This window comes from Caballeronia arationis, from assembly GCF_001544975.2.
In the GTDB taxonomy this organism is placed as follows: Bacteria; Pseudomonadota; Gammaproteobacteria; order Burkholderiales; family Burkholderiaceae; genus Caballeronia; species Caballeronia arationis.
In genome coordinates, this window is record NZ_FCOG02000016.1 from 1 (window position 1) to 112,847 (window position 112,847).

The 112,847-nt window shown below is 64.6% G+C and carries 105 protein-coding genes, 1 tRNA gene and 2 pseudogenes (1 of these 108 running past the window's edge); 59 read left to right on the forward strand and 49 right to left on the reverse strand.

Annotation, left to right across the window (positions count from 1 at the left end; genetic code table 11):
- From malQ to AWB81_RS11985, 8 genes and pseudogenes are all read right to left on the reverse strand, one after another.
- A partial coding sequence (gene malQ / locus AWB81_RS11950; protein ID WP_062635681.1) for a 4-alpha-glucanotransferase occupies window positions 1–1,851 on the reverse strand: 1,851 nt, incomplete at its 3' end.
- A gap of 29 nt (window positions 1,852–1,880) precedes the next feature.
- The gene (gene treZ, locus AWB81_RS11955; protein ID WP_062635478.1) at window positions 1,881–3,782 is read right to left on the reverse strand and encodes a malto-oligosyltrehalose trehalohydrolase; all 1,902 of its coding nucleotides are present in this window, start codon (window positions 3,780–3,782) and stop codon (window positions 1,881–1,883) included.
- A gap of 48 nt (window positions 3,783–3,830) precedes the next feature.
- Window positions 3,831–6,092, reverse strand: a complete 2,262-nt coding sequence (glgX, locus tag AWB81_RS11960) for a glycogen debranching protein GlgX (RefSeq protein WP_062635480.1) — start codon at window positions 6,090–6,092, stop codon at window positions 3,831–3,833.
- Window positions 6,093–6,839: 747 nt separating this feature from the next.
- Window positions 6,840–9,056 (reverse strand): 1,4-alpha-glucan branching protein GlgB, encoded by a 2,217-nt coding sequence (glgB, locus tag AWB81_RS11965; protein ID WP_062635482.1) that lies wholly within the window; start codon window positions 9,054–9,056, stop codon window positions 6,840–6,842.
- The gene (gene treS, locus AWB81_RS11970; protein ID WP_235025776.1) at window positions 9,049–12,441 is read right to left on the reverse strand and encodes a maltose alpha-D-glucosyltransferase; all 3,393 of its coding nucleotides are present in this window, start codon (window positions 12,439–12,441) and stop codon (window positions 9,049–9,051) included. The genes glgB and treS overlap by 8 nt, the downstream gene beginning before the upstream one ends.
- 350 nt (window positions 12,442–12,791) lie before the next feature.
- Window positions 12,792–16,187: a maltotransferase domain-containing protein gene (locus AWB81_RS11975; RefSeq protein ID WP_062635486.1), complete on the reverse strand. Its 3,396-nt coding sequence runs from the start codon at window positions 16,185–16,187 to the stop codon at window positions 12,792–12,794.
- 333 nt (window positions 16,188–16,520) lie between these two features.
- Window positions 16,521–18,142: pseudogene (glgA, locus tag AWB81_RS11980) on the reverse strand (glycogen synthase GlgA).
- A gap of 357 nt (window positions 18,143–18,499) precedes the next feature.
- Window positions 18,500–19,159, reverse strand: a complete 660-nt coding sequence (locus tag AWB81_RS11985; RefSeq protein ID WP_062635488.1) for a DUF1345 domain-containing protein — start codon at window positions 19,157–19,159, stop codon at window positions 18,500–18,502.
- A 288-nt stretch (window positions 19,160–19,447) separates the two neighbouring features.
- On the opposite strand from AWB81_RS11985, the gene AWB81_RS11990 reads away from it, so the two are divergent.
- On the forward strand, window positions 19,448–20,185 hold the full coding sequence (locus tag AWB81_RS11990) for a metallophosphoesterase (protein ID WP_062635683.1): 738 nt from the start codon (window positions 19,448–19,450) through the stop codon (window positions 20,183–20,185).
- Between the two features lie 138 nt (window positions 20,186–20,323).
- The gene (locus AWB81_RS11995; RefSeq protein WP_062635490.1) at window positions 20,324–21,580 is read left to right on the forward strand and encodes a DNA topoisomerase IB; all 1,257 of its coding nucleotides are present in this window, start codon (window positions 20,324–20,326) and stop codon (window positions 21,578–21,580) included.
- A 9-nt stretch (window positions 21,581–21,589) separates the two neighbouring features.
- Here AWB81_RS11995 and AWB81_RS12000 read toward each other — a convergent pair whose 3' ends face one another.
- The 3 genes from AWB81_RS12000 to AWB81_RS12010 all read right to left on the reverse strand — a co-directional run bounded on the left by AWB81_RS12000 (window position 21,590) and on the right by AWB81_RS12010 (window position 23,103).
- On the reverse strand, window positions 21,590–22,327 hold the full coding sequence (locus AWB81_RS12000; RefSeq protein WP_087134914.1) for an RES family NAD+ phosphorylase: 738 nt from the start codon (window positions 22,325–22,327) through the stop codon (window positions 21,590–21,592).
- Window positions 22,318–22,755 (reverse strand): MbcA/ParS/Xre antitoxin family protein, encoded by a 438-nt coding sequence (locus AWB81_RS12005; protein WP_062635492.1) that lies wholly within the window; start codon window positions 22,753–22,755, stop codon window positions 22,318–22,320. Before AWB81_RS12005 ends, AWB81_RS12000 begins: the two co-directional genes overlap by 10 nt.
- Window positions 22,756–22,839: 84 nt before the next feature.
- Window positions 22,840–23,103 (reverse strand): DUF2866 domain-containing protein, encoded by a 264-nt coding sequence (locus AWB81_RS12010; protein ID WP_062635494.1) that lies wholly within the window; start codon window positions 23,101–23,103, stop codon window positions 22,840–22,842.
- Between the two features lie 257 nt (window positions 23,104–23,360).
- On the opposite strand from AWB81_RS12010, the gene AWB81_RS12015 reads away from it, so the two are divergent.
- Window positions 23,361–23,588, forward strand: a complete 228-nt coding sequence (locus tag AWB81_RS12015) for a hypothetical protein (protein ID WP_235025777.1) — start codon at window positions 23,361–23,363, stop codon at window positions 23,586–23,588.
- A gap of 19 nt (window positions 23,589–23,607) precedes the next feature.
- Window positions 23,608–23,946 (forward strand): hypothetical protein, encoded by a 339-nt coding sequence (locus tag AWB81_RS12020; RefSeq protein WP_062635496.1) that lies wholly within the window; start codon window positions 23,608–23,610, stop codon window positions 23,944–23,946.
- A 75-nt stretch (window positions 23,947–24,021) separates the two neighbouring features.
- On the opposite strand, the gene AWB81_RS12025 is transcribed toward AWB81_RS12020, so the two are convergent.
- From AWB81_RS12025 to AWB81_RS12035, 3 genes and pseudogenes are all read right to left on the reverse strand, one after another.
- Complete coding sequence (locus tag AWB81_RS12025) at window positions 24,022–24,810, reverse strand: SDR family NAD(P)-dependent oxidoreductase (RefSeq protein ID WP_062635498.1); 789 nt, start codon at window positions 24,808–24,810, stop codon at window positions 24,022–24,024.
- A 137-nt stretch (window positions 24,811–24,947) separates the two neighbouring features.
- Window positions 24,948–25,106 (reverse strand): DUF3309 family protein, encoded by a 159-nt coding sequence (locus AWB81_RS12030; RefSeq protein WP_087134915.1) that lies wholly within the window; start codon window positions 25,104–25,106, stop codon window positions 24,948–24,950.
- A 302-nt stretch (window positions 25,107–25,408) separates the two neighbouring features.
- Window positions 25,409–26,993: pseudogene (locus AWB81_RS12035) on the reverse strand (inorganic phosphate transporter).
- A gap of 170 nt (window positions 26,994–27,163) precedes the next feature.
- Between AWB81_RS12035 and AWB81_RS12040 the strand changes: the two are divergent.
- A complete protein-coding gene (locus AWB81_RS12040; RefSeq protein WP_062635500.1) occupies window positions 27,164–28,618 on the forward strand; it encodes a CHAD domain-containing protein in 1,455 nt (484 codons plus the stop codon).
- A 73-nt stretch (window positions 28,619–28,691) separates the two neighbouring features.
- On the forward strand, window positions 28,692–29,522 hold the full coding sequence (locus AWB81_RS12045) for a TOBE domain-containing protein (protein WP_062635502.1): 831 nt from the start codon (window positions 28,692–28,694) through the stop codon (window positions 29,520–29,522).
- Window positions 29,523–29,540: 18 nt separating this feature from the next.
- On the opposite strand, the gene AWB81_RS12050 is transcribed toward AWB81_RS12045, so the two are convergent.
- Complete coding sequence (locus tag AWB81_RS12050; RefSeq protein ID WP_062635504.1) at window positions 29,541–30,224, reverse strand: phosphatase PAP2 family protein; 684 nt, start codon at window positions 30,222–30,224, stop codon at window positions 29,541–29,543.
- A 354-nt stretch (window positions 30,225–30,578) separates the two neighbouring features.
- On the opposite strand from AWB81_RS12050, the gene AWB81_RS12055 reads away from it, so the two are divergent.
- Together AWB81_RS12055 and AWB81_RS12060 are read left to right on the forward strand one after the other, a co-directional pair.
- Window positions 30,579–31,736, forward strand: a complete 1,158-nt coding sequence (locus AWB81_RS12055) for an extracellular catalytic domain type 1 short-chain-length polyhydroxyalkanoate depolymerase (protein WP_062635506.1) — start codon at window positions 30,579–30,581, stop codon at window positions 31,734–31,736.
- 136 nt (window positions 31,737–31,872) lie between these two features.
- Window positions 31,873–32,046 carry a DUF3563 family protein gene (locus AWB81_RS12060; protein ID WP_087134916.1) on the forward strand — a complete coding sequence of 58 codons (174 nt, stop codon included), beginning with the start codon at window positions 31,873–31,875 and terminating at the stop codon, window positions 32,044–32,046.
- Window positions 32,047–32,168: 122 nt separating this feature from the next.
- Here the strand turns inward: AWB81_RS12060 and AWB81_RS12065 are convergent, their stop codons facing one another.
- The 5 genes from AWB81_RS12065 to AWB81_RS12085 all read right to left on the reverse strand — a co-directional run bounded on the left by AWB81_RS12065 (window position 32,169) and on the right by AWB81_RS12085 (window position 35,640).
- On the reverse strand, window positions 32,169–32,588 hold the full coding sequence (locus tag AWB81_RS12065) for an organic hydroperoxide resistance protein (RefSeq protein ID WP_062635508.1): 420 nt from the start codon (window positions 32,586–32,588) through the stop codon (window positions 32,169–32,171).
- A 118-nt stretch (window positions 32,589–32,706) separates the two neighbouring features.
- The gene (locus AWB81_RS12070) at window positions 32,707–33,159 is read right to left on the reverse strand and encodes a MarR family winged helix-turn-helix transcriptional regulator (protein WP_062635690.1); all 453 of its coding nucleotides are present in this window, start codon (window positions 33,157–33,159) and stop codon (window positions 32,707–32,709) included.
- Between the two features lie 125 nt (window positions 33,160–33,284).
- A complete protein-coding gene (locus AWB81_RS12075; protein WP_062635510.1) occupies window positions 33,285–34,106 on the reverse strand; it encodes a BPSS1780 family membrane protein in 822 nt (273 codons plus the stop codon).
- Between the two features lie 9 nt (window positions 34,107–34,115).
- Complete coding sequence (locus AWB81_RS12080) at window positions 34,116–35,087, reverse strand: homoserine kinase (RefSeq protein ID WP_062635512.1); 972 nt, start codon at window positions 35,085–35,087, stop codon at window positions 34,116–34,118.
- A 151-nt stretch (window positions 35,088–35,238) separates the two neighbouring features.
- The gene (locus AWB81_RS12085; protein ID WP_062635514.1) at window positions 35,239–35,640 is read right to left on the reverse strand and encodes a hypothetical protein; all 402 of its coding nucleotides are present in this window, start codon (window positions 35,638–35,640) and stop codon (window positions 35,239–35,241) included.
- A gap of 201 nt (window positions 35,641–35,841) precedes the next feature.
- On the opposite strand from AWB81_RS12085, the gene AWB81_RS12090 reads away from it, so the two are divergent.
- Complete coding sequence (locus AWB81_RS12090; protein ID WP_062635516.1) at window positions 35,842–37,371, forward strand: AMP nucleosidase; 1,530 nt, start codon at window positions 35,842–35,844, stop codon at window positions 37,369–37,371.
- Window positions 37,372–37,426: 55 nt separating this feature from the next.
- On the opposite strand, the gene AWB81_RS12095 is transcribed toward AWB81_RS12090, so the two are convergent.
- Window positions 37,427–38,176: an LOG family protein gene (locus AWB81_RS12095; protein ID WP_062635518.1), complete on the reverse strand. Its 750-nt coding sequence runs from the start codon at window positions 38,174–38,176 to the stop codon at window positions 37,427–37,429.
- Between the two features lies 1 nt (window position 38,177).
- Here AWB81_RS12095 and polA point away from each other — a divergent pair, with 1 nt between their 5' ends.
- The 3 genes from polA to AWB81_RS12110 all read left to right on the forward strand — a co-directional run bounded on the left by polA (window position 38,178) and on the right by AWB81_RS12110 (window position 43,540).
- Entirely contained in the window at window positions 38,178–40,916 is a 2,739-nt protein-coding gene (gene polA / locus AWB81_RS12100) for a DNA polymerase I (RefSeq protein ID WP_062635520.1), read from the forward strand.
- Between the two features lie 212 nt (window positions 40,917–41,128).
- Window positions 41,129–42,466: an NAD(P)/FAD-dependent oxidoreductase gene (locus AWB81_RS12105; RefSeq protein WP_062635522.1), complete on the forward strand. Its 1,338-nt coding sequence runs from the start codon at window positions 41,129–41,131 to the stop codon at window positions 42,464–42,466.
- A gap of 198 nt (window positions 42,467–42,664) precedes the next feature.
- Entirely contained in the window at window positions 42,665–43,540 is an 876-nt protein-coding gene (locus AWB81_RS12110) for a dienelactone hydrolase family protein (RefSeq protein WP_062635692.1), read from the forward strand.
- 24 nt (window positions 43,541–43,564) lie between these two features.
- Here AWB81_RS12110 and AWB81_RS12115 read toward each other — a convergent pair whose 3' ends face one another.
- Together AWB81_RS12115 and AWB81_RS12120 are read right to left on the reverse strand one after the other, a co-directional pair.
- Window positions 43,565–44,434 carry a sulfurtransferase gene (locus AWB81_RS12115; protein WP_062635524.1) on the reverse strand — a complete coding sequence of 290 codons (870 nt, stop codon included), beginning with the start codon at window positions 44,432–44,434 and terminating at the stop codon, window positions 43,565–43,567.
- A gap of 203 nt (window positions 44,435–44,637) precedes the next feature.
- Window positions 44,638–45,744 carry an aromatic ring-hydroxylating oxygenase subunit alpha gene (locus tag AWB81_RS12120; RefSeq protein WP_062635526.1) on the reverse strand — a complete coding sequence of 369 codons (1,107 nt, stop codon included), beginning with the start codon at window positions 45,742–45,744 and terminating at the stop codon, window positions 44,638–44,640.
- A 319-nt stretch (window positions 45,745–46,063) separates the two neighbouring features.
- Between AWB81_RS12120 and AWB81_RS12125 the strand changes: the two genes are divergently transcribed.
- From AWB81_RS12125 to folE2, 4 genes are all read left to right on the forward strand, one after another.
- A complete protein-coding gene (locus AWB81_RS12125) occupies window positions 46,064–46,381 on the forward strand; it encodes an exodeoxyribonuclease VII small subunit (protein ID WP_062635528.1) in 318 nt (105 codons plus the stop codon).
- On the forward strand, window positions 46,378–47,265 hold the full coding sequence (locus AWB81_RS12130) for a polyprenyl synthetase family protein (protein ID WP_062635531.1): 888 nt from the start codon (window positions 46,378–46,380) through the stop codon (window positions 47,263–47,265). Before AWB81_RS12125 ends, AWB81_RS12130 begins: the two co-directional genes overlap by 4 nt.
- Before the next feature lie 77 nt (window positions 47,266–47,342).
- On the forward strand, window positions 47,343–49,256 hold the full coding sequence (gene dxs, locus AWB81_RS12135) for a 1-deoxy-D-xylulose-5-phosphate synthase (RefSeq protein ID WP_062635533.1): 1,914 nt from the start codon (window positions 47,343–47,345) through the stop codon (window positions 49,254–49,256).
- Window positions 49,257–49,419: 163 nt separating this feature from the next.
- Window positions 49,420–50,223 carry a GTP cyclohydrolase FolE2 gene (folE2, locus tag AWB81_RS12140; RefSeq protein ID WP_062635535.1) on the forward strand — a complete coding sequence of 268 codons (804 nt, stop codon included), beginning with the start codon at window positions 49,420–49,422 and terminating at the stop codon, window positions 50,221–50,223.
- A 51-nt stretch (window positions 50,224–50,274) separates the two neighbouring features.
- Here folE2 and AWB81_RS12145 read toward each other — a convergent pair whose 3' ends face one another.
- Window positions 50,275–51,171 carry a LysR substrate-binding domain-containing protein gene (locus AWB81_RS12145; protein ID WP_062635537.1) on the reverse strand — a complete coding sequence of 299 codons (897 nt, stop codon included), beginning with the start codon at window positions 51,169–51,171 and terminating at the stop codon, window positions 50,275–50,277.
- Between the two features lie 103 nt (window positions 51,172–51,274).
- Between AWB81_RS12145 and AWB81_RS12150 the strand changes: the two genes are divergently transcribed.
- Together AWB81_RS12150 and AWB81_RS12155 are read left to right on the forward strand one after the other, a co-directional pair.
- Window positions 51,275–52,516, forward strand: coding sequence for an MFS transporter (locus tag AWB81_RS12150; protein WP_062635539.1), 1,242 nt, complete (start codon window positions 51,275–51,277; stop codon window positions 52,514–52,516).
- A gap of 53 nt (window positions 52,517–52,569) precedes the next feature.
- Window positions 52,570–53,196 (forward strand): glutathione S-transferase family protein, encoded by a 627-nt coding sequence (locus tag AWB81_RS12155; protein ID WP_062635541.1) that lies wholly within the window; start codon window positions 52,570–52,572, stop codon window positions 53,194–53,196.
- Window positions 53,197–53,204: 8 nt separating this feature from the next.
- Here the strand turns inward: AWB81_RS12155 and tsaD are convergent, their stop codons facing one another.
- On the reverse strand, window positions 53,205–54,233 hold the full coding sequence (gene tsaD / locus AWB81_RS12160) for a tRNA (adenosine(37)-N6)-threonylcarbamoyltransferase complex transferase subunit TsaD (protein ID WP_062635694.1): 1,029 nt from the start codon (window positions 54,231–54,233) through the stop codon (window positions 53,205–53,207).
- A gap of 110 nt (window positions 54,234–54,343) precedes the next feature.
- Here tsaD and AWB81_RS12165 point away from each other — a divergent pair, with 110 nt between their 5' ends.
- The 6 genes from AWB81_RS12165 to AWB81_RS12190 all read left to right on the forward strand — a co-directional run bounded on the left by AWB81_RS12165 (window position 54,344) and on the right by AWB81_RS12190 (window position 62,728).
- Window positions 54,344–55,576, forward strand: coding sequence for a BaiN/RdsA family NAD(P)/FAD-dependent oxidoreductase (locus tag AWB81_RS12165; protein ID WP_062635542.1), 1,233 nt, complete (start codon window positions 54,344–54,346; stop codon window positions 55,574–55,576).
- 350 nt (window positions 55,577–55,926) lie between these two features.
- On the forward strand, window positions 55,927–56,373 hold the full coding sequence (locus AWB81_RS12170; RefSeq protein ID WP_062635543.1) for a GatB/YqeY domain-containing protein: 447 nt from the start codon (window positions 55,927–55,929) through the stop codon (window positions 56,371–56,373).
- A gap of 12 nt (window positions 56,374–56,385) precedes the next feature.
- Window positions 56,386–58,266 carry a DNA primase gene (gene dnaG / locus AWB81_RS12175; protein WP_062635544.1) on the forward strand — a complete coding sequence of 627 codons (1,881 nt, stop codon included), beginning with the start codon at window positions 56,386–56,388 and terminating at the stop codon, window positions 58,264–58,266.
- Between the two features lie 129 nt (window positions 58,267–58,395).
- A complete protein-coding gene (rpoD, locus tag AWB81_RS12180) occupies window positions 58,396–60,876 on the forward strand; it encodes an RNA polymerase sigma factor RpoD (RefSeq protein WP_087134917.1) in 2,481 nt (826 codons plus the stop codon).
- A 121-nt stretch (window positions 60,877–60,997) separates the two neighbouring features.
- Window positions 60,998–61,074 (forward strand) — tRNA-Ile (locus tag AWB81_RS12185).
- A gap of 202 nt (window positions 61,075–61,276) precedes the next feature.
- Window positions 61,277–62,728, forward strand: coding sequence for an aldehyde dehydrogenase family protein (locus AWB81_RS12190; protein WP_062635546.1), 1,452 nt, complete (start codon window positions 61,277–61,279; stop codon window positions 62,726–62,728).
- A 48-nt stretch (window positions 62,729–62,776) separates the two neighbouring features.
- Here AWB81_RS12190 and AWB81_RS12195 read toward each other — a convergent pair whose 3' ends face one another.
- Both AWB81_RS12195 and AWB81_RS12200 read right to left on the reverse strand, forming a co-directional pair.
- Window positions 62,777–63,115, reverse strand: coding sequence for a hypothetical protein (locus AWB81_RS12195; protein WP_062635547.1), 339 nt, complete (start codon window positions 63,113–63,115; stop codon window positions 62,777–62,779).
- A gap of 99 nt (window positions 63,116–63,214) precedes the next feature.
- Window positions 63,215–64,159: a LysR family transcriptional regulator gene (locus AWB81_RS12200; protein ID WP_062635549.1), complete on the reverse strand. Its 945-nt coding sequence runs from the start codon at window positions 64,157–64,159 to the stop codon at window positions 63,215–63,217.
- Between the two features lie 452 nt (window positions 64,160–64,611).
- Between AWB81_RS12200 and oxlT the strand changes: the two genes are divergently transcribed.
- The 5 genes from oxlT to AWB81_RS12225 all read left to right on the forward strand — a co-directional run bounded on the left by oxlT (window position 64,612) and on the right by AWB81_RS12225 (window position 69,234).
- Window positions 64,612–65,958 carry an oxalate/formate MFS antiporter gene (oxlT, locus tag AWB81_RS12205; RefSeq protein ID WP_062635551.1) on the forward strand — a complete coding sequence of 449 codons (1,347 nt, stop codon included), beginning with the start codon at window positions 64,612–64,614 and terminating at the stop codon, window positions 65,956–65,958.
- Window positions 65,955–66,950: a LysR family transcriptional regulator gene (locus tag AWB81_RS12210; RefSeq protein ID WP_087134926.1), complete on the forward strand. Its 996-nt coding sequence runs from the start codon at window positions 65,955–65,957 to the stop codon at window positions 66,948–66,950. The genes oxlT and AWB81_RS12210 overlap by 4 nt, the downstream gene beginning before the upstream one ends.
- Window positions 66,951–67,164: 214 nt before the next feature.
- Window positions 67,165–68,178, forward strand: a complete 1,014-nt coding sequence (locus tag AWB81_RS12215) for a 2-dehydropantoate 2-reductase (RefSeq protein ID WP_062635553.1) — start codon at window positions 67,165–67,167, stop codon at window positions 68,176–68,178.
- A 113-nt stretch (window positions 68,179–68,291) separates the two neighbouring features.
- On the forward strand, window positions 68,292–68,513 hold the full coding sequence (locus tag AWB81_RS12220; RefSeq protein ID WP_062635555.1) for a hypothetical protein: 222 nt from the start codon (window positions 68,292–68,294) through the stop codon (window positions 68,511–68,513).
- On the forward strand, window positions 68,503–69,234 hold the full coding sequence (locus tag AWB81_RS12225) for a GntR family transcriptional regulator (RefSeq protein ID WP_062635557.1): 732 nt from the start codon (window positions 68,503–68,505) through the stop codon (window positions 69,232–69,234). The genes AWB81_RS12220 and AWB81_RS12225 overlap by 11 nt, the downstream gene beginning before the upstream one ends.
- A gap of 59 nt (window positions 69,235–69,293) precedes the next feature.
- Here AWB81_RS12225 and sucD read toward each other — a convergent pair whose 3' ends face one another.
- Window positions 69,294–70,166, reverse strand: coding sequence for a succinate--CoA ligase subunit alpha (gene sucD / locus AWB81_RS12230; RefSeq protein ID WP_062635559.1), 873 nt, complete (start codon window positions 70,164–70,166; stop codon window positions 69,294–69,296).
- 12 nt (window positions 70,167–70,178) lie between these two features.
- A complete protein-coding gene (gene sucC, locus AWB81_RS12235) occupies window positions 70,179–71,378 on the reverse strand; it encodes an ADP-forming succinate--CoA ligase subunit beta (RefSeq protein WP_062635561.1) in 1,200 nt (399 codons plus the stop codon).
- A 472-nt stretch (window positions 71,379–71,850) separates the two neighbouring features.
- On the opposite strand from sucC, the gene frc reads away from it, so the two are divergent.
- From frc to AWB81_RS12250, 3 genes are all read left to right on the forward strand, one after another.
- A complete protein-coding gene (gene frc / locus AWB81_RS12240) occupies window positions 71,851–73,098 on the forward strand; it encodes a formyl-CoA transferase (RefSeq protein ID WP_062635563.1) in 1,248 nt (415 codons plus the stop codon).
- A 68-nt stretch (window positions 73,099–73,166) separates the two neighbouring features.
- Window positions 73,167–73,946: a fumarylacetoacetate hydrolase family protein gene (locus tag AWB81_RS12245; RefSeq protein ID WP_062635565.1), complete on the forward strand. Its 780-nt coding sequence runs from the start codon at window positions 73,167–73,169 to the stop codon at window positions 73,944–73,946.
- A 16-nt stretch (window positions 73,947–73,962) separates the two neighbouring features.
- Complete coding sequence (locus AWB81_RS12250; RefSeq protein ID WP_062635567.1) at window positions 73,963–74,694, forward strand: hypothetical protein; 732 nt, start codon at window positions 73,963–73,965, stop codon at window positions 74,692–74,694.
- Between the two features lie 93 nt (window positions 74,695–74,787).
- Here the strand turns inward: AWB81_RS12250 and AWB81_RS12255 are convergent, their stop codons facing one another.
- From AWB81_RS12255 to AWB81_RS12265, 3 genes are all read right to left on the reverse strand, one after another.
- Entirely contained in the window at window positions 74,788–75,042 is a 255-nt protein-coding gene (locus AWB81_RS12255; protein WP_062635569.1) for a CsbD family protein, read from the reverse strand.
- Window positions 75,043–75,192: 150 nt separating this feature from the next.
- Complete coding sequence (locus AWB81_RS12260) at window positions 75,193–75,549, reverse strand: response regulator (protein ID WP_062635571.1); 357 nt, start codon at window positions 75,547–75,549, stop codon at window positions 75,193–75,195.
- Window positions 75,546–77,057 carry an ATPase domain-containing protein gene (locus tag AWB81_RS12265; RefSeq protein ID WP_062635573.1) on the reverse strand — a complete coding sequence of 504 codons (1,512 nt, stop codon included), beginning with the start codon at window positions 77,055–77,057 and terminating at the stop codon, window positions 75,546–75,548. Before AWB81_RS12265 ends, AWB81_RS12260 begins: the two co-directional genes overlap by 4 nt.
- Window positions 77,058–77,378: 321 nt before the next feature.
- Between AWB81_RS12265 and AWB81_RS44670 the strand changes: the two genes are divergently transcribed.
- The 3 genes from AWB81_RS44670 to AWB81_RS12280 all read left to right on the forward strand — a co-directional run bounded on the left by AWB81_RS44670 (window position 77,379) and on the right by AWB81_RS12280 (window position 79,624).
- Complete coding sequence (locus AWB81_RS44670) at window positions 77,379–77,810, forward strand: hypothetical protein (protein ID WP_143753565.1); 432 nt, start codon at window positions 77,379–77,381, stop codon at window positions 77,808–77,810.
- Between the two features lie 105 nt (window positions 77,811–77,915).
- The gene (locus AWB81_RS12275; protein WP_062635577.1) at window positions 77,916–78,590 is read left to right on the forward strand and encodes a DUF2968 domain-containing protein; all 675 of its coding nucleotides are present in this window, start codon (window positions 77,916–77,918) and stop codon (window positions 78,588–78,590) included.
- 332 nt (window positions 78,591–78,922) lie between these two features.
- Window positions 78,923–79,624 carry an OmpA family protein gene (locus tag AWB81_RS12280; RefSeq protein WP_062635579.1) on the forward strand — a complete coding sequence of 234 codons (702 nt, stop codon included), beginning with the start codon at window positions 78,923–78,925 and terminating at the stop codon, window positions 79,622–79,624.
- Window positions 79,625–79,701: 77 nt separating this feature from the next.
- On the opposite strand, the gene AWB81_RS12285 is transcribed toward AWB81_RS12280, so the two are convergent.
- The 3 genes from AWB81_RS12285 to AWB81_RS12295 are packed head-to-tail and all read right to left on the reverse strand — an operon-like array spanning window position 79,702 to window position 81,283.
- On the reverse strand, window positions 79,702–80,217 hold the full coding sequence (locus AWB81_RS12285; protein ID WP_062635580.1) for a methylated-DNA--[protein]-cysteine S-methyltransferase: 516 nt from the start codon (window positions 80,215–80,217) through the stop codon (window positions 79,702–79,704).
- A 33-nt stretch (window positions 80,218–80,250) separates the two neighbouring features.
- A complete protein-coding gene (locus tag AWB81_RS12290; RefSeq protein WP_062635583.1) occupies window positions 80,251–80,511 on the reverse strand; it encodes a hypothetical protein in 261 nt (86 codons plus the stop codon).
- The gene (locus AWB81_RS12295; RefSeq protein ID WP_062635698.1) at window positions 80,504–81,283 is read right to left on the reverse strand and encodes a DNA/RNA non-specific endonuclease; all 780 of its coding nucleotides are present in this window, start codon (window positions 81,281–81,283) and stop codon (window positions 80,504–80,506) included. The genes AWB81_RS12290 and AWB81_RS12295 overlap by 8 nt, the downstream gene beginning before the upstream one ends.
- Window positions 81,284–81,467: 184 nt before the next feature.
- Between AWB81_RS12295 and AWB81_RS12300 the strand changes: the two genes are divergently transcribed.
- Complete coding sequence (locus AWB81_RS12300) at window positions 81,468–82,550, forward strand: alpha/beta fold hydrolase (RefSeq protein ID WP_062635585.1); 1,083 nt, start codon at window positions 81,468–81,470, stop codon at window positions 82,548–82,550.
- A gap of 3 nt (window positions 82,551–82,553) precedes the next feature.
- Here AWB81_RS12300 and AWB81_RS12305 read toward each other — a convergent pair whose 3' ends face one another.
- Window positions 82,554–83,894, reverse strand: coding sequence for an MATE family efflux transporter (locus AWB81_RS12305; RefSeq protein ID WP_062635587.1), 1,341 nt, complete (start codon window positions 83,892–83,894; stop codon window positions 82,554–82,556).
- A 125-nt stretch (window positions 83,895–84,019) separates the two neighbouring features.
- Between AWB81_RS12305 and AWB81_RS12310 the strand changes: the two genes are divergently transcribed.
- Window positions 84,020–84,340: a YnfA family protein gene (locus AWB81_RS12310; protein WP_062635590.1), complete on the forward strand. Its 321-nt coding sequence runs from the start codon at window positions 84,020–84,022 to the stop codon at window positions 84,338–84,340.
- A gap of 17 nt (window positions 84,341–84,357) precedes the next feature.
- On the opposite strand, the gene AWB81_RS12315 is transcribed toward AWB81_RS12310, so the two are convergent.
- From AWB81_RS12315 to AWB81_RS12325, 3 genes are all read right to left on the reverse strand, one after another.
- Complete coding sequence (locus AWB81_RS12315) at window positions 84,358–84,777, reverse strand: GNAT family N-acetyltransferase (RefSeq protein WP_062635700.1); 420 nt, start codon at window positions 84,775–84,777, stop codon at window positions 84,358–84,360.
- A 47-nt stretch (window positions 84,778–84,824) separates the two neighbouring features.
- Window positions 84,825–85,424, reverse strand: a complete 600-nt coding sequence (locus tag AWB81_RS12320) for a short chain dehydrogenase (RefSeq protein ID WP_062635592.1) — start codon at window positions 85,422–85,424, stop codon at window positions 84,825–84,827.
- A 66-nt stretch (window positions 85,425–85,490) separates the two neighbouring features.
- Entirely contained in the window at window positions 85,491–85,976 is a 486-nt protein-coding gene (locus tag AWB81_RS12325; RefSeq protein ID WP_062635594.1) for a hypothetical protein, read from the reverse strand.
- Between the two features lie 154 nt (window positions 85,977–86,130).
- On the opposite strand from AWB81_RS12325, the gene AWB81_RS46420 reads away from it, so the two are divergent.
- Complete coding sequence (locus AWB81_RS46420; RefSeq protein ID WP_167306284.1) at window positions 86,131–86,283, forward strand: hypothetical protein; 153 nt, start codon at window positions 86,131–86,133, stop codon at window positions 86,281–86,283.
- A 79-nt stretch (window positions 86,284–86,362) separates the two neighbouring features.
- Here the strand turns inward: AWB81_RS46420 and AWB81_RS12330 are convergent, their stop codons facing one another.
- Window positions 86,363–86,986: a DUF3005 domain-containing protein gene (locus AWB81_RS12330; RefSeq protein ID WP_062635596.1), complete on the reverse strand. Its 624-nt coding sequence runs from the start codon at window positions 86,984–86,986 to the stop codon at window positions 86,363–86,365.
- Between the two features lie 294 nt (window positions 86,987–87,280).
- Between AWB81_RS12330 and AWB81_RS12335 the strand changes: the two genes are divergently transcribed.
- Both AWB81_RS12335 and epsC read left to right on the forward strand, forming a co-directional pair.
- Window positions 87,281–87,514, forward strand: a complete 234-nt coding sequence (locus AWB81_RS12335) for a hypothetical protein (protein WP_062635598.1) — start codon at window positions 87,281–87,283, stop codon at window positions 87,512–87,514.
- 150 nt (window positions 87,515–87,664) lie between these two features.
- Window positions 87,665–88,630, forward strand: a complete 966-nt coding sequence (epsC, locus tag AWB81_RS12340; protein ID WP_062635702.1) for a serine O-acetyltransferase EpsC — start codon at window positions 87,665–87,667, stop codon at window positions 88,628–88,630.
- Window positions 88,631–88,637: 7 nt separating this feature from the next.
- Here the strand turns inward: epsC and folE are convergent, their stop codons facing one another.
- From folE to AWB81_RS12360, 4 genes are all read right to left on the reverse strand, one after another.
- Window positions 88,638–89,288 (reverse strand): GTP cyclohydrolase I FolE, encoded by a 651-nt coding sequence (gene folE, locus AWB81_RS12345; RefSeq protein WP_062635600.1) that lies wholly within the window; start codon window positions 89,286–89,288, stop codon window positions 88,638–88,640.
- A gap of 74 nt (window positions 89,289–89,362) precedes the next feature.
- On the reverse strand, window positions 89,363–89,566 hold the full coding sequence (locus AWB81_RS12350; protein ID WP_062635602.1) for a hypothetical protein: 204 nt from the start codon (window positions 89,564–89,566) through the stop codon (window positions 89,363–89,365).
- Window positions 89,567–89,725: 159 nt separating this feature from the next.
- On the reverse strand, window positions 89,726–90,157 hold the full coding sequence (locus tag AWB81_RS12355; RefSeq protein WP_062635604.1) for a VOC family protein: 432 nt from the start codon (window positions 90,155–90,157) through the stop codon (window positions 89,726–89,728).
- A gap of 14 nt (window positions 90,158–90,171) precedes the next feature.
- Entirely contained in the window at window positions 90,172–90,594 is a 423-nt protein-coding gene (locus AWB81_RS12360; protein WP_062635606.1) for a YybH family protein, read from the reverse strand.
- A 140-nt stretch (window positions 90,595–90,734) separates the two neighbouring features.
- Between AWB81_RS12360 and AWB81_RS12365 the strand changes: the two genes are divergently transcribed.
- Window positions 90,735–91,367: a TetR/AcrR family transcriptional regulator gene (locus AWB81_RS12365; RefSeq protein ID WP_062635704.1), complete on the forward strand. Its 633-nt coding sequence runs from the start codon at window positions 90,735–90,737 to the stop codon at window positions 91,365–91,367.
- A gap of 13 nt (window positions 91,368–91,380) precedes the next feature.
- On the opposite strand, the gene AWB81_RS12370 is transcribed toward AWB81_RS12365, so the two are convergent.
- The 4 genes from AWB81_RS12370 to AWB81_RS12385 all read right to left on the reverse strand — a co-directional run bounded on the left by AWB81_RS12370 (window position 91,381) and on the right by AWB81_RS12385 (window position 95,313).
- Window positions 91,381–92,778, reverse strand: a complete 1,398-nt coding sequence (locus tag AWB81_RS12370) for an aspartate aminotransferase family protein (RefSeq protein WP_062635706.1) — start codon at window positions 92,776–92,778, stop codon at window positions 91,381–91,383.
- 23 nt (window positions 92,779–92,801) lie between these two features.
- Window positions 92,802–94,136 carry a glutamine synthetase family protein gene (locus tag AWB81_RS12375; RefSeq protein WP_062635608.1) on the reverse strand — a complete coding sequence of 445 codons (1,335 nt, stop codon included), beginning with the start codon at window positions 94,134–94,136 and terminating at the stop codon, window positions 92,802–92,804.
- The gene (locus AWB81_RS12380) at window positions 94,112–94,879 is read right to left on the reverse strand and encodes a gamma-glutamyl-gamma-aminobutyrate hydrolase family protein (RefSeq protein WP_087134919.1); all 768 of its coding nucleotides are present in this window, start codon (window positions 94,877–94,879) and stop codon (window positions 94,112–94,114) included. The genes AWB81_RS12375 and AWB81_RS12380 overlap by 25 nt, the downstream gene beginning before the upstream one ends.
- Before the next feature lie 212 nt (window positions 94,880–95,091).
- Window positions 95,092–95,313, reverse strand: coding sequence for a hypothetical protein (locus AWB81_RS12385; RefSeq protein ID WP_167306285.1), 222 nt, complete (start codon window positions 95,311–95,313; stop codon window positions 95,092–95,094).
- A gap of 266 nt (window positions 95,314–95,579) precedes the next feature.
- Between AWB81_RS12385 and AWB81_RS12390 the strand changes: the two genes are divergently transcribed.
- The 4 genes from AWB81_RS12390 (at window position 95,580) to AWB81_RS12405 (ending at window position 100,237) form a co-directional block, all read left to right on the forward strand.
- On the forward strand, window positions 95,580–97,457 hold the full coding sequence (locus AWB81_RS12390) for an ABC transporter permease (protein WP_062635613.1): 1,878 nt from the start codon (window positions 95,580–95,582) through the stop codon (window positions 97,455–97,457).
- Window positions 97,457–98,239 (forward strand): ABC transporter ATP-binding protein, encoded by a 783-nt coding sequence (locus AWB81_RS12395; protein WP_062635615.1) that lies wholly within the window; start codon window positions 97,457–97,459, stop codon window positions 98,237–98,239. Before AWB81_RS12390 ends, AWB81_RS12395 begins: the two co-directional genes overlap by 1 nt.
- Window positions 98,236–98,955, forward strand: a complete 720-nt coding sequence (locus AWB81_RS12400) for an ABC transporter ATP-binding protein (protein WP_062635617.1) — start codon at window positions 98,236–98,238, stop codon at window positions 98,953–98,955. The genes AWB81_RS12395 and AWB81_RS12400 overlap by 4 nt, the downstream gene beginning before the upstream one ends.
- Window positions 98,956–99,025: 70 nt before the next feature.
- Window positions 99,026–100,237 carry an ABC transporter substrate-binding protein gene (locus AWB81_RS12405; protein ID WP_062635620.1) on the forward strand — a complete coding sequence of 404 codons (1,212 nt, stop codon included), beginning with the start codon at window positions 99,026–99,028 and terminating at the stop codon, window positions 100,235–100,237.
- Window positions 100,238–100,287: 50 nt separating this feature from the next.
- Here AWB81_RS12405 and AWB81_RS12410 read toward each other — a convergent pair whose 3' ends face one another.
- Window positions 100,288–100,860 carry a DNA-3-methyladenine glycosylase gene (locus AWB81_RS12410; RefSeq protein WP_062635622.1) on the reverse strand — a complete coding sequence of 191 codons (573 nt, stop codon included), beginning with the start codon at window positions 100,858–100,860 and terminating at the stop codon, window positions 100,288–100,290.
- Between the two features lie 44 nt (window positions 100,861–100,904).
- Between AWB81_RS12410 and AWB81_RS12415 the strand changes: the two genes are divergently transcribed.
- The 14 genes from AWB81_RS12415 to AWB81_RS12480 form a co-directional block, all read left to right on the forward strand.
- On the forward strand, window positions 100,905–101,330 hold the full coding sequence (locus AWB81_RS12415) for a low affinity iron permease family protein (protein ID WP_062635624.1): 426 nt from the start codon (window positions 100,905–100,907) through the stop codon (window positions 101,328–101,330).
- A gap of 494 nt (window positions 101,331–101,824) precedes the next feature.
- Window positions 101,825–102,010, forward strand: a complete 186-nt coding sequence (locus tag AWB81_RS12420; RefSeq protein WP_062635626.1) for a Flp family type IVb pilin — start codon at window positions 101,825–101,827, stop codon at window positions 102,008–102,010.
- Window positions 102,011–102,084: 74 nt separating this feature from the next.
- A complete protein-coding gene (locus AWB81_RS12425) occupies window positions 102,085–102,594 on the forward strand; it encodes an A24 family peptidase (RefSeq protein WP_062635628.1) in 510 nt (169 codons plus the stop codon).
- Between the two features lie 12 nt (window positions 102,595–102,606).
- Window positions 102,607–103,569: a Flp pilus assembly protein CpaB gene (gene cpaB / locus AWB81_RS12430; RefSeq protein WP_062635630.1), complete on the forward strand. Its 963-nt coding sequence runs from the start codon at window positions 102,607–102,609 to the stop codon at window positions 103,567–103,569.
- A gap of 167 nt (window positions 103,570–103,736) precedes the next feature.
- The gene (locus AWB81_RS12435; RefSeq protein ID WP_374730485.1) at window positions 103,737–105,155 is read left to right on the forward strand and encodes a type II and III secretion system protein family protein; all 1,419 of its coding nucleotides are present in this window, start codon (window positions 103,737–103,739) and stop codon (window positions 105,153–105,155) included.
- A 10-nt stretch (window positions 105,156–105,165) separates the two neighbouring features.
- Window positions 105,166–105,540 (forward strand): CpaD family pilus assembly lipoprotein, encoded by a 375-nt coding sequence (locus AWB81_RS12440; protein WP_062635634.1) that lies wholly within the window; start codon window positions 105,166–105,168, stop codon window positions 105,538–105,540.
- A gap of 25 nt (window positions 105,541–105,565) precedes the next feature.
- Window positions 105,566–106,786 (forward strand): CpaE/TadZ family protein, encoded by a 1,221-nt coding sequence (locus AWB81_RS12445; RefSeq protein ID WP_062635636.1) that lies wholly within the window; start codon window positions 105,566–105,568, stop codon window positions 106,784–106,786.
- Window positions 106,786–108,189 (forward strand): TadA family conjugal transfer-associated ATPase, encoded by a 1,404-nt coding sequence (locus tag AWB81_RS12450; protein ID WP_062635638.1) that lies wholly within the window; start codon window positions 106,786–106,788, stop codon window positions 108,187–108,189. The genes AWB81_RS12445 and AWB81_RS12450 overlap by 1 nt, the downstream gene beginning before the upstream one ends.
- Window positions 108,186–109,160: a type II secretion system F family protein gene (locus tag AWB81_RS12455; protein ID WP_062635640.1), complete on the forward strand. Its 975-nt coding sequence runs from the start codon at window positions 108,186–108,188 to the stop codon at window positions 109,158–109,160. The genes AWB81_RS12450 and AWB81_RS12455 overlap by 4 nt, the downstream gene beginning before the upstream one ends.
- Window positions 109,157–110,125, forward strand: coding sequence for a type II secretion system F family protein (locus AWB81_RS12460; protein WP_062635642.1), 969 nt, complete (start codon window positions 109,157–109,159; stop codon window positions 110,123–110,125). The genes AWB81_RS12455 and AWB81_RS12460 overlap by 4 nt, the downstream gene beginning before the upstream one ends.
- Window positions 110,122–111,015, forward strand: coding sequence for a tetratricopeptide repeat protein (locus tag AWB81_RS12465; RefSeq protein WP_062635644.1), 894 nt, complete (start codon window positions 110,122–110,124; stop codon window positions 111,013–111,015). Before AWB81_RS12460 ends, AWB81_RS12465 begins: the two co-directional genes overlap by 4 nt.
- Window positions 111,012–111,527, forward strand: coding sequence for a TadE/TadG family type IV pilus assembly protein (locus AWB81_RS12470; RefSeq protein ID WP_087134921.1), 516 nt, complete (start codon window positions 111,012–111,014; stop codon window positions 111,525–111,527). The genes AWB81_RS12465 and AWB81_RS12470 overlap by 4 nt, the downstream gene beginning before the upstream one ends.
- A gap of 92 nt (window positions 111,528–111,619) precedes the next feature.
- Window positions 111,620–112,210, forward strand: coding sequence for a TadE/TadG family type IV pilus assembly protein (locus AWB81_RS12475; RefSeq protein WP_062635646.1), 591 nt, complete (start codon window positions 111,620–111,622; stop codon window positions 112,208–112,210).
- A protein-coding gene (locus AWB81_RS12480; RefSeq protein ID WP_235025778.1) for a VWA domain-containing protein crosses the window boundary here: on the forward strand, window positions 112,207–112,847 show its 5' portion. It continues 1,165 nt past the right edge of the window; 641 of the gene's 1,806 nt are visible here — the first part of the coding sequence; its start codon is at window positions 112,207–112,209; its stop codon lies off the right edge, out of view. The genes AWB81_RS12475 and AWB81_RS12480 overlap by 4 nt, the downstream gene beginning before the upstream one ends.

The window sequence follows — 112,847 nt, forward strand, 5'->3', positions numbered from 1 at the left end:
GTCCTGGAACGCGCGCCACAGATGGTCGCGGTCCACGGCGCGTTCGTCCATCGCGAGCGCGACCGGATCGCGGCCATCCGCGCGCGCGGCCGTCTGGCCGATCTTCGCGCGCCATTCGATGTCCGCGCCGCGCCACCAGCCGGTGACGGTCGGCAGGTCGTGTGTCGTCGTGGTGGCGGTCACGCCGCGGTCCCATTCGGAGGGCGGCTTGAAGCCGTCGCCTTCGACCGCGCGTTCGAACCACAGCACGCGGATGCCGAGCAGGCCGTGCTCTTCGAGCCGCTCGGAAAAGCCCGGCGGCACGGTGCCGAGATCCTCGCCGACCACGATCGCGCGATGCCGCCACGATTCGAGCGCGATCAGCCGGAGCAGGTCGTCGAACGGATAGCGCAGGTACGCGCCGTCCTTCGCGGGCTCGCCTTCGGGCACGAGCCAGAGGCGTCGTAGCCCGAGAATGTGATCGATGCGGATGCCGCCAGCGCGCGCGAACGACGCGCGCAGCATGTCGATGAACGCCGAGAAACCTTGAGTGCGCATCGCGCGTGGGGAGAAGGTCGTGAGTCCCCAGGACTGCCCGGCCTGGTTGAAGAGATCGGGCGGCGCGCCGACCGAGACGCCCGTCAGCATTTCGTCGCGATACGACCATGCGTGACTGCCCGCGCTGTCGCAGCCGACGGCCAGATCCGCGATCAAACCGACCGCCATCCCGGCATCGCGCGCGGCGTGTTGCGCGTGCGCGAGCCCCTTCGCCGCGAGCCACTGCGTGAACAAGTAGAAATCGACTTCGCGTCGATGCGCCTCGGCAAACGCCGCGACGGCGTCGCTGCGCGGGTCGCGCAGTTCGTCGGGCCAGTTGCGCCAGTGGCCTTCGCCCGTGCTGGCCAGTTGATCGGCCTGCAGCGCCTCGAAGCGCGCGTGGTCTTCGAGCGCGCGTCCGCCGCCTTCGACGAACGACGCAAAGTCCTTCGCGAAGGGCGTTTCCGCGTCCTGCGAGAACCAGCCGAAAAGCTCGCGGAATACGGCGAGCTTCGCCTTCGTCGCGCTCGGCCAGTCGATCAGCGGGAGGTCTTCCAACTCCGCCATGTCCTTCGCCACGCCCGCGCGCTCGATCGCCGCGCGTGCGGCCGGCGCGCCGAGCACGGCGGCCGGATCGACGTGCGCGATGTTCAGAAAGAGGCGCGACGACGGCGAGTACGGGCTGAATTTGTTCGGCTCCGCGCTGAACATCGCGTGCATCGGGCTGATCGCGAGCGCGTGGCTGCCGCGTTTCGCGCTCTCGACGGCAAGCGTCGCGAGCGCCGAGAAATCGCCGATGCCGCCGTCGCCCGGACGGCGCAGCCCGTAGACCTGCGCCGCTACCCCCCAGAGCGGCGGCGCATCGTCGGTCGCGTCGTCGTGCAGCGCGCGCCAGGCGTCGTCGATGGTGTAGCAGCGCGACGGCGCGACGGCGAGCGTCGTGTGATGGTCGTTGATGACGAGCGCGTGGTAGCCCGGCTCCGAGATCGGCGAGAGCAGTGCGATCTCGCCCTTCGGCGAAGTGAACCGCCCGTCGATCACGGCGCCACTTTCCAGTTCGATCCGGTAGCGCGCGCCCGACCGGGCCGCCGACACCGGCAGCGCGATCGCGCGGTCCACTTCGGCGGTGATGAGCGGCGGCAGCTTGCGGCCGGACAGTTCCGCGTCGAGCGTGGACATGCTGTGCCTCAGTTGCGTGGCGTTGCCGCACGGCAGGCCGAGGCGTTCGAGCAGTACACGCAACGTCGACTCGGGCACGCGCTGGGTGTGCTTGTGCGCGTCGAGCCATTCGACTTCGAAGCCCGCGCGCGCGGCGAGCGTTTCGATCGCGCTCATCGGCGCAGACGGTTTGACGGTGGTCGGGCTCACGAGGCGCGTCCCTCGGTGGTGGTGTGTTCGAAGCGACGCGCGTCGTGGGCGATCGCGTAGTCGTTGACGTCGCCCGTCAGCCAGGCGACGAACGTGCGTTCGCCCAGTTCGCCGCGCTTCACGCGATCCTGCGCGCGCGCGGGCGTCTCGAAAATGATCTTGCCCGACGGCATCTCGCCGAGCGCGACGGGCGTTTCGCCAAGATTGAGCGCGACGGAGAGCGTTTCGCCGTCGCCGAGCCGCCAGCGCGCGACCAGCGCCTTTTCGGCGAGCACGGTCGCGCCGAGCGCCTTCGCGTCCTTCAGGCGCGGCGTGATCAGCTTCGCGCGCACAGCGAGGCCCGAGCGGTAGAAATGCAGCCATTCGAGACGGTCGGCATCGTTTTCGGCCTGAGTCGGGCGCGGCGAGGACATCTGGAACGTGCCGGCGTCGTTCGGATCGGGAATCTGCGCGCGGCGCTTTTCGTCGGTGAACGCGGAGAATTTCGCGAATTCGCGGCGCCGCCCTTCGCGCACGGCATCCGCGAGTTCGTCGTGATAGTCGGTGAAGAACAGGAACGGCTGTTTCGAACCGTACTGTTCCTCCATGAACAGAAGCGGAATCTGCGGCGACAGCAGCAGGAGGCTGGTCGCGGCGAACAGCGTCTCGTCGGATACGAGCGAGCGCAGCCGGTCGCCCATCGCGCGGTTGCCGACCTGGTCGTGGTTCTGCAGGAACATCACGAAGCGCGTGGGCGGCAGATGCTTGCTCGGCTCGCCGCGCGGCTTGCCGTCGTGAATCGGCGACGGCTCGCCCTGATACACGAAGCCCTCCGACAGCACGCGCGCGAGTTTTTCGATCGGCTGGTCGATGTAGGCGCCGTAGTAGCTCTCGCTCTCGCCCGTAAGGAGGACGTGCAGCGTGTTGTGCGAATCGTCGCTCCATTGGGCGTCGAAATGCGTTTCCAGCAGGTTCGACGTGTTGTGCTCGTTTTCGAGCACGAGATGCACATGGCGCCCGGTTTCGACCGCGCTGCGCACGCGCTGCGCGAGTTCGCGCAGCCATTCGTCGTCGTTGATCGCGTGGACGGCATCGAGGCGCAGGCCGTCGAAGCGATATTCGCGCAGCCAGTAGAGCGCGTTGTCGAAGAAGAAATCGCGAACCTGCGGGCGCTCGAAATCGATCGCCGGGCCCCACGGGGTGTTCACGCCTTCGCGGAAGAACGTCTTCGCGTACGCGCTCAGGTAATTGCCGTCCGGTCCGAAATGGTTGTAGACGACATCGAGAAACACCATCAGACCTAAACCGTGCGCGGTATCGACGAGCTTCTTCAACTCGTCGGGGCGCCCGTACGACGAGTCCGGCGCGTAGGGCAGCACGCCGTCGTAGCCCCAGTTGCGCGAGCCGGAAAAATCGTTGAGCGGCATGAGTTCGATGGCGGTCACGCCGAGCTCGGCGAGTTCCGGCAGGCGCGCGGTGACGCCCGCATAGCCGCCCATCGCGCCGACATGCAGTTCGTAGAGCACCGTCTCTTCCCACGGCCGGCCGTGCCAGTTCGTGTGGGTCCAGCGATAGGCGCGCGGATCGATCACCTCACTCGGGCCGTGCACGTCTTCCGGCTGGAAGCGCGACGCCGGATCGGGCACCGCGAGATTCTCGTCGAGCCGGTACAGGTAGCGCGTGCCGGCGCCGCCATCGGCTTCGGCTTCGAACCAGCCGTCGCCAGCCGGTTCCATCTCGACGAGCGTCGGCGCGGTGTTCGCGTCAGCGTGGATTTCGAGCTGCACCGTCTCGCGCGACGGCGCCCAGAAACGATAGCGCGTCCGGGGTGTTTCCTGCGCCGCGCCCGTCACGTGCGCGCCGAACGGCAGGCAGTACGAGTAGTGGTGCTTGTGCGGATCGATAGGACATTCGGACATGGTTTCCTGCCGTTTTCGGTTGCCTTGCAAAGCTGCGCCTTGGTCGTCTCAGGTGGTTCGCTGCGGTGCGTCCGGCGTCTCGCCGCTCGCATGCTCCGACGGAATGTCGGGCGGACGGCGGCTCGGCATGGTGCCGGGGTCGGGCGGCAGCGCCGTCAGAAGCCGCGGCCCCTGATGGGCACCCGCCATCCACACGGCCTGCCAGTCTGCGTCGCCGGTCGGCTGGGCGAGCAGCACGACGATGCTGTGCGCGGCCACCTCCAGTTCGCTTCCGACGAGCGGCCGCTGCGGCGCATCGGGCGCCGCGCTATCCAGAAGCACGTTCCATTCCAAGTGAGGCGGGGGCGGGGCGAACATGAGCGCTTGCGACGACGCGTTGATCATCAGAAGGATCACGTCCGTTTCGCCCGAGAGCCCCGGGCCGGCGCGGCGCAGCGTGAGCGCGCGGCCTTCGGGGTCCTGCCATGCCTCGATCGTGAGCGCCATGCCGCGCTCGTCGAACCAGCTTACGTCGTAGAGGCCCGGCAGGACTTCACGATCGCCATACAGGAAGCGCGTTTCGCGCAGCACCGGGTAGTTTTTGCGCAGTGCAATGACGCGTGCGACATATTCCGTCTGCGCGCGGCCGGCGGGCGAATTTGCCGCCTCCCAGTCGACCCACGAGACCTCGTTGTCCTGGCAATACGCGTTGTTGTTGCCGCGCTGCGTGCGTCCGAATTCGTCGCCGCCGAGCAGCATTGGCGTGCCGAGCGACAGGAGCGTCGTTGCGATCAGCGAGCGCGCGACGCGGCCGCGCGTGACCAGGATATCGGGATCGTCGGTCGGGCCTTCCACCCCCCAGTTTGCGCTGCAATTTTCGTTGTGTCCGTCGTTGTTGCCTTCCTGGTTCATCTCGTTGTGCTTGTGCTCGTAGGCGGTGACGTCAGCGAGCGTGAAGCCGTCGTGCGACGCGACGAAATTGACGGACGCCCACGGCTTCCTGAAACGCCGGTTGAAGAGTTCCGCCGACCCGGTGAGCCGCGCGGCCAGGTCCGGGCGCATGCCCGCGTCGCCGCGCCAGAAGCGGCGCACGCCGTCGCGATACTTGTCGTTCCATTCCGCGAAACCGGGCGGATGATTGCCGACCTGATAGCCGTCCGGGCCGATATCCCACGGCTCGGAAATGAGCTTGCGGGTCGAGAGGACGGGGTCCTGGCGTATCGCATCGAAGAAGCCGGAGCCGGGGTCGAAGCCGTGGCCTTCGCGGCCTAGCGTGACGCCTAAATCGAAACGGAAGCCGTCGATGTTGAACGCCGTGCACCAGTAGCGCAGCGAATCCATGACCATTTGCAGCACGCGCGGATGCGACAGGTTCACCGTATTGCCGCAGCCGGTCTCGTTGATGTAGTGGCGCTCGTCGCCGGGGATCAGGCGGTAGTAGCTCGCGTTGTCGAGCCCGCGCCAGGAGACGGTCGGCCCGAGTTCGTTGCCTTCGCAGGTGTGGTTGTAGACGACGTCGAGTATCACTTCGATGCCGGCCGCGTGCAGCTGGCGCACCGCGATGCGCATTTCGTTCAGGCGATGGGTCGAGAGATACGACGGGTCGGGCGCGAAGAACGCGGCCGTGTTGTAGCCCCAGTAATTGCGCAGGCCTCGCTCGACGAGGAAGCGGTCGTTGAGGAACGCGTGCACGGGCAGGAATTCGACGGCGGTGATGCCGAGGTTTTGCAGATGCTCGATGAACCACGGCGACGAGAGCGCCGCGAACGAGCCGCGTTCGTGCTGGCGGATATCGTTGCGCAGCATGGAGGTGCCGCGCACGTGTGTTTCGTAGATGATGGTTTCGCCCCAGGGCGTGTCGGGGCGCACGTCGCGGAACCAGTCGAAGGCGTCGTCGGTGACGATGGCCTTGGGCATCGCGGGTGCGGAGTCGCGGCGATCCATCGACATGTCGAGCCGGTTCGAGTGCACGCGATAGCCGAAGAGCGCATCGGACCAGCGCCACGGGCCGACGAGTTTTTTCGCGTAGGGGTCGAGCAGGAGTTTGTGCGGGTTGAAGCGATGACCGTGTTGCGGCTGATAGGCGCCGTGCGCGCGCAGGCCGTAGACGGTGCCGGGATGCGCGCCGGGGAGATAGCCGTGCCAGATTTCGTCGGTGCATTCGGGCAGGTCGAAGCGCATCAGTTCCTTGCGGCCGGTGCTGTCGAAGAGACAGACCTCGATGCGGTGTGCATTCGACGAGAACACTGCGAAGTTGACACCGAGTCCGTCCCAGTTGGCTCCGAGCGGGTAGGGCGCGCCCGGGAGCAACCTTTCAGGTAATGCGTTCATTGGGTTTTTGCTCGCGCGTGGGGTTGGGGGCGGTTCGTTGCGATGCCTTGCGTTGCGATGCCTTGCGTTGCGTTGCGTTGAACACCTCGGTCTTGATGCGCTTCTATGGAACCTGTTTTCTTAGTGGTCTATTAGCTCTGCCCCTGTCCGGGGCGGGACTTACTTTCTTTGCTGCTGCAAAGAAAGTAAGCAAAGAAAGCAGCTTTTTAGGCAGCAGTCACCGCACGTCAACGCACTCGCATTACCGAGTGGTGCAGCGCCTAAGTGTCGCCCCCAAACATCCACCCGGCTTGGTGCGCGCACGCACTGACGCCTCCAGCAATCCAACAAAGTGGTATGCACTGCGTTCAGGTCCGTCCGCGCTTCACTCGGACGAGGGGTACGCCTGCAAACCAGCGGACTGTAACCACGATCGCGACCCTCAACCGCCCGACTGATGTACCTTTCGTCCAGCGAAGCGAAAACGGATGAATGACTGCTGTGCCAACTCGTTTGCTGTGCGATGTCACAGTGCGTGCCGCGCGCCAAGCCCCTTAAGTTCGTTGAGGACGACACTTAGGCGGTATGTCCACTCAGTACTTCAAAGGCGTTGCCGTCCTGAGACTGCTGCTTGAAAAGCTGCTTTCTTTGCTTACTTTCTTTGCAGCAGCAAAGAAAGTAAGTCCCGCCCCGGACAGGGGCAGAGCTAATAGACCACTAAGAAAGCAAGTTCCCCAAAAAGCGAAGCGCACAAAAACCGAACGTCGTTCAATCAGCGCGAAGCACAATCGTAGCCAACGGCGGCAACGTAAGCGCAGCAGAAAAAGCCCGCCCATGACTGGCAAAGTCATCGGCATGAATGACGCCTGCATTACCCATATTGGACCCGCCATAAATCGACGAATCCGAGTTGAGCACTTCGCTCCACCGCCCGCCGCGAGGCAAACCGATCCGGTAACCCTGCCGAGGCACCGGCGTCAGGTTGCACGCCACGATCAGCTCGCGCCCTTCGCCATCCGTGCGCCGGAACGCATAAACGCTGTTGGCGTTGTCATCCCCGACGAGCCAGTCGAAGCCGCGCGGATCGCTATCGAGCCTGTGCAGCGCGGGCTCCTCGCCATAAAGCCGGTTCAGGTCGCGCACGAGCTTCTGCAATCCGCCATGAAACGCATCGTCGAGCAGATGCCAGTGCGGCGATTCATCGTGATTGAACTCCGCGAACTGCCCGAACTCGCCGCCCATGAACAGCAGCTTCTTGCCCGGATGCGTCCACATGAAGCCCAGATACGCGCGCAGGTTCGCGAACTTCTGCCAGCGGTCGCCCGGCATCTTGCCGATCAGCGATCCCTTCCCATGCACCACTTCATCATGCGACAACGGCAGCACGAAGCGCTCGGAGTACGCATACACCATGCCGAACGTGTACATGTGGTGATGGTACTGACGGTAGACCGGATCCTCCTCCATGTAGTGCAGCGTGTCGTGCATCCACCCCATGTTCCACTTGAAGTCGAAGCCGAGCCCGCCGTTCTCCACCGAAGCCGTCACGCCCGGCCACGCCGTCGATTCCTCCGCGATCGTCATCGCGCCCGGAATCTGCCGCACTTCGTGATTGAGCCGCTTTAGAAACGCAATCGACTCCAGGTTCTCGCGCCCGCCGTAAATGTTCGGAACCCACTCGCCGGCCTTGCGCGAATAGTCGCGATAAAGCATCGAAGCGACCGCGTCGACCCGCAGTCCGTCGACGTGATAGCGCTTTAGCCACGCCAGGCCCGATGCGATCAGGAACGCGCTCACCTCGTTGCGGCCGAGGTTGTAGATCATCGTGTTCCAGTCCTGGTGATAGCCCTCGCGCGGATCGGCGTGCTCGTAAAGCGGCGTGCCGTCGAAGTGCACGAGGCCGTGCGCGTCGTTCGGAAAGTGCGCAGGCACCCAGTCGAGAATCACGCCAAGCCCCGCCTCGTGCGCGCGGTTCACGAACTCCGCGAACTGCTCCGGCGTGCCGAAACGCGCGGAAGGCGCGAACTGCCCAAGCGGTTGATAACCCCACGATCCACCAAAAGGATGCTCCGCGATCGGCATGAATTCGAGGTGCGTGAAGCCCATGCCTTTCGCGTACGGAATCAGGCGCTCGGCAAGCTCGTGCCAGTTCATGCCGCGGTTTCCCTCCTCCGGCACGCGCAGCCACGACTCGGCATGCACTTCGTAGATCGTGATCGGCGCGCTGGGTGTCTGCTTTGCCCCGCGCTCCTGCATCCACTGGTCGTCGGTCCAGGCGAAGCTGTCGATGGCGTCCGCATCGGCGACGACCGATGCCGTCGCCGGCGGCTTCTCGCTCTGCATTGCGCAGGGGTCGGCCTTGAGCGGCAGCGTGTGGCCGTCGCGCGCGACGATCTCGTACTTGTAGCGCGTGCCCGCGCCGAGCCCCGGGACGAACAGTTCCCACACGCCCGCGTTGTGACGCAGACGCATCGGATGCCGGCGTCCGTCCCACGAGTTGAAGTCGCCGACCACCGAGGCGCGCCGCGCATTCGGCGCCCACACGGCAAAGCGCACTCCGGCCACGCCTTCGTGCGTGCACGGGCGCGAGCCGAGCGTGTGCATCACGGCGTACGGATCGCCGTGGGCGAGCCGGTTCAGCCAATCGTCCGGTAGAACCGGCCCGAACGCATATGTGTCGTGCGTGTCCTGCGGCGTGCCGTGCCAGTCGATCGAGAGGCGGTAGGCGCCCGGCTTGTCGACAAATCCCGTGTAGAGGCCCGCGTCGTGGATCTTCGTCAGGCTCCCGAGCGGTGCGCCGGACTCGCGGTCGAGCACCGTGACACCCGAGGCTCCCGGCAAAAGCACCCGCACGACATGCCCCGAGTCGGTCTGGTGCATGCCGAGCTTCGAAAACGGATCGGGATGGCGGGCCTCGACGAGAGCGTCGATGTCGAGCGAATGCAGCCCCTCCGCAGGGTCTCTCGCATCACTGCGCTTATTCATGTTGGGTTCCATCGGACGTATCCTTGTTGGCTTCGATCACGTGTCGCGTGCCGGGCGCGGGCGGTGCGCCCGTATCGCCGAGCAGGCGGCTCGCAAGCGACGCGAGGCCGCGCAGCGGAAGGCCGATCCAGGTCGGGCGGTTCGCTGCTTCGTAGCGGATTTCGTAGGCGGCCTTCTCGATCAGGAAAAGGTCGAGCAATGCCGTGTAGACGGACTCGCCCGCAACCGGTTCCGGCGACTGTTCGAGCGCTTCGCGATACTGAAGCAAGAAGCTCTCCTCGGCGTGCACGCGCAGACGCTCGAAGAGCGCGCGCTTGCGGTCGGCGGTCTGCGGCGGCGCGTTTTCCGTCGTCGGCTGCGCGGCGGCGCTCGCATACGACAGCGAACGCAAGAGCCCGGCAACGTCGCGCAGCGGACTCGTCTTCTTGCGGCGCTCGTCGAGCGGGCGCGCCGGCTCGCCCTCGAAGTCGATCAGGTACGCATCGCCCTGCGCCATCAGCACCTGGCCCAGGTGGAAGTCGCCGTGGATGCGGATGCACAGCGCATCGGCGTCATCCGGCACGAGTTTCTTCACCGCGTCAATCAGCATGTCGCGCCGGTCGATCAGGCTCTGCGCGAGGAAACGGTCGTGCTCGTTGAAGTCGCCCATCTTGTGCTCGATGATGTCGAGCGCCGACTCGAGCAGCTTGAGCGTGCCTTGGATCCAGTCATGCACATCCTCCTTCGTCGCGCGTGTGGGCGAGAACGCTTCGTCGTCGGTCGGCGAGGCGAGCGCGACGTGCAGTTCCCCGAGCCGCCGGCCGATGATGCCCGCGATGGCTCGATAGCCCTCGAAGCCCTGCACTTCGTTCATGCGGTCCGACGCGTGCTCGTCGGAATCGACGGCCACCGCGAGTTCGTCGACGGTGCGGCGCAGGTAGTCGAGCGCGTAATTCCACGCGTCGCCCTGGTTGTCGATGTAACCCTGCAGGATCGCGAGCGTGTGCGGCACGTTCTCCGGGTCGACGCGTACCACTTCGCCGAAGAGCGGCCCGGTGTTCGCGTAGCCGAGCTTCGTCAGATAGCGGCTCATTTCCGCTTCCGGATGAATCCCGCCGACGAGCCGGCGGACGAGCTTCAGTACCACGCGGTCGCCGACCACGAGCGAACTGTTGCTCTGCTCGGCGGCGAGCCAGCGGATTTCGGGCGGCGATTGCGGATTGAAGTCGAGTTCGGCGAGACGCTCGGTCGGAATGAAGCGGATTTCGCTCTTCTGCACGGTCGGCACGACGGCGCGCTCACGCAGCTTCCTCAGCACGCCATAGGCGAAGAACGGCACGGCAAACGCATCGGTGATGTGGCCGATATTGCGGTTGCGACGCACGCGCGCGAGCGCAAGCTGCATGTAGAGCGGCGAGGTGGTCTCGCTGCCCCATGCGATCGCGAGCGGCAGCACGTAGCGCTCGGTGTGATCGCCGACATCCGCTTCGATTTCCGTGAACGCGAAGCCCGCGCCTTCGATCGTCGTGAGCGCGGCGAGGCGCACGCTCTTCATCTTCTGATCCTTCGATGCGAACCAGCGCCGCTTGCTCAGATACGAAGGCAGCACTTCCGATTCGAGCAGGCGCACGTTTTCGGGCGTCGGGCCGGTCTGTCCCGCGCGGATCACCATCGTGACGAATTCGGGCAACTGCTCCGACGGCGCCTGGCTCCATGCCGGACGCAGGTTGCCCGGGCAAAGCTGGAACCAGAGGAAGCCGTAGGGCGGAAAGGTCAGCAGATAGGTAAGCTGGCCGATCGCCGGGAAGGGCGAGTCGGCGGTCATTTCGAGCGGCACCGAGCCCGCGAATTCCGAGAGGTCGAGTTCCACCGCCTGCGGCGCGCGCGAGAGATTCGCCACGCACAGGATCGGCGGTTCGCCCTCCAGTTCGCGCAGATACGCGAGGATCTTGCGGTTGTTCGGGCGCAGGAAGCGGATCGTGCCGCGTCCGAACGCGTGCTTCGAGCGGCGCACCGCAAGCATCTTGCGCGTCCAGTTCAGCAGCGAATGCGGGTCGCGGCTTTGCGATTCGACGTTGACCGCGTCGTAGCCGTAAAGCGAGCCCATCACGGGCGGCAGCACGAGCTGTTCGGGATCGGCGCGCGAGAAGCCGCCGTTCCTGTCCGACGACCATTGCATCGGCGTGCGCACGCCGTCGCGGTCGCCGAGGTGGATGTTGTCGCCCATGCCGAGTTCGTCGCCGTAGTAGATGACCGGCGTGCCCGGCATCGAGAGCAGCAGCGAGTTGATCAGCTCGATGCGCCGGCGGTCGCGTTCCATCAGCGGCGCGAGACGCCGCCGGATGCCGAGGTTCAGGCGCGCGCGGCGATCGCTCGCATAGGTGTTCCAGAGGTAGTCGCGTTCCGAATCCGTGACCATTTCGAGCGTCAGTTCATCGTGATTGCGCAGGAAGATCGCCCATTGATTCGACTCGGCCAGGTCCGGCGTCTGGCGCATGATGTCGGTGATCGGGAAGCGGTCTTCGCTTGCAATCGACATGTAGATGCGCGGCATCAGCGGGAAGTGGAACGCCATGTGGCATTCGTCTTCTTCGCCGAAATATTCCTTCACGTCTTCCGGCCACTGGTTCGCTTCCGCGAGCAGCATGCGGTTCGGGTATTCCGCGTCGATGGTCGCGCGGATCTTCTTCAGGATTGCGTGCGTCTCCGGCAGGTTCTCGTTGTTGGTGCCTTCGCGTTCGATGAGGTAAGGCACGGCGTCGAGCCGCAGACCGTCGATGCCCATGTCGAGCCAGAAGCGCATCACCTGCAGCACTTCCTTCATGACGGCGGGGTTATCGAAGTTCAGGTCCGGCTGATGGCTGAAAAAGCGGTGCCAGTAGTACTGGCCGGCGACCGGATCGTGCGTCCAGTTCGACGGTTCGGAGTCGATGAAGATGATGCGTGTTTCTTCGTACTTCTTGTCCGTGTCGGACCAGACGTAGTAGTTGCGGTGATTCGAACCGGGTTTGGCGTGGCGTGCGCGCTGGAACCACGGGTGCTGGTCCGAGGTGTGATTGATGACGAGTTCGGTAATCACGCGGATGCCGCGCGCGTGCGCTTCCTGGATGAAGCGCTTGACGTCGGCGATGGTGCCGTAGTCGGGATGGACGTTCCGGTAATCGGCGATGTCGTAGCCGTCGTCGCGACGCGGCGAGGGGTAGAACGGCAGCAGCCAGATCGTGTCGACGCCGAGTTCCGCCACATAGTCGAGCTTGGCGAGAAGGCCGGGGAAGTCGCCGATGCCGTCGTTGTTCGCGTCGAAGAAGGACTTGATGTGGACCTGGTAAATGATCGCGTCCTTGTACCAGAGCGGATCGTTGCTGAGAGTCGAGGACTTGTTGCGTTTCACGATATTTCGCTCCATACGTTTTTTTTCGGCGGCGCTCGGGTGTTGGCTAACACTGTTCGAAGCGCGACTGCATTCGTGGAACTCGATTTCTTATCGGTCGATTGGCTCTGCCCCTGTCCGGGGCGGGACTTACTTTCTTTGCTGCTGCAAAGAAAGTAAGCAAAGAAAGCAGCTTTTCAGGCAGCAGTATTAGTGCGGCAACGCGCTATGTCACCGGGTGGCGCAGCGCCTGAGTGTCGCCCTCAAAGGACCGACCCGGCCTGGCGCGCGCACGCACTGACGCCCCTCACACTTCAACAGAGTGGTATGCACTTCGTTTCGTTCCGCCCGCGCTTCGCTCGGACGAAAGGCATGGCAGGTGGTCCTCATGTCTCACCGACCGGAGGCTTCGGCAAGCCCCACACCGGAGCGATGCGCCAGATCGCAAACGGCAGCGAATTCGGATCGAGCCGCACGTGTTGTCGCCGCCCGCGCCATTCGAACCGCTGCCCGGTGACCTGATCCTCGACCGCAAGCGCGTCCCATTCGTGCACGCCCCAGCGCTCCATCGTCTGCCACGGCAATTCGATATCGGCCCCTTGTTCATTGAAGGGATCGAGATTGATGGCCACGAGGACGACGTTATCGCCCGAAGCATTCGACTTTTCGAAGAACAGGATCTGGTCGTTATGCGCCGGCAGGAAATTGACGCCCAGGTGCGTCTGCAGAGCGGGATTCGCCCGCCGCACGCGATTGAGCGCCGTAATCTCCCCAACGATGTTCCCCGGCCGGTTCCAGTCCCACGCACGCAACTGATACTTCTCGGAGTCGAGATACTCCTCGCTGTTCGGTAGCGCCGCAGCCTCGCATAGCTCGAAGCCGCTATAGACGCCCCACAGCCCCGAAAGCGTCGCCGCGAGCGCCGCGCGGATCACGAACCCGGCACGCCCGGAACGCTGCAAAAAGCGCGGATTGATGTCCGGCGTATTCACGAAGAAATTCGGCCGGAAGAACTCCCTCGCGTCGGTTTGAGTGAGATCGTGCATGTATTCGATGAAATCGCGCTTCGACTCGCGCCACGTGAAGTACGTGTACGACTGCGAAAACCCGAGCTTCGCCAGCCGGTTCATTACGCGCGGCCGCGTGAATGCTTCCGACAGGAAGATCACGTCGGGATGGCGCGAGCGCACGTCGTTGATCGCCCATTCCCAGAACGGAAACGGCTTCGTGTGCGGGTTGTCGACGCGGAAAATCCGCACGCCCGCTGCGACCCAGAACAGGAACACGTCGCGCAGGGACGTCCACAACTCGGGCTTCGCATCCTTCGCGTAGAAGTCCGGGTTCACGATGTCCTGATACTTCTTCGGCGGGTTCTCCGCGTAGCGCAACGTGCCGTCGGGCCGCCAGGCGAACCACGTCGGGTGCTCCTTCAGCCACGGATGATCCGGCGAGCACTGCACCGCGAAATCGAGCGCGATTTCGAGGCCGTGCGCATGCGCGCTGTCCAGCATCTGCTTGAAATCGTCGAGCGTGCCGAGTTCCGGATGCACCGCCGTATGGCCGCCCTCCTTGCCGCCGATCGCATACGGGCTGCCGACGTCGCCCGGCTGGGCCGTCAGCGTGTTGTTCTTGCCCTTGCGGTTAGCGATACCGATCGGGTTGATCGGCGGGAAGTACAGCACGTCGAAACCCATTTCGCGGATGCGCGGCATCTTCCCGATCACGTCGACAAACGTGCCGTGGCGGCTTTCGTCGTCGCTCATCGAGCGCGGGAAGATCTCGTACCAGCTCGCGAAGCGCGCGGCCGCCCGTTCCGCGTCGACCCGATAGGTCACCGGATCGCGCGAGAGAAACGGCCGGTGGCGCGCGGCGGCGATCGCCTTCGCGGTCTCGGCGCCAAGCACGATTTCGAGCTTGCGCTCGGGCGCCGCTTTCGTGAACTCCTTGACGAGGCTTTCGAGCGGCTCGGTCGAGGCGCCCTCGGCGGTCTGCACCTCGGCCAGGATCAGCGCGAACAGATGCCGCGCCTCTTCGATCTCCAGCTCGACCGTCTGCCCGGCGTTCAGCTTCTTCTGCATGTGATCCACGAGCGACGCGAAGTCGTCGCGCCACGCCACCACCGTGAATTCGTGGCGCCCGACGCGATCGAGCGGAATCCGCGCCGTCCAGAGATCGCGGCCGAGCGGCTGCACGAGAGCCATCGGCGTTTCGTGCCAGTCGGTTTCGTCGGCGGCGCGCCATTGCACGGCTGCAGCGATCTTGTCGTGACCTTCGGCGAAGATCGCCGCCTGCACCTCGACCGCCTCGCCGACAATGCGCTTCGCCGGAAAGCGCCCGTGATCGACCGAGGGCGTGACGCTCTCGATGGCGACGCGCGACGCGGAAAGCGCTTCGGTGACGGACTTCTTGTCGGCGGCCTTCGAGCCGCGCTTAATCTGCGGCTGCCCGAGCAGCACGAACGGCTCGGCGGCGGCGCGAAAAAGCCGCGTCTCGCCCGCGGCGAGCGTGAACGGCCCGAGACGCGCCTGCGTCGCGCCCGCTTCTCCGAGGGGCGCGAAGCGCGTGAAGCTGCCCGGCACCGCTTCCAGAAGATGCAGCGGATCGACATGAACCGGCGACGACAGATCAGGATTGACGACGATCAGCGCGGCCGCGTCGGCGAGCCGCAGGTCCGGCCCGTTCGCGCGTACGAGGGCTGCGAACGGCGTGCCGGCGCCGGTCAGCGCGCGCATCTCGCCCAGGGTCGCGAGCGTCGGGTCGTCGCGCTGCAACGCGTTCGCGCGCGCGACGTCCCTCGACAGGTCGAAGCGCGCCTGTTCGCGCGCGCGCTCGAACTCGGCCGCGACGCCGTACTGATACGACATCGGCAGCCCGACGCCATATTCGAAACCCATCGGCACGAGAATGCCGGTGCCGATCGCGGCCGCCGTGAAAAGCGCGCGCCGGTACGCCCGCTCGACGAGCGCGGTGTCACCCGTGTCGGGCAGGTCAGACAGGAGGCGCGTACCGTAGGGCTCCTCGGGAAACGCGATCGGCGACGCGACGCGCACGAGCGCCGCGTGCTCGTCGACGAGCCATCCGCTCCTGAAATCCCACCAGCGCGACGACGAAAACACCGCGTCGAAGCCCGCGTCCGTCAGGCCGTGCAGGTCGTGCCGGCTGACGCCGACCGTCCAAGCGAGCCATTTCGTCTCCGGATGCCGCTCCCGCACCGCCGCGCCGAGCCGCCGCCAGACATGCGCGGGCACCTTGTGCGGCGCGTCGAAGCGAAAGCCGCCGATGCCCGCGCCAGCGAGCAGCAGAAGCTCGCGCTCCCACCATTCGGTGAGCTGATGCGCAGCTTCGCCATCACCGAAATTCGCGTGCGCGACGTTCTCCTCGCGCGGCGGATGACGCGGGTCGAGCCGCGCCTCGGCGCTCTCGAACGGATGGAACCAGTGCTTGTTTTCGTGGTAAAGGCCGCCGCCGCTGCTGACCCGGTCGATCACGATATCCACGAGGAGCGTCACGCCGTGCTGCTTCGCCGTTGCGGCGAGCTGAGCGAGGCCCTCGTTTGCGCTCGCATCGGATTCGAAGACGGCATTCAAGCGGTGATGATCCGAGACGGCCTGACTGTGCCCGTTCTCGCCGGGCACGAACGGCGAGCCGATCAGGACGTGGTCGAAGCCGAGGGCGGCCGCGTGCTCGAAGTGAGCGGGCCACCGCGCGAGCGGTCCGACGAGAAGCGGGTCGATGAAATAAATACGCGGCGCGTACGCATGATGGGCGGGATGGTTTTCCATCGTTCGTCTTTTCCAGAGTCGTCCTGCGGTGGCGGGGATGCGGGTAAGCAATCGCGATCACGCTCACGGGCGGCAAAGAGCCAATCCGCATCGGATGGCTGCCGCAGACGGGCCTCAGAGTGTTTGGAGCATCACCTTTCCGGGGTCACGCATGCGGCGAGCACCGCTTTCGAGCGATACGCCATTCGGTGCGGCGCCAGGGTCGCACGGGCCGATGCAGCATGTAGCGTGCCGCATCCGGCGGGCGAGCCGGCGGTTCTTCCCGAACCGCCTTTTTTCAGGCGGCTCTTTCACGCGGCTTCCCGGAAGCCGCGTTGTTCCTCAGACAAAAGATCATGCACGCCGCGCGACGCGCTCGGCGGCCACGCCGGTAGCCGGTTGCGCGAGATCCGGCAGGGCGGCTTCGGGCGCACGCCGCACACCGAGCGCGGACTTCGCCGGACGGGCATCGGCGAGACTTGCATACAGTCCGACGAATCGCGCGACCGGCTGCGCCCAGCCATAGTCGCGCGACATCGCGTTGCGTTGCAGTGTGCGCCATTGTTGGGGCCGCATGAAGGCATCGATTGCCCGGGTTGCGCCCGCGATCACATCGTGAGCCGTCTCGCCGTCGAACAGGAAGCCGGTCGGCGCGGCAGTTTCCGCGTACGCGGCGGGTGCGTCGCAGGTGGCTTCGCGCGGAATCGCGAGGCGCAGGTCGGCCGCATCGACGATGGTATCGGCGAGGCCGCCCACCCGCGACGCCACCGGCACCGTGCCGTAGCGCATTGCGTAGATCTGCGTGAGGCCGCAGGGCTCGAAGCGGCTGCCGTGCAGCAGGATGTCGGCGCCCGCGTGCAGCGCGTGCGCGCGCCGCTCGTCATAGCCGATATGCACGCCGACGCGGTCCGGCCAGTCCTGCGCGAGCCGCCGGAAGCCCTGTTCGATATACGCCTCGCCCTTGCCGATCACGGCGATCTGCAGGCGCGCGTGCTTGTCGAGCAATTGCGGGATGGCGTCGACGACCACGTCCGCGAGCTTTTGCCCCGTCATCCGGCTGCCGACGGCGACGAGTGGCACGAACGGATCGGCGGGCAGGCCGAACATCTGTTGCAACGCGCGCTTGCAGGCGTGCTTGCCGCGCATGTCGTCGAAGGAATAGTTGCGGGCGATCAGCGGATCGGTGGCGGGATTCCACGTCTTCCCGTCGATGCCGTTGGTGACGCCAGTGAGCTTGTCCGCGCAGCTCTGCAGCACGCCTTCCATCAGATGCCCGAAGTGCGGCGTGAGAATCTCGCGGGCGTAGGTTTCGCTCACGGTCGTCACCGAATCGGCGTGGACGATGCCCGCCTTCATCAGGCTCAGCGCGCCGTAAAATTCGATGCTCTTCGGTTCGGCAAGCGCCGGCCCGAGCCAGTGCGCCGGCACGCCGAGCGAGGCTCCCAGCGAGAGCGAGTAGTTGCCCTGGAACGCGAGATTGTGGATCGTGAAGACGCTCTTTGCCTGCACGCCCGCGCGTTTCATCAGGAGCGGCGTGAGGCCGGAATGCCAGTCGTGGGCGTGGACGACGTGCGGTTTCTTCACGCCACGCACGCCTTCTGCGATGCGCACCGCCGCCGTCGACAGCGCGGCGAAGCGCACGGCGTTGTCGGTGTAATCGCGTCCCTGTTCGTCCTGATAGAGGCCGGTGCGCGCATAGAGCGCGTCGCTGCGGACCAGCAGGAGCGCCACGCCGGTACCGCGGGCATTCTGCCTCGCAACAGCGCAGCGTCGCCACCGGGAAGGCCCGGCAACGCGCAAACCTTGTGCAGACCTTCAGCCGATGCGATCGCCCCGGGATAAGCGGGCATCAAGATCGTGGCATCGACTCCCGCCTCGCGCAGCGCGGCCGCATAGGCGCTCACCATGTCGCCAAGGCCACCGGTCTTCGCGAGCGGGACGGCCTCTGAGGCGACAAGCAGAACATTCAAGGACAAAATTCGGCTCCCGGAGCGAGAGAGGAAGCCCGTCGATGGCGTATCCGGACAGTTCCGGACCGCACGTTCGCGGCGCTTCATCAGGTTGTTTTTTGTGCCGCCCCCTCTTGGAGCAAGGCGCGTGCCATGCGGCGTGCGCCGGAATGAACTGGAGAAAGCGGACGGCGCCGCGCGCTGTTAAGCGGTTCGTGAAATGGCCGTTCGGCCCGCGTGTAAAACTGACTGCGGCGGCCGTCGCCTTTTTACACGGTGCCCTGCGGATGCTCTTCGGAATTCTTATTGAATGAGCTTAGGGCGCAGATGTGACAGTGACGTTGCGCGCGGCACGGGCGCCGCGCGCCGGGACGGCGAGCGCCGTCAGTTGCCGCCGACGAGGCTCGCCGCGATATTGACGCTCAAGCCCAGCACGGCGACGTTGAAGAAGAACGACAGCACCGATTGCGCGAGCGCGGTGCGCCGCACTTCGGTGGAGCGCAGCGAGACGTCGGAAGTCTGCGAAGCGACCGCGATCGTGAACGAGAAGTACAGGAAATCCCAGTAGCCGGGCTTCAGTTGACGGTCGGGAAAGGCGAGGGCGGTGTCGTTGTCGTCGGACTGGTAATAGTGCCGCGCGTAGTGCAGCGTGAACATCGTCGGGATGAGGAACCATGCGCCGAGCATCGTCGCGCCGGTGAGCGCGTAGTGCTCGGCGGCGATGGCAACGCTCGCGTTCTTCGCCGCCGACAATTCCATGACGATGGCCACGATGCTCGCAATCGACGCGAGGCTCACGATGATCAGCACGGCGGCGGCGTTTTCGTCCTCGCGTTCGGCGAGTTCCTGAACCTGCTGTTGATGCGCGCGCGCCATCTTCACCCAGATCAGGATCAGATAGAGCCAGACCGCCGTGTCCCAGCCGAGCAGCGTGCGGACGACGGCCGAGCCGGGAAGCGGCGCGAGGATCGCCGCGACGGCGCCGATGACAAGTGCGATCAGCGCGCGCGGGCGATAACGGAAGACGGTCGGGATCAGGTTCATGATTTCGCGAGTGAGACGGCGGCAGCGGATTATTGTCCAGATGCCTTTCAAACCGCTGCATGGCGCGCATCGGCGCGCGGTTTTCATATCAGAATACGAAAACGCGTGTCGTATCGTAAAAAATTCACGATTTCGCCGAATCTCGCGCTTTTCGTGGCATGTTTTACTCGAAAGCCGGCGATTACCGAAAGCTGGTGCTGCCTCCGGCAAAAAGTCGCGTCGAAATTCGCGTTGCGAAAGAGTCCAAACGCGCACATGCTTGGGTTTTACGGCGTTAAGATCGTTCGCATGAATGCTCCTACTCATCCTGTCGTTCGCTGGCATCCGGCCAACAAGCTCGGTCGCGACTTCGTGGTCGGCGACCTGCATGGCTGCGTCGATGCATTGCGCTACCTGCTCACCGAGATCGGTTTCGACGGCGCGCGCGACCGCCTGTTTTCGGTCGGCGACCTGATCGACCGCGGCACGGATTCGCTCGCCGCGATCAATCTCATCGACAAACCGTGGTTCTTCCCGGTCCTCGGCAACCACGAGGATGCGCTGATCGCGGTCGCGTCCGGCAGGATGCGTCGCCAGGCGTGGTACTCGATCGGCGGCGCGTGGGCGGAAACCCTCGCCGACGATCAGCTCTCGACGCTTGCCGAACGGCTTTCGGTCCTGCCGCTCGTTCGCATCGTCGGCGACGGCGCGGAGCGCTTCAACGTGCTGCACGCCGAGTTCTTTGGCTCGGACGCCGATCTCGAAGTCGCCGAATTCCCGGGCGAAGTCCGCAACACGCTGCTGTGGGGCCGCGGCCTCGCGCTCGGCAGCGCGGATCCGTCGCGCCAGCACGGCCTCTCGCTCACCTACTGCGGCCACACGCCGACGCGCAATGTCAGGACGATCGGCTCGCAGGTCTATATCGATACCGGCGCGTTCTCCTCGGACGGCCGCCTCACCATCGTCGAGCCGGGTTCCGACCGGCGCTGGTCGGTGAAGGAGCGCTGGGCCGCGTCCGAAGGCGCGCGGGAACTCGCGCTGCCCTGAAACACCCGAAGCGCCGCCCGTCGTCGGGATGGCGGCACAGGCTTTGCTCGTTTCGTCTCAAATCGAAAACGGGACGGGAGGCGCGCGGTGACCACCACGGCACGAGACATCACATCCAGTTCCAGCGGCAACGGCGGCATGCAAGGCTGCCCGGAAGACCTGCCGCCCGGCCTTCGCTACGTCGACGATTCGCGGCCCGGCTACACGCGCGAGTGGACCGACGGCGCGTTCGCGTACTTCAACACACAAGGCAGGCGCATCGACGACCCGGCGGAAATCCGCCGCATCAACGCGATCGCGATTCCGCCCGCTTATATCGATGTCTGGATCTGTCCGGATGCGCGCGGCCATCTTCAGGCGACCGGCCGCGACGCGCGAGGCCGCAAGCAGTATCGCTATCACCCGCAATGGCGCGAGACGCGCGACGCCACCAAGTACGAGCGCATGCTCGCGTTCGGCGCGGTGCTGCCGAAGCTGCGGGCGCGCGTGGCGCGCGATCTCGCGCTCGACGGCATGCCGCGCGACAAGGTGCTCGCAACCGTCGTGCGTCTGCTTGACACGACGCTGATCCGCGTCGGCAGTGAGGAATACGCGCGTGAGAACCGTTCTTACGGTCTGACGACGCTGCGCAAGAAACATCTGAAAGTGACCGCCGGCACGCTGCGCTTCCAGTTTCGCGGCAAGAGCGGGATCGAGCATGACGTGCCGGTGAGCGACCGGCGCGTTGCGAAGATCGTCCGGCGCTGCATGGATCTCGCTGGACAGGACCTGTTCCAGTATCTCGACGCGGACGGCGCGCGCCATGCCGTCACATCGTCCGATATCAACGACTATCTGCGCGAAGTCACCGGCGCGGATTTCACCGCGAAGGACTATCGCACGTGGGCGGGCAGCGTGTTCGCGCTCGCCGCGCTGCGGCGGCTCACGTGGGAGACGGTCAGCGAGGCGCGCAAGCACGTGGTCGGCACGATCAGGGAGGTGTCGAAGCTGCTGCGCAACACGCCCACCGTGTGCCGCAAGTGCTATGTGCACCCGGCGGTGATCGAGGCTTTCGAGGCAGGCGAACTCGCAGACGCGATGCCCGCGTCGCGCCGTCACGGTCTCAAGGCCGACGAGGCCGTGCTCGCGATCTTTCTCGAAAAGGACACGAAGCGCCGCGCGCGGGAAGCGGCCCGCAAGGGCAGGAACGGCGCGGACGCGAGCGATGCACGGCTCACCGGCCTGCTGGCGAAGTCGAGCAGAAAGGCGCGGGCGGGGGCGCTGAAGAACAGCGGGAAGGATGTCGCGGCACAGGCGCTCGCGACCGTTGCGCAGAAGGGCGCGCCGAAGGCGGCGCGGCCTGCCGCGAAAAAGCTCGCGCGCACGCGCTCGCCGACGGCGGTGGCTATCGGCTGACGGGACCGATCAGCCGACCTGGCTCGTCTCCAGCACGTAATCGATCGTTTCGCCGTTCCAGTTGTATTCGAGATGCGCGGCATGCCGGCAGTCGCGCAGCATTGTCGTGCGGAAGGCGGCGAGGCATTCGCCCTCTGCGTCCCGCACCGACGGATACGCGATCCCCGGCGCCCCCGCCTTGCGCGCCGCGCGCCCGAGCGCCTTGCCGGGGCCGTAATCGTCGGGATCGAGGATGCGCGGGTCGAGGGCCGCGTCCTTCAGTCCGTCGCCACGCAGATCCACCACTTCACCTTGCGCCATCACCGTATAGAGACGCATCTGCTGGCGCAGCGGCGCTTCGTTCGTCGCGGCGAGAAAGAGCGACGAGTGATAGCGCGTTTCCGCGATCGCGGTCTGCCGGCCGCGCGCGCAATAAAACACGCCGTAACTGCCGTCGGAGAAGCGACTGCCGTTTGGATTCAGGTGCGTGAACGCCGCCATGATCGGGCCGCAGCCCGGCCCGAAGCAGCGCTCGTCGGGCGGCACGAGATCGAGTTCGCCGACCTCGGTACGCAGACGGTCGTTGGTCATCGCTTCGAGCGCGTAGAGCGCATCGAAATCGCCTGGTGACGCGACGCGGTCGAACAGGTTCACGGCGGGAAAGCGGGTGGGAATCACGCGATACGCCGGCGACCAGTCGAGTTCGCCGTGAGGCCAGTTCGCGCGCCAGTCTTGTGCTGCGGTACTTGCTCTTTCGGTCACGCCCATCCGCCTCGCATGGCATCGAGATATTGCCGGACGGCGACGAGATCGCTCACATTGCCCGCCAGCATGCGCTCGAGCGCCGGACGACCGCCGAACGGCGGCGCGCTGTTGGGACGCTTGATCCAGGTATCGGCGGCTTCGGGGCTGGGCAGCAGGATCTGCAGCGCCTTGTAGATGCCGAGAATCAGTGAAAGACGTTCGAGCACGTCGCGGCCAAGGCGCGCGCTCTGCGGCTGCGACTTCCATTTGAAGAACGTCGAGCGCGCCGGCGAGCCTAGCAACACGATCTGCTCGTCGGCGGAAAGTGACCAGTCGCGGGCGATATTGAAAAACGCACGCAAGCCGGCCGCCGACAGGTCGCCCAGGCCAGGCATCGGTCGCGGCGTCGCTAGCCCCGGCTCCGCTGGAGTTGCGCGGGCGGCATTGGTCATGTTGGTGAGTCTCCATTTGAACTTGATTTTTATAATAGTCCATATATGGATTGGGTCAAGCGATTTGTCAAGTGTCGGGCCGATTTACTCTGCGTCGCCATCCGCGGGACCGTAGCGTCGTCCCGGCACGTGGCTTCGCAGGACCTCGGCGATGTCGGAGGTCGTGCAATCGGCGGGGACAGCGCGGCGCTGGATGCAAGGATCGTTTTTCACGACCCATTCGACGAGCCGGTACGAAGGCCCCCATGGTTGATCGAACGGCGCCGACAGACGGCACTCGTGAAGCGCCAGCGCGTGCTGGGACTTCATTTCCGATGCGAGATTGCGAGACGATGCGTTGGCAGACATGATCCGTCCTCACTCACGTTGATGCTCATCGGCCACTGGCCGAACAGGGAAGCCGTCGCGGGTTGCGGCGGCAGACATAATCGCGAGGTGAGTGTGGCGAGCGAGAATTAAGAGCGCCTTAAGGGCGCTTCGAATCGTCGGACGAAAACGTTTGGCATTTTTGCGACGCCTTTTCGATCGCGCTTTGCCATCGGCGCCCGTTACTGTATATTCATACAGCTTAATTGCCAGAAGAGACCGGATCGGAGGCACATCGAATGATGAATGCTCGCAATGGCAACTCCGAGGCTGCGGCGCTCGAGCGCTTCATGCGCGCAACACGGGCCGTATCGGCTGCATTCGACGCCACCCGCGGCGAGCCCGAACTCGCACTCGGTGGCCGATCGGTGGCGCGGGCGCTCAAGCGTCTGGATGCCGCGCTGCAGGAACTGGAGACTTCGGAGCGCACGCTTGACGCTATACTTTCGCGCGCTGCGGATCACTAATCAATTTGGAGCGACTGTCTTGAAGCCCGTATTCCTCACTGTTTTGCTGTTGGCGGCATCGTCGAGCGTGCTGGCTGCCGAGCGTTACACCGAAGTCTGGAATCCGCCCGAGGCGCAAACCGTGAAGGGCAAGGCAAAGACGCGCGGCGTCATGCCGGTGCAGGCGAAAAAGAAGCACAAGAACGTGACGTCGGTGAAGAAGGTCGCCGACAAGTCTTCCGTCGCGCAATCGCAGTCGCAATCCGTTCCCGCGCCGCGCGTGAAGCCGGCGCCGAAGCAGGTGGACCCGCTGATGAACCTGCCGCGCAAGATCGGGCCGGACGGGCAGGTGATGCGGGTGAGTTATCCGGGCGGGTAAGCGGCCTCACAGGTTTTCATCGCATGCAAAAAGGGCGCTCCGACGAGCGCCCTTTTTGCATTTCGGACATCGCCCTCAAAAGGCGGATCGCACGACGCCACCATCCACGCGCAATGCCGCGCCCGTCGTCGCCGACGAGGCTTCGGAGCACACATAAACCACCAGGTTCGCGACTTCCTCGGGCTGCGCAAACCGCTTGATGAGCGAACTGGGCCGCGCTGTTTCGAAGAACTCGTGCTCGACCTCGTCGAACGACTTTCCGCCACTCAGCTTGTCCACGAATTCCTCGACGCCGTCCGAGCGCGTCGGCCCCGGCAGCACGGCGTTGACCGTCACGCCGGTGCCCGCGCAGGTTTCCGCAAGCCCGCGCGAAAGCGCGAGTTGCGCCGTCTTAGTCATGCCGTAGTGAATCATCTCGACCGGAATCTGGACTCCGCTCTCGCTGCTGATGAACACCACGCGTCCCCAGTTCTTCTCCTTCATCTTGGGCAGATAAGCGCGCGTGAGCCGCACGCCCGACATCACGTTGGTATCGAAGAAACGCTGCCAGTCTTCGTCGGGAATCTCCTCGAACGGCTTCGGATCGAAGATGCCCAGGTTGTTTACAAGGATGTCGACGGCCGGAAAGTGCGCGACGATCGCATCCACCTGCGCGCGCTCCGCCAGATTGCCCGCGAAGCCTTCGACCTTCGCGCCAGCAACCTCCGCGCGCAACTTCGCGAGCGCGTCGTCGACGGACTTCTGCGTGCGGCTATTCACGATCACGCGCGCGCCTTCCTGTGCGAGCCCGACTGCGATCGCGTAGCCGATTCCCTTCGTCGAGCCAGAGACGAGGGCGAGCTTGTCGTCGAGATTCAGCTTCATCGATTCGATCCTCCAAAAAAAGAACGGCTGACGAGCGAGAAGCCCGTCAACCGTTTCGTGTAGAACGAGCCAGTTCGGAAACTTAGCACCGTTCCGCGTACAACGCAGAGCGCATCAGACGTGTGTAAAGAACGTTCTTATAAACGTCCCATCAACAGGAGGACGATCACTACAACCAGTACGACGCCGAGAATGCCGCTCGGACCGTAGCCCCAGCTACGGCTGTGCGGCCAGGAAGGAATGGCCCCGACCAACAACAGGATCAGGATGATCAGCAAGATGGTTCCGATCGTCATGTCGACTTCTCCTTATACAAAGATCGCGGAATTTGGATGGGAAATGCGCGCTCGTTCAAGAATGCGAATGACGGCGTGCCACGCGACGGATGTGGAGCCGCCGCGAATCCCTGTGTTGTGCGATCGATGGTGAGCATTGAGCAAAGCCCATGCCAAAGGAGCGAAAGCCTTGTGCGGGAAGGGAGAGCGCCGCGCGCAGGGGCGCGGCGGAGTGTCGCAGGGGGAGTGCGCTCGGCAAAACTTGCACAGTTCTGCCAGCGTTTTGTAGGCGCCGTGTCGGCTGGCGGCGCCGCGCGGATTCTTCAGAACAAGCCGCGGAACGCCCAGAAGAGGCCGCCGGCAAGCGCGATCGATACCGGCAGCGTCAGAATCCACGCCAGCGCTAGACTGCGCACGGTGCGCCATTGCAGGCCGGAGCCGTTGGCGGCCATGGTCCCGGCGACGCCCGACGAGAGCACGTGCGTCGTGCTGACGGGCAGGCCGTAGACATCGGCGGCGCCGATCGTCAGCATCGCGACGAGTTCCGCCGATGCGCCTTGTCCGTAAGTCAGATGCGTCTTGCCGATGCGCTCGCCGACCGTCACGACGATACGTTTCCAGCCGACCATCGTCCCGAGCCCGAGGGCGACCGCCACGGCGACCTTGACCCAGGTCGGAATGAACTTGGTCGCGTGATCGATCTGCTTCTTGTAGTTGCCGAGGACGGCGTCGTCGTCTGCGGAGAACGCGGGCGCCTTCTGCTTCGCCATCAGGCGCAGCGCCTCGGACGCGATGTACATGTTGTTGCGCACGTTGTTCACGATGCCCTGCGGCAGCGCCGAGATCGCGCCGTTCGGCCGCACTTGCGAATCGATGATGTCGACCACTTCTTCACGGCAATCACCGTCTCCGGCGCGAGCGTTTTCGTCTGTACGTAGTGTTCGACCGTGGCGCGCGGATCGGCGACGGGCGCAGCGCCCCCGGTGTAACGCTGGAGCACTTCTGACGCGTGATGGCTGACCGAGAGGAACGTCTGGGTCTCGCCGGCGTTCACGGCCTTGTTGAGCGCGTAGGCGGTCGGCACGGTGCCGATCAGGATCAGCATGATGAGGCCCATGCCCTTCTGGCCGTCGTTCGAGCCGTGCGCAAACGAGACGCCCGTGCACGTGAGGATCAGCAGGCAGTGGATCCAGAACGGCGGCGGCTGGTTCTTTTCCGGCTCCTTGTAGAGCGCGGGCACGCGCACGACGAGTTTCAGCACGTAAAGCAGAAAGCCTGCGAGCACGAAGCCGATGATCGGCGAGAACAGCAGCGACTTGCCGACCGAAAGCGCCTGGCTCCAGTCGACGCCCGACGTCCCGTTGGTGCCGTGCAGTATCTGGTTCATCAGCCCGACGCCGATCACCGAACCGATCAGCGTGTGCGAACTCGAAGAAGGAAGGCCGAGCGCCCAGGTCCCGAGATTCCAGATGATCGCGGCGATGAGGAGCGCGAACACCATCGCGAAGCCCTGCGAGCTTCCGACGCCGATGATCAGCTCCACCGGCAGCAACTGCAGGATGCCGAAGGCGACGGCGCCGCTTGAAATCAGCACGCCGATGAAGTTCCACGCGCCGGACCAGACGACGGCGAGATTCGGCGTCAGCGAATGCGTATAGATCACCGTTGCGACGGCGTTGGCGGTATCGTGGAAACCGTTGACGAATTCGAAGCCAAGCGCAATAAGTAGCGCCACGCCGAGCAGCACATACGGAAGCAGCGACGACTGCTGCACGCCTTCCAGGTCCTGGAGAAGATGCGTGATGCAGTAGATCGCACCCACGGTGATGACGAGCAGGAACAGTAGCAACGCGAGCCGCTGTCCGGTGGAACGGCCTTCTCGTGGCTGGGAAAGGCGAGATCGGGCATGGTGCGTCCTTGGATGGGCGTGGCTGTGGGTCCGGGAGATCCGGATGCGCTGCGCTTCGCGCCCCGGCAGGCAGACATGGTTGCATCCGTTTTGTGTCGGCTTGATGACTGCGCCGGGTTGTCATTTCGTATGAACAGACGCGGCCGAGCGCGTAACTCGTGAGGTTTCGATGACGTCCTGGGTTGAATCGGCGCTGGTGGCATCGGAGAAGACGTTTGATGAACTGGCCGGGGCGCTCGAAGCAGGGCCGCCGTTCGCGGGCGTCGAGGTGGAGCGTCTGGCGGTCGTCACGCAGGAACTCGAAACGCATGCGCCCGGCTGGTGCCTGTCGGTCGAGCATCACGGGGACGCGCGCACGCTTCACGCCGTGGAGATCGTGGAGGCTCGGCTGTCGGGCGTCACGCGCTGCCGCAAGTTCGCGCGGCCGATGGGGGACGACGTCGGGGCGTCGTTGAGTGAGCTGGTGGCGTCCGGCGACGCGCCTGCCGCGCTCCAGCATGTCGAGCCGGAGATGGCTCCGGCACACGAGTCGAGGCGCATGCAATGGCGCATCGGCAGCGTGCTGGCGGTGCTCGCGGCACACGATGGCGAACGCACGACGCTGACGCTCGCCGCGCCCGCCGACTCGGCGGATGCGCTCGGCGCGGTTTTCGACGTGGCGCGCGCGGTCGTCGATGCCGCGCCGTTCCATCTTCTGGCCGCCGCAGATGACGCGGACACGTCCGACGCACCGGCGGTGCACGCGTCGACGATCGACGTGCCCCGGCAATCGACGACCCGTGAGGCGTTCGTCGCCATCGCGGCGTCGATCGCGGCGCACTGGTTCGGCAACGAGGCTGGCGCACTCCGCTTGCTCGAAGTCGAACGCGTGCATCAGTTGCGCGTGGCGCAACGGCGGCTGAAGACGTTGCTGAAACTGTTCCCCGATTGCGTCGACGCTGCGTGGCGCGAGACCATCGCGCCGGAACTGGAATGGTTCGGCGACCTGCTCGCCGATGCGCGCGACTGGGACGTCTTCACCGACACCACGCTCGCCGCCTGGGCCGCGGCCGACGCGGAAGGGGCGCCGTCGTGGCAGAACGCCATCGATGCCGCCGACGCGCAGCGCATGGGCGCGCGCGAACGACTCGATGGCGCGCTGCACTCCACGCGGTACGCGCGGCTGACGCTCGCATTCGTCGAGTGGCTCGCGCGGCTCGAAGCGCACGGCAGGCACGGCGGCCACGATAGCGTCGACCTCGCAAAGTATGCGAAGGAGCGCATCCGCAAGCACTATCGCAAGATCGCGGACGTCGCCGATCTCACGACGCTCGATGCGCACTCGCGGCATCGCGTGCGCATCCACGCGAAACGGCTGCGCTATGCGCTCGAATTCCTGCGCTCGCTCGCGACGCGACGCACGCGCAATACCGTCGCCAAGCGTCTGTCGCACCTGCAGACGGTCCTTGGCGAGGCGAACGACGCCGCGGTTGCCGCCGACCGGCTCTCAGCCTTGCCCGACGTGAGCGACTACCAGCGCGGCTTCGCGCGCGCCTGGGCGGCGGTGTCGGAGGCGAAGGACGCCGGGGAGGGCGAGCGCATTCTTCGCTCCATCGAACCGCCGCGGCTGAAGTCGCCGGATTAGCCGCATGAGCCAGCGACCCGGACGCCCGTCCGCGACGCCGATATAATCCGCGCGTTCCGTCCACGTCTGCACCATGATCGAAAAAAACGCGCATCAACCCGGCGACACGCTCGAAGTCGGCGGCTCCGTCTGGCTGCGAAGCGGCGCAGAGACGCTCGGCGGCGCGGCGCGCATCGCGCTGCTCGCCGCGATCCGCGAGACCGGCTCGATCACCGGCGCGGCAAAGTCGGTCGGCATGAGCTACAAGGCCGCGTGGGACGCCATCGACGCGATGAACAATCTCGCGGGCGAACCGCTCGTCGTGCGCGCGAGCGGCGGCAAGGGCGGCGGCGGAACGACGCTGACGCCGGCGGCGCTGCGTCTCATCGATACGTTTCGTGCCATCGAGCGCGCGCATCACGCGTTTCTGCAACAGGCCGGCGCGGCGATCGAGGGTTTCGCGGAAAACTGGCAGCTGATCAGCCGGATCGGCATGAGGACGAGCGCGCGCAACCAGCTGGCCGGCAAGGTGGCGACGGTGATGCGCGGCACCGTCAACGACGAGGTGCAACTGGCGCTGCCGGGCGGGCAGGTGGTGGTCGCCGTCGTGACGCACGAGAGCACCGAAGCGCTCGGGCTCGTGCCCGGCCGCGACGCGGTCGCGCTCATCAAGGCGTCATGGGTCATGCTGATGACGGGCGATCCGGCGCGGCTCTCGGCGCGCAACCAGTTGCAGGGAACCGTCGCGCGCGTGACGCGCGGCGCGGTGAACGCAGAAGTGTCGCTCGCCATCGACGACTCGACCACCGTCACCGCGATCGTCACGAACGAGAGCATCGATACGCTCGCGCTCGCGGCGGGGCGGCCTGCGGTCGCGGTATTCAAGGCATCGAGCGTGATTCTTGGCGCCGGTTTCGGCGGCTGACGCGTAAAACGGCGCGGCTTACGCAGCCGCGCGATACGGCGCGGGCGCCTCAGTGCGTCGAATCGGCGCGTCGTAGTGGCCGGCCTTCCAGCGCGCGCGTACGAACGGGCGCTCATGTCCCGACAATTCGAGCGCGATCTGGGTGATCCATTGCTGCGTCGGCACGGGAATGCCGTGCAGCGTGATCGCGACGACGGCGAGGCTCGCCGCGACTGGCGCGGGCGCGATCCGCCCCGCCTCCGCGCGCCACGCGAGGCGCGCGAACGCCACCGCAACTGCGGCGCCGAGCGCGCAGCCCGCGACGACTTCCGACACCGAATGCGCATGCAGCAGGACGCGCGACACGCCGACTACGACGCCCGCGACCATCCCGAAGGCCACGCCCGACGCGCGAATCGCCCCGCGAGCGGGCAGCAGCGCGACGAACAGCGCAACCGGAAGCACAGCGGTTGCAACCATCGCGTGGCCGCTGATGCCGGTGAAATCCCAGCCGCGCAGTCCGACGCCCCAGCCGAGAAACGCGATCTTGCTCAGGAACACGAGCCCGCAGGCGCCGCCGAGCAGCGCGAGCCAGCCGAACACGTACCTGCGCGGATAGCCGATCCCCAGCCACGCGGCCACAGCGAGCGCGAGCGGAATCATTACGCCGACGTTCCCGAGCGCGGTGATGGATAGCCACATGGTGAGAGAAAGACGGGGCATCGAATTATTTTTCTTGGGTGGAACGGCGGTTGCTGCAATGCGGTAGTTCGGCGGGATCGGGCGAAAATCGACCCCGAATCGAACGCGAAGATACCAGTCAACAGATCGTTGGGAACAGTTTACCTGCTTCAGAAATTACCGAAAATTCTCCGAGCGTTGACGAAATTCTGTGCATAAATAACGGCAAGTGACGCTATTTTAACGCTACAGTGCTCATCAGCTCGACGTTTGGCGAGTTTCTGGGTCGGGCCGTTGTACGCATCCCAACGCGAACGATGTTATTGTGCACCGCACAAGTTCTGCCGCGCATGTCTGTCGCGGCCGAACCAACTGCATGCTGTGGAGGCCCCATCAATGCCCAAAAGTCTCACCAATCTCTGGCTGCGCGGTCTGCGTGGCCTGATCTCAGGCCAGCCCGCACCCGCCCGTGCGCCGAAGGCCCGCACACCGGCCAAACAAAAGCGTGCGGCGACCGCCCGCAAGCCGAAAGCACCGACCCCGGTCAAGGCCGCGCCGCCGCCGCGGACGAGCGCCCGGCCGCCGCTGCGCGAATCGCGGGTGCGTCCGCGTGCGTCCGCCTGGGCGCGTGGCAAGTGGGAACGCTCGTTCCATTCGGCGCCGCCGACGGCGGGCCGCTTCGTCAATCACGTTTCCTACGCGCTCTACATGCCGCCGGGAGCGGGGCTCGGACGGGTGCCGCTCGTCGTGATGCTGCACGGCTGCAAGCAGAATGCCGACGAGTTCGCCCAAGGCACGCGCATCAACCTGCTCGCCGACCGCTACGGCTTCGCGGTGCTCTATCCCGAGCAGTCGAAGCACGACCACCCGCATCGCTGCTGGCGCTGGTACGACGATTCGAGCGCTGGCGGCGGCGGTGAGGCGGCGTCGGTCGTGTCGCTCGTGCAGGCAGTTGTCGCGCAACATCGTCTGGATGGCGAGCGCGTCTATCTCGCGGGGATGTCGGCGGGTGCCGGCCTGGCGGCCGTGCTGGCGGTGCGCTATCCGTCGGTCTTCGCGGCGGTCGGGTTGCATTCGGGCGTCGTTTTCGGCGAGGCGAGCTCTGCGATCGGCGCGATGGACGTCATGCGGCGCGGCAGCCGCAGCAATCCGGTCGCGCTGATCGAGGCCAGCGTCGACGTGCGCAACTACCCCGGGATGCCCGCGGTGATCGTGCACGGCGAGCTGGACTCGATCGTCTCGGCCACCAACGCCGACCAGCTCGCAACGCAATTCCTGCGGCTGAACGGCTTTATCGACGCAGCCGGCGCGCGTCGCGCAGGCGAGACGCGCGAGGAAGTGATGCCGGACGGTGTGGTGCGCGATTTCGTCAAGAACGGACGGCGCGTGGTGAAGACCTGCATCGTGCGCGGACTCGGCCACTCCTGGGCCGGCGGCGACGATACGGTCGCCTTCCATTCGTCGAAAGGGCCGGATGCGTCGGCGTTGATGTGGGAATTTTTCAAGCATCAGCGACGCGTCAACCAGTCTGTCAACGACGAACTGCTTGCCTGACGCGGGCTCCGGCGTTTCGTGTGTTGCAAATTTGTCTTTAGGATCAAAGTTCTAGAGGGAAACACTGGTGTTGGGATAGGGATTACCCTATAATCGATTCTGTAATAGGTATTTACCCTACTCTTCGAGGTGCACCATGTATCTGCTCAGCCGCTTGTTCCTGTTCCTGACCAAGACGCCCGACCAACGCGATCGTGAACGCGACGACGCTTATCTCGCCGAAGCCACCGACATCTACGATCTCGAATATCGCATGAAGACGCTGGATCGCCTCGCTTCGAAGCGTACTCCGTCGTGGCTCGCGCAGTAAGAGTCGGGCGCCTGGCAGGGCGCAACGCGCTTCCCGCGCGCAAGCTTCAAACGTAAATGCCGGCTCGCGAGCCGGCATTTGCTTTTGGCGCCGTTTCTTCCCAGCGCCAGTCTTCCATTCCTTCAGATCACCTTCACGCGCACAGCGACGTTGTTACGCGTCGCGTTCGAATACGGGCAGACCTGGTGGGCCGCATCGACCAGTTGCTGTGCTTCCTCGGCCGCCATGCCCGGCAGCGTAATACGCAATTCGACGTCGAGCGCGAAGCCGCCGTTGTCGTTCGGACCTACGCCGACATCGGCGGCCACGGTCGTATCGGCCGGAATCGCGCGCTTTTGCTGGCCGGCGACGAACTTCATCGCGCTCAGGAAACATGCCGAGTAGCCGGCCGCGAACAGTTGTTCCGGGTTCGTGCCGGGCGCGCCCGTGCCGCCGAGTTCTTTCGACGCGCTCAATTTCACATCGAGTTGCTCATCCGACGAAACCGCCCGGCCGTCGCGGCCGCCCGTGCTCGTTGCCGTTGCCTTGTAGAGGATGCTCATAAGGTTCTCCATTTCGTTGAATTCGGTTCGAAGTCTTGCCACCACGGGACGAAATATATCGCGATAATTATTAGTGTGCAAATTAAATTATTCCGATCGGCGCGTTCGATCGAAGCTATCAGTTTCCGCTGTATTCGTTCAGGGATGCGCGCAGTCGCACGAGCGAATCGCGCAGCTGCAGGATGCTGCTCGCGTCGGAACCGGCCGCGCAAAAAATCGCCGATGGAATCTCGCGTGCCGACTCCTTCAGCGTCCGACCCGCGTCGGTCAGGCGGATATGCACCTGTCGCTCGTCCTCGACTCCGCGAATCCGCTCGACGTATCCCTGCGCTTCGAGACGCTTGAGAAGCGGTGTCATCGTCGCGGAGTCGAGGCTCAGGCGCATCGCGATTTCCTTGACCGTCAGGTCGTCGCTTTCCCAGAGCACGAGCATCGCCAGATACTGCGGATAGGTCAGATCGAGCTTTTCGAGCAGCGGCTTGTACGCTTTCGTCATCGCGAGCGAGGTCGAATAGAGCGCGAAGCACAATTGCTGGTCGAGTTCGAGCGGGAAGTTTTCTGGCGTGGTCATGGCGATGAGTCCCGAGCGCAAGTGGCCGATCGCGCTAGTGTACGGAAATCCTTCGCGCACGAAGGAATGCACAAAAAAACGGGCGCCATGAAGCGCCCGTTTTTCAAGCCGCCGCAAGCGACGAATTACGTGTCCTTCGGGCCCGACGCGTCCGGAATGTCCGGCGTATCCGGCGACTGCACGCCGAAGCAGCCGCGATACGTCGCGTAGAAAGAGCAGTAGAGCGCGGTCGTCACGAGGATCGACGCGGGCATCAGCACCGCGAGCGCGACTTCCTGGCTCACGCCGAGCGCCTGCATCAGCGCAGTCAGACCGAACGACACCGCAATCGCGATCGCGATCCACAGCACGCCGTAGAAGACGAACGCGCCGCGATTGCGCCAGCAGCCGACGAAGCTGAAGAAGAGCGCCTTCGCCGGCGGCACGTCGTGCCACGCGACGAGAATCGGCGCGAACCAGAACAGCATCGCGACCGGAAGGTATGCGGCCATCGCCACCAGCACGGCGAGCGGGCTGAAGCTCGCCGCGACGGTTTCCGGATCGCCGGTCGGCCCGCTACCGAGCATCATCGAGAGCAGGATGCCGCCGTCGACGAGCGCCGACAGCGCGAAAATCGCCGCCATCGCGACGATATACAGCGCGCCGAGCACGAGCAGCCGCCGCGAGACGACGCTGCCGTACGAGCGAAAGCCGTCGACGAGCACGATCGGCCAGACGGGCTTGCCGGCGATCGTGTTGCGGCACGCGGCCATGAAGCCGACGGCGACGCCCGGAATCAGCAGAAGCGGCAACAGCGGGCCGATCAGCGGAATGCGCGAGATCAGCGTCATGACGAACAGATACGCGAAGAACACCGTGAGAAAGGCGAGCGGATTGCGGCGGAACAGCCAGATGCCCTGGCGGAACCACACGTAACCGGCTTTGGCGGGGACTTCGATCAGTTGCATAAATGAGCTTTACCGTGAGGCTGGGTGAGGTGCGGCGTTGACGCGTTCGCGCAGGATGCGTTCGAAATGTCCCGGGTCGTGCGGCTTGAGCATTTCGGCCTCACGCGGACGATAAAAATCGTACAGGCGCGACACCCAGAAGCGCAGTGCGCCCGCACGCAGCATGTCGTTCCAGTGGCGCTCTTCGGCCGGCGTGAACGGACGCACGGTCTGGTAGGCGCGCAGCATTGCGTCGACGCGCGCCGTATCCAGCACGCCGGTCGCGAGGTCGATGCACCAGTCGTTCACGCACACGGCGACATCGAAGAGCCACTTGTCGACGCCGGCGAAATAGAAGTCGAAGAAGCCGCCGAGGCGCACGTGATCCGCCGTGTGCGCGAACAGCACGTTGTCGCGGAACAGGTCGCAATGGCACGGGCCTTCGGGCAGCGACGCGTAATCGGGCGAGCCGAAAAACGCCGCCTGATGCGCGAGTTCGGTTTCGATCAGCGCGCGCTGGCCGTCGGTCAGGAATTGCAGGATCGCGGGGACATTTTCCTGCCACCACGCGAGACTGCGCAGATTGTGCTGATGCTGCGGAAAATCGCGGCCCGCGAGATGCAGGCGCGCGAGCATCTGGCCGACCTCGATGCAGTGCGCGGGCGTCGGCGCCAGTTCCGGCGTGCCTTCGAGCTTTGTGACGATGGTCGCGGGCTTGCCGTTGAGCGTGGCGAAGAGCGCGCCGTCGCGGCGCGGCATCGGATCGGGAACCGGCACGCGGTGCGACGCCAGATGGCGCATCAGGTCGAGGTAGAACGGCAGTTGCGTCGCGGTGAGGTTCTCGAAGATCGTGAGCACGTACTGGCCGTGCGTCGTCGTCAGAAAGAAATTGCTGTTTTCGATCCCCGACTGGATGCCGCGAAAGTCGACGACATCGCCGAGATCGTAGTCTTGCAGCCAGTCTTCGAGCTGGGAAGCGGTAACGGGAGTGAATACGGCCATGCGTGAACGTGGGTCAGGTTGGACGGCTGGCTCGTTCAAGCGCATGGCGCGCGACGCTGCCAGTCCGGCGGGCCGCGCTTGCGGCAGCGGCTGCCAGGCGGGAATTGTAGAGGGTCGCGGGAAACGTCCCGCAAACGGTCAGTAACGCAGCTTAATAACGCAAATTCACAGACGGCAGGCGCGTGCTCGCCTTGCCGTTGTCGCGCACCGACGGCGACGTGTCGGCGGGCGCGCTCATCTGATAGCGCGTGCCGAAATTCGACTGCACGTTGATCTCGACGGGCTTGCCCTTGTCGCGATATTCGGTGATTTCGGTGCCGTTCGTGCTCAGTTCGTGGTAACTCGGCGTGCGCGGCGGAGAAATTTCGACTTTCGAACTCGCCGTGGCGGCGGGGCGGTTGATTGCCTTCAGGTCGGGAAGCCCGGCGGCCTCTTCCGGCGACATCGCGTGAGGCGCCGGCGCTTGTTCTGCCGCGGGCGCCGGCTGCGCCATCACGCTGATGCTGCCGGCGGCGAGGACTGCCGCGACGGCGGCAGAGAAAAGCGGCTTCATGGTGGTTCTCCAAATGACTGGGCCGGATTTTAGCAAAACGCATCCGCCAAAGGTTCGCGCAACGCCTTATTTTGCGCCGCTTTTGGCGAATCCGACCGCCGCGTCATAAAGGTGTTGCAACGCGCACGCAGCGAGCATGGGCTTCATGGTTCTGGCGTTCTTCCGTGGTAATGTCGATTCATCACACGAGCGCGCCAGATCATGACAAACGACCGCACACAAAGCACTCAGGCCACGCCCGCCAACGATTTCCCCACGGAATCCTTCGACGACCCCGTAGCCGCCGTCACGCGCCTGTCGGCGATTTATGAAGCGAACACCTCATTCCTGCGCGATGCGTTCGCGCGTTATCGGCGCAATGAGCACTTCACGCATCGCGTGCGCGCCTGCTATCCGTTCGTGCGCGTGCGTACCGAGCTGAATACGCAGATCGATTCGCGGCGCTCGTACGGCTTCGTCGCCGGGCCGGGCATCTTCGAGACGACGCTCACGCGGCCCGACCTCTTCGGCGACTACTACCGCGAGCAGTTGCGGCTCTTGACGAAGAACCATCATGTGGGCATCGAAGTGGGTGTGTCGGCGCAACCGATCCCGATTCATTTCGCGTTCGCCGAGGGCATCCATCTGGAAGGCGATCTCGATCGCGACCGGCTGCTCGCGATGCGCAACATCTTCGATACGCCCGACCTCGCGCTGCTCGATGACCGCATCGTCAACGGGACGTACGAGCCGGCCGCGGGCGAGCCGCATCCGCTTGCGCTCTTCACGGCGGCGCGCGTCGATTTCTCGCTGCACCGGCTGCGCCACTATACGGCCACGCTGCCGACGCATTTCCAGAACTACGTGCTCTACACGAACTACCAGTTCTATATCGACGAGTTCGTGAAGCTCGGCCGCACGATGATGTCGCGTGCCGACGATGATGAAACGCGCGCCTATCGCAGCGAGTATTCGTCGTTCGTGGAACCGGGCGACGTCATCACGTACAACGCGAACCTCGGCGAGCAGTTCGAGGACGAAGGCACGCCGCCCGCGCGCCTGCCGCAAATGCCCGCGTATCACCTGAAACGCGCGGACGGCAGCGGCATCACGATGGTCAATATCGGCGTCGGGCCGTCGAACGCGAAGACGATCACCGATCACATCGCGGTGCTGCGTCCGCACGCATGGGTGATGCTCGGCCACTGCGCGGGATTGCGCAACACGCAGCGCCTCGGCGACTACGTGCTCGCGCACGGTTATGTGCGCGAGGACCACGTGCTCGATGCGGACCTGCCGTTGTGGGTGCCGATTCCGGCGCTGGCCGAAGTTCAGGTTGCGCTGGAGAAGGCGGTCGCGCAGGTCACGCAGCTCGAAGGCGCGGAACTGAAGCGCGTGATGCGCACGGGAACGGTCGCGAGCGTCGACAACCGCAACTGGGAGTTGCGCGATCATCGCGAGCCAGTGCAGCGCCTGTCGCAAAGCCGCGCGATTGCGCTCGACATGGAAAGCGCGACCATCGCCGCGAACGGCTTTCGCTTCCGCGTTCCGTACGGCACGCTGCTATGCGTTTCGGACAAGCCGCTGCATGGCGAACTGAAGCTGCCCGGCATGGCCGACCAGTTCTATCGCGCGCAGGTGGACCAGCATTTGCAGATCGGCGTGAAGGCGATGGAACTGCTGCGGATGAACGGACTGTCAAGGCTCCACAGCCGCAAGCTGCGCAGCTTCGCGGAAGTCGCGTTCCAATAGGCGCCACAAAGAAAGCGGGCGGTCTTCGAAGGAAGACCGCCCGCTTCGCTATGGATCACAGATAGAACATCCGGTCTTCGTCGGACTTGCCTTCGGCCGGCTGTTCGCCCGTTTCCTCGCGGTCTTCGTAGAACTTGAGCACCGCGTCGAGCACCTGATCGGGGTCGTCGATGACCTGCATCAGGTTCAGGTCCTTCTCCCCGATCACACCGTTCGTGAGCAGCGTGTCCTTGAACCACGCGAGCAGGCCCGACCAGAACTCCGCGCCGACAAGCACGATAGGCACATGGCGCGACTTCTTCGTCTGGATGAGCGTGAGCACTTCGGCCAGTTCGTCGAGCGTGCCGAAGCCGCCGGGCATCACGACGACCGCATCCGAATTCTTCACGAACGTGACCTTGCGCGTGAAGAAGTGACGGAAGCGCAGCGAGATGTCCTGCCACTGGTTGCCTGACTGCTCGTGCGGCAATTCGATGTTCAGCCCGACCGACGGAGACTTGCCCGCGTGCGCGCCTTTATTGGCCGCTTCCATGATGCCGGGGCCACCGCCTGAGATCACGGCGAAGCCCGCATCGGAGAATCGCTGGGCGATTTCGATGGTCAGTTTGTAGTAGGGCGACTCCGGTTTCAGACGCGCCGAACCATAGATGCTGATGGCAGGCCGGATCTCCGAGAGGTACTCGGTCGCCTCGATAAACTCTGCCATAATCGTGAACATCTGCCACGATGCGCGAGCCTTTTTGGCCGTCGCGCGCTCTTGATCTGCGAGCGATCGCAGACTCGGAATCACTTTTCTCTTGTTCATAATGCCTGAAGAACTAAGTCTTGAAGGTAAGACCCTGCTATTGGTCGACGGTTCTAGCTATCTCTACCGGGCCTACCATGCGATGCCGGATTTACGCGGCCCCGATGGCGGGCCGACTGGCGCGCTGTATGGCATGATCAACATGCTGCGCCGCTTGCGGCGCGAAATCAATGCAGAGTATAGCGCGTGCGTATTCGACGCCAAAGGCAAGACGTTCCGCGACGACTGGTACGCCGACTACAAGGCCAACCGGCCCTCGATGCCCGATGACCTCTCCCGGCAGATCGAGCCCATCCATGTGACCGTGCGTGCGCTCGGCTGGCCGCTCGTGATGATCGAAGGCGTCGAGGCCGACGACGTCATCGGCACGCTCGCGGTCGCGGCCGAGAAGCGCGGCATGAAGGTGATCGTGTCGACGGGCGACAAGGATTTGGCACAGCTCGTGACTGATCGTGTCACCCTCATCAATACGATGACCAACGAGACGCTCGACCGTGCCGGCGTGTTGAACAAATTCGGCGTGCCGCCGGAGCGGATCGTCGATTACCTGTCGCTCATCGGCGATACGGTCGACAACGTGCCGGGCGTCGAGAAGTGCGGGCCCAAGACGGCCTTGAAATGGCTCGCACAATACGAAACCCTCGATGGCATCGTCGCACATGCAGGGGAGATCAAAGGTGCGGTAGGAGACAATCTGCGCAAGGCTCTCGACTTCCTGCCGATGGCGAAAAAGCTCGTCACCGTGCACACGGAATGCGATCTGGGCGCGCAGATCGAGTTGATCGAAACCACCTTGCCAAGCCGTCCCGAAGCACGCGACGAACTGCGCGACCTCTTCACGCGCCACGGCTTCAAGACGTGGCTGCGCGAAGTCGAGATCGCCGATGCCGTGGAAGGCCCGACCGACACGCCGCCCGCCGAGGCCACGGAGATCGTCCATCACTACGAGACCGTGCAGACCTGGGAGCAGTTGGACGCATGGCTCGCGAAGATCGATGCCGCCGGGCTGACCTCGTTCGATACGGAGACCACGTCGCTCGATCCGATGGTCGCGCAGATCGTGGGGTTGTCGGTGTCGGTCGAGCCGGGACACGCAGCATATGTTCCGCTTGCGCATCGCGGGCCGGATGCGCCCGACCAGTTGCCGCGCGATGAAGTGCTTCAGAAACTCAAGCCGTGGCTCGAAGACGGATCGAAGAAGAAGGTCGGTCAGCATCTGAAGTACGACGAGCAGGTGCTCGCGAACTACGGCATCGAACTGAACGGCGTCGAACACGACACGCTGTTGCAGTCGTATGTGCTGGAGTCGCATCGTCCGCACGACATGGACAACCTCGCGCTGCGCCATCTCGGCGTGAAGACGATCAAGTACGAAGACGTGGCGGGCAAGGGCGCATCGCAGATCGGCTTCGACGAAGTCGCGCTCGACAAGGCCTCGCAGTATGCCGCCGAAGACGCCGACATCACGCTGCGCCTGCATCAGGCGCTGTATCCGCAGGTCGCGGAGGAAGAAGGGCTGCTGCGCGTGTATCGCGACATCGAGCTGCCTACCGCACGCGTGTTGCGCAAGATGGAGCGCAACGGCGTGCTGATCGATCGCGAGAAGCTGCAGAAGCAAAGCAGCGAGATCGCGACGCGCCTGATCGAACTCGAAGGCATCGCGTATGAACTCGCGGGCGGCGAATTCAATCTGGGCTCGCCGAAACAGATCGGGCAGATCTTCTTCGAGAAGCTGCAGTTGCCGGTCGTGAAGAAGACGCCGAGCGGCGCGCCTTCCACCGATGAAGAAGTGCTGCAGAAGCTCGCCGAAGACTATCCGCTGCCGAAGATCCTGCTCGAGCATCGCGGCTTGTCGAAGCTGAAGTCCACCTATACCGACAAGCTGCCGCGCATGGTCAACGCCGCCACGGGCCGCGTGCACACGAACTATGCGCAGGCGGTGGCGGTCACCGGCCGCCTGTCGTCGAACGAGCCAAACCTGCAGAACATCCCCGTGCGCACAGGCGAAGGCCGGCGCATCCGCGAGGCGTTCATTGCGCCGCCGGGCAGCAGGATCGTGTCGGCGGATTATTCGCAGATCGAGCTACGCATCATGGCGCACATCTCCGGCGACGCATCGCTGATGCGCGCGTTCGCCGCGGGCGAGGACGTGCATCGCGCGACCGCGTCGGAGATTTTCAGCGTCACGCCGATCGAAGTATCCAGCGATCAGCGGCGCATCGCGAAGGTCATCAACTTCGGTCTCATCTACGGCATGAGTTCGTTCGGGCTCGCGTCAAATCTCGGCATCACGCGCGATGCCGCGAAGCTCTACATCGACCGCTACTTCGCGCGTTATCCGGGCGTCGCAGCTTACATGGAAAACACGCGCACGAGCGCGAAGCAGAACGGCTTCGTCGAGACCGTGTTCGGGCGGCGCCTGTGGCTTCCCGAGATCAACGGCGGCAGCGGGCCGCGCCGGCAAGCGGCCGAGCGCGCGGCGATCAACGCGCCGATGCAGGGCACCGCCGCCGACCTCATCAAGCTTTCGATGATCGCCGTGCAGGACTGGCTGGAACAGTCGAACGTGAAGTCTAAGATGATCATGCAGGTTCACGACGAACTCGTGCTCGAAGTGCCCGAGGAAGAACTGTCGGACGTGCGCAAGCGTCTGCCGGAACTGATGTGCAGCGTCGCGACGCTCAAGGTGCCGCTCGTCGCCGAAGTCGGCGCGGGCGCAAACTGGGAGGAAGCCCACTGACCTTTGAGGGACCGCCGCATGCCGGGCATGCGGCGAGCGGGCTTGTGAGTGCGCTGCAACGGCGCGCACAATGTCCGTCGAGGCGAGCACGCATGCCGATGTCCGAAGAATCAAACGAGTCGTAATAAAGACGAAGCAACGACAAGCAACCATGTGGCATGGGACCAGAGTAAGCGTTAAACCGCAAACTCCGGTCGACAAGGGAGAGTTCTATGCATCGCTTCATCATCGTTGGAGGAGGGGCCGGAGGACTTGAGCTTGCCACGCGTCTTGGCGATCGCTATGGTTCCACCGACCGGAAGAAGACCCCCGAAGCGCAGATCACGCTGATCGACCGCAATCCCACTCACATCTGGAAGCCGCTCCTGCACGAAGTCGCGGCGGGCAGCATGGACCCGTTCACGCAGGAACTCGAATACGCGGCGCAGGCGCTGTGGCACGGCTTCGAGTTCGCGCAGGGCGAACTGGTCGCGCTGGATCGCCGGGCAAAGCGCATCACGGTCGGCGCGTTGCGTGACGACGAAGCCGGCGAACTGATTCCGCAGCGCGAACTCGAATACGACACGCTCATCGTCGCCATCGGCAGCACGACGCACTTTTTCGGCGTCGCGGGCGCGCAGGAAAACTCGATCGCGCTCGATACCGTCGGTCAGGCCGAGCTGTTTCGCAAGCGCCTGATCGCGGCCTGCATGCGCGCGGAGCATCGGCCGCCGGAGCCGGACGTCGTCGGGCAGCCGAGACAGCCGCGCATTCAGGTGGCGATCGTCGGCGCGGGCGCGACGGGCGTCGAATTGTCGGCGGAATTGCGCAACACGGCGCACGTGCTGTCGGCGTACGGGCTGCACAAGCTCGATCCGAAGCACGACATCGGCATCGTGCTGATCGAGGCGGGGCCGCGCATTTTGCCGGCATTGCAGGACCGTGTCTCGACGGCGACTGCCGAACTGCTCACCAAGCTCGGCGTCACGCTGATGACGAGCGAAACCGTCGCGGAAGTCTCGCGCGATTCGATCCGCACGGCGAGTGGCAAGACGATTCGCGCCGACCTGACCGTGTGGGCGGCGGGCATCAAGGCGCCGGCGGTGCTCGGCGAACTCGACGGCCTGCCGACCAATCGCCTTGGCCAGCTGATCGTGCGCCGCACGCTGCAAACCGAAATCGACGACGACATCTTCGCTATCGGCGACTGCGCTGCCTGCGCCTGGCCCGGCAACGAGCGCAACGTGCCGCCGCGCGCGCAGGCCGCGCACCAGCAGGCCAGCTTCCTGATGAAATCGCTTGCTCGCAGGCTCGAAGGAAAGCCGCTGCCGGAGTACACCTATCGCGACTTCGGGTCGCTCGTGTCGCTCGGGCATTACAGCGCGGTCGGCAACCTGATGGGCGGGCTGATCGGCGGGAACATGCTGATCGAGGGGCTCTTCGCGCGCTTCATGTACATGTCGCTGTACCGGCTGCACATCGCGGCGCTGCATGGCTATCCGCGCATGGTGCTCGATACCTTCGCGCACTGGCTGCGCCGTTCCACCGCGCCGCGCGTCAAGCTGCACTGAGGGTTCAAAGCTGTTTAGAATGAGCGGCGCGCCTTCGGGCGCGCAGTTCGAGGCGCGGTCCGAGGTTGCGCCGCGCTTCTTGCCATGCAGCGCCACGCGTCGTCGCATTCCGGGGAACGGCGCGCGGTCTCCGATTCCAGCGTCGTCCGGCGCGATGCAGCCGGCGGCCCTTGGCGGCGTTTGCCGCAGGAGCTTCGTATGCTTAAGCCTGAAGTCGACAGCCTCATCCCGCACGTTCCGTTCGACCGCCGCACCTTCATCAAGGCCACCTTCGGCACCGGCTTCGCCGCCGCCGTGCTGCCCGTCTCGGCGCAAACCATCCATACCGACAGCGACGGCCTCGAAGCCGGCCCCATCGGCGTGCGCGGCGCAGACGGCACGCTCGTCCCCGCCTATCGCGCGCAGCCGAAGGGCAAGACGAAGCTGCCGGTGATCATTGTGATCCACGAGATTTTCGGCGTGCATGAACATATCGCCGATGTCTGCCGGCGCTTCGCGAAGCTCGGCTATCTGGCGATCGCGCCGGACTTCTACACCCGGCAGGGCGACGTGACGAGCCTGAAGTCGATCCAGCAGATCAGCGACCAGATCGTTTCGAAGGTGCCGGACTCGCAGGTGATGTCGGACATCGACGCCACCGCGAAATGGGCAGGCGAGCACGGCGGCGATCTGAACAAGCTCGGCGTCACCGGGTTCTGCTGGGGCGGCAAGTACACATGGCTCTACGCGGAACACAATCCGCGCCTGAAGGCCGCTGTGGTCTGGTACGGGCGCGTCACCGGCGACAAGACGGCCAACAATCCGAGCTTTCCGATCGACAACGTCGCCGAGTTGAAGGCGCCTGTGCTCGGCCTCTATGGAAAGCAGGACCCGAGCATCCCGCAGGACACCCTTGAGCAGATGAAGCAGGCGATCGCAAGCGGTCCAGCGGTCGCGCGCGGCTCACAGTTCGTCGTCTACGACGATGCGCCGCACGCGTTTTTTGCCGACTATCGCCCGAGCTATCGCAAGGCCGACGCCGAGGACGGCTGGCGCCGTGCCGTCGCGTGGTTCAAGAAGCACGGCGTGAAGTAGCGGCGCCGCGCACGGTGTCGCGGATCAGGCTGCCGCGCCCGTCGCCACGGGTCGCGACGGGTTCGCACACCACTCGCTCCACGAGCCGCCGTAGAGCGCCGCGCCGTGCAGCCCCGCGATCTCCATCGCGAGCGCGTTGTGGCAGGCGGTCACGCCCGAGCCGCACTGGAGCACGACGCGATCCGGCGGCGTCTTGCCGATCAGCGCACCGAACGCGTCGCGCAGTTCGTGCGCTGTCCGGAAACGGCCCTCGTCGGTCAGGTTGTCCTTGAAGAAGCGATTCAGCGCGCCCGGGATGTGGCCGCCCACGGGATCGATGGTTTCGTTTTCGCCGCGATAGCGGTCGGCGGCGCGCGCGTCGATCACCATGTGGTCGCGCGTCGTCAGGTTGCGTTCGACCGCGTGGACATCGACCGTCACAGCAAGCGGCTTGCCCGCCTTGAAATTGCCCGTCGAACGCGGCGGCACCTGAGTGTCGAGCGGCTGGCCGGCGGCTTCCCACGCCTGCAAGCCGCCGTCGACGAGCGCGACCGAATCGTGACCGAGCCAGCGCAGGAGCCACCAGAGACGCGCGGCGTACATTCCGCCCTCTGCGTCATAGGCGACGACCTGCTGGCCTTCGTTCAGCCCGAAACCCGCGAGTTTCGCGACGAGCGCCGCGCGATCCGGCAGCGGATGCCGTCCGTTCGTGCCTGTCTTCGCGCCCGACAGATCGCGATCGAGATGCAGGTAATGAGCGCCCGGCAGATGGCCCGCCGCGTAAGCGGCAGCGCCCGCCTCGGGGGCGGCGAGATCGAAGCGGCAGTCGAAGACGAGCACGCTGCCCGGCGCGGCGGCGAGCCGTTCGGCGAGATTGGCGGCGGAAATGAGCGTGGTGTGGTGAGTGTGCGGCATGACGGCTCCTGATGCTCGCCCGGCTTGCCTTGCAAAGAAGGGCGGGCGCTTTCGAGTAGTGGGTACACTAAGTCTAAACAAAAAAGACGCGCTCAAAGGGGGAAGTCGGACTGCCGTTCTTCAAGGCGGCCATCCGCCGGAAATGCAAAAAGCCGCGTTCATTGCTGAACGCGGCTTTTTTCGTCATGAGCGCGGCACGCGCCTCAAATTTCGCCCAGCTGATGCCGCAGGAACTCGTGGAAATGCTGCATGCCCGATTCCATCGGACTCTGGTACGGCCCGACCTGCGATTCCCCGCGCGACATCAGCGCGCGCCGGCCGGCGTCCATGCGTTCGGCGATTTCGTCGTCCTCGCGAGCCGTTTCCATGTACGCGGCGCGTTCCGCCTCGATGAACTCGCGCTCGAAGAGCGCAATCTCCTCGGGGTAATAGAACTCGACGATGTTCGTCGTCTTCTGCGCGCCGCGCGGAATCAGCCACGACACCACCAGCACGTGCGGATACCACTCGATCATGAGACCGGGGTAGTACACCATCCAGATCGCGCCGAATTCGGGCGGCTTGCCGTTGCGGAATTTCAGCACCTCGTCGTGCCATTTCCGGTACGTCGGGCTGCCCGGTTTTTCCAGGTTTTTGTGCACGCCGACAGTCTGCACGCTGTACCAGTCGCCGAATTCCCAGGTCAGGTCGTCGCACGAGACGAAGCTGCCGAGGCCGGGATGGAACGGCGCAACGTGGTAATCCTCCAGGTACACCTCGATGAAGGACTTCCAGTTGTAATTGCACTCGTGGACTTCGACGTGATCGAACATGAAGCCCGAGAAGTCGAAATGCTTCGCGGTGCCAAGACGTGCGAGATCGGCCGCGACGTCGCGGCCCTCGGCCTCGAACAACAGGCCCTGCCAGTTCTGCAGCGGCGTGGCGCCGAGATTCAGGCAGGGCTTGTCCGCGAAATGCGGCGCGCCGAGCAGTTCGCCATTGAGGTCGTAAGTCCAGCGATGCAGGGGGCAGACGATGTTGTCCGCGCGGCCGCGCCCGTTGAGCATGATCGCCTGCCGGTGGCGGCAGACATTCGACAGCAATTCGATCTGCGATTGCTGGTTGCGCACGAGCACGCGCCCTTCGCCCTCGCCGGGCAAAGCGAAATAGCTCCCCGCTTCGGGAACCATGAGTTCGTGCCCGATATAACGAGGACCCTGCTTGAAAAGTGTTTCGAGTTCGCGCGTCAGAAGCGCTTCGTCAAAGTAAGCCGTGACTGGCAGTTGGCTATGGACAGCCTTCAACTGCAATGCATTGCTCAGATTGGACATTCCCACTCCCGATGAAAACGTGAAAGCAGTGAACAACCCAACCATCGAAAAATCGATTTAGGGAGCCCGCGATTATACCCAAATCCCCTTTGCTGGGGCGCCAAGGTCCTGGTTTGGGTCAGATTCGGGCCCGGAGTTCCGGGGATCCGGCGAGGAATTGGCGGCGTTTTCGGACACTCGCACGCGGACGGGACGGGCGCTCGCGCAAGCGCGGAAGGCCCGGTGCGTATAGCGCGCGACGGCGTGGAGGTCGGAAAACCGGCTTTTGCCGTAGAATGTGCGACTTGTTCCCAAAAATTCGATTCCACACCAACGATTCATGGCGAAAACCGCAACAGAGGAAGCCGCCAGCGCGTCAGGCGACAGCGGCACGGCTCTCCCGGAGAATTACGAAGCGGCGCTGACAGAACTCGAGGGGCTCGTCGCGCGCATGGAAGGCGGAGACCTGAGTCTCGAGGAATCGCTCACGGCCTACCGCCGGGGCGCGGCGCTCGTCGGCTTTTGCCAGCAGCAGCTCGAAAAAGTCGAGCAGCAGGTTCGCGTGCTCGACGGCGAAACGCTCAAAGCGCTGCCCGCGGACGTGCGGCGCGCGAGCGAGGGCAACGGAACGACGGCCGGCAACGGGGACGATCTATGACATTCGAACAATGGATGCGCGCCTGTCTCGACCGTGTCGAGACGGCACTCGAACACTATCTGCCGGGCACCGGCGTCGCGCCGGCCAGGCTGCACGAAGCGATGCGCTACGCGGTCCTTGGCGGCGGCAAGCGCGTTCGTCCGCTCCTCTGCCACGCGGCCGGCGAGTTGACCGGCGCGAGTGCGCAGGCGGTCGAAACGGCCAGCGCCGCGCTGGAGATGATCCACGTGTATTCGCTCGTGCATGACGACATGCCCGCAATGGACGACGACGCGTTGCGTCGCGGAAAGCCCACCGTACACGTGCAATATGACGAAGCGACGGCACTCCTCGTCGGCGATGCATTGCAGTCGCAGGCGTTCGTTGCGCTGACGGCCGCTGACAATGGTCTGAACGATGCGCAGCAGGCCGCGCTCGTGCGCGAACTGGCTGTCGCGAGCGGCTCGCTCGGCATGGCGGGCGGGCAGGCGATCGATCTCGAGAGCGTCGGACGGAAGCTGTCGCGGCCGGAACTCGAAACGATGCATCGGAAGAAGACGGGCGCGCTGCTGCGCGCGTCGGTGCGCATGGGCGCGCTCGCGGGCACCACGCCCGACGCGGCGGCGCTGACATCGCTCGACGCCTACGCGGCAGCCGTCGGTCTCGCATTTCAGGTGGTGGACGACATCCTCGACGTCACCGCCGACTCCGCCACCCTCGGCAAAACCGCGGGCAAGGACGCGCAGCACGACAAACCGACCTACGTGTCGATCATCGGACTTGAAGCGTCGCGCGAACTCGCCGCGCAACTGCGCCGCGACGCGCACGCCGCGCTAGAACCGTTCGGCCCGCGCGCAAAGCGCCTCGCCGAACTTGCCGACCTGGTCGTGAACCGGGTGCACTGAACGTTGAATGCGTGAATCCGCCGGCGGCCTCTGATTGCGCCGCCGGACCACGCCAGTTTTCCTACAATGGGACGACGATGTACGACTTGCTGAAAACCATCGACGATCCGGCCGCCCTGCGCGCCCTCGATCGCCGCCAACTGCAGCCGCTTGCCGACGAACTGCGGGCCTACGTGCTCGACAGCGTGTCGCAAACGGGCGGTCATCTGTCGTCGAATCTCGGCACGGTCGAGCTGACGATCGCGCTGCACTATGTATTCGACACCCCCGGTGACCGCATCGTCTGGGACGTCGGCCATCAGACCTATCCACACAAGATCCTGACCGGCCGCCGCGAACAGATGCCGACGCTGCGCCAGCTCGGCGGCATTTCCGGCTTCCCGCGCCGCAGCGAGTCCGAGTACGACACGTTCGGCACGGCGCATTCGAGCACGTCGATTTCGGCGGCCCTCGGCATGGCGATCGCGAGCAAATTGCAGGGCGACAACCGCTTTTCGATCGCCGTGATCGGCGACGGCGCGATGACCGCCGGCATGGCCTTCGAGGCGATGAACAACGCGGGCGTCGAAGACGACGTGCCGCTGCTCGTGATCCTGAACGACAACGACATGTCGATTTCGCCGCCGGTCGGCGCGCTGAATCGCCATCTCGCGCGGCTGATGTCTGGCCGTTTCTATGCCGCCGCGCGCGCCGGCGTCGAGCGCGTGCTGCGCGTCGCGCCGCCGATGCTCGACCTCGCCCGCAAGCTCGAAGAGCACGCCAAGGGCATGATCGTGCCGGCTACGCTCTTCGAGGAATTCGGCTTCAACTACATCGGCCCGATCGACGGCCACGACCTCGATTCGCTGATCCCGACGCTGCAGAACATCAAGGAACTGCGCGGTCCGCAATTCCTGCACGTCGTGACGAAGAAGGGCCAGGGCTACAAGCTCGCCGAAGCCGATCCGGTGCTCTATCACGGCCCGGGCAAGTTCAATCCGGCCGAAGGCATCAAGCCGTCGACGGCGCCGTCGAAGAAAACCTATACGCAGGTCTTCGGCGAGTGGCTCTGCGACGCCGCCGCGCAGGATTCGCGCGTCGTAGGCATCACGCCCGCGATGCGCGAGGGCTCCGGCATGGTCGAGTTCGAGAAACGCTTCCCGGACCGCTATTTCGACGTCGGCATCGCCGAACAGCACGCCGTGACGTTCGCGGGCGGGCTCGCCGCCGACGGCATGAAGCCGGTCGTCGCGATCTATTCGACGTTCCTGCAACGCGCCTACGACCAGTTGATCCACGACGTCGCGCTGCAAAACCTGCCGGTGGTGTTCGCAATCGACCGCGCGGGCCTCGTCGGCGCCGACGGCGCGACGCACGCGGGCAACTACGATCTTGCCTTCATGCGCTGCGTCCCGAACATGACGGTGATGGCCGCGTCTGACGAAAACGAATGCCGCCAGATGCTCTACACCGCACTCCAGCAGCCGGGACCGGCCGCCGTGCGCTATCCGCGGGGCGCGGGCACGGGCGTCGCGACCGTCAAGCAGATGACCGCGATTCCGCTCGGCAAGGGCGAAATCCGCCGCGAATCGACGCAGAAGCTCGGCTCGGGCAAGCGCATCGCGATCCTTGCGTTCGGCACGATGGTCGCGCCGTCGCTTGCCGCCGCCGAGGAACTCGACGCCACCGTCGCCAACATGCGCTTCGTGAAGCCGATCGACGCCGACTTGCTGCGCGAACTCGCCGCGACCCACGACGCGCTCGTGACCATCGAGGAAGGGGCGATCATGGGCGGCGCGGGTTCGGCGTGCGTCGAGGCGCTGCTCGCCAGTTCGGTGATCAAGCCGGTGCTGCAACTCGGCCTGCCGGACGTGTTCATCGATCACGGCGACCCCGTCAAGCTGCTCGCGAGCGTCGGGCTGGATGGCGCGGGCATCGCGAAATCGATTCGCGAGCGCTTTCTGACCGACGTCGACAGCGCCGCGGGCAAGCTGACCAAGCGCGTCGCCTGAACCGATTCCGATATGAGCGGCGCGCCCGGGGAACGCGCGCCGCGTCCGTGACATCGATATGACGTGCTGCCTGAGCGACCGCAGCGCGTTACCGCATTCCGCCATACCGTTGACACCGCGCGCCGCCCCGGCCCACGCGCCCGGTTCGCAAGGACATAACAAGATGAATCAGATGAATCCCGCCTTCGTGATGCCCGACGTGCAGAGCACGCCCGACATCCGCCAGATTCCGATCCAGCGCGTAGGCGTGAAGGGCGTGCGTTATCCGCTCACCGTGCGCACGCAAAGCGGCGACGTGCAGCCGAGCGTTGGCGTGTGGAATCTCGACGTGCATCTGCCCGCCGAGCAAAAAGGCACGCACATGTCGCGTTTCGTCGCGCTGCTCGACGAGCACCGCGCGCCGCTCGACCAGGCCGCGTTTCGCGCGATGCTCGATTCGATGCTCGCGAAGCTCGAAGCGCAGGCGGGTCGCATCGAAGTGACGTTTCCGTATTTCGTGATGAAGACGGCGCCGGTTTCGGGCGTCGAGAGCCTGATGGACTACGAAGTCACGCTGGCGGGCGAACTGCGCGACGGCGCGACGCGGCTGTCGCTCAAGGTGCTCGTGCCGGTGACGAGCCTGTGCCCGTGCTCGAAGAAAATCTCGCAATACGGCGCGCACAACCAGCGCTCGCACGTGACGATTACCGCCGAGCTGGCGGGCGATTTGCCCGTCGAGGATCTGATCCGGATCGCCGAAGAGGAAGCGTCGTGCGAACTCTGGGGCCTGCTCAAGCGCCCGGACGAGAAATTCGTGACCGAGCGCGCTTACGAGAATCCGAAGTTCGTCGAGGACCTCGTGCGCGACGTCGCGACGCGGCTCAACGCGGACGAGCGCGTCGTCGCGTACACGCTTGAAGCCGAGAACTTCGAGTCGATTCACAATCACAGCGCCTATGCGGTGATCGAGCGCGACAAGCGCGTGTGATTCGCGCGAGCGTGTGACTTCGAAAAGGCCGATCTGACGATCGGCCTTTTTTCATGCCGCCGCCCTTTCCCACGCGAGCGGGCCGCCGCGCACCGAATCCAGCACGATCGACGCAAGCCGCTCGACCGGCGCCGGCGCCACCGCCGAAGCGCGTTGCAACGCAAGCGGAATGGTCGGGAGGGGCGGCAGGCCGGTTTCGCCTTCACTGAGCGCGCGCACGGTCGACGGCAAGCCGTAGCGCGTGCGCACCGTGACGCCGAGACCGGCCGCAGCCGCTGCCCACAAGCCGGCCAGACTCGGACTCGTAAAGGCCACGCGCCATTTGATTTCCGCGCGGTCGAGCGCTGCGGTCGCGGCGCTGTGAAACACGCACGGCCGGTCGAACGCGACGAGAGGCAACGGTTCGTCGTCGTCGCGCGTCCACGGCAGGCTCGACGATCCGATCCAGCTCATCGGCGACACGGCGACAGGCTCGGCGAGTTCCGAAGCGGGCGCGCCCCAGACCAGCGCGAGATCGAGCTGATTCGTTGCGATCCGTTCCAGCAGATCGGCGTTGCGCGCCACCCGCGCCTCGATGCGCACCTTCGGATGCGCGCGCGCAAAGCGCCCGAGCACGTCCGGCAGCACGACTTCGCCGAAATCCTCCTGCAAGCCGAGCCTTATCCAGCCTTCGAGATCGACGCCGCGCATCGCAACGGCGGCCTCGTCGTTCAGTTCGACCAGGCGGCGCGCGTAGCGCAGCATGACCTCGCCGGCTTCGGTCAGCGCGAGCCCGCGTCCCGACTTGCGAAACAGCGTCGTGCCCGCCTGTTCCTCCAGCTTGCGAATCTGAGCGCTAACGGCCGACGTCGAGCGCCCCACGCGATCCGCCGCCTTCGCAAAACTCCCGAGGTCCATCCCCGCGACGAAGCTGCGCAACACCGCGAGATCGAACGAAATCTGGTTCATCGCAATCGTCCTGTTTTGTCGAATGGTGCGTACCAAACTTTCTGATATTCAGGACGATGGTAAAGCGGGAAACTCATCTGGTCAATTTCGGGAGAGCAGGATCATGGCAACACCGCTTACATGGCAGACGGCGGCGCGCGGCGAGTCGCATCGATGGAAGGTGCTGGGCGTAGGAGTTGCCGCCAATGCGAGTTTTTCGGCGGCTTCGGCCGGCATTCCGACGACGGCCGTCTGGCTGCGCTCGGGCTATCACCTCGGCAACGCGGAACTTGGCCTCGCACTCGGTGCCATGGGGCTGGGCGTCGCGGTGTCGGAATTGCCGTGGGGCATGCTGACCGACCGCTGGGGCGACCGGCCCGTGCTCCTCGCCGGCCTCGCGGCCACCGCCGCCGCGCTCTTCGCGATGGCGCTCTTCGTCGTGCCGCACGGCGGCCATCCGGTTCCCGCGCTCGGCTGGCTGGTGTTCGGCATGTGCCTGACCGGGCTCGTCGGCGGCAGCGTCAACGGGTCGAGCGGACGCGCCGTCATGGCATGGTTTCGCGAAGGCGAGCGCGGACTCGCGATGAGCATCCGTCAGACGGCCGTGCCGCTCGGCGGCGGATTGGGCGCGCTCGTACTGCCGTGGCTCGCGGCATCGCACGGATTCGCGGCCGTCTACGGCGTGCTTGCGGCGATGTGCGCGGTATCGGGCGCGTTCGCCTGGCGGTGGCTGCACGAGCCGTCGTTTGCGCAGACTTCGGCAGGCGTCGCACGCGCCCCTGCGCCTGAGGCCGAACCCCTGCGCGACACGCAAATCTGGCGCGTCGTGCTCGGCATCGGTTTGCTCTGTTCGCCGCAGATGGCCGTGCTCACCTTCGCGACCGTGTTCCTCCACGACGCCGCGCACCTCGGCATCGCCGCGATCAGCGGGACGATGGCCGTCGTGCAGGCCGGCGCAATGGCGATGCGCGTCTGGAGCGGCCGCTACACCGACCGTCGCGGCAACCGGCGCGCGTATATGCGCGGCTCGACGCTCGTCGCGGCGGCATCGTTCGCCGTGCTCGCGGCGGCGCTCGAAGGATTCGACGCGTCCGGCACGCTGCTGATGGCGCTCGTCGCGTTCGCGGGTATCTGCGTGTCGGCGTGGCACGGGGTCGCGTACACCGAACTCGCGACGCTCGCCGGCACCGCGCGCGCCGGAACCGCGCTCGGCATGGCGAACACGGCGGTCTACGCCGGACTCTTCGTGACGCCGCTCGCGATTCCACACCTGCTCGCGGCAGGCTCGTGGGGCGCGGTCTGGTTCGTGGCAGGGCTGTGCGCGCTCGGCGCCTATCCATTGTTTCCGAAGCCCCGGCGACCTTAAACTGGCTGTCCCAAAATAATCAGCAACCATCTTGCATGGGACGGAGCCAGACCTTGATCCTGATCGGCCAATACGATTCCCCGTTCGTGCGACGCGTCGGCGTCGCGCTGACGCTCTACGCGATGCCTTTCGAGCAGAAGCCGTGGTCGGTCTTCGGCGACGCCGCGAAGATCGCGCCGTTCAACCCGTTGATCCGCGTGCCGACGCTCGTGCTCGATTCAGGCGAAGTGCTGATCGAGAGCGCGATGATCCTCGACTATCTCGACGAGGAAGCGGGCGCGCAAAGGCGAATGATGGCCGCGTCGGGGCCCGCGCGGCGTCAGGCGCAGAAGGTCTGCGCGCTGGCGACGGGTCTCGGCGACAAGGCCGTCGCGCTGGTCTACGAGCGCGTGCTGCACAAGGAGAAATCTGAGGTGTGGGTGGAACGCTGCACGGGACAGGTGGAGCGTGTGATGGACGTGCTGGAAGCGGACCGCGCGGCACGCGCCACGCCCTGGTGGTTCGGCGACGCCATCGGTCACGCCGACATCACGGTGGCCTGCGCGCTGCGATTTGCGCGCGAGGCGCATCCGGCGCTCTTCACGGCGACGCGCTGGCCGACGCTCATCGCGCATTCCGACCGCTGCGAGGCGCTACCGGCGTTTCAGGCGATCGTCCAGCCGTTCAATCCGCCGAGCTGAATGGAGGTTCAGGCGGCCGCGAGCGAGGTCAAATCCCAGCGCGGCTTGACGGTGAACGCGTAGTCGCGCACGGCCTGCTCCGGCCAGCGCGACAGACGCAGCGCGCCGGCAAGCGCGATCATCGCGCCGTTGTCGGTGCAGAGCGAGAGGTCGGGATAGTGCACGTCGAAGCGGCGCTTTTTCGCCGCCGCCGACAGCGCTTCGCGCAATTGCCGGTTCGCGCCCACGCCGCCCGCGACCACGAGCCGCGAAAGTCCGGTTGCCTTTAGCGCGGCGAGTGACTTCGCGGTGAGCACGTCGACGGCGGCATCGACGAAACCGCGCGCCAGATCCGCCTTCGCCTGTTCGCAGACATTCGCGCCAAGCTTGCGGCTCTGCGTGAGGACCGCGGTTTTCAGGCCGCTGAAGCTGAAATCGAGGTCGCCGGAGTGCAGCATCGGACGCGGCAACGTGACCGCGCCCGGCGTGCCGAACTCCGCCATCCGCGAGACTTCCGGGCCGCCCGGATAGCCGAGGCCGAGCAGTTTCGCGGTCTTGTCGAACGCTTCGCCGGCGGCGTCGTCGAGCGTCTCGCCCAGCGTTTCGTACACGCCGACGTCGGTCACGCGCATCAGCTGCGTATGCCCGCCCGAGACCAGGAGCGCCACGAACGGAAACGGCGGCGGCTCGTCGACCAAGAGCGGCGAGAGCAGGTGCCCTTCGAGGTGATGGATGCCGACGGTCGGCTTGTCCCACGCCATCGCAAGCGAATTCGCGACGCTCGCGCCCACCAGCAGCGCGCCCGCGAGGCCGGGGCCCTGCGTGAACGCGATGGCGTCGATGTCGCCGCGTCCGACGCGGGCTTCCGTCATCACCTGTTCGAGCAGCGGCAACGCGCGCCGGATGTGATCGCGCGAAGCCAGTTCCGGCACGACCCCACCGTATTCGCGATGCATCGCGATCTGCGAATGCAGCGCGTGCGAAAGCAGGCCGCGCCCGGTGTCGTAGAGCGCGAGGCCGGTTTCGTCGCAGGAGCTTTCGATGCCTAGAACTAGCATGGGAATCAACAGTTTAGGGAACATGAAAGTATAGCAGCGGGGCCATTCTCGCGTTCCCGCCAGCGGCGTCGCGGCAGGCGCGCCGGTTAGCGCCGGTTACAATGCGCGCCATGGAATCCTTTGATATTGCCGTCATCGGCGCGGGCGCGGCCGGCATGATGTGCGCCGCGGTCGCAGCACAAAGCGGCCGCCGCGTCGTCCTGATCGACCACGCCGAGCGCCTCGCCGAAAAAATCCGCATCTCCGGCGGCGGGCGCTGCAACTTCACGAACATCAACGCGGGACCGGCCAATTTTCTGTCGGCGAATCCGCATTTCTGCCGCTCGGCGCTCGCCCGCTACACGCCGCGCGATTTCCTCGCGCTGCTGAAGCAATACCGCGTGAGCTGGCACGAAAAGCACAAGGGCCAGCTTTTCTGCGACGACTCGAGCGAATCGGTCATCGATCTCCTCAAGAGCGAATGCGACGCCGGGCGCGTCGCGTGGCGCCGACCGGTGACCGTCGAAGCGATCCGCCGCGACAGCGAACGCTTCGCGCTCGACACGACGGCCGGCACGATCGAAGCGGCGGCGCTCGTGATCGCGACGGGCGGGTTGTCGATTCCGAAGATCGGCGCGACGGATTTCGGGTATCGCGTGGCGAAGCAGTTCGGTCACAAGCTCGTCGACATGCGTCCGGCGCTCGTGCCGCTCACCTTCGCCGCCGACGACTGGGCGCCGTTTTCAGCACTTTCGGGGCTGTCGGTGGAAGTGGACCTGAGCACCGGCAAAGGCAAGACGCGCGGTGAGTTCTCCGAGGACCTGCTGCTCACCCATCGCGGGCTGTCCGGCCCGGGCGTGCTGCAGATTTCGAGCTACTGGAATCCGTCCGAGCCGATCCACATCGACTTGCTGCCGGGCATCGACGCGACCGAGGCGCTGCTTGCCGCGAAAGCGGGCTCGAAGAAGCAGATCGCGACGTTCCTCGCCGAGCACGTGCCGGTACGTCTCGCGCATACCTGGCTCGAAGCGCAAGGCGTTGCCGCCGATGCCCGTCTCGCCGACCTGCCGGACCGGACGCTGAAAGCGGTCGGTGAATCACTGTCGCGCTGGACGCTCACCCCAAACGGCACCGAAGGCTATCGCAAGGCCGAGGTGACGCGCGGCGGAGTCGATACGCGCGAACTGTCCTCGGCGACGATGATGAGCGCGCGCACGCCCGGTCTGTACTTCATCGGCGAGGCGGTAGACGTTACCGGGTGGCTCGGCGGATACAACTTTCAGTGGGCGTGGGCATCGGGCGTCGCGGCCGGTCAGGCCGCCGCCGAATTCGCCCGCGAGAGGGCGCTGCGCGATTCCGCCTGAGATTCCCGGGAGTCAGATGCCGCAAGGCTTCGGGGAGCGGTGATGCGGGTCCGGAGCCGACTCGAAACGGCGGATCGACCTGCTATACTCGATCGGTACTTTGGGTCGATCGGCGATATCGTAAATAGTCCCTCGCGCGGCGCGACGTTCGTGTCGAACGGATCACGTTGAAACGCGACGGGAAGCCTCCATGTGTTCCATTGCCAGCGGATGTCGGCCGCTTCATGGCCCGCTTGAGGAAACATCCCAAGCGGGTTTTTGCTTTGTTCGCCTCGGTTTGCGTAGCGGCGAAGGCAGCGGCAGACCGGCAGGCCCAATCTCTTCATATTTGCAATTGCACCGGGTGAACGATGAGCCTCAAGGACCAGATCAGCGACGACATGAAAACCGCGATGCGCGCACGGGAAACCGAGCGCCTCGGCACGATTCGCCTGTTGCTCGCCGCGATCAAGCAGCGTGAAGTCGACGATCGCGTGACGCTCGACGACGCGGCCGTGACCGCCGTCATCGACAAAATGATCAAGCAGCGCAAGGACTCGATCAGCCAGTTCCAGACCGCCGGCCGCGACGACCTGGTCGCGAAGGAAAGCGCCGAGCTCGCCGTGCTCGCGGCGTACATGCCGGAGCAGTTGTCGCCCGAGGCGATCGCGGCCGAAGTCCAAGCAGCCGTGGCCGCGACCGGCGCCGCCGGCCCGCAGGACATGGGCAAGGTGATGGGCGTGCTCAAGCCGAAGCTCGCGGGCAAGGCGGACATGACGGCCGTCTCCGCGCAGGTCAAGGCGGCACTTTCGAAATAAGCGCGCCGAACGGTGATTCCGCACGCGTTCCTGCAGGACCTGCTCAACCGCGTCGATATCGTCGACGTGGTGGGCCGCTTCGTCCAGTTGAAAAAGGGCGGCGCGAATTTCATGGGTCTGTGCCCGTTCCATAACGAGAAGAGCCCGTCGTTCACGGTCAGCCCGACCAAGCAGTTCTATCACTGCTTCGGCTGCGGCGCGCACGGCACGGCGATCAGCTTTCTCATGGAGCACACCGGGCTCACGTTTCCCGAGGCGGTGAAGGAACTCGCGCAGTCGGTCGGACTGACGGTGCCGCAGGAACCGTCTTCGTTCAGGGGCGGCGGCGGCGGCGAAGGCTACGCGCCGGCGCCGAGCAAGGCGGTGAGCGTCGCGCTGACGGAAGTCATGCAGACCGCCTGCGATTTCTATCGCAAGCAGTTGCGCGGCGCGCCGAACGCGATCGCGTATCTGAAAAAGCGTGGACTGACCGGCGAAATCGCCGCGCGCTTCGGCCTCGGTTATGCCCCGGACGGCTGGCAGAACCTCGAAACCGCCTTCCCCGACTACCGCAACGACAACCTCGTCGAAGCGGGGCTCGTGATCGTCAGCGAGAAAAACGACGCGCAGGGTCAGGCGCGGCGCTACGACCGCTTCCGCGAACGCGTGATGTTCCCGATCCGCAACGTGAAGGGCAACGTGATCGGCTTCGGCGGGCGCATTCTCGACAGCGGCGAGCCGAAGTATTTGAATTCGCCCGAAACGCCTTTATTTAGCAAGGGAAGCGAGCTTTACGGCCTGTTCGAGGCGCGTCTTGCGATTCGCGAACTGGGCTATGTGCTCGTCGTCGAAGGGTATATGGACGTCGTCGCGCTTGCGCAGCTCGGGTTCGCGAACGCGGTCGCGACGCTCGGCACCGCTTGCACGCCGGTTCACGTCCAGAAGCTGTTTCGCCAGACCGACACGGTCGTGTTCAGCTTCGACGGCGACTCGGCAGGGCGCCGCGCGGCGCGTCGCGCGCTCGAAGCGTGCCTGCCGCACGCCGCCGACAACCGCACGATCCGGTTCCTCTTTCTGCCGAAGGAACACGATCCGGACAGTTACGTGCGCGAGTTCGGCACGGACGGCTTCGGCGAACAGGTCGACCGGGCGATGCCGCTGTCGCAGTTTCTCCTGAACGAGGTGTTGAACGACAAGGAGCTGGATCAGCCCGAAGGGCGCGCGAAGGCGCTGTTCGACGCGAAGCCGCTGTTGCAGGCTTTGCCGGCGAACGCGTTGCGGGTGCAGATATTGCACATGCTGGCGGACCGGCTCGCGACGCCGTTCGGAGAGATTGCCGCGCTGTGCGACATCGATTCGCGCGCCGCCGCAGTCGCGCGCTCGGCGCTGCCGAAGAGCGAGCGCCGCCGGGTGACGGGCCAGGAGCAGCGGGCGTTGCGCAATCTTGTGATGTATCCGGGAATCGCGAAAGCGCTCGACAGCGAGGGCGAGCAGACGCTCGTGACCATGACCGAGCACGGCGAGTTGTTCGGGGAGGTGATCGGCCATGCGCGCGAGCTGGGCGAGAGCGCGGAATTCCAGATGCTGTCGGATCTGTTGAGAAACGCCGCGAATGCCCCGACATACGAAGATATCTTTCAGGAAATTCTCGCCTATGATGAAAATGTGCGGGATCTCCTGATGCGCGATCCGGCGGACGAAAGTGCGGCGGAGCGGGTCGCCGAGCAACGCAAGCTGCTCGCGGAGGAATTGCAGGCGACCGTTGTAAAACTGCGCCATGACAGCTATCGCGCCCGGCTCGATCAACTGGCGCGGCAGTCGTCGCTCTCGGCGGAGGAAGTTGCCGAATTCAGCGAGCTGTCGGCGAAAGCTGCGCAAATGAAGGCGGCGAGAGTGGTGACCCGGGAGAGCTAAACCGGCGATGCTATAATTAAAGGTTTTAAGCAAGTTGTTTTTTGAGTTTGTTTTCCTTGTGCGGCGCGCGCAAATTGCCCGACGAATCAACCGATTCTGGGCACGGCAAGCGCCCGGCGAAATAGGCAAATGGCAAAGACTACGAGCGGGAAAAAAGCGACAGGACAGGGCTCGAACGAGCCAGAACGGGCAGCGGCCCACAAGGAGTCAGCTTCTCTCGCGGGCGTGTCGGAAGCCGGGGCGCGCAAGGCACCGGACTTGAAAAAGAAGGCGCAGGCTGAATCGACTGCGAACAAGGCGTCGGCGACATCGGTCAAGGCCGTGCACGCGCCGGAGAGAGGGCCCGATGGGGCCGAAACGCTCGCAGGCGAACAGACGGGCAGAAGGGTAGCGGCTGCTATGGAGGGTAGGAACGAGGGTCGAAGTCCGCCTGTACGAGAAGGCCCCCGCGACGACCCAGGACATGGCACGCAGGACGAAGCAGCGCGCGCACATTCAGTATCCACGGTTCCATCGGCTGCCGTCCAGCAGCCGCGAGTCGAGACTAAAGCCGGCACGGCGAATTCCATGACGAAAAAGCTGAACGAAGTACCCGTCGAAGACGACGCAACGCAAAACGCAGAGCCTGCGGCTGTCGCGGCTCCGTCGGCGAAGGTGAAGGCACGTGATCGGCGCGCGAAGGAAAAAGCGCTGCTGAAGGACGCGTTCGCCTCGGCGGCGCCCGGCACGCTCGAAGAGCTCGAGGAGCGGCGCTCGAAGCTGCGCGCGCTCATCAAGCTCGGCAAGGAGCGCGGCTACCTGACGTACGCGGAAATCAACGATCACCTGCCCGACAACTTCACGGAAACGGAAGCGATCGAAGGGATCATCAGCACGTTCAACGACATGGGCGTTGCCGTCTACGAACAGGCGCCGGATGCCGAAACGCTGCTCCTGAACGACAACGCGCCCGCCGCTTCCTCCGACGACGAAGTCGAGGAAGAAGCCGAAGTCGCGCTGTCCACCGTCGATTCCGAATTCGGCCGCACGACCGACCCGGTCCGCATGTACATGCGTGAAATGGGCACGGTCGAACTGCTCACGCGGGAAGGCGAAATCGAGATCGCGAAGCGGATCGAGGACGGCCTCAAGCACATGGTCATGGCGATCTCCGCCTGCCCGACGACCATCGCGGACATCCTCGCGATGGCCGAGCGCGTGCAGAACGAGGAGACCCGCGTCGACGAACTGGTCGACGGCCTGATCGATCCGAACGCCGAGGACGCCGACGGTTTCTCCGAGCAGGAAGCGGAAGCGATCGAAAGCGAAGACGAGGAAGAGGAAGCCGAAGAGAGCGACGACGAGGAAGAAGAGGACGAAAGCACCGCGCAGGCGAATGCGAACGCCGCTCAGCTCGAAGCGCTCAAGCGCGCGTCGCTGGAGAAGTTCTCGCTGATCAGCGAATGGTTCGACAAGATGCGTCGCGCCTACGAGAAGGAAGGCTACAAGTCGAAGGCGTATCTGAAGGCGCAGGAAGCCATCCAGACCGAACTCATGTCGATCCGCTTCACTGCGCGTACCGTCGAGCGCCTGTGCGACACCCTGCGCGCGCAGGTGGACGAGGTGCGTCAGGTCGAGCGCCAGATTCTGCACACGGTCGTCGACAAGTGCGGCATGCCGCGCGCCGAGTTCATCACGCGCTTCCCGGGCAACGAAACGGATCTCGAATGGTCGGAGAAGGTCGTGACGGAAGGTCATGGCTATAGCGCGATTCTCGAGCGCAACATTCCCGCGATCCGCGAGCAGCAGCAGCGTCTGCTCGACTTGCAGGCGCGCGTCGTGTTGCCGCTCAAGGACCTGAAGGAAACCAACCGCCAGATGGCGGCGGGCGAACTGAAGGCGCGTCAGGCGAAGCGTGAGATGACCGAGGCGAACCTGCGTCTCGTGATTTCTATCGCGAAGAAGTACACGAACCGCGGCCTGCAGTTCCTCGACCTGATCCAGGAAGGCAACATCGGCCTGATGAAGGCGGTGGACAAGTTCGAATATCGCCGTGGCTACAAGTTCTCGACCTACGCGACTTGGTGGATTCGCCAGGCCATCACGCGCTCGATCGCGGACCAGGCGCGCACCATCCGGATTCCGGTTCACATGATCGAAACGATCAACAAGATGAACCGGATTTCGCGGCAGATCCTGCAGGAAACCGGTCTCGAGCCGGATCCGGCTACGCTCGCCGAAAAGATGGAGATGCCGGAAGACAAGATCCGCAAGATCATGAAGATCGCGAAGGAGCCGATCTCGATGGAAACGCCGATCGGCGACGACGACGATTCGCATCTCGGCGACTTCATCGAGGACACGAACACCGTCGCCCCGGCCGACGCCGCGCTGCACGCGAGCATGCGCGATGTCGTCAAGGACGTGCTCGATTCGTTGACGCCGCGCGAGGCGAAGGTGCTGCGCATGCGTTTCGGCATCGAAATGAGCACGGACCATACGCTTGAGGAAGTCGGCAAACAGTTCGACGTGACGCGCGAGCGGATTCGTCAGATCGAAGCGAAGGCGCTGCGCAAGCTTCGTCACCCGAGCCGCTCCGACAAGCTGAAGTCGTTCCTCGAAGGGAACTGACCGGCTCTTGTCTTGCGAGGCGTTGTGAGGCAAACTCGCAACCCTCGTAGAGCAAGCGCAATGTTCAGATGTATCGAAAAGCGCCGCCCGGCGCTTTCTTTTTGCCCTTTTCTCATTAAAAGGGCCGGAAGCTTAATTGGTATAAGCTGTCGACTCATAATCGACCGATAGTGGGTTCGAGTCCCACCCGGCCCACCACTTCGTCTCCCTCCTGTACTCCTCGCGCGCGCCCGCGCCTGTGCGCCTCGGCTTTGGGCGATGCGCATTAGAATCGCTGAAAGGGCCGAGAGCCTGCGATGTATAAGCTAACGTCAATGAAAATAATTAGAACGTTTTGCTATCGTTTATACCTGATCTAGGTCAGCATGATTCGATCTACGCATCAAAAGGAGCGAGAGACATGGAAAACACATCGAATCTGAAGCGCTATGAGCTGCTGATCGGCGGCGAATCCGTGCCGCCGAGCGGTGGCACCTATTCGATCGACCTCGATCCCGCCACCGAAAAGCCGATCGCGCAGGTCGCGCAGGGTACCGCCGCCGACGTCGAGCGCGCCGTGCAGGCCGCCCGCGCAGCGCTCAAGCCGTGGAACGCCATCCGCGCCGCCGAACGCGGCCGCATCCTGATGCGTTTCGCCGAACTGCTCCGGCAGAATCAGGAAGAACTCGCGGCTGTCGAGAGCCTCGACTGCGGCAAGCCGATCGCGGGCGTGCTGCGCCAGGACGTTCCCGCCGCCATCGACACCGTCGCCTACTACGCCGGCTGGTGCGACAAGATCAACGGCCAGGTCGTGCCCGCGCGCCCGGACGCGCTGACGTACACGGTGCGCGAGCCGGTGGGCGTGGTCGCGGCGATCGTGCCGTGGAATTTTCCGCTGATGATCGGCATGTGGAAGATCGCGCCCGCGCTCGCCTGCGGCTGCACGCTGATCGTGAAACCCGCCGAAATCACGCCGCTGTCGGCGCTGATGATCGGCCGGCTCGCGCTCGAAGCCGGTGTGCCGCCGGGCGTGCTCAATATCGTGACGGGCAAGGGATCGGTGGTCGGCGATGCGCTCGTCGCACATCCGGGCATCGACAAGGTCACGTTCACCGGATCGCCGTCGGTCGGGCGCGGAATTCTGCAAGGCGCCGCCGGCAACTTCAAGCGTGTGACGCTGGAACTCGGCGGCAAGTCGGCGAACGTGATTTTCGCCGACGCCAATCTTGATGCCGCCACGCGCGCCGCTGCGTCCGGCATCTTCTTCAACGCGGGCCAGGTGTGCTCGGCGGGCTCGCGCGTGCTGGTGCAGCGCGCGGTCTATGACGACGTCGTCGAACGGCTCGCGGAGCGCGCGCGGGCGATCAAGCTCGGCGATCCGTCGAAACGCGAGACCGGCATGGGCCCGCTGATTTCCGCGAAGCAGATGCAGACCGTGCTGGATTACGTCGACATTGGCCGGGGCGAGGGCGCGTCGCTTGTGACCGGCGGCCAGCGCGTAGGCGAGCGCGGCTACTTCGTCGAGCCGACCGTGTTCGCGAACGTCGAGCACGAGATGCGTATCTCGCAGGAGGAAATCTTCGGCCCGGTGGTGAGCGTGATTCCGTTCGACGACGAAGCGGACGCGCTGCGCATCGCCAATGGCACGGCGTACAGCCTCGCGGCGGGCGTGTGGAGCGCGGACATCGGCCGGGTGCACCGGATGGCGGCGGAACTGAAGGCAGGCACGGTGTGGATCAATACCTACGGCTACACCGACGTCCGGCTGCCGTGGGGCGGCTCCGGCGATTCCGGCTTCGGGCGCGAACATGGCGATGTCGCGATCGAAAACTTCACGGAGCCGAAATCCGTCTGGCTCTCGCTTGCGCCATAACGAAGAAAGGCGGCCGAGGCCGCCTTTCCCTCAACGCACCCGCGGCGCTCAGGCATGCGCGGAAACTTCGTGGCGCGAGCGCCAGAGACGGGCGCGGCGCGCGCTGTCGTCGTTCTTGACGGTGTTGGCGCGGCACGCTTCCAGCACGGAGTTCTTGCGTTCGACGATGGCCTGGCACAGGAAGTCGGCGCTGTAGGCCGTCAGCAGATGCGGGCAATGCGTTTCGATGTACTGCGCGATCTTGCCGTAGTCGCTCTCCGTCGAGGCGAGCGTGCGGTAAGTGTCCGCATCCCAGCGGAACATCAGGTCGAGTTCTTCGAAGGCGTTGTTGTAGGCGCAGAGTTGCGCCTGGGTTTCGCGGTCGTCGCTGTGCGTTGCGTGGATCATCGTCGTCTCCTGTTTTGGCCGTGAGGGGTTAGAAACAGGATAGGAACTTCAATCCATATACGACAGTTAAAGTTTTTTCGAATAACGATAACAAAAACTTTATGAATTAGGCCTTCCGGTTTCTGCACCGATATGGGTGATCTCCTCGATCTGCGCGGCGCCTTCGTCGATCAGGAATTGCTTGAACGCGAGCGCGACCGGCGGCAGCCGCTTGTTGTTCCGGTGCACGATGAACCAGTGGAGCTTCACCGGAAAGCCTTCGATGTCCAGCACGGCCAGCTTGCCCACCTGCAATTCCAGGCTAATCGTATGCGCGGAGAGAAAGCTGATGCCCATTCCGGCGATGACGGCCTGCTTGATCGTCTCGGTGCTGGTGATTTCCATCGCGATGTTCAGCCGCGGCAGGCGGCCCGCGAAGCCTTCCTCCATGGAATTCCAGGTGTCCGAGCCCTTTTCGCGGACGATGAACGGCTCGTCGGCGAGCGCTTCGAGCGGAATGCGCGTCTTTCCGACGAGCGGATGATCCGGCGGCGCGACGATCACATACGGATGCGGCGCGAACGACACGTTCTCGGTATCCATGTCCTTCGGCGGGCGGACCATGATCGCGAGATCGGTGAGATTGTCGGAAAGCTGATGCAGCAGTTCCTCGCGATTGTGGACCGCGAGGTTCAGCCGCACGTCGCTGTTGCGCTGCGTGAAGGCGGCAAGCAGGCGCGGGAAGAAATAGTCGCCGGCGCTGATCACCGCGACGTTCAATGTGCCGCCCGAAATGCCTTTCAGGCGCGCCATCGCATCGTCGGCTTCGCGGAATTGTTCGAGAATGGCGCGGCTGTAATGAAGCATTTCATTACCTGCAGGCGTCAGGTAGATTTTCTTGCCGAGCTGCTCGAAAAGCGGCAACCCCGCATGTTCCTCCAACTGCTTGACCTGCGTCGAAACGGCCGGCTGCGTCAGGTAAAGCTCCTCTGCTGCACGCGAAAAACTCAGGCGGCGCGCGACAGTTTCGAAGATTTTCAACTGTCGAAGCGTGGCATTGCGCATCACGGCGGAACCCTCCATCCATTCACGATCGCTAATTTATACAATAAAATTTTATAACTTTCCCTAATCATTTTTCTCCCCCACGATGCTTTCACGCCCGGCAATTGTTGTAAGCCGGGTACACATTCATCGTCGTCGACGGCCGCGTTTTTTGCCCCGCACGCGGCCGGAAACAAGCGATGCAAGCAGCGCATTCCAGAGCTGCGCCAACCTTCCGCAAGCCCGCGGATATTGGGATTCGCCAGAGAAATGATTCGTCGATCGGCTTTCGCGGATAGCTGTGACCGCTTCATGCTGTATGCCCCGTCTGACTTGCGGTCGCCTGCCCGCGCCGCGTGGTTTGAGCATTTCCCCTGACAGACCGACCATCTGCTGCACGGCACAATACGCCGGTGATCCTGCACGACATCAAGCGCCGCACGAGCGCTACGACTTAAAAATTGGAGACAGACATGGCAAACGCAGGCACAGTCACGCCCGGGCAACCGCTCGGCCGTCATCACAACCGATGGGTTCAACTCGCGATCGGCATCGTCTGCATGGGGCTCGTCGCGAATCTGCAGTATGCATGGACGCTCTTTGTCGTGCCGATGGATGCCAAGCACCATTGGGGACAGGCGGCGATCCAGACCGCATTCACCATCTTCATCGTCACTGAAACCTGGCTCGTTCCCGTCGAAGGCTGGCTCGTCGACAAGTTCGGGCCGCGTCCCGTCGTGATCGGCGGATCGATCTGCGCGGCGCTCGGCTGGGTGATCGACGCCCACGCGACGAGCCTCATGCATCTCTATATCGCGGCGGTGATCGCTGGCGTCGGCGCCGGCTGCGTTTATGGCACCTGCGTCGGGACGGCGCTCAAGTGGTTCCCGGACAAGCGCGGCCTCGCGGCGGGCCTGACCGCCGCCGGTTTCGGCGCGGGCGCGGCCGTCACGGTGATTCCGATCTCCAACATGATCCAGAGCGCGGGCTACGAGCAGGCGTTCATGTTCTTCGGCATCTTCCAGGGCGTGTGCATCTTCCTGCTCGCGCTGATGCTGGTGCGGCCGAACCCGCCGGCGAGCGTGGGCGCGGCAAAGCGCGTCGTCGCGACGAAAATCGACTACACGACCGGCCAGATGGTGCGCACGCCGCTCTTCTGGGTGCTGTACATGATGTTCGTGTTCGTTGCGGCGGGCGGCGTGATCGCGACCGCGCAGCTCGGGCCGATCGCGAAGGAATACGGTTTCGCGAAGATGCCGGTGAATCTGCTCGGCGTGACCTTGCCGCTGCTGACGATGGCGCTTTCCATCGACAACCTGTGCAACGGCTTCACGCGACCGCTCTGCGGCTTCGTCTCCGACAAGATCGGCCGCGAGAACACAATGTTCTTCATTTTCCTCGGTGAAGGCGCGGCGCTGCTCGGCCTGATGTACTTCGGCCACAACCCGTATCTGTTCATGTTCTTCGCAGCGATGACCTTCCTCTGCTGGGGCGAAATCTTCTCGATCTTCCCGGCGACCTGCGCGGACACCTTCGGCGGCAAGTACGCGGCGGCCAACGCCGGCACGCTGTACACGGCGAAGGGCACGGCGTCGATGCTGGTGCCGCTCGCGTCGGTGCTGTCGTCGATCGGCTCGTGGAATGCGGTGTTCATCGCGGCGGCGACGATTTCGATCGCAGCGGGCCTGTGCGCGAAGTTCGTCCTCGCGCCGATGAGAAAGCGCTGGATCGAGAACACGGTCGAACAGACCTCGAAATCGGTCGACGCTTCGTTCCAGACGGCGTGGTCCGAGACGCCGCGCAACTCGTCCGCGCGATGAGTACGCTCAGCGAAACGCGTCCCGACGTGCGCGACCCGGCGCCGGACGCTGCGCAGGTCGCGAAGGCGCTGAGCGTTTCGCTGCATCAGCTGCGTCTTTTCATCACGCTCGCGCGGCATCGCAGCTTCACGCGCGCGGGCGATGAATTCGGCATCACGCAGTCGGCGGTGAGTCGCAGCATCCGCGAACTCGAGGACGAAATCGAGCTGCGGCTCTTCGACCGGACGACGCGCCAGGTCGCGCTGACCGATGCCGGACGCAAGCTGATCGCGCGGGTCGCGCCGCTCGTCGAGGAACTCGAAGCGACCTTGCGGCCGCGTTCGGGCGACGGCGCGGAGCCGGGCATCGTGCAGTTCGCGAGCAGTTCCAGCCTGACGGCGAGCGTGCTCCCGGCGTGGCTAGCATCGTGCGCGGCGAGCCATCCCGATCTGTCGATCGCGCTCGTCGACCGGCCGCAGGGTCAAGTGCTGCAACTCGTGCGGGCGGGCGAAGCGGACCTGGGCGTCGTGATCGCGCCGGACAACGTGAGCGAACTCGTCGCCGAGCCGCTCTTCGACGATCCGCTGTGCGCGCTCGTGCCGGCGTGTCATCCGCTCGCGGCGCAGCGGAGCGCGCACTGGCGCGCGCTGCGCGGCGCATCGCTGCTGGTTCTGGACGACGACGCCGAAAGCCATGCCGCCATCGAACGTGCGCTGATGCTGCACGAAGTCGCCGGAACGACACGCCAGCGGCTCGCGCAGGCGCAGTCCGTATTGCAGATGGTCGAAGCGGGACTCGGCATCGGCGTCATGCCGATGCACGCCTGCGCGGCGTGGACCGGGCGCGGCGTACAGGCGGTCGTGCTCACGCCCGAAGCCTCGCGATCCATCATGCTCGTGCGCCGCAAGGGCCGCGCGCTGCGCGCCGGCGCGGCACACGTATGGGCGCACGTCGTCGCGGCGTCGCTAGCGCGGCGCTCCGCTTCGCCGATGCTTCGGGCCGTCGAAGCCTGATCTTCACCCGGCGAAGACGCGCGCAACGCCGCGCCGCTTCGCCGATCCGAATTCCCCGCAGCCAAGCCAGCACTTACTTCATCGAAACGCGCGCGAGCCTTCGCGAGCGCGGGTTTTCGCTTGTCTGCGAGGGCACAAATCGCCTTGTTTAGTGGCTATGTGGAATGTAGTATGTTGTATATCAGAAGCAAATAATCACCCTTAGGAGACGAGCATGAAGATCTGCGTGTATGGAGCAGGAGCAATCGGTGGCTATATGGGCGCGCAACTCGCGCGGGCGGGCGCGGACGTGAGTTTCGTCGCGCGCGGGCCGCACCTCGCGGCGATGCAGGCGAACGGCGTTCGCTTGCAGATCGACGGCCAGGAGCACACGGTCAAGGTCCGCTGCACCAACAACCCGGCCGAACTCGGCCCGCAGGATTACGTGATCATCGCGTTGAAGGCGCATTCGGTGCCGGGCGTCGTCGACCTGATCGCGCCGCTGCTCGGGCCGGATACGGCGGTCGTCACCGCGGTGAACGGCTTGCCCTACTGGTATTTCTACAATCACGGTGGCGAACTCGCCGGCACGACGCTGCAGGCGGTCGACCCGGGCGGCAAGCAGTGGAAGGTCCTCGGACCGGAACGCGCGATCGGCTGCGTGCTGCTGCCGGCGGCCGAGATCGCCGAGCCGGGCGTGATCAAGCACGTCTACGGCAAGAAATTTCCGATCGGCGAGCCGAGCGGCGAAATCACGCCGCGCCTGCAGGCGTTCCACGACATCATGGCCGCCGCCGACATGGAAGCGCCGATGCGCAACAACATCCGCGACGAAATCTGGCTGAAGCTGTGGGGAAACCTGTGCTTCAACCCGATCAGCGCGCTGACGCACGCCACGCTCGACGTCCTGACGAGCGATCCGGGCACGCGCGCGCTGTCGAAGGCGATGATGCTCGAAGCCAAGGCGATCGGCGACAAGATCGGCGTGAATTTCCGCGTGGACGTGGAAAAGCGCATCAACGGCGCGGGCGCGGTGGGCGCGCACAAGACGTCGATGCTGATGGACTGCGAAGCCGGCCGGCCGATGGAAATCGATCCGCTGATGACCGTCGTGCAGGAAATCGGCCGGCTGGTCCACGTCGAGACGCCGATGCTCGATGCGGTTCTGGCATTGATCAAGCTGCGCGAAGCCGTGAACCAGGGCACGGCGGTCGTCCGACCGCCTGCGGAAACCCAAAAAGCCGCCTAAACTGCTTGTAAGCGGTTGCTGTTGTTTCTGATATACAAGATGCAAAATATGTTGCGTCGTGATGCGACGCAACATATACTGGAGGCTCCTAAGTACTTACCCGGAGCATTCAAATGAGCATCGCATTAGTCGTCGTGTTGGGAATCGCTATGATGGCCATTGGCGTGAGCGTTACGTTTATGATTGCATCGTCGGTGCCGCAGTCCATGCTGCAGCGCGCATCGAATCACGGTCGGTTTGCCGGCTTGGCGGCGGACGATCAGAACGGCGGTTCGGGCAAGCGTGTGTCGAACGTCCAGCCGCAAATGGGAAATCGAACCATCAATGCCATCTGATACTCAATCTGTAGACAGACCCGAGCTTCGTCCGGCTGGACTGACGCTCTCACTCGAACCGATCAATGCCACGGTTTCGCTGCGCGACCAGGCGTACGCGAAACTGCGGCAGGCGATCGCGGAGGCGGACATCTATCGCTCGCGCGAAGAGATCCGGCTCGACGAAAAGGAATTGACGGAGGCGCTCGGTGTGAGCCGCACGCCCATCCGTGAAGCGATGACGCTGCTGGAGCAGGAAGGCTTCCTGCGCACGGTCCCGCGTCGTGGCGTATACATATTGCGCAAGACGAAGCGTGAAATCGTCGAAATGATTCACATGTGGGCGGCGCTCGAGAGCATGGCCGCGCGCCTCGCCACGCAGCGCGCGACGGACGCGGAAATCGCCCAGTTGCGCCACATGTTCGACAATTTTCGCGATTCGACGCCCGCCGAACACATCGATGAGTATTCGGAGGCGAACATTGCCTTTCACCAGGCGATCGTTCAGCTGGGCAAGTCGCAGATCATTTTCGACACCATCAAGAACATCTTCGTGCACGTGCGCGCGATCCGGAAGATGACGATCTCGCAGAGTGACCGCGCGTCGCGCTCGATCGTCGATCATATGCGGATCATCGAGGCGCTCGAAAAGCGCGATACCGAACTGGTCGAACGGCTCGTCAGGCAGCATTCGCTCGATCTGGCCGCGTTCGTCGAGGCGAACTGCGACTTTCTCGACTGAAGTCAAGCGTCAAGTTGAAGTGAAAAGCCGTCCGGCATCGCGCCGGACGGCTTTTTTGTTTAACGCATCGCGTGCAGCATCGTTTCGCCGAGCGCCGCAGGTGAATTCGCGACGTGAATGCCCGCCGATTTCATCGCGTCGATCTTCACGCCCGCCGTGCCCGAGCCGCCCGAAATGATCGCGCCCGCGTGGCCCATGCGCCGTCCGGGCGGCGCCGTCGTCCCGGCGATGAAGCCGACCACCGGCTTTTTCGACCCCGAGTCCTTCAGGAACTGAGCCGCTTCCTCCTCCGCCGATCCGCCGATCTCGCCGATCATGATGATGCCTTCGGTGGCGTCGTCGGCGAGGAAGAGCGCCAGGCAGTCGATGAAGTTCGTCCCGTTGACCGGGTCGCCACCGATGCCGATGCACGTCGTCTGTCCGAGGCCGGCCGCGGTCGTCTGTGCGACGGCCTCATAAGTGAGCGTGCCGGAGCGCGACACCACGCCGATTTTCCCGGGCCGGTGGATATGTCCCGGCATGATGCCGATCTTGCATTGGCCCGGCGTGATGACGCCCGGGCAATTCGGCCCGACGAGCCGGCTCGCCGACCCTGCAAGCGCCCGTTTTACGCGCAGCATGTCGAGCACCGGAATGCCCTCGGTGATGCAGACGATGAACGGCACTTCTGCATCGACGGCTTCGAGGATTGCGTCAGCCGCGAAGGGCGGCGGCACGTAGATCACGGACGCGTCCGCGCCGGTCTTGTCGACGGCATCCGCGACGGTATCGAAAACCGGCAGGTCCAGATGCGTCGTGCCGCCCTTGCCGGGCGTCACGCCGCCGACCATCTGCGTGCCGTAGGCGATCGCCTGCTCGGAGTGAAACGTGCCCTGCGCGCCGGTGAAGCCCTGGCAAATCACCTTCGTGTTCTTGTCGATCAATACGCTCATGATGTTTTCCCCTTATTGGCGTGCGGCGGCGACGGCGCTGACGATCTTGTCGGCGGCATCGGCGAGGTTTTCTGCGGGGATGATCGTGAGGCCGGATGTGCGGAGGATTTCCCGGCCGGCGTCGACGTTCGTGCCGGCGAGCCGCACGACGAGCGGCACGTGCAGGTTCACCTCGCGCGCCGCCGCGACCACGCCCTGCGCGATCACGTCACAGCGCATGATGCCGCCGAAGATGTTGACCAGAATCCCTTCGACTTTCGGATCGCGCAGGATCAGCTTGAACGCCGTCGAGACACGTTCCTGCGTCGCGCCGCCGCCGACGTCGAGAAAATTCGCCGGCTCGCCGCCGTAGAGCTTGATGATGTCCATCGTCGCCATCGCGAGGCCGGCACCGTTCACCATGCAGCCGATATTGCCGTCGAGCTTCACGTAGTTCAGGCCGTGCTTCGCGGCTTCGATTTCAGCGGGCTCCTCTTCGTCTTCGTCGCGCAACGCTTCGATGTCGGGATGGCGGAAGAGGGCGTTGTCGTCGAAATTGAGCTTGGCGTCGAGCGCGATCACGCTGCCTTCGCCCGTAACGACCAGCGGATTGACCTCGACGATCGATGCATCCAGATCGACGAATGCCTGATACAGCGCCGCGATGAACTTCGACGCCGCGCCGACCTGCTTGCCCGTCAGACCGAGTCCGAACGCGACCTGGCGCGCGTGGAACGGCTGCAAGCCGGTAGCCGGATCGATTGCGACCTTAAGAATTTTCTCGGGCGAATGATGAGCGACTTCCTCGATTTCCATTCCGCCTTCGGTCGAAGCCATGATCGTGATGCGCGACGTGGCGCGATCGACGAGCATGCCGAGATACAGCTCGCGCGCGATGTCGCAGCCTTCTTCGACATATAGCCGCTTCACTTCCTTGCCGGCCGGGCCGGTCTGCTTCGTCACCAGCACCGACGACAGCATTTGCTGCGCATTCGCGCGCACGTCCTCGACCGACTTCAGCACTCGCACGCCGCCTTTGCCGCCGGGATCATTGGTGAAACGTCCGGCGCCGCGTCCGCCCGCGTGAATCTGCGATTTCACGACCCACACCGGCCCGCCGAGCGCGTTGGCCGCATCGGCGGCTTCCTGCGCCGAAAACGCGACCCGCCCCTCTGGCACCGCCACGCCGTACTGCCGCAGTAGAGCCTTCGCCTGATACTCGTGAATATTCATTGCGTCTCCTGTCGGCCAGATTGGGCGCGTAAGCGCGAATCTGGCCCCGTGCAAGATGGTTGCAAATCCTCTGATGGGAATGAAGCGCCAAGCGATGATGGGCCAAAGTTAAGCGCTGAAATATGATATATCACATTTTACGGCGACGAAAAGCGCGATTTGGCTGGATGCGACGATGCAGGAAGTAAGCAGCAGTTTAAAGACCGATCGATGCGGATTACGCACAAACGACTTATGCTGCAATGCAGAATACAACGGCGCGGAATCATTGACTATCAAGCGTTTCAAGCAATGCTGCATTGCAGTACAGGGTTTCCGAGATGGCCTGAACGCTTGACTAATACTGTGTGTGGAATATTGTATATCACAACGAACGACGGCCGCCGAAGCGGGCTGCTGTCCCGAGTGCCCAAACGAAGGGCGCACGCGATCGACATATATAGAACGGATACGAAACGAAAGGGAGACGGCAATGGGCAAGGCACTGGATGGTGTGCGCATCCTCGATTTCACGCACGTTCAATCGGGTCCGACCTGCACGCAGTTGCTCGCGTGGTTCGGTGCGGACGTGATCAAGGTCGAACGCGCGGGCGCGGGCGATATCACGCGGGAGCAGCTGCGCGATATTCCCGACGCGGACAGCCTCTACTTCACGATGCTCAACCACAACAAGCGCTCGGTCACGATCGACACCAAGAACCCGGAAGGCAAGAAGGTTCTTGAAGCGCTGATCAAGAAGTGCGACGTGATGGTCGAAAACTTCGCGCCCGGCGCGCTCGACCGAATGGGCTTCACGTGGGAGCGCATCCAGGAACTGAATCCGGCGATGATCGTCGCGTCGGTGAAGGGGTTCGGCCCGGGACCTTACGAAGACTGCAAGGTCTACGAGAACGTTGCGCAATGCGCAGGCGGCGCGGCTTCGACGACCGGTTTCGACGACGGCCCGCCCGTCGTGTCCGGCGCGCAGATCGGTGATTCGGGTACGGGGCTGCACCTGGCGCTCGGAATCGTTGCGGCGCTTTATCAGCGCAAGACCACCGGACGCGGCCAGAAAGTGCTCGCCGCGATGCAGGACGGCGTGCTCAACCTTTGCCGCGTGAAGCTGCGCGACCAGCAGCGGCTCGAACGCACGGGCGTGATGAAGGAATATCCGCAATACCCGAACGGCACCTTCGGCGACGCCGTGCCGCGCGCGGGCAACGCGTCGGGCGGCGGCCAGCCGGGCTGGATACTGAAGTGCAAGGGCTGGGAAACCGATCCAAACGCGTACATCTACTTCATCACGCAGGCGCCGGTCTGGGGCGAAATCTGCAAGGTGATCGGCCGGGAAGAGTGGATCGATCACCCCGACTACAAGACGGCTGCCGCGCGGCTGCCGCACCTGAAGGACATCTTCGCTGAAGTCGAGCGCTGGACGATGTCGAAGACCAAGTTCCAGGCGATGGAAATCCTCAACAAGCACGACATTCCGTGCGGCCCGATCCTGTCGATGAAAGAGATCGCCGAGGACGAGTCGCTGCGCAAGACGGGGACGATCGTCGAAGTCGATCATCCGGTGCGCGGCAAGTACCTGACGGTCGGCAATCCGATCAAGCTCTCCGACAGCCCGACCGACGTCACGCGCTCGCCGCTGCTCGGCGAGCACACCGACGAAGTGATGGCCGAGCTCGGCTACAACGCCGACCAGATCGCCACGCTGAAGGCGCTCGGCGCGATCTGACCAGGAAGCCTGCGCGCGCCGGCATGCATGCTGGCGCGCCCCACATACACTTTCAAGGAAAAAGCTTCGTGACCAACTGGATCCGTTTTCGCGATGCCGATGGCCGCATCGGCTTCGGCACGCTCGATCAGCACGCACTCCGCGTCCTTCAATACGACGGCGCGCTTTTCGAAAAGCCCAAGCCCACCAATAACTCGTTTGCGCTCAGCGAAGTGACGCTGCTCGCGCCCTGCCAGCCGAGCAAGGTCGTGGCGCTCTGGAACAACTTCTACGCGCTGTCGCAGAAACTCGACAAGGCACCGCCGAAGCACCCGCTCTTTCTGATCAAGCCGCCGATGTCGGTGATCGGGCCGGAAGCGGACATTCGCCGCCCGAAGAGCTATCAGGGCAAGATCGCCTACGAAGGCGAACTCGGCATCGTGATCGGCAGGACGTGCAGCAACGCGAGCGTCGAGGAAGCGGAAAGCGCGATCTTCGGCTACACCTGCGTGAACGACGTCACGGCGATCGAGTTGCTGCAGGAAGATCCCAACTTCGCGCAATGGTGCCGCTCGAAGGGCTTCGACACGTTCAGTTGCCTCGGACCGACGATCGCCACCGGCTTCGACTGGCGCTCCGCGCACGTCGTCACGACGCTCGACGGCGTCGAGCGCCAGAACTATCCGCTCGACGACATGATCTTCTCGCCCGCCGAGCAGGTCGCGATGGTCTCCGCCGACATGACACTCGTGCCCGGCGACGTGATCATGTGCGGCACGTCGATCGGCGTTGGCTCGATCAAGGACGGCTCGACCGTCGATGTGACGATCGAAGGAATCGGCAAGCTCTCCAACCGGCTGGCGGCATAGCGCGCGGGGAGGCGCCATGTTCGACGCCCTCGACGGCGCGCTCTGCGTGCTGGCAGTCGTCGCGATGATGGAGGCGCTGCGCGCGACCGGCGGCATCTCGGCGGCGCGCCGGCGTGTGCTGTGGGAAATCGGCGCGATGGGCGCGGGCATCGTGCTCGCGCATGCGGCGAGCGGCAGCGCCACAGCCGTGTTGTCGATGATCGTCGCACTCGGTATCGCGGGCGGCGCGGCGGCGGTATGCGCGCGCTTCAGGATCGATCGCGCACCGCGCCTCTCTTGCCTGCACGGCATGATCGCCGCGGCGGCGCTCGCTTCGACGCCCTTCGCGAAACCGGACGAACCGGTCGCGGCGCTGATCGGCGGGAGCGTTGCGCTCGCTGGCGTCGCGCTGGTCTCGCGACTGCGCTTCGCGGTCAGGGACGCGTCGCTCGCAAGCTCGCTTCACTTCGCCTGCGCGGGCGTGTGTGCCGTGATCGGCTATGCGGCCGGGCGGGAGGCTGGCGCGCTCGCAGTGGTGATCGTGAGCGCGACGGCCGCGCTGATCTCCTCTCATCTGACGATGGCGCTCGCTGGCCCGGCGTGGCCTGGGCTCGTATCGACGCTCAATGGTTTCGCGGCGTGTTCGGTGGTCGCGGTCGGAATCTTCGCAGGCAGCGGTGCATTGCTCGTGACGGGCATCGCGCTCGCGATCGGCTGCGCGGCGTCGCACGCGAGCGCGATGCAATCGCGTGCGAGCTATTCGAAGTAGTCGAGCCTGGCAAGCAAACAAAACGGCGGTTCGCCTTGCAGCGGACCGCCGTTTTTACATGCGACGCGTGTCTTCGACGCGCCCGGCCTTCGCTCAGCGATCGCGGTTCCATAGCGCGCCGAGCACGAAGCCGACAGCGGCCGCGATCAGAACACCGTTGATCGGCTGGCTGACGACGGCGGATCGCACGTTGTCGATGGTCTGGCCGTAGCTCTGCTGGAGCGATCCCAACGCCTGGCGCGCCTTGCCTTCCGCTTGCGTCGAGGCATCGCCGGTAATCGCGCCGACTGCGTCCTGCACCTTGCCCACGACGGTCTGCGCCGCGCCTTCTACCTGATCCTGCACCATGGTGCCTCCCGTTCGAATTGAATCGTGTGAATCGAATCCTCAGAGGACTCGACCGAAGATTCCGGCGTGACCGGAACGCTAGGTGCAGCACGCTTTGTGCCCAGCACGGGTGCTCGCAGATTCTGTCGGGCGGCGCCTTCCCGCCGGCAATCAGGCCGCGCCGATCAGCCGTACCACCGCGGCGAGCAGGTCGTCGATGGAAAGCGGCTTGCGGTGAAACTCAAGCGCCGCGTGCTCGATCTGCGGCGCCTTCGCGGCCGCGCTCATCAGCACCACGGGCACTTGCGAGAGCGTGTCGTCGCGGGAGAGTTCGCGGATCAGCGCGACGCCGTCCATCTTCGGCATCATCCAGTCGGTGATGATCAGATCGGGCACGTGGCGGCGCGCGGATTCGAGCGCCGCAGCGCCGTTGGAGGCCGTGACGACTTCGTAGCCTTCCATCTGCAGCACGAGGCGCCAGGTGGTCAGGATGTCGAATTCGTCGTCGACGACAAGAATGTTCTTCATGTCCGCGTGCCGGAATCGGACACCGAAAGCGACGGGCCGATCGAACCGCGCCCCGACAAAAGGCCGGTCGCGCCGATGAAGCCTTCGGTCACGTGCAGCCCGCGCTCGTCGATGACGAAGCGGCGGATCGCTGAATCGTGCGCGCTCTCGCGCTGCTTGATAACCGAGAGCATCCGGTAGAGCCCGGAATTCGCCTCGACATAGCGCAGCAACACGATGTTTTCGGTCATCGCGGAGGCGCGCATCGCCTGCGTGTGGACCGCGTCGGTATAAAGCGGCAGTTCCTCGGTCAGGAGGGTCGTTACGCCTGCCTGCCGCAGTCGGTGCGTGAGCGCGTTCAGGAACAGGCCGAAGCGCTCGACGCGGTTCGCCGAGTCGTGAAAACCCTCGATGCCATCCACCACGAGCCGCGACGCGTTCGTGCGCTTCAACACCGCGACGAGTTCGGCGGCGAGTTCGTCGATCGCGAGTTCCACCGCCGGTTGCCACTGGATCGTGAGCCGGCCGTCCTTCGCGGCGTCCGCGAGCCTGATCGACACGGCCTCGGCCTTCGCAATCAGCCGCTCCGGCGATTCATAGAAGCCGAAGTACACGCAGCGCTCGCCGCGCTCGACACCCGCTTCGAGAAACTTGAGCCCGAGCAGCGTCTTGCCGACGCCCGACGGCCCGATCAGCGTCGTGGTCGAGCCCTTGACGACACCGCCGCCCATCATCGCGTCGAATTCGGGCATCCCGAAGGCGAGCCTGGACTTCAGGTCCGGCGCGCTTTCCATCAGCGACGGACGCGCTTCCAGGCGCGGGAACGTGACGAGTCCGTCGCCGGTGATCTTGAAAAAGTGCTTGCCGAGCAGATGGTCGCGGGCGCGCAGCTTGTGTACTTCGATCTCGCGGGCGCGGCGCATGCCGGTGCTGTAGCGGTTCAGCTCGATCAGGCCGTCGACGAGCGTGTGTTCCGGATGCGGTTCGTTGCCCGACAGCGGCGCGAGGATCACGGTGGTGCAACGTGCGGCAGTGACGAACGCGCTAAGTTCGTGAATGAACTGCGAGAGTTCCAGCTCGGTCGCGCTGAATTCGCGGGCGCTGCGAAAGCCGTCGATGACCATGAAGCGCGGGCGGTTCGCCTTGATCGTCGAGGCGATCAGCGCGAGGAAGCCCGAGAGGCCGTCGCGCATCAGCTCGTGATAGCCGGAGACGAAGAGCATGCGGTCGGAGATCGCGTCAGCGTCGTAGAACGAGAGGGCGCGCAGGTGGCCGAGGAGCTTCGTGTGCGACTCGGCGATCAGCGTGACGTACAGCACCATGTCGCCTTCGGAGACGCGATGAAAGCCGATCTGCGACGAAAGTATGGTCTTGCCCGCACCCGCCATGCCTTCGATCACGTACAGGCCACCTTCGACCAGCCCGCCGCCGAGGATGTCGTCGAGGCCCGGAATGCCGGTCGTGATGTTGGTCGCATCGGTTGCGGGCTGGTGAGCCGGCTCCTTCGATGCCGTTTCGTCTTTGATCATGAGTGTGTCTTTGTGTGCCAAAGCGCCGTGCGAACGCGAATTATGGCCGAGCGGGCGCCGGGTGTCGCGTGGCAATGCGCTTTTGGCAACCAAGGGTGCCGACCACGAGTGATTTGCCGGCCGCTTTTTTGTCCCTGTCGGCGGCTGTTTGCGCCTTCGGATTCTCGCCCGGCAAGCCCTTCGAAACGCATGCCCAATCTGCGCTGGACGCAGCATTTTCCGCGCCCGCCGGGCTTCACACTTGTCAACGGCGCGCGCCGCCACGAAGCCGCCCGCGCAGGCATGGCGATTTTGGGATGGCTCTGATGCCTCGCGCGCGCCGTGGATGGTCTTATTACGGTCCGCCGCGCCGGGGCCAAACGGAACCGCGCTTCATGCACCTTGCCCGCCCATGCACAGGACTTTTGCTCCGAAGGCATGCGGGCTCAGCAATCGACCCGATCCATGTCCCCGTCCCACCTTGCCGTTCTCACCGCGATGCTCGTTTCCGGCGCGCTTGTCGATATGTCGTCGTCCGGGACCGCCCCGGTCGCGGACCTCAGCGAGGTCGTCGATACGGGGATTTTTTCCAAAGCCACGCCTTCCGCGGAAGTCGACCGACGCATCGTCGCAACGCCGCGGGAAGCGTCGGCGAGTTTGCGGTTTTACTCGCGTCTCATCGCTGGCGTCACGCGGAATCGGGAAATACCGCGCTGGATCGCTGGCATCGCGGCGATTCGCTCTAAGTCGCCGGTTAATTCGGACATTGCGTGAAACGAAATCCGCAAACTCGTGCCGCACGGTAAAAATCTGGAATTCGACGTTTCAAGTCGCCATAATCTGAAAGAACAGGCATTTCTCTGAGTAGACGGACACTAAATGAATTACAGATCGATCTGCGCATGCGCCATGCTGGCGACGGGATTGCTGCATGTCACCGCCGAAGCAATGGCCGCGGGGCCGGCCAGCAATGCGGCGGCCGACATCGGCGGCCGTCGCGACGTGCTGTCGGGCAGTTCCGACGACGCGCAGCAACAGCTGGCAAGCGGCGATATCGCCGAATTGCAGCAAATGATTCGCGACGGAAAAGTGCGCGAGTTGCGCACGACATATAACGGCAGTTACGGCGCCAGTCTGCTGTATTACCCGGACGAAATGCTTTATTACGTCGCAATGTTTCAGCAAAAGAAATTCTGGCGCGTAATCAAGACTCAAAACGACGCTCGCGCGGAATCGGTATATGCGGATTTCGCGAAATCGACGGTTCAGCTTTCCGATACCGAATTACGCCGCATCAAGCTGGAAGCGGAAAAGGCCTACGCGGACCGTCTGATCGCAACGCAGCAAAACCGGGCGAACCGCCTGCAGGCGGACCTCGATGTCGCGCGTGCGCAGCAGAGCCAGGTGGCGGACCGTCAGCAGCAGCAACAGGAGGCGATCCGCGAGCTGCGCAACGAGCAGGCGGCGGCGCAGGCGCAGTTGCGCGCGTTGCAGGCCCGCGTGCAGGATCTGCAGAAGCAGCAGGAAGGCGATCTGCCGAGGCCGGCGAAGTGAAGCAAATGTGACCTGTCGGAAGAGATCCGGGTAGACGAGAGCGGCCGCATTGCGGCCGCTTTTCATTTGTGCGCAGGCATCGCGAACGGCTGCGCCGTGTGCGAAAAATACTTGGCGACGGGCTTCGCGGTTTAGGATTTTTCGCGTGAAAAGGAGCGGATACCCCATGCTAAGATTCCGCGCGATTTTCGGATTCCCAATTAATTCGGTGATCTGGATCGTCGACAAGAGGCGAATAAGGTGGCTGTGAAGATCGGGTTGCTGTCTGGCGCCCAAGCAGTGCGCATTTGTCTCGATTTTTCAGGCAGGAAGTATTCAGAACGGTAACCGAGATGTCCAAAAAACTAGTCATAGCAAGTCTTCTTTCGATCGGCGTGATCGCCGGTTGCACCACCGTCGCCCAGGGACCGAAGTACAACGTTTATCAGATTCAGACGGCGAACGGCACCAAGGCCTATCGCGCGGAATGTCACGGTGCGCTCGAAAGCGTGAGCGCGTGCGTCGAAGCAGCGCAGCGTGTTTGCGGCGACCAGCCCGCGTACAAGCTCGACACGATGGAGCGCCTGCGCGCGGCGAATGAAGATATCAACGATCCGCGCATCGTCACGTTCCAGTGCGGCGCGCCGCAAGTCGCCACGCCGGTGCCGGCAGCCGAGCCGGTTCCTCAGCCCGCACCGGAAATGCCGCGTCAGATCAACCTGAGCGGCGACGCCAACTTCGCCACCGACAGCGCAACGCTCACGCCGAAGGCCACGGGCACGCTCGACCAGTTCATTCAGGCTGGCCAGAACGTCACGTTCAAGTCGGTGCAGGTCGCGGGCTATACGGACTCCACGGGTTCGGCCGTACACAACCAGCAGCTTTCCGAGCGCCGCGCACAAGCTGTGCTGTCGTATCTGAAGACCCACGGCCTGCGTTCGCAGAGCTATGCGGCTCAAGGCTTCGGTGTAGCGAATCCGGTTGCGTCGAACGCGACGACGGCAGGCCGTGCGCAGAACCGCCGTGTCGAGATTCGGGTCAGCACGCAGCAGTAAGCGGAAAACGCAGTCCGATAAAAAACCCCGCAGGCCGTGAGGCGTGCGGGGTTTTTAACATGCGGCTCGGACGCGATTCAGAACAGGTCGAGTTGCGCGCGTCCCGGGCCGCCTTCCAGCGTGAGCAGATGTTGCTTTCGCTGCACGCCGCCCGCATAACCGGTCAGCGCGCCATCGCCACCGATCACCCGATGGCACGGCACGATGATCGCCACCGGATTGCGTCCGTTCGCGCCGCCCACGGCCCGCGACGAACCCGGCGGCAAGCCGAGCCGTCGCGCGAGATCACCGTAGGTCCAGGCGTCGCCGAAAGGAATTTCCTGCAACGCGCCCCACACGCGCAGCTGGAAAGCGGTGCCGTCGAGTCGCAGCTTCACCGAAAAAGCCCGCCGCTCACCGGCGAAATACGCGTCGACCTGTTCGCGCGCTTCGGCGATCACGCGCGCACCCGGCGCGCCTTCGGACAAGGTCGGCGCGGCCACTCCCGCCGGAAAATGCTTCTGTCCGACGAAGAAGAGCCCGGTCAGGCTGTCGCCTTCGGCACGGTACAGGATGTGCCCGAGCGGGCTCGGGGCAACATGGCATTCGATCATTTCGCGTCCCCGCGTCCTTTGACGGACAGCGCGTCAGATGAACGGGTTGTCGGTCTTGCCCGCCGGCGCGGGCGGCTCGTCGGCGATTCTGGCCGGCAGCGACGCGTCCTTCTGCAACGCATCGACGATCGCATTCAGCGCCTTCTGCAACGCGATCGCCGTCGCGAGCCCGGTCTTGTCGCGCGCGATCCCGATGTCGGCGGCAATCGCGATGCGCGTCTCGCCATTGGTCACGGTGAATGCGTCGCCGTTGACGTTGAGCACGTCGGTATCGTTGGCAAATGGCTTAAACACCTTTCAATCCTCCAATTCGTTTGTCCTTCAGCGCGTCGGGGATGCCCGGAAACTGCAGCCCGCTCATCGCCTCCAGTTCGCGCACGGTCTTTACGGTGTACGTGTCGGTCGCCGTATTGTCGACCACCACCGAGAACGCCAGCTTGCGCGCCGGCAGATAGACGACCTTGTACAACTGAGTCGGCACGAACACGCGCGATTCGCCGATCGTCTGCAGTTCGCGGCCGGAGAAGAGCGGCCCGGTCACGACATAGGCGTCGCCCGATTCCTCGGCGAGCCGCCGTACCGATTCCTCGATGCGCGACCAGACGCGCCGGTTGTTCGACGGATTTTGCGGCACGATGTTCGCGAGCGAGAACGACTCGGCCATGCCTTTTTTGCTCCAGCGGTCGCCGGCCGGACTCATGTGGCCGCGATCGTAGCCGCTCTTCTTGTAGTCTTCGAGCCGCGCGCCCGCGCCGGGCGGGAGCTGGTGCTCGGCAAAGAAGCGGTTGGTGCGCGTGTTGTTCTTCGCGTCGTCGACGTGCTGCGCCGTCAGGTGTTCCGCCGACCACAGCGGGCCTTTCGTGATGCCGGAATGCAGCACCGCGAAATCCGAATAGCAGAGCGATTGCGTCGACGCGCGCATCTTCGCGTTGACGACGACCGGCGCGCGCCCGTTCGGGCTGAACTGCGAGCAGTCGTTCGACGTGATCCACGAGAGCGGCGAAGCGGATGCAACGGCTGGAATGAAACAGGTAGCGCCGACGAGTGCGGCGAAAACTGCCTTGATGCGGATTGTCATGCTTTGGAATCTCGTGCGCGAAATTGATACTCGGCGCGCAGACGCGCCAGGGTTGACGGGAGGCCGCAAAGTATAAGACGAGTTCAGACGCGCGGACGAGCTTCGACGCTGAAAAACCTCGCGCGATAGAATCTCCCGCATCGCCCTTTCCCAATCGAGCCGATACGCGTTCATGACACTCACGAGCCGCTCGCTGTCCGCATTCCTTTCGCTCGCGACGCTATGCCTGGCGATGCACGCATCCGCCCAGGACCCGTCGTCTTCATCGCCCGTCGGGAGCAGCGCGCCCGCCTCTAGTAACGACGGTCCCGCGTACGGCTCCGAGCTGCAGGGCTTCGACTATCCGTATCCGGTCTCGCAGTTCGCGATCACGTCGCAGCGGCAGGTGGTGAGAATGGCCTACATGGACGTGCATCCGCCGCGTCCGAACGGCCGCACGGCGGTGCTGCTGCACGGCAAGAACTTCTGCTCGGCGACCTGGCATCAAACCATCCAGACGCTGACCGAAGCCGGCTATCGCGTGATCGCGCCGGATCAGATCGGTTTCTGCAAATCGACCAAGCCGGTGCGCTACCAGTACAGCTTCCAGCAGCTCGCGCGCAATACGCATGCGCTATTGCAGGCGCTGAACGTGAAACAGGCGACGCTCATCGCGCATTCGACGGGCGGCATGCTCGCTGTGCGCTATGCGCTGATGTATCCGCGCGAGACCGAACAGCTCGTGCTCGTCAACCCGATCGGGCTGGAGGACTGGAAGGCGAAGGGCGTGCCGTCGATTTCCATCGACGACTGGTACGCGCGCGAACTGAAGACCAGCGCCGACGGCATTCGCCGCTACGAACAGAGCACCTACTACGCGGGCCACTGGCGCGCCGACTACGAGCCGTGGGTGCAGATGCTCGCGGGCATGTATCGCGGATCGGGCAAGGAAGTGGTCGCATGGAACTCGGCGCTGCTCTACGACATGATCTTCACGCAGCCGGTCGTCTACGAATTCGACGAACTGCGTGTGCCGACGCTGCTTCTCATCGGCGACAAGGACACGAGCGCCATTGGCAAGGATTTCGCGCCGCCGGAAATTCGTCCGATGCTCGGCCGCTATCCCGATCTCGCGAAGCTTGCGGCGGAGCGCATCGCGGGGGCGAAGCTCGTCGAGTTTCCGGAGCTTGGCCACGCGCCGCAGATGCAGGACCCGGCTGCGTTTCACAAGGCGCTGCTCGACGGGCTCGCAGCGAAGGATGTGAAAGGCCGGTGATGGTCAGCGCGCGGTCACCGCGCGTTCGATCGACGGCAACTGAACGAGCAGCGTCACGCCGCGCGCGACCATGAAGATGGTCCGCGCGAGCCAAAGTCCGTGATTGCCGAGCGGCCCGGCGAGCGCCCACGCAGCCAGCATGAAGACGGCGAACGAGACGGCCATCGCCTTCATGAGCTCGCGGGTGCGCGTCGCGCCGATGAACACGCCGTCGAGCTGGAAGCCCGCCGCCGAGGCGACCGGCAGCGCGGCCGCCCACGGCAGATAGTGCAGCGCGGCGGCACGCACGGCGGCCTGGTCGGTGAGCCGTCCGATGATCCAGGCGCCGCCCGCCCAGTAGACGAGCGTGAAGCCCGCCGCGCCGATCGCCGACCACAGCATCGTCACCCTCACAGCCTGCCGGAACGCGTGGCGGTCGCGCGCGCCCGTCGCCGCACCGACCAGCGCTTCGGCCGCGTGCGCGAAACCGTCGAGCCCGAATGCCATAAACGTCTGGAAATTCAGCAGCAGCGCGTTGGCGGCGAGAATCGCGTCGCCTTGCTGCGCGCCGAGATGCGCGAACCAGCCGAACGAGCCGACCAGGCAGAGCGTGCGCACGAAGATGTCGCGGTTGATCGCGACGAGGCGCCTTATCGCGCGGGCGTCGAGAAGCTGCGCCCAGACGGGCGGCGGCAGGCCGCGCATGCGCAGGCGCCACAGGATCGCGATCCCGAGCGCGAAGCCGCAGGCGTCGGCGGCGGCGGTCGCGGCGCCGATGCCCGCGATTCCCCAGTCGAGCCGGTAGACAAACGCGAGCACCGCGACGATGTTCACCGCGTTGATAAAGACCTGCGTGACGAGCGCGAGCCGCACGCGTTGCGTGCCGAGCAGATAGCCGAGCACGACGTAGTTCGCGAGCACGAAGGGCGCGGCCCAGATTCGCGCGTGGCAATAGAGGCAGGCGCTTGCCTGCACGGCGTCGCTGCCGCCGAGCGCGGCGAGGCCAAAGCCGATCAGCGGCACCTGCAACGCCAGCACGGCCGCGCCGATCACGGCGGCGAGCAGCAGCGCGCGCAGAAGGCTCGGGGCAAGCGCGGCGTCGTCGCGGGCGCCGTACGCCTGCGCGACGATGCCGGTCGTGCCCATGCGGAGAAAGCCGAAGCCCCAGAACACGAAGTTGAAGACGAGCCCGCCGAGCGCGACGCCGCCGAGATACTGCGGGCCGTCGAGATGGCCGGCGACGGCGGTATCGACCGCACCGAGGATCGGCTGCGTGAGATTCGCGAGGACGATCGGAAACGCGAGCGTCAGCACGCGGCGATGCCAGCGCACCGGCGCCGGTGACGAAGTGGGGGAGGGGCTCAATTATGATTGGATGACAGCGGCGAAGGCGTCATTGTCCCGAGCGAAGTGCGTCGACGCAACCGCGCCGGCTGCGACCGGACAATAATGCACCCCCGCACGATCGTCCGACTGACACGCCACCGCCCATGAAAACCTTTCTGCTCTACGTGATCACCGCCATCGCCGAGATTGCCGGCTGCTATTTTCCGTATCGATGGCTGAAGGCAGGCGGATCGCCGTGGCTGCTCGTGCCGGGCGCGCTGTCGCTAGCTCTTTTCGCGTGGCTGCTGACGCTGCACGCCGCCGCTGCCGGGCGCGTCTATGCGGCTTACGGCGGCGTGTATATCGGCGTGGCGATTGCGTGGCTGTGGGCAGTCGACCGGATTCGCCCGAGCGCCTGGGATGTCGCCGGCGCGGCGATCGCGCTCGTCGGGATGGGAGTGATCGCGTTTCAGCCGCGCGTCTGACGCACGATTCCCGACGCCTACGGCTTCTTTTCCATGATGCGCTCCGGGTTCGCGGGCGCCGTGAAGCCGAATCTGGAGTAGAGGCCATGCGCATCGGAGGTGACGAGCATCAGGCGCCGCAGGCCCCGCAAGTCGTCGTGGGCGAGGACGCATTCCATCAGCCAGATGCCGAGGCCTTTTCCCTGATGCTCCGGCAACACAAAGACATCGGCGAGATAGGCGAACGTCGTCGCGTCCGTGATCATGCGCGCGTAGCCGATCTGCGCATCGCGCTCGAAGAGACCGAACGCGAGCGACCGGCGCGCCGCGCGCTCCACCTTCTCGCGTGCGATATCCGGCGACCAGTACGCCACCTCACTCAGATAGCGGTGCACGACGTCGAACTGGAATGCGTCGACGTCGGTCGTGACGCGGTATGCGCCTTTCGTCCACTGCATCGGCTTCGCTCCTCTCGTCTCGAAGAAGAGACCGAGCATAAGCGAGGTCAATGCACCTTGTACACGCGCCCGGTTTCGGCGCCCTCGACGCTGCGGCTGTACGCCAGTGCGACCCGCGCGCCCGGCGCCGCCTCGAAGCCGCGGAAGTACGGGCCGAAACTCTCGCTCGCTTCTTCGAGCATCGTCGGGGATACCGCGTTGATGCGCAATCCGCGCGGCAGCTCGATCGCTGCGCCGCGCACGAAACCCTCGATAGCGCCGTTCACCGCGGCCGCAGCCGCGCCCATCCGGATCACCTCCGCGCCGACGATGCCGCTCGTGAGGGTGAACGAGCCGCCGTCGTTGAGATAGTCGCGCGCGCCGAGCACGAGGTTGACCTGGCCCATCAGCTTGTCGTCGAGGCCGATGCGGAATTGTTCGGGCGTCATCTTCACGAGTTCGCCGAAGTGAACGTGGCCCGCGGCCGCGACGATCGCGTCGACCCGGCCGATGGAATCGAACAGGCGGCGGATGCTGTCGAGATCCTTCAGATCCACGTGATGCGCGCCGCGCGTCGCGCCAATTTCGAGGGTCTCATGGCGCTTTGCGAGTTCGGCAAATACGGCGCGACCCACGGTGCCCGTTGCACCGATCACGGCAATTTTCATGGCTGGCTCATCCAGAAAGGGAGATGGGCCACCATTGTGCACCGGCTGCGCGCCCGGGTTTTGTTTTCAGGCGATCCCGGCCTTCTTCGAAACTTCGACATCCGCTGAGGGCGCGAGCAGGAAGAGCGAAGCGCTGAGCCTGCACACCAGCGCCACGCCCGACACGACCGCGGCGGCCGGAAACGTCTCCCACTGAAGCGCGAGCGTCGGCGCGACGAGCGCAACCGATGCGAACCCGAGCGCCACCGTCACCCAGCGCGCCCATTGCAGCCGGGTGGCGACGCACAGGTACAGCAAGCCGACGAGCACGCGCGCGACGACCGACGCCGCGAGCGGGTGGCTGCCTGTATCGCCGGGAAGACCGATCGTCGCGGCGAGGCCGAGTTCCGCCCACGAGAGTGCGTAGGCGAATGCCAGGCTCGCGAGCGCGGCGGCGTGTGGTGAATTGCGCTCGATACGCCCGGTCCAGGCGCGGTTGCGCGTCTGTGCTGGTGCTTCGCTCGCTTCGAGGGAACTCGCGGTGTCGCCTGAATACGCGTTGACTGTACTCATGTCCGGCTCCGTTACAGTGGCTGGGTTGATCGGCGCGAGACGCACCGCAGGACTCGTGCCCGATCGCCGCCGCCCCTGCCTGGAACGGCGGTTGCTCGCCTGAACCAACCCGAAGACATGTCTTCGAATCCGTGAAACGGCAAGGGAGTCAGCGATGAACAACGTGAAGGAACAAAACCCGCATTCAGAACGCGACGATGAAGACGTGGACAAGGCAGTCGAGGACACTTTCCCGGCGAGCGATCCACCGGCGACGGGCGGCGTGACACGCATCGAGCCCGACGACGAGAAGGGCAAGAAGGATTGATTCGTCAGCTTGTCAGCACGCCATGCAATGCGAAGGGGCCGCTGAACATCTGCGGCCCCTTCGTTACGAGCAGAATCGGTTATTTGTCGCCGCGCTGCAGCTCGATCAACCGCGAGGGCCGCATATGGTTGAGCGCATAGTGCTTGCGTCCGCGCAACGTGTGCCCGTGAGGATCGTGTTCTTCGAATTGCAGCCGGTGCTCGACGTCGGTCACTTGCGGCGCCACCATGCCCTTGTCGATCATCCGGTAGCCGCGCTCCAGCGCGAGCAGCAGGCCATTTCGGCCGGGCCGGCTGTCGAAGCCGCCGAGGCCGTCGCCGGGCTCCCGCACGTAATTGACGAGCGTCGCGTTCGAGATGATCACCGAGTCGGGGTCGCGCTCGCGCATCTCCATATCGCGCTTCGCATCGCGGTTCTTGCCGTCGGTGTCGACGGTGTCGTCGAGCGATCCGTCGTTCAGCACGTCCTGTCCGACGGGATGCCCCGTCGTGAGGCCGAGCGGCCCGTCGGCCGTGCCCGCGTAACCGGACTTCGATGCGCCCGAGCCGCCCGGCTGTCCGAGCCCCGCTTCCTGCCCGCTTGCGGCCTTCACGGCGTCCTGGACCTTGACATGCGCCGTCTCGGTCTCGGGCACCTTCACGGGACTTTCGCCCGCGCGTTGCGCCTGCGTGTCCTTCGGTTCATTGCTTTCCGCGTTGTTCATGATGTGCTCCGTTCTGCAAACGAGAGCTTGCGCCCGCAAGACTCGTTCCGGGTTTTTGGCGCCGGAACTGCAAGCCTTGTCGGAGCGGCCGCTCAACTGATGATCGGAATTTCACGCACGTTTTTCAACCCAAAGCCCGTTTTCTACAGAGTATGATTTGAAACCTGCCAGCCCGTGAGCCGAGACTCCATCGAGCCTCACCGAGCCGCGCAACCGATGTGTGGTTCGCGGCCGAGCTTTCGCGCTGGCGCGTTGCCGAATCGAATTAGCAGGGCACTTTCACACAGGTGACTCATGCAACATGATGCTGCTTTTTCACATCGCGGCTATCTACTCAATTGTGCGCCCGCCCGGGCCGGAGATGGCAGCTTTCAGCCCTACGTCGTGATCTCGCGAACGAGCGATGGCGAACTCGTGGCGAACCGCTTCTTTCCCTCCGAGCTGCGCTTCCGAAACGCGGACGAGGCAATCGCGCACGCCCGCGACTGGGCCGTGCGATGGATCGACGCGAGCAACATCACGGTCTGAACCAGCGGCCGCAAGTGCGAGCAGGCAAGAACACGCCTACGGTTGACACGCGGCGGTTCGAGCCCCAAGCAAACTCCGATCCGCAAAAACGGTTAATCTTGGACAATCATTTCACAGTGTCCGCTCGTGGCGGCCTCGTTCATCGTGACCATGCCGAACAAACTGCCTCCGCCTCCCATCGATCCGTCCACCGAATGGGGACTCGCCGACATCGTCTCCGGACTGCGCGCGTCGCGCGAGGAGTTGCATCGGACGCGCCACCCGCTCGGTATCCGCGAACTGCCGTCGCGCGATGCGATCGTGAAGATCGTCAACGGCCTGCGGGCCGCACTCTTTCCGACGCATTACGGCGCGCCCGATCTGACCGACGAAAGCGTCGACTACTACGTCGGCCATACGCTCGAAAGCACGCTGCGGCTGCTGCACGAGCAGGTGCGTCGCGCGCTGCGCTTCCTGTCCGAGTCGCACGACCTGGGCGACGTCGACCTCAGCAAGCGCGCTTTCGACATCTCGCGCGAATTCGGCGCGCAGTTGCCCGCCATCCGCGCGCTGCTCGTTTCCGATATCCAGGCCGCGTTCACCGGCGACCCGGCCGCGCAGCACATCACGGAAATCCTGCTGTGCTATCCCGGCGTGGGCGCTATGACGCACCACCGCCTCGCGCACGCGCTGCACCGGCTCGGCGTGCCGCTGCTCGCGCGCTTCATCAACGAGATCGCGCATTCGGCGACCGGCATCGACATCCATCCGGGCGCGACGATCGGCCCGAGTTTTTTCATCGACCACGGCACCGGCGTGGTGATCGGCGAGACGGCGGTGATCGGCGAGCGGGTGCGCGTGTATCAGGCGGTGACGCTCGGCGCGAAGAGCTTCCCGTCGGGCAGCGACGGCGTGCTGGTTAAGGGCAACGCGCGGCATCCGATCGTCGAGGACGACGTGGTGATCTACGCGGGCGCGACGATTCTCGGCCGCGTGACGATCGGGCGGGGCTCGGTGATCGGCGGCAACGTGTGGCTTACGCACAGTGTGCCGCCGGGGAGCAGTGTGTCACAGGGCAAGGTGCGCGAAGGCAGCGGCACGGAGCCGCCGGACAACGGGCACAGCTACGGCGCGTGAGTTCGCGTCAGGTGTTCGAGACGCTGTAGGCGTTCTGATTGCCGACGATCGCGAGGAATTCACGGCGCGTGGAGGGATCGTCGCGGAAGGCGCCGAGCATGCGCGACGTGACCATCGACGCGCCTGCCTTGTGCACGCCACGCGTCGACATGCACTGATGCGCCGCCTCCAGGATTACGCCGACGCCGAGCGGCTGCAGTACTTCATCGAGCGTATCGGCGATCTGCGCCGTCATCTTTTCCTGAATCTGCAGGCGTTTGGCGAACGCATCGACGAGCCGCGCCAACTTCGAAATGCCGACGACGCGCTTGCTCGGCAGATACGCCACATGCGCGCGTCCGATGATCGGCACCATGTGATGCTCGCAATAGCTCTCGAAGCGGATGTCCTTCAGCACGATCATCTCGTCGTAGCCTTGCACTTCCGAGAACGTGCGCGCGAGGATTTCACGCGGGTCCTGCTCGTAGCCGCGGAAAAATTCCTCGTACGCGCGGATGACCCGCGCCGGCGTATCGCGCAGACCTTCGCGGCGCGGATCGTCGCCGGCCCAGCGCAACAGCACCCTGACGGCGGCTTCGGCCTCTTCGCGGCTAGGACGATCGACGGAGGCCGCCGGCGTGTCCGAAGCGGAAGTGTTAGATCGACGCGGGGCGCTCATCGATGACTCCTCTGGCTTTATCTGGGGAAATCCATTGTTCCACGTTTTGGAATTCCAGGAAGCCCGCGCGGGCGCTAGGTCTTTCCGCCTCCGTCGATGCCGGATCCGGTGCGCCAGACCTCCTTGCCTTTCTCGGACAGTTCGCCGCTACTGCGCTCCTTGTCCGGCTGCGTGCCTTCCCGGGCCATTGCTCCGCCCGGCTGTTCCTGGGCCCTGGGTTTCTGCTCCTTGCGTTGGGCGATACGGTCTTCCTGCGAACGTCCGGCATAGTTGCTCATGTCGCTTCTCCTTGCGTTTGGGCAGAGGAAAAGCGCGCAAGAGACGTTCCAAGGCTTCGCGCCGGGCGCGTTCCGGCTCATGCACGAAGCGCGCCAGCGCGCGCCCGTGACAAAGTGTTCAGCAGCGCGCGGGGCACCATGGCCGCACGCGCCGTGCGCTCACTGCGGAGGGCCTTTGTGCAGGCCGCCGAGGATCATCCACGAAACGCCGAACTTGTCGGCGACCATGCCGAAGCGTTCGGCGAAGAAGGTCGGCGTGAGCGCCATCTGCACCTGGCCGCCTTCGGCGAGCGCGTTGAAGAACTGCTCGGCTTGCGCAACGTCCTCGACCGTGAGCGAGAGCGATACGCCCTGGAAATTCGGCTTGCCGCTGCACATGCCGTCGGAGGCCATCACCTCGGTCTCGCCGATGCGAATTGACGAATGCATGATCTTTTCCGCCATCTCCGGGCGGCTCGTGCAGGCGTTGTTCTCCTGCGGGCCTTCCTTGTAGCGCATCATCATTTGCGACTGCGCGCCGAGTTTCTCCGAATAGAACTTCAGCGCTTCCTCGCAACGTCCTTCGAAAAACAGATACGGTTGAACTAGCATGACTGCTCCTTGAGTTATGACTCGTCGTCGGGGTCCATGTCCATCATGAGCGGCACCGACGCGTGCTCGTGCACGACGCGCCAGTCGCCGCCGATCCTGCGAAAGCCAACGGTGGCGCGCACCAGATTGTCCTGCCCGTCGATGACGACACGATTGACGCTGTGCGCAAACGCGACGTCGCCATCGGTGACTACCTTGATGTCGTTCATCTCGAAGCTGATCGGTCCCTTCATGGAATCGAACCAGCGCTGCCAGTGCTCGCGATAGCGCTCCGATCCCGTGAAGGATGCGGGCGGCACGACGTCGAACACGACGACGTCGCTTGCGTAGTGACGGATCAGCGAGTCGGCGTCCTTGGCGATTACCGCGTGCTGCCATTCGGCGATGAGTTCGCGGATGCGGGCTTCGGCGCCTGCGCGACCATTCGATTCGACCATGCTCGCCTCCTTGCGTGCGTCGATGCACAACAATAAAAAAGCCCCTATAAAGCAGGCATTTTTTTGTTTGTGTACACCGTCCACAAAAAATAGCAGAGATAATGGACGGCGTCCACATTGCGACGCCTGCAAAAAACAATATGACAAAACCGAAGCCGCGCACGACCTATCGTCATGGCGATCTGCGGCGTGCATTGCTCGATGCGGGCATCGAACTTGCGCGCGACGGCGGCCCGGATGCGGTCGTGCTGCGTGAGGCCACGCGGCGCGCGGGTGTCGTGCCGAATGCCGCTTACCGGCACTTCGCGAGCCGTCACGAATTGCTCGCGGCGGTGCGCGCGGCAGCGCTTTCAGCGGTGGCGATGGCGATGGAAGCCGAGCTTGCTGCGCTGCCGAAGAAGCGGCGGCGCGCGGACGCGGCGCGCGCGAGCCTGCGCGCCGTCGGCACCGGCTACTTGCGTTTTGCGCAAACCGAGACGGGGCTCTTTCGCACTGCGTTTACCGCGCCGAAATCCGAATGGGGGACGCACGACCCCGACAGCGCTGGAAAGAGCGGCCTCGATCCGTTTCAGTTGCTGAGTGCGGCGCTGGACCGGATGGTCGAATCGGAGGTGTTGGCGGCCGCGCGCCGCCCTGACGCGGAATATCTCGCATGGTCGGCGGTGCATGGGTTCGCGCTGCTGCTGATCGAAGGGCCGTTGCAGCAGCTCGATCGCCGCGCGGCCGAGGCGCTCGGCGAGCGCCTCCTCGACATGGTCGAGAAGGGCATCTGAGCGGCGCCCGACGTCACGACAGGCGAAGCTCGCGCGCGGTTGCATCGATCGCGGTCCGGGCTTTCGCGATCAGTTCGTCGATCTCCGCGTGCGAGATGACGAGCGGCGGCGACAACAGCATGCGGTCGCCGGTCGCGCGCATCACGAGATTGCCCTCGAAGCAGAAGTCGCGGCATAGCGTGCCGACTTCGCCGCCATTAGCAAAGCGCTTACGTGTGCGCGGCTCCTGCGCGAGCTGAATGCCCGCGACGAGCCCGGTTCCCGCAATCTCGCCGACGATGGGATGCGCCTCGAAGGTTTCGCGCAGGCGCTTCTGAAAATACGGGCCGGTGTCGTGCTTCACGCGCTCGACGATCCGTTCGTCGCGCAGCAGCTTCAGGTTCGCCACGGCGACAGCCGCCGCCACCGGATGCCCCGAGTACGTGAGCCCATGATTGAACTCGCCATTGGCGACGATGACGTCCGCCACGCGATCGTGCAGACCCACGGCGCCCATCGGCACATAGCCGCTCGTGAGGCCCTTCGCCATGGTGATGACGTCCGGTTCGAAGCCGAAGTGCTGGTGCGCGAACCATTCGCCCGTGCGGCCGAATCCTCCGATCACTTCATCGGCGGCGAGCAGCACGTCGTATTTCCGGCAGATGCGCTGGATTTCCGGCCAATAGGTCGAAGGCGGAAAGATCACGCCGCCCGCGCCCTGGAACGGCTCGCCGACAAACGCCGCGACATTGTCGGCCCCGAGTTCGAGGATCTTCGCTTCCAACTGCCGGGCACGCGCAAGCCCGAACTCGCCGGGCGTCATGTCGCCGCCTTCGCCGAACCAGTAGGGCTGGTCGATATGCACGATGTTCTCGACTTTCGAGGGCATCTGCTCGTGCATGTAGTCCATGCCGCCGAGCGTGCCGCTCGCTATCGTCGAGCCGTGATAGCCGTTCCTGCGCGCAATCACGAACTTTTTCTGCGGCTTGCCAAGCGCTGCCCAGTATCGATGGACGACGCGCAGCATCGTGTCGTTCGCTTCCGAGCCGCTGCTGCAATAGAAGAAGCGATTGAACGGCGCGGGCGCGAGTTCGGCAAGCAGCGCGGAGAGTTCGATGACGGGCGGATGCGTCGTCTTGAAGAACGTGTTGTAGAAGGGCAGTTCCTGCATCTGGCGATAAGCCGCCTCGGCAAGCTCACGCCGCCCGTAGCCGACGTTCACGCACCAGAGGCCGGCCATGCCGTCGATCATGCGCTTGCCGTCCGAGTCGATGAGATAGACGCCCTCCGCCTTGACGATCACGCGACTGCCGGCGCGGTTGAGCGCGGCCATGTCGGAGAAAGGATGGATGTGATGCGCGGCGTCGAGCGCGCGGTATTCGGCGGTGGTGCGGTCCTGCTTCAATGCGATGGCTTCGATTCGATCGTTCATCGTCTTGCTCCTTTGATTCGCGTTCATACGTGCAGCAGAAGATGCTTGCGTTCCCACGAGCTGATCACGCGGAAGAACGCTTCGTATTCGGTTTCCTTCAGCGCGAGATACGCACGCACGAACTTCTCGCCGAGCATCTCCGCGAGCGGCTCGCATGCGGCCATCGTCGTAATGCCTTCTTCGAGATTGCGCGGCAGCTGATACGCGAGCGCGTATCCGTCGCTCGCGAGCGGTTGGGTGGGTTCGAGGTGTTGCGTTATGCCGAGATAGCCTGCAGCGAGCGTCGCTGCAATCGCCAGGTACGGGTTGCAGTCGACGCCCGGTATGCGGTTCTCGATGCGCCGCGCAGCCGGCTCCGAATGCGGCACGCGAAAGCCGGCGGTGCGGTTGTCGTAGCCCCACTGAACGTTGATCGGTGCAGCCATGAAACGCGAGAGCCGCCGATACGAGTTGATGTACGGCGCGAAGATCGGCATCAGCGCGGGCGTGTATTTCTGCAGGCCTGCGAGATATCCGTAGAAGAGCGCAGTCGGTTCGCCGTCGCGGCCGGTGAAGAGATTGCGCCCGCTTTCCGCATCGACGAGGCTCTGGTGCACATGCATTGCCGAGCCTGGTTCGTTCTCCATCGGCTTCGCCATGAAGGTCGCGTACATCTTGTGGCGCAGCGCGGCCTCGCGCACCGTGCGCTTGAAGAGAAACACGCGGTCCGCGAGCTTGAGCGGATCGCCATGCAGGAAGTTGATCTCCATCTGCGCCGCGCCCACTTCGTGAATCAGCGTATCGACTTCCAGTTCCTGCACGTCGCAGTACTCGTAGATGTCTTCGAAGAGCGGGTCGAACTCGTTGACGGCTTCGATCGAATACGCCTGACGGCCGGTCTCGGGGCGGCCCGTCCGGCCTATCGGCGGCTGCAGCGGCAGGTCCGGGTCGCGGTTCATGTCGACGAGAAAGAACTCGAGTTCGGGCGCGACAACCGGCTTCCAGCCTTTATCCGCGTACTTGTCGAGCACCTGGCGCAACACGCGGCGCGGCGAGATCGCGACGGGCGTGCCGTCGAAGTGCACGCAGTCGTGAATCACCTGCGCGGTCGGATCGACGGCCCACGGGATCAGGCGGATCGTCGACGGATCGGGCACGCAGACCATGTCGGGATCGGTGACGTCGGTCAGCGTGCCGTCGCCGGGATAGTCGCCAGTGACGGTCTGGATCATCACCGCCTGTGGCAGGCGCATCGTTTCGCCCGACTCGAACTTGCTGCGCGGCATGATCTTGCCGCGCGCGATGCCGGCCATGTCGGGAATGATGGCCTCGATCTCGGTGATGCGATGCTGCTTCAGAAATTCGTCGATGCGTTGCATGGTGTCAGTCCCTGGGTTGCGGTTTTGCGGCATGCGTTGCCAAAGGCGCGGAAGATCGCGGCCGACAGGCGGTCTTGCGCGTGCTTCCATTCCGGGTGCCATTGCACGGCGAGCGCGAAGGCGTCTGCGTGCTTCACTCTGACCGCTTCGATGAGTCCATCGGGCGCGACGGCTTCGATTGCAAGGCCGTCCGCGAGACGCTCGATGCCCTGCGCATGCAGCGAATTCACGCGTGCCTCGCGCATGCCGCTCAAGGCATGCAGTACGCCGCCCGCACGGATCTCGACCGGATGCGACGGGCCGTACTGGGTGTCGAGCGGGTCGTCCTTGCGCTCGCGATGCGATGGGTGCACATCGCGATTCAGCGTTCCGCCGAAAGCGACGTTCATCTCCTGCAGACCGCGGCAGATCGCCAGCACGGGCACGCCGCGTTCGATTGCGGCACGCATGAGCGGCAGCGTCGTCGCATCGCGCGCGGGGTCGTGCAGGGTGTCGGGCGCGCTCGCGGCGGCGCCATAGCAATGCGGCTCGACATTCGAATAACTGCCTGTGAAGAGCAGGCCATCGACTGCGGCGAGCACGTCTTTTATCGGTTGCCTGACACCGAGGGCGGGCAGCACGAAGGCGAGCGCATGCGATCCATCGACGATCGCGGCGATGTACTTCTCGCCCGCGACATGCGATGGATGCGCACCGATCATCGTCCTGTCCGCACTGACTCCGACTACAGGAAGGGTTCGCATGAGATGAACTCGATAAACCGTGCGCGCGCACGGGGCAGCACTGCGCCCCGGCGTTTGCGCGCGGCAAAACCGTTGGGTTCGATTCCGGTCGTCAGCGGCAATCAGGCGCGGGCAAAGGCGAGGACAAAAGCAAAGGCGAGGACGAACGCCGGCCCGCGCTCAGGCGCGATGAAGCAATCGGATTGAAGGCGGAAGGATCAGCGAGAGAGGCGCTACGGCAGCAGCGACGACACGCCGACGCAATGGACCGCGATGAACGCGCGTGCGGCGACAGAGTTGTGACGTCGCACCGAGCGGCGCGACAGGATGGTGAACGCGGACTGGAAGCGGCGATCGAAAAGACTGCCGCAGCGATCGGTAATGGAGCGCTCGGCGCGCGACGGCCCGGTGTACAGGCTTCTGCTCCATATGACCAAAGGGCTTCGGACTCTCACGATTTCACTCGATTGTTGAGGTTTGAGCGCTTCGCGAACGAAGCGAGGGGAAGCTGTCGCGCGGGTCGCTGGAAGTCGCGAATGCTGTGCGCGAAGTTGACGATTCCCTGTCACCGAGGATATACGAGCCAAAATCGGCGTCAATACGTTTTTTCCTCGGTCCGGTGGCACATGCGGGCATGCCTGCAACGAAACGAAGGACATCGAGACCGGTCGCAGCAATTCATTGATAATTACGCCTCATTCGCCAATCCGCCGCCGAGCCGATGCTTCCGAACCTGCTGGTACAACTCGTCAATGGACTCGCCGATGCCTGCGCGCTCTTTCTCGTGGCCTCCGGCCTGTCGCTGATCTTCGGCGTGACGCGCATCGTCAACTTCGCGCACGGATCGTTCTACATGCTCGGCGTGTATGTTGCCTATAGCCTGACAAGCCGCTACGGCGCGACGACTGCCGGCTTCTGGCTCTCGGTGCTCGCTGCGGCTTTCGTGATCGCGGTGCTCGGCGCACTGGTGGAAGTGATCGTGATGCGGCGCATCTACAAGGCGCCCGAGCTTCTCAATCTGGTCGCCACCTTTGCGCTCGTGCTGATCTTCCACGATGCGGCGCTGTACCTGTGGGGACCGGAGGATCTCTTCGGCCCGCGTGCGCCGCATCTGGCCGGAGCGGTCGAGCTGCTCGGCCATCAGCTGCCGGCGTACAACATCGCATTGGTGATCATCGGTCCGCTCGTGCTCGCCGTGCTCTGGTATGCGCTCACGCGCACGCGCTGGGGCACGCTCGTGCGTGCCGCAACGGGCGATCGCGAGATGCTCGGCGCCCTCGGCGTCAACCAGGCGTGGCTATTTACCGGCGTGTTCTTCGCTGGCGCGTTTCTCGCGGGACTCGGCGGCGCGTTGCAGGTGCCGCGCATGTCGGCGAACCTGTCGCTCGATCTCGACACGATCGGCAATGCGTTCGTGGTCGTCGTGGTCGGCGGCATGGGTTCGATTCCGGGCGCGTTCATCGCGGCGTTGCTGATCGCGGAGATCAAGGCGCTGTGCATCGGCATCGGACATGCTTCGATCTTCGGGATCGACTTCTCGCTCAGCAAGCTCACGCTCGTCGCGGAATTCGTCGTGATGGCGATCGTGCTCGTGCTGCGCCCATGGGGCTTGCTCGGCCGCGCGCAGACTGGCGTGCGTTCGATGAGCCTCCCCGAGACGCCGCTTCGGCCCGCAGGCAAACGGCTTCGGGTGTTCGCTGCAATCGTCGTGGCGGTGCTGATGTTCGCGCCGCTTCTGGCCGGCTGGTTTCCGTACTTGCCGGTGCTCTTCGTCGAGATCATGATCGCGACGCTGTTCGCGGCGAGCCTGCATTTCATCATGGGACCGGGCGGCATGCATTCGTTCGGTCATGCCGCCTACTTCGGGCTCGGAGCCTATGGCGCGGCGCTGTTCCTCAAGGTGTTCGCATTGCCGATGGAAGTGGCGCTCGTGCTCGGCCCTTTGCTGGCGGCGCTCGGCGCCATCGTGTTCGGCTGGTTCAGCGTGCGGCTCTCGGGCGTCTATCTCGCGATGCTCACACTTGCGTTCGCGCAGATCGTATGGTCGGTCGTCTTCCAGTGGGACGCGGTGACGGGCGGCAGCAACGGCATCCTCGGCCTATGGCCTTCACCATGGCTGAGCTCGCCCATCGCGTACTACTACGTGACGCTCTTCTTCGCGACAGGCGGGGTGTTGCTGATGCGCCGCATGCTGTTTGCGCCGCTCGGCTCCGCGATGCGCGCAGCGCGCGATTCGTCGTTGCGCGCCGAGGCAATCGGCATCGACGTGCAGCGCATCCAGTGGGCTTCGTTCGTGATCTCGTCGGTCTTTTGCGGGCTCGCGGGATCGCTCTACGCGTTCTCGAAGGGCAACATCTCGCCGGAAGTGATCAGTGTCGGGCGTTCCGTCGACGGCCTCGTGATGGTGCTGCTCGGCGGCGTGCAGACGCTCGCGGGACCGCTCGTCGGCGCTCCGGTGTTCACCTGGCTGCAGGACACCGTCGCACGCCAGACCGACTACTGGCAGGCGCTGCTCGGCGCGGCGATCCTGTTGCTCGTCATCGCGTTTCCGCAGGGCATCGCCGGATTCGTGCGCGAGCGGTTCGCGGAGGCCGAGTAATGCTGTTGCGCGTGACGAATCTCTCGAAGTCGTTCGATGGCATAAAGGCCGTCGATGCCGTCTCCTTCGATGTCGCCGCCGGACGTCTGCTCGCGCTGATCGGTCCGAACGGCGCGGGAAAATCGACCTGCTTCAACATGGTCAACGGCCAGCTGAAACCGTCGGCGGGATCGATCATTTTCAAGGGCAACGACATCGCCGGCATGCGGGCGCGCGACATCTGGCGGCTGGGCGTCGGGCGCACGTTCCAGATCGCGGCCACCTTCAATTCGATGACGGTCCTCGAGAACGTGCAGATGGCGCTTGCATCGCGCGAACGGCGCCTGTTCGGCTTGTGGAAGCCCGCAGCCTCATGGCACGCCGACGAGGCGATGACGTTGCTCGACGAAGTCGGCATGGCGGGACACGCGCGGCGCGCATGCGGTGTGCTCGCCTATGGGGACGTGAAGCGCGTCGAACTGGCGATTGCGTTGTCGAACCGGCCGCAGCTCCTGCTGATGGACGAGCCGACTGCCGGCATGGCGCCGGGCGAACGCAACGAACTGATGGCGTTGACCAGACGCCTCGTCGCCGAGCGCAACATCGGCGTGCTGTTCACGGAGCACAGCATGGACGTGGTGTTCGAATACGCCGACAGACTGATCGTGCTCGCGCGCGGCAAGCTGATCGCCGAGGGCGATGCAAACACCGTGCGCAACAATCCGCGCGTGCAGGAGGTTTATCTCGGCACCGGCAAGTCTTTTGCGCCGCGCGCGACGTTCGCTGGCGGAGTCAGGCGATGAGCGCGCGCGAAACCGTGCTGGAAGTCACCGGCCTGAACGCGTTCTATGGTCGGGCGCAGGTCTTGTTCGATGTGGGCTTCGAGGTCGGACGCGGCGAAGTGGTCTCGTTGATGGGCCGCAACGGCGCGGGCAAGTCGACGGCGATGAAGGCAGTCATGGGGCTTCTTGCGGGCACGTCGGGTTCGCTCACGTTCAGGGGACACCGTATCGCCGCGCTGCCGCCGTATCGCATCGCTCGGCTTGGGCTCGGCTATGTGCCCGAGGACCGGCGCGTGTTCGGCGACCTGACGGTGATGGAGAATCTCGACGCAGGGCGTCAGCCCCCGCGCGAGGGCGCGCCGCTCTGGACGCCCGAGCGCCTCTTTCGCCTGTTTCCGAATCTCGGTGAAATGCGCCAGCGTCTCGCGAGCCGCATGAGCGGCGGCGAGCAGCAGATGCTCACCGTTGCGCGCACACTGATGGGCAACCCGCATCTCGTGTTGCTCGACGAGCCTTCGGAGGGCGTCGCGCCCGTGATCGTCGAACAGATGGCGAACATGATTCTCCAGCTAAAGCGCGAAGGCCTCTCGGTGCTGCTCTCAGAACAGAACCTTCACTTCGCCGAACTCGTGAGCGATCGCGCGTACGTGCTCGAACGCGGGCAGGTGCGCTTTGAGGGCACGCTTGACGAGCTTGCACGCGACGAAGCCGTGCGGCGGGACTATCTCGCTGTCTAGACGTTCGGCACGGCGGCGGTCCGCTGGCACAATAACGTTTTAACCGAACATTTAACCCGGAGTCATCTTCATGAAGCGCGCGGCAACGCTTTCTCGTCTGACGGTCATTGCGGCAACTCTTGGCGTCACGTTCGCCGCAAGTGGCGCGCGTGCGGAGACGATACGGATCGGCGAGATCAACAGTTACAAGGCGCAGCCGGCGTTTCTGGGTCCGTACAGGAACGGCTGGAATCTCGCGCTCGACGAGATCAACGCGGCGGGCGGCGTGAACGGCAACAAGCTCGAAGTCGTCTCGCGCGACGACAACGGCAATCCCGGCGACACGATTCGCGTCGCGCAGGAACTCGTCGCGCGCGAGCAGGTGAAGCTCCTGTTCGGCGGCTACCTGTCGAACACGGGGCTTGCACTGGCTGACTACGCGAAGCAGCGCCGCATCTTCTTCCTGGCTGCCGAGCCGCTCACCGACAAGATCGTCTGGCAGGACGGCAACAAATATACGTACCGCCTGCGGCCGTCGACGTACATGCAAGTCGCGATGCTGGTGCCGGAAGCGGCGAAGCTCAGGAAGAAGCGCTGGGCGCTGGTGTATCCGAACTACGAGTACGGCCAGTCCGCGGTGGCGACGTTCAAGCGGCTCATGAAGGCGGCGCAACCGGATGTCGAGTTCGTGACGGAGCAGGCGACGCCCCTCGGCAATGTCGATGCGGGCGCGGTGGCGCAGGCGCTTGCCGATGCGAAGCCCGATGCGATCTTCAACGTGCTGTTCAGCGCCGACCTCGGCAAGTTCGTTCGCGAGGGCAACACGCGAGGGCTCTTCAAGGACCGTGCGGTGGTGTCGCTGCTGACGGGCGAGCCGGAGTATCTCGATCCGCTTGGAGCGGAGGCGCCCGTGGGCTGGATCGTAACGGGCTACCCGTGGTATTCGATCGATACGGCGGCCAACAAGAAGTTCGTCGCCGATTATCGGGCGAAGTATCACGACTATCCGCGGCTCGGATCGGTCGTGGGCTATAGCGCGATGATGTCGCTCGCCAACGGTCTCAGGAAAGCAGGGTCGGCCGATTCGGACAAGCTGGCTGCGGCGTTCAAGGGGCTCGCGGTGGATACACCGTTCGGGCCGATTTCCTATCGGGCCATCGACAACCAGTCGACCATGGGGGCGTACGTCGGGGTGACCGGACTCAAGGACGGGAAAGGGGTAATGGCTTCGTATCGATACGTCGATGGGGCCAGTGTCCAGCCTTCCGACGATGAAGTCAGGAAGCTGAGGGCCGCGGAGTAACGGGGTGGCGTGAACCGTCAAACCCGCATCCCGCATCCAGGCGTCGGCGCTCAGCCTTTAAAGGGCTTGCTGACAAACCTGGACCCGGCGAGCCCAAACCTCCACGGTACGTCGACCGCCTTCGAAATCCCGATCCGCGGACCGCTGACGATCTCGACCGTTTCGCCGGCCGGCGGCGGCTCCACGCAAAACGGCGCTTCGAGCACGGACATCCCGTTGTTCCGATGTGTCACGCCAAGCGCCTGGGCCACGCGCCCCGGCCCGGAGCACAAAAGCCTGAGCGGTTCCAGCCCGCGCCGCTCACGCATCACGTCAATGCCGTGAAGCGGCTCGATCGCGCGAATCAGCACCCCCGCGCCATGACCGGCCTCGCGGCAGACGACATTCAGGCACCAGTGGATCCCGTAGGAGCGGTAGACGTAAGCATGCGCGGGCGGGCCGAACATCACCGCGTTGCGCGGCGTGGGGCCGGAAAAAGTGTGCGACGCCGGGTCCTCGCGGTCGTACGCCTCCGTCTCGACGATGCGGCCGCCGACGCCGTCTACCGTCAGCACGGCGCCGATCAATAGCCTCGCGACGACGTCCGAGGAAGCGAAAAAGTCGATGGTGGAAGTCACAGGCATTATTCTAGCCGGGCTCGCCTATCCGATCATCGCGGAGAACAAACATGAAAAAATCCTGGTTCCTCAAGTTCTCGAACTCGCTCGCGCAGATCTCCGGCCATGCATCGACGTTCGTGATCGCGGTACTGCTCGTGCTTGTCTGGGCCATTTCCGGGCCGCTCTTTCACTTCAGCGATACCTGGCAACTCGTCATCAACACGTCGACTACCATCGTCACCTTCCTGATGGTCTTCCTGATCCAGAACACGCAGAATCGCGACACCGCCGCGATGCAGATCAAGCTCGACGAACTCATCCGCGCAATCGACAAGGCGCATAACGCGCTGCTCGATCTGGAAGAACTCGACGAAAAGGATCTCGGGCGTTTTCGCGAGCGCTATGAAAAGCTCGCAAGAGAAGCACGCGACGATTTGCGCGATGCAAGCAGGGAGGTCGATCTGCCTTCCGTTGATCGAATGCACAAGGATTGAACGATCGGCAAGAGGTTTTTCCCGATATTTATGACGCCACCGACTTGCCAACGGCGGGGGGGTACGGGATAAAATGCGTATTCTGCATTTCCCGCCTTTTGCCATCCCGCGGCAAAGCAACGAATGCCGCGCTGCATTAGCCATGGCGCGGAGCGCTATCCAGAGAGCGCAAAGAATTAGCAACGCGATGTCGGGCCCGCGAAACGTCGCGTCAGATGCCCGAAGCTCGCAAACGTTTTGCGGCAAATCCTGCCTTTACGGCAAACGCCCGATTCAGGCCGCCCGTCACGCAAATAAGCGGTTTCTCCCCCCTAAAGTTTTTTGATTTTCTGCCGACTAGCGGTGAGTCCAGCGCCTTTCCAAACGCCGGAAATGAGGCCATTAAGGCCTTCATTTGGCGAGATTATTTCTTTGAACAGTCGCTAGGATGTGTCGTACTCGGTCCGTGTTCTCGTGCCGAGTCCACACCTACCTTCTCGTAAAAGGAAATCAAAATGCGCAATTTCTTCAAAGCGTTTGTTCGCGATGAACGCGGCGTGAGCGCCATGGAATATGCGGTCCTGGCCGGCATCGTCGTGATCGCCCTGGGCGGCATGGCGGCAACGTTCAAGACCAGCATCGGTTCGATGTTCAGCACGCTGTTCACGCAAGTCTCGGACTCGCAAGCAAAGGCAAACTGATTTTTGCTGTGGCCGGGATCCGGAAAAGTCACTCCGGATCCCGCCAGTTTCACGGCTCTCATAACGCGACCATCGTGCAGAACCTGTCCCTTGCCATTCGCCTTGTCGTACTGTGCGCGCTTCTCTGGCTCGCGGTCATTGACGTTCGTTCGCGGCGCCTGCCGACGAAGATCGTCCTCACGATCGGCGCTCTCTTTTTTGCGGACGCGCTGCTCTCCGGCATGTCCGCCGACGACGTCCTCGCGCATCTGCTTCTCGCGCTCGGTGTCTTTCTGGTCTGCGCGGCGCTGTTCGCGGCGCGGATGCTGGGCGGTGGCGACGCGAAGCTCGCCTCCGTCATCTTTCTGTGGGCGGGCCTCGGTCTCTCGCTGCCCGCATTGACGCTCATTTCGGTGATCGGGACATTGGTGTCCCTGGTCAGTCTTGCCACGCGAAACATGAATCCTTCACAGCGTTCCCACCCGATGCGGGCGCTGGCGATGTTTTCCGGCGCGCGCGGTGTGCCTTACGGTGTTGCGCTCGCACTCGGTGGCGGTGTCGTCATCGTGCTGCCCGCGCTGCTCCTCCTGCTTTCCACGCGATAGGTCGACGTCAGCATGTCCAACATCATCAAATTTGCCGTGCTGCTCGTCGGTGCAATCCTGATTGCCCTGATCGTGCGGGTGGTCATCGCAAGTGCCTCGCGTCCCTCCGCACCGCCCGTTGTCTCGACCCAGAAGGTGCAGGTCAGTGCCGCCGATCTTCCGCAGGGCCTCCTGCTGCGCGACGAAGACCTCGTCTGGAAACAGATGCCCGCGACCGAGATTCCGGTCAATGCAATCGTCTCCGGCGCGCCGAACGCGCCCGACCTGAAGGGCGCGCTCCTGCGCCATCCGGTGGCAAGCGGCGCGGTGCTCGTCGCAGACGACGTGATCCTGCCGAGCGCGCCCGGCTTCCTCGCGGCGTCGCTCAAGCCCGAGATGCGCGCGGTATCGGTTGCGGTAGACGACGTCTCCGGCAACGCCGGCCTGATCCAGCCGGGCGACTACGTCGACCTGCTGCTGACCCAGCAGATGGAGCGCCGCACGGACTCGCCGGATCTCGCGGTGTCGAGCGAAACGGTCGTCGAGCATGTACGCGTGCTGGCGGTCGGCTCGGAGATCAAGCGCCCGAAGAACAACGGCGACGCGCCCGAAACCATCAGCCGCGCGCGCACCGTCACGCTGGAAGTGACGCCGCGCATGGGCGAGGTCGTGGCCGTCGCCGCGCGCCTCGGCAGCCTGTCGCTCGCGCTGCGCAGCTTCGCGACTGTCACGCGCGACCCGGTTGCTTCAGCGGTCGCGTCGGCTTCGTCGACGGAGCGCGCGCCGATCTGGGCCGGCGACATCTCCCGCGCGGTCCGCGATCTGCCGCGCTCGCATACGCCGAAAGCCAGCACGGGCAACGTGGCGCCGCCCATGCCGCGCACGGTGACCATCTATCGCGGCTCCGAAAAAGCCGACGGGTCGAGCGTCGCGCAGGTGAGCGGCGCCGCCGACAACACAGCGCCGCCGCTGCCGACCGTTCCCACTCAGCGCTGAAAGCCGTGTCCACCGGTCGCCGCAGCGTCATATCGCCAGGATTCAAAGTCATGAAAACGCAGTTCAGTTCGAGTTGCACCGATGCAAGGCTCATCGCGCCCGTCTTGGCGTGCGCGATGCTCGTGCTCGGGGCGGCGCCAGCGGCCGAGGCGGCACAACCAGGGCAAATGGCACAACCGGCGACGTCGCTGACCGCGGGCCGGGCGAACGGCGCCGCGCCGGTCAGGACGGTCGCCAATCCGTTCGCCGCGGCGCCCGCCGAACAGCCGGCGCTCCAGCAGGGCCCGCTCGCGATCGATGCAGGCAAGGGCACGATGCTGCGCCTGAACGAGGACGCCGTTTCGGTGTTCGTCGCCGATCCGACGGTCGCGGACGTGCACGTGCCTTCGCCGAAGACGGTGTTCGTGCTCGGCAAGAAGACCGGCACGACGACGCTCTATGTGCTCGGGCCGAACAACAAGACGCTGCTGCAACGCACGATTGTCATCGCGCGCGACATGATCACGGTGCGCAACACGATCGCCGGCCGCTTCCCGAATCTGAACGTGCAAGTGAGCACGGGGCAGGGCTCGCTGCTGCTGACCGGCCAGGTGCCGAGTGCTTCGGACGCGGATGCCGTCGTTCAGGCGATCACGCCGTACCTCGCTGAAAAGGAAGTTCTGATCAACCGCATGACCATCGATCGGCCGTTGCAGGTGCAATTGCGCGTGCGCATCACCGAAGTGGACCGCAACGTCACGCAGCAACTCGGCATCAACTGGCAGGCGATGGGCAGCGCCGTGGGCAACTTCTATGGCGGCATCTTCAGCGGCCGCCCGATCTACAACCTGAACCAGCCGATCGCGAACGGTTCGGGCGGCATCACCTATCCGGTGAACCTGCCGACCAACAATGCGTACTCGCTGCTCGGCGCGTTCAAGACCGGCAACGTGGACATCCGCGCGCTCGTCGATGCGCTCAACCAGGAGGGGCTGCTCACGGTGCTCGCCGAACCGAACCTGGTCGCGCTCTCGGGCCAGACTGCGAGCTTCCTCGCGGGCGGCGAATTCCCGATCCCGGTCTCGCAGACCAACGGTGCGATCTCGGTCGAATTCAAGCAGTTCGGCGTCAAGCTCGACTTCACGCCGACCGTCCTCAACGAGCGCCGCATCAGCCTGAAGGTACGCCCGGAAGTGAGCCAGATCGATTCGACGGCGAGCGTGACGACCGGCGGCGTGACCGTGCCGGGCCTCTCGGTGCGGCGCGCGGATACCACGGTCGAACTTGCGAGCGGACAGAGCTTCGCGATCGGCGGCCTGTTGCAGAGCAATACGTCCGACATCGTTTCGCAGGTGCCGGGCATCGGTTCGATTCCGGTGCTTGGCAAGCTCTTCTCTTCCTCGAATTACCAGAACAACAAGACGGAACTCGTGATCATGGTCACGCCGTATCTCGTCGAACCGACCGATCCGGCGAAGCTGCGCTCGCCGCTCGACTCGCTGATTTCGCCCTCGAGCGACGTCGAATACAGCTTCAAACGCCAGTCCGGCGACGAGCCGCCGCCGGGCCAGCCGCGTCTTGTCGGCGCGGCCGGATATGTCTATTGAGCGCCATGCCATGAACCACTCACGAATTCTCGCCCTTGCCCTCGTCTGCGCGTTCGCCGCGACCGCGAGCGGCTGCTTCAAGCCGCCGCGCAACATGCCCAACGAATCGGTGATCGGCTACGACGGCCACGCGGTCGTGCCGCCCGATTGCGCGAACCTCTCGCGCCCGTCGCTCCTGACCGACGCGGGCTTGCGTCGCCCGAGCATGGAATGGGGCTGCGCGACCTACACGAATCTCGCGGCGCAGCTCGCGCACCCCGAGGACGCCGTCAAGCCGCAGACGCTCGGCCCCGCCGATGCAGCCGTGGCGGCGAGCGCAGTGCGCCGCTACCAGTCCGGCCGCGTGATCCAGCTCGACACCACGACGTCGCGCGATTCCAAGTGACGCGCCACTCTCGAAGAAGAAAGCCATGAGCACGACAGAACTGAGTTTCCTGAAGCCGAAGAGCGGTGTGCGCGTTGCGGATTTCATCGCATTCGTCTCCGATCGCAAGACCGAGCAGGTTTTGAGGAGCTTCGTCCTCGAACAGGCGATGCCGCACGTGCATATCGCAATGGGCGGCGTCGACGATGCCATCGCGCATCTGTCGAAGATCGAACGCTCGCCGCTCTTCCTGCTCGTCGATTTGCAGAATTCGGTGATGCCGCTGTCGGATCTCGGGCGCCTCGCGGAAGTGTGCGAACCGTCGGTGCAGGTCGTGGCGCTAGGCGAGCGCAACGACGTGGGCCTGTTCCGCAGCCTGCTGAAGATCGGCGTGCGCGACTATCTCGTGAAGCCGCTGACGGTCGAACTGCTCAAGCGCACGGTCAATGTATCCGAGGGCAAGGTGAGCCCGGTGACGCTCGCGCGCGCGGGCAAGACGATTGCGTTCGCCGGCACGCGCGGCGGCGTCGGCGTGACCACGCTCGCGCTCAACCTCGCGCGCCACCTCGCGGAAGACACGCACCGGCGCGTCGCCTACGTCGACCTCAACATGTGCGGCGGCGCGGCGAACGGGATGCTCGGCCTGACGAGCAACAACGGTCTGGTCGACGTGCTGCAGAACGTGCGCCGGCTCGACCCGCAGTACGTCGAGCGCACGCTGGTGGCGAAGGGCAGCCGGCTCTACGTGCTGTCCGCCGATCTCGACTACGGCACGGAGAAGCAGTTCGAGCCGGGCGCCCTGAAGCGCGTGATCGAATTGCTGTGCGACAGCTTTCACTACGTGATTCTCGATGTGGGCAATCCGGGCGACTCGCTTGCGCAAGAGGCGTTCGACCAGGCATCGCGCGTCTATCTCGTCGTCGACCGCTCGGTGCATTCGACGCGCGAGACGATTCGACTTCTGCGCTTCATCGAGGATCGCGACAACAATCCGCCGACCTCGCTGCTGCTGAACAACCCGAACGCGGCGAGTTCCGGCAAGGTGCAGGTCGTGGACTTCATGTCGGCGGTCGGACGCACGGTGCTGCACGAAGTGCAGTTCGAGACCAAGGCGATCGCGACGGCCGAGAACCTCGGCGAGGCGCCGATCGAAAAATCGCCGACCGGTTTCAACCAGGCCGTTGCACGTATCGCGAGCGATCTGACCGGGCAGCATGCGGCCGCCGAGCGCACGTTCCTCCACAAGTTCAGGCTGAGGAGGAAGTAATGTTCGGGCAGAAGCAGAGTTCGCGGGTCGCCATCGACGACGCAGCGCCCCCGGCCGCCGAATCCGCCACCGTGACGGCGCTCGCGCCGAAGCCGGCGGAGCCCGCGCCGGCACGGGCGCAGGCTCCGGAAAGCAGCGAGACGCTGGTCCGCTCCGATCTCTTCAAACTGATCCGCAATGGCGTGTTCGGCGCGATGAACGCGTCGGCGGCCGTCGGCAAGACGCGCGAACAGATGAAGCCGGGCGTCGAGCAACTGGTGCTGGAAGTCGCCGAGCGCGAGCGCCTGAATGTCACGCTCTCGGAGCAGGGGCAGATCGTCGGCGAACTGCTGAACGACATGTTCGGCCTCGGCCCGATCGAACCGCTTCTCGCCGACGAAACCATCACCGACGTGCTCGTGAACGGTCCCGACCAGGTCTACGTGGAACGCCACGGCCGGCTCGAACTGACGCAATGCAAGTTCCGCGACAACGCGCACGTGATCAACGTGGCGCAGCGGATTGCGGCGGGCGTCGGACGGCGCGTGGACGAAAGCAGCCCGATGGTCGACGCGCGCCTCGCGGACGGCAGCCGGGTCAACGTCGTGCTGCCGCCGCTTGCTATTCACGGCGCCTCGATCTCGATCCGGAAGTTTTCCAAGCGCAACATCACGCTGCACCGGATGGCGCAGCAAGGCAACATGTCGCAGGCAATGGCGAACGTGCTCAAGCTCGCGAGCACCTGCCGGCTCAACGTGATCGTGTCGGGCGGCACGGGCTCGGGCAAGACGACGCTGCTCAACGCGCTCTCGCACTTCATCGGGCTCGGCGAGCGCACGGTCACCATCGAAGATGCGGCCGAACTGCAGCTCGTGCAGCCGCACGTCGTGAGCCTGGAAACGCGCCCCGAGAATGCCGAAGGACTCGGCGCCGTGACGCAGCGCGACCTCGTGCGCAACGCGCTGCGGATGCGCCCTGACCGCATCATCCTCGGCGAAACGCGCGGCGCCGAAGCCTTCGACGTGCTGCAGGCGATGAACACGGGCCACGACGGCTCGATGACGACCATCCACGCGAACACGCCGCGCGACGGCATCACGCGTCTGGAGAGCATGGTGATGATGGCGAACGGCAACCTGCCGCTCCTCTCGATCCGCCGCCAGATCGCAAGCGCGGTGCACCTGATCGTGCAGATCGAGCGGATGCGCGACGGCATGCGGCGCGTGACGCGCATCACCGAACTCGTCGGCATGGAAGGTGACGTGATCATCACGCAGGACCTCTTCACGTTCCGCTACGACGCGAGCGCGTACAGCGAGGAAGTGAAGGGCACGTACGAATCGGCGGCGGTGCGGCCGGCGTTTGCGCAGCGCGCGGCTTACTACGGCCTCGAAAGCGCGCTCCTCGAGGCGATGACGCCATGAACATGGTCAACCTCATCACCATCTGTTCGTTTGTCGTCGTGCTGCTCGTCGGCGTGATGCTGCTGACCGTGCAGGACATGCGCAATCACCAGCCGCATGCGCGCATTCACGCGCGGATGCAGCAGTCGTTTTCGCAGCAGGTCGTGCGTATCAAGGACGGCGCGCGGCGCGATACCGACCTGTTCAGGGTCAGCCGCAGCGACAACCTCGTGAGCCGCTGGTTCGGGCCGAAGATCGTGCGGCTCAGGACGGTAGCGTCCACGCATGGGCTGAAGGTGGTGAGCGGCGTGGCGGTCGCGGGCGAGATCGTCGCGCTCCTGATGACGCATTTCATGCCGCTGCCGGCCTTCGCCGGGCCGCTCCTGATCCTGGGGCTGCCGGTGTTCGGCGCCATGCAGGCCTACCGGTTTCTCGTCGAGCGCTTTCGCAAGCGCTTTCTCGACGGCTTCCCCGACGTGATCGACCTGATCGTGCGGGCCGTGCGCGCCGGTGTGCCGGTGACGCAGGTGATCGGCTCGGCCGCGAGCGAATGTCCCGAACCGCTGCGCACCGAGTTCAAGCTGATGGGCGATTCGTTGCAGGTCGGTCTCGATCTCGAGGAAGTACTCGCCGTGGCGGTGAAACGCATCGAAATCGCGGACTTCTCGTTCTTCAGCGTCTGTCTGCTGTTGCAACGCGAAACCGGCGGCCAACTGGGCGAGACGCTCGAAAACCTCGCGGGCATCGTGCGCACGCGCCGCGAGATCCGCCTGAAGACGAAGGCGCTGACCGGCGAAGCGCGCATCACGACGAAGATCCTCGCCGCGATTCCGATCGTCATCATGCTGTCGATGTACGCGACCAACCGCGACTACCTGATGGTGCTCTTCGATACCGAGGCAGGCCACAAGCTGCTCACGTTCGGCGTGATCTCGATCGTCATCGGCCTCTTCGTGATCAACAAGATGTCGAAGCTGGATACCTCGCGATGACTCCGGAAAACGCCGAAACGCTCATCAACCTGCTGATGCTGCTGGCGCTCTTCGCGGCGATCGCGATCTGGTGGGCGTCCAAGCACGGCGGCCGGCGCGGCCGCATCGCCGAGCGCGCGCGTCTTGCCGCGCTCACGCATCGCAACGACCGGACCGATGCGGACGACGCAGAGGAGGAGGTGGGCTTCCGCACGCGCCTGCTGCGCCGGCTCGCAAGAATCGGCGACAAGATTCCGCTCTTCGACGCCGCCTATCGCCTGAAGCTGCAAAAGGAAATGGTGCGCAGCGGCTATCGCAGCAGCGTCGCGGTGTCGATCCTGCTCGCGGTCAAGTTCTGCGTGGGCCTCGTGTGCGCCGCGCTCACCGTGATGCTCGGCTCGCACATTCCGATCGTCGGCGAATATCCGGCCGGACGCGGCATCGCGATGCTGATGGTGTTCGTGGTCGGCATGATCCTTCCCGAGTACGTCGTCGCGTTTCGCGCGTCGCGGCGGCGCAAGGCGATGGCCGGCTGCCTGCCCGATGCGCTCGACCTGCTCGTGATCTGCACGAACGCGGGCAACAGCCTCGGCGTGAGCATCCGCCGCGTAGCGGACGAGATGAAGTCGATCTGTCCGCCGCTCTCCGACGAATTCTCGCTGACCGCCGACGAACTGAAACTCTCCGGCGACAGCACGCGTGCGCTGCATGGTCTTGCCGAACGCATCGACCTGCCGTCGATCCGCGCGCTCATCTCGACGCTCACGCAATCGATGCGCTACGGCACGCCGATCACGCAGGCGTTGCGCACGCTCTCGCGCACGGAACGGCTTGCGCACATCGTGTCGCTGGAGGAAAAGGCCGCGAAGCTCGCACCCAAGATGGTCGTGCCGATGATGCTCTTCATTCTTCCCGCGATCATCGCGATCGCAGCCGGCCCCGCCGTCATTCAACTTCTCGCCTTTATCGCAGGGCAATCGAAATGAACTCAACCGAAGCAATCCGCCGTATCGTGACGACGGCCTGTGGCGCGGCATTGATGCTCGCAGCCACGGCGTGCACGACGACCACCCGCCAGGTCACGGACACGCGCCCGGTCATGCGCAACACCGCGCCGAGCACGATGAGCGAGCTGCGCATCGCGGACACCGCGCTCGACTCCGGCAACTTCGAACTCGCGACGAGCCTCTATGAAAAGGCCGTGCAGACCGACCCGAAATCGGTTGCGGGATTGACGGGGCTTGGCAACACGCTGTACGCAGTCGGCGACTTCACGCGCGCGAACGTCTACTACCAGCGCGCAAGCCAGGGCGATCCGAACGCAACGGCGCCGCTCATCGGCATCGCGCGGGTGGCGATCCATCAGCGCCGCTTCGACGACGCGACCGCCACCTACCGGCGCGTGCTCGCGCTGGCGCCAAACGATCCGCTCGCATCTGCTGGCCTCGGCGCGGCGCTCGACCTGAGCGGCGATCATGCCGGTGCGCAGGCCCTGCTGCGTCAGGCGCTGAAGGCCAATCCCGGCGATCCGCTCCTGTCGGTCAATCTCGGCCTCTCGCTGATTCTCGCGGGCAATCCGCGCGAAGGCGCGAACGTGCTGCTCGACGTGACGCGCTATCCGGCGGCGCCGCCACAGGCGCGCCAGAATCTCGCGCTGGCCTACGGCCTCCTCGGCAATACGGAAGCCGCGGCGGAAATCCTCTCGCGCGATCTGCCGAAGGCGTCGGTGCAGGACAACCTGCGCTACTACGAGATCCAGCGCGCGCGCATGGACCAGCCGGCCGGCAATGCGGCGAATGCGGTGTCGTCGGCCACGACGCCGGCCCGCGTCGCACCGGTTCATACCGCGCCGATCCAGGCGGCGAGCCTGCGATGACTCGTCGCTTCGCCGCCGCCGGGGTGCGCAGGGGCAAACGCCGAGGCAAGTGCTTCGTTGCGCGCCTCTGGTGTGACATTCGCGGGGTGTCCGCGATCGAATTCGCGCTTGTCGCGCCGGTCGTGTTCATCCTCGTGCTCGGCACGCTGGAGATGGCGCTCGACATGATCGTCGATGCATCGGTGCAGATCGCGGCGCAACAGGCTTCGCGCATCGGACTGACGACTGCCAACCCCGCGAGCGGCACGCGCGCCGACCAGGCGCAGACGGTCGTGAACAACATTCTGGGCCGCTGGCGCAACATCGGCGGCTCCGTGAGCATCACGACGCTGAACTACGGCAGCTATAACAACGTGGGCGGCACGAATTTCCAGTCCAACATGGGCAATTTCGGCGACGTCGTGGCGTACAACATCGCCGTGACGATCCCCGGCTTCTCGGGCATTCCCCAGCTCTTAGGGGTGAAGTCGATGACGTTCCAACGCAACTACATCGTGCAGAACGAAAAATGAAAAGCACGCCTGACGCAAAGCCTGCCGCACGCCGGCGACCTGTCGGAGCCAGAGGGGCACTGGAGCTCCTGTGGCGTTCGGAGCGCGGCAGCGTGACGATCGAATTCGTGGTGATCGTCCCGCTGATGCTGCTCGTCCTGCTGGGCTTCACCGAACTCTATCTGTACATGCGCACGGTGAGCATCGTCGAGCACACGGCGTTCACGCTCGCCGATTCGATCGGCCAGATGCAGCAGGTCATCGACGACAACACGACCAGCAACTCGAACAACCTCGGCTCGATCTGGAACGCCGCAGCCGTGCTCGCGATGCCGAACACGCTGCAGGCCAAGGGCGGCGTGGTCGTGACCTCGGTGTGCGACCAGAGCACCGGCTGCACCACGCCGATCTTGCCGCCGAGCCAGACCTGGGGCGCGGGCACCGCCCAGATCGCATGGCAGCGCAAGGCGCCGTGGATCGCTTCGGGCATGACCTCGCTCGTCACGAAGACCAGTATCCTGCCGAAGACCTGGCCGTTTCGCAGCGGCGACTCGGCGGTCATCGTCGAAGTGTTCTATTCGTACACGCCGTTCTCGATGACCGCGCCGTTCTGGACCAACGCGCCCGGCAAGCAGACGATCTATCAGCGCGTCTACGTGCGCCAGCGCGACGGGCAGCCACTCCTGCTCAAGGCCGCCTCATGATGCGAAGTACCGACATGACACCCCGGCGCCGCTTCACGCCCAAGGGGCGCGGCGCCGCTGCGCTCGTGAAAGGCGATGAGGGCGCGGTCACGATGATCCTCGCGGTCTGCGCGAGCATGATGATCGGCGCGATGTGCACCGCGCTCGACACGATCCACTACGAGATGACGCAGGCGCGCATGCAGATGGCGCTCGACGTCGCGACGCTCTCGGCCGGCGCCGATCTCTCGCACTACGCGAGCACGTCGGGCAGCGATCTCGCCAACTGGCAGAAGGACGCCCGCGCGTACTACGACGCCAACATGCCGACGGGCTATCTCGACCTCGTGATGCCCGACAACAAGTTTTCTGCGACCGTGAGCGGCACGCCCGCCGCCGGCCAGACGATCAAGCTCTCGGCGTCGGGCTCGATGCCGCTGCTCGCGCCGGTATTCTTCGGCACCAACACGACAGGCAGCGGCTCGGGCTCCAGTTCGGGGTCGGGCAACACGCCGGATGTCTCGACCGTTACGGCCTCCAACGCGGCGCTGCGCCTGCCGAAGAGCACGCTCGAACTCGTGCTGGTGCTCGACAACACCGGCTCGATGGCGGACTACGCCAGCAGCGACAAGACGCAGGGCACGAAGATCGCCGGGCT

Coding starts and splice junctions, on each gene's coding strand:
- AWB81_RS12450 (WP_062635638.1), top strand. CDS start 106,786: ATGTTCGGGCAGAAGCAGAGTTCGCGGGTCGCCATCGACGACGCAGCG.
- AWB81_RS12145 (WP_062635537.1), bottom strand. CDS start 51,171: ATGAACCAGATTTCGTTCGATCTCGCGGTGTTGCGCAGCTTCGTCGCG.
- AWB81_RS12445 (WP_062635636.1), top strand. CDS start 105,566: ATGAGCACGACAGAACTGAGTTTCCTGAAGCCGAAGAGCGGTGTGCGC.
- AWB81_RS12360 (WP_062635606.1), bottom strand. CDS start 90,594: ATGGTCGAATCGAATGGTCGCGCAGGCGCCGAAGCCCGCATCCGCGAA.
- AWB81_RS12095 (WP_062635518.1), bottom strand. CDS start 38,176: ATGAACAAGAGAAAAGTGATTCCGAGTCTGCGATCGCTCGCAGATCAA.
- rpoD (WP_087134917.1), top strand. CDS start 58,396: ATGGCAAAGACTACGAGCGGGAAAAAAGCGACAGGACAGGGCTCGAAC.
- tsaD (WP_062635694.1), bottom strand. CDS start 54,233: ATGCTAGTTCTAGGCATCGAAAGCTCCTGCGACGAAACCGGCCTCGCG.
- AWB81_RS12190 (WP_062635546.1), top strand. CDS start 61,277: ATGGAAAACACATCGAATCTGAAGCGCTATGAGCTGCTGATCGGCGGC.
- AWB81_RS12110 (WP_062635692.1), top strand. CDS start 42,665: ATGCTTAAGCCTGAAGTCGACAGCCTCATCCCGCACGTTCCGTTCGAC.
- AWB81_RS12225 (WP_062635557.1), top strand. CDS start 68,503: ATGCCATCTGATACTCAATCTGTAGACAGACCCGAGCTTCGTCCGGCT.
- AWB81_RS12040 (WP_062635500.1), top strand. CDS start 27,164: ATGACGTCCTGGGTTGAATCGGCGCTGGTGGCATCGGAGAAGACGTTT.
- AWB81_RS12050 (WP_062635504.1), bottom strand. CDS start 30,224: ATGCCCCGTCTTTCTCTCACCATGTGGCTATCCATCACCGCGCTCGGG.
- AWB81_RS12285 (WP_062635580.1), bottom strand. CDS start 80,217: ATGATCGAATGCCATGTTGCCCCGAGCCCGCTCGGGCACATCCTGTAC.
- AWB81_RS12275 (WP_062635577.1), top strand. CDS start 77,916: ATGAATTACAGATCGATCTGCGCATGCGCCATGCTGGCGACGGGATTG.
- AWB81_RS46420 (WP_167306284.1), top strand. CDS start 86,131: ATGAACAACGTGAAGGAACAAAACCCGCATTCAGAACGCGACGATGAA.
- AWB81_RS12400 (WP_062635617.1), top strand. CDS start 98,236: ATGAGCGCGCGCGAAACCGTGCTGGAAGTCACCGGCCTGAACGCGTTC.
- AWB81_RS12420 (WP_062635626.1), top strand. CDS start 101,825: ATGCGCAATTTCTTCAAAGCGTTTGTTCGCGATGAACGCGGCGTGAGC.
- AWB81_RS12165 (WP_062635542.1), top strand. CDS start 54,344: ATGGAATCCTTTGATATTGCCGTCATCGGCGCGGGCGCGGCCGGCATG.
- AWB81_RS11990 (WP_062635683.1), top strand. CDS start 19,448: ATGAATGCTCCTACTCATCCTGTCGTTCGCTGGCATCCGGCCAACAAG.
- AWB81_RS12080 (WP_062635512.1), bottom strand. CDS start 35,087: ATGGCCGTATTCACTCCCGTTACCGCTTCCCAGCTCGAAGACTGGCTG.
- treZ (WP_062635478.1), bottom strand. CDS start 3,782: ATGTCCGAATGTCCTATCGATCCGCACAAGCACCACTACTCGTACTGC.
- AWB81_RS12410 (WP_062635622.1), bottom strand. CDS start 100,860: ATGCCTGTGACTTCCACCATCGACTTTTTCGCTTCCTCGGACGTCGTC.
- AWB81_RS11975 (WP_062635486.1), bottom strand. CDS start 16,187: ATGGAAAACCATCCCGCCCATCATGCGTACGCGCCGCGTATTTATTTC.
- AWB81_RS12025 (WP_062635498.1), bottom strand. CDS start 24,810: ATGAAGCTGAATCTCGACGACAAGCTCGCCCTCGTCTCTGGCTCGACG.
- AWB81_RS12370 (WP_062635706.1), bottom strand. CDS start 92,778: ATGAACGATCGAATCGAAGCCATCGCATTGAAGCAGGACCGCACCACC.
- AWB81_RS12200 (WP_062635549.1), bottom strand. CDS start 64,159: ATGCGCAATGCCACGCTTCGACAGTTGAAAATCTTCGAAACTGTCGCG.
- AWB81_RS12010 (WP_062635494.1), bottom strand. CDS start 23,103: ATGTCTGCCAACGCATCGTCTCGCAATCTCGCATCGGAAATGAAGTCC.
- AWB81_RS12070 (WP_062635690.1), bottom strand. CDS start 33,159: ATGACCACGCCAGAAAACTTCCCGCTCGAACTCGACCAGCAATTGTGC.
- AWB81_RS12335 (WP_062635598.1), top strand. CDS start 87,281: ATGCAACATGATGCTGCTTTTTCACATCGCGGCTATCTACTCAATTGT.
- AWB81_RS12310 (WP_062635590.1), top strand. CDS start 84,020: ATGAAAACCTTTCTGCTCTACGTGATCACCGCCATCGCCGAGATTGCC.
- AWB81_RS12000 (WP_087134914.1), bottom strand. CDS start 22,327: ATGGGCGTGACCGAAAGAGCAAGTACCGCAGCACAAGACTGGCGCGCG.
- oxlT (WP_062635551.1), top strand. CDS start 64,612: ATGGCAAACGCAGGCACAGTCACGCCCGGGCAACCGCTCGGCCGTCAT.
- AWB81_RS12060 (WP_087134916.1), top strand. CDS start 31,873: ATGTATCTGCTCAGCCGCTTGTTCCTGTTCCTGACCAAGACGCCCGAC.
- sucD (WP_062635559.1), bottom strand. CDS start 70,166: ATGAGCGTATTGATCGACAAGAACACGAAGGTGATTTGCCAGGGCTTC.
- AWB81_RS12125 (WP_062635528.1), top strand. CDS start 46,064: ATGGCGAAAACCGCAACAGAGGAAGCCGCCAGCGCGTCAGGCGACAGC.
- AWB81_RS12395 (WP_062635615.1), top strand. CDS start 97,457: ATGCTGTTGCGCGTGACGAATCTCTCGAAGTCGTTCGATGGCATAAAG.
- AWB81_RS11985 (WP_062635488.1), bottom strand. CDS start 19,159: ATGAACCTGATCCCGACCGTCTTCCGTTATCGCCCGCGCGCGCTGATC.
- AWB81_RS12065 (WP_062635508.1), bottom strand. CDS start 32,588: ATGAGCATCCTCTACAAGGCAACGGCAACGAGCACGGGCGGCCGCGAC.
- AWB81_RS12075 (WP_062635510.1), bottom strand. CDS start 34,106: ATGCAACTGATCGAAGTCCCCGCCAAAGCCGGTTACGTGTGGTTCCGC.
- AWB81_RS12220 (WP_062635555.1), top strand. CDS start 68,292: ATGAGCATCGCATTAGTCGTCGTGTTGGGAATCGCTATGATGGCCATT.
- AWB81_RS12460 (WP_062635642.1), top strand. CDS start 109,157: ATGACTCCGGAAAACGCCGAAACGCTCATCAACCTGCTGATGCTGCTG.
- AWB81_RS12130 (WP_062635531.1), top strand. CDS start 46,378: ATGACATTCGAACAATGGATGCGCGCCTGTCTCGACCGTGTCGAGACG.
- AWB81_RS12150 (WP_062635539.1), top strand. CDS start 51,275: ATGGCAACACCGCTTACATGGCAGACGGCGGCGCGCGGCGAGTCGCAT.
- treS (WP_235025776.1), bottom strand. CDS start 12,441: ATGGAGCGAAATATCGTGAAACGCAACAAGTCCTCGACTCTCAGCAAC.
- AWB81_RS12250 (WP_062635567.1), top strand. CDS start 73,963: ATGTTCGACGCCCTCGACGGCGCGCTCTGCGTGCTGGCAGTCGTCGCG.
- AWB81_RS12105 (WP_062635522.1), top strand. CDS start 41,129: ATGCATCGCTTCATCATCGTTGGAGGAGGGGCCGGAGGACTTGAGCTT.
- AWB81_RS12350 (WP_062635602.1), bottom strand. CDS start 89,566: ATGAGCAACTATGCCGGACGTTCGCAGGAAGACCGTATCGCCCAACGC.
- AWB81_RS12170 (WP_062635543.1), top strand. CDS start 55,927: ATGAGCCTCAAGGACCAGATCAGCGACGACATGAAAACCGCGATGCGC.
- AWB81_RS12355 (WP_062635604.1), bottom strand. CDS start 90,157: ATGCTAGTTCAACCGTATCTGTTTTTCGAAGGACGTTGCGAGGAAGCG.
- AWB81_RS12405 (WP_062635620.1), top strand. CDS start 99,026: ATGAAGCGCGCGGCAACGCTTTCTCGTCTGACGGTCATTGCGGCAACT.
- cpaB (WP_062635630.1), top strand. CDS start 102,607: ATGTCCAACATCATCAAATTTGCCGTGCTGCTCGTCGGTGCAATCCTG.
- AWB81_RS12455 (WP_062635640.1), top strand. CDS start 108,186: ATGAACATGGTCAACCTCATCACCATCTGTTCGTTTGTCGTCGTGCTG.
- folE (WP_062635600.1), bottom strand. CDS start 89,288: ATGAGCGCCCCGCGTCGATCTAACACTTCCGCTTCGGACACGCCGGCG.
- AWB81_RS12210 (WP_087134926.1), top strand. CDS start 65,955: ATGAGTACGCTCAGCGAAACGCGTCCCGACGTGCGCGACCCGGCGCCG.
- AWB81_RS12415 (WP_062635624.1), top strand. CDS start 100,905: ATGAAAAAATCCTGGTTCCTCAAGTTCTCGAACTCGCTCGCGCAGATC.
- dxs (WP_062635533.1), top strand. CDS start 47,343: ATGTACGACTTGCTGAAAACCATCGACGATCCGGCCGCCCTGCGCGCC.
- AWB81_RS12375 (WP_062635608.1), bottom strand. CDS start 94,136: ATGCAACGCATCGACGAATTTCTGAAGCAGCATCGCATCACCGAGATC.
- glgX (WP_062635480.1), bottom strand. CDS start 6,092: ATGAACGCATTACCTGAAAGGTTGCTCCCGGGCGCGCCCTACCCGCTC.
- AWB81_RS12055 (WP_062635506.1), top strand. CDS start 30,579: ATGCCCAAAAGTCTCACCAATCTCTGGCTGCGCGGTCTGCGTGGCCTG.
- AWB81_RS12320 (WP_062635592.1), bottom strand. CDS start 85,424: ATGAAAATTGCCGTGATCGGTGCAACGGGCACCGTGGGTCGCGCCGTA.
- AWB81_RS12390 (WP_062635613.1), top strand. CDS start 95,580: ATGCTTCCGAACCTGCTGGTACAACTCGTCAATGGACTCGCCGATGCC.
- AWB81_RS12120 (WP_062635526.1), bottom strand. CDS start 45,744: ATGTCCAATCTGAGCAATGCATTGCAGTTGAAGGCTGTCCATAGCCAA.
- glgB (WP_062635482.1), bottom strand. CDS start 9,056: ATGAATAAGCGCAGTGATGCGAGAGACCCTGCGGAGGGGCTGCATTCG.
- AWB81_RS12465 (WP_062635644.1), top strand. CDS start 110,122: ATGAACTCAACCGAAGCAATCCGCCGTATCGTGACGACGGCCTGTGGC.
- AWB81_RS12440 (WP_062635634.1), top strand. CDS start 105,166: ATGAACCACTCACGAATTCTCGCCCTTGCCCTCGTCTGCGCGTTCGCC.
- AWB81_RS12255 (WP_062635569.1), bottom strand. CDS start 75,042: ATGGTGCAGGATCAGGTAGAAGGCGCGGCGCAGACCGTCGTGGGCAAG.
- AWB81_RS12115 (WP_062635524.1), bottom strand. CDS start 44,434: ATGCCGCACACTCACCACACCACGCTCATTTCCGCCGCCAATCTCGCC.
- polA (WP_062635520.1), top strand. CDS start 38,178: ATGCCTGAAGAACTAAGTCTTGAAGGTAAGACCCTGCTATTGGTCGAC.
- AWB81_RS12015 (WP_235025777.1), top strand. CDS start 23,361: ATGATGAATGCTCGCAATGGCAACTCCGAGGCTGCGGCGCTCGAGCGC.
- AWB81_RS12470 (WP_087134921.1), top strand. CDS start 111,012: ATGACTCGTCGCTTCGCCGCCGCCGGGGTGCGCAGGGGCAAACGCCGA.
- AWB81_RS12030 (WP_087134915.1), bottom strand. CDS start 25,106: ATGACGATCGGAACCATCTTGCTGATCATCCTGATCCTGTTGTTGGTC.
- AWB81_RS12265 (WP_062635573.1), bottom strand. CDS start 77,057: ATGATCAAAGACGAAACGGCATCGAAGGAGCCGGCTCACCAGCCCGCA.
- AWB81_RS12280 (WP_062635579.1), top strand. CDS start 78,923: ATGTCCAAAAAACTAGTCATAGCAAGTCTTCTTTCGATCGGCGTGATC.
- frc (WP_062635563.1), top strand. CDS start 71,851: ATGGGCAAGGCACTGGATGGTGTGCGCATCCTCGATTTCACGCACGTT.
- AWB81_RS12300 (WP_062635585.1), top strand. CDS start 81,468: ATGACACTCACGAGCCGCTCGCTGTCCGCATTCCTTTCGCTCGCGACG.
- AWB81_RS12330 (WP_062635596.1), bottom strand. CDS start 86,986: ATGAACAACGCGGAAAGCAATGAACCGAAGGACACGCAGGCGCAACGC.
- AWB81_RS12195 (WP_062635547.1), bottom strand. CDS start 63,115: ATGATCCACGCAACGCACAGCGACGACCGCGAAACCCAGGCGCAACTC.
- AWB81_RS12435 (WP_374730485.1), top strand. CDS start 103,737: ATGGCACAACCGGCGACGTCGCTGACCGCGGGCCGGGCGAACGGCGCC.
- epsC (WP_062635702.1), top strand. CDS start 87,665: ATGCCGAACAAACTGCCTCCGCCTCCCATCGATCCGTCCACCGAATGG.
- AWB81_RS12325 (WP_062635594.1), bottom strand. CDS start 85,976: ATGAGTACAGTCAACGCGTATTCAGGCGACACCGCGAGTTCCCTCGAA.
- AWB81_RS12045 (WP_062635502.1), top strand. CDS start 28,692: ATGATCGAAAAAAACGCGCATCAACCCGGCGACACGCTCGAAGTCGGC.
- AWB81_RS12005 (WP_062635492.1), bottom strand. CDS start 22,755: ATGACCAATGCCGCCCGCGCAACTCCAGCGGAGCCGGGGCTAGCGACG.
- AWB81_RS12215 (WP_062635553.1), top strand. CDS start 67,165: ATGAAGATCTGCGTGTATGGAGCAGGAGCAATCGGTGGCTATATGGGC.
- AWB81_RS12260 (WP_062635571.1), bottom strand. CDS start 75,549: ATGAAGAACATTCTTGTCGTCGACGACGAATTCGACATCCTGACCACC.
- AWB81_RS12365 (WP_062635704.1), top strand. CDS start 90,735: ATGACAAAACCGAAGCCGCGCACGACCTATCGTCATGGCGATCTGCGG.
- AWB81_RS12085 (WP_062635514.1), bottom strand. CDS start 35,640: ATGAAGCCGCTTTTCTCTGCCGCCGTCGCGGCAGTCCTCGCCGCCGGC.
- AWB81_RS11995 (WP_062635490.1), top strand. CDS start 20,324: ATGCAAGGCTGCCCGGAAGACCTGCCGCCCGGCCTTCGCTACGTCGAC.
- AWB81_RS12090 (WP_062635516.1), top strand. CDS start 35,842: ATGACAAACGACCGCACACAAAGCACTCAGGCCACGCCCGCCAACGAT.
- folE2 (WP_062635535.1), top strand. CDS start 49,420: ATGAATCAGATGAATCCCGCCTTCGTGATGCCCGACGTGCAGAGCACG.
- sucC (WP_062635561.1), bottom strand. CDS start 71,378: ATGAATATTCACGAGTATCAGGCGAAGGCTCTACTGCGGCAGTACGGC.
- AWB81_RS12315 (WP_062635700.1), bottom strand. CDS start 84,777: ATGCAGTGGACGAAAGGCGCATACCGCGTCACGACCGACGTCGACGCA.
- AWB81_RS12380 (WP_087134919.1), bottom strand. CDS start 94,879: ATGCGAACCCTTCCTGTAGTCGGAGTCAGTGCGGACAGGACGATGATC.